Origin of the sequence: Actinomycetospora cinnamomea (assembly GCF_003096675.1) — a bacterium.
In the GTDB taxonomy this organism is placed as follows: Bacteria; Actinomycetota; Actinomycetes; order Mycobacteriales; family Pseudonocardiaceae; genus Actinomycetospora; species Actinomycetospora cinnamomea.
In genome coordinates this window covers 1-115,343 of the sequence record NZ_QEKW01000009.1, presented here as the reverse complement: position 1 = coordinate 115,343, position 115,343 = coordinate 1, and the positions used below count along the sequence as shown (strand labels likewise).

Annotated in this window: 101 protein-coding genes and 2 pseudogenes (1 of these 103 running past the window's edge); 37 read left to right on the top strand and 66 right to left on the bottom strand. The window is 70.1% G+C overall.

The window, feature by feature from the left end; genetic code table 11:
- On the top strand, nt 1–95 hold the final stretch of the coding sequence (locus C8D89_RS17720; RefSeq protein WP_116709456.1) for a 2-hydroxyacid dehydrogenase. 850 nt of this gene lie to the left of the window's left edge; 95 of the gene's 945 nt are visible here — the last part of the coding sequence; its start codon lies off the left edge, out of view; its stop codon occupies nt 93–95.
- Between the two features lie 4 nt (nt 96–99).
- A complete protein-coding gene (locus C8D89_RS28770) occupies nt 100–1,230 on the top strand; it encodes a PLP-dependent aminotransferase family protein (RefSeq protein ID WP_165825771.1) in 1,131 nt (376 codons plus the stop codon).
- Here the strand turns inward: C8D89_RS28770 and C8D89_RS17715 are convergent.
- The 3 genes from C8D89_RS17715 to C8D89_RS31160 form a co-directional block, all read right to left on the bottom strand.
- Nucleotides 1,193–1,996: an aminotransferase class I/II-fold pyridoxal phosphate-dependent enzyme gene (locus tag C8D89_RS17715; protein WP_243418214.1), complete on the bottom strand. Its 804-nt coding sequence runs from the start codon at nt 1,994–1,996 to the stop codon at nt 1,193–1,195. The two genes, C8D89_RS28770 and C8D89_RS17715, sit on opposite strands and share 38 nt — an antisense overlap.
- Nucleotides 1,997–2,286: 290 nt before the next feature.
- Nucleotides 2,287–3,594 (bottom strand): methyltransferase domain-containing protein, encoded by a 1,308-nt coding sequence (locus tag C8D89_RS17710; RefSeq protein WP_133251949.1) that lies wholly within the window; start codon nt 3,592–3,594, stop codon nt 2,287–2,289.
- 89 nt (nt 3,595–3,683) lie between these two features.
- The gene (locus C8D89_RS31160) at nt 3,684–6,047 is read right to left on the bottom strand and encodes a tetratricopeptide repeat protein (RefSeq protein WP_133251948.1); all 2,364 of its coding nucleotides are present in this window, start codon (nt 6,045–6,047) and stop codon (nt 3,684–3,686) included.
- On the opposite strand from C8D89_RS31160, the gene speB reads away from it, so the two are divergent.
- Nucleotides 6,039–7,148, top strand: a complete 1,110-nt coding sequence (gene speB, locus C8D89_RS17690) for an agmatinase (RefSeq protein ID WP_116709453.1) — start codon at nt 6,039–6,041, stop codon at nt 7,146–7,148. The two genes, C8D89_RS31160 and speB, sit on opposite strands and share 9 nt — an antisense overlap.
- Before the next feature lie 116 nt (nt 7,149–7,264).
- On the opposite strand, the gene C8D89_RS17685 is transcribed toward speB, so the two are convergent.
- Complete coding sequence (locus C8D89_RS17685) at nt 7,265–7,456, bottom strand: hypothetical protein (RefSeq protein ID WP_116709452.1); 192 nt, start codon at nt 7,454–7,456, stop codon at nt 7,265–7,267.
- A 525-nt stretch (nt 7,457–7,981) separates the two neighbouring features.
- Between C8D89_RS17685 and istA the strand changes: the two genes are divergently transcribed.
- The gene (istA, locus tag C8D89_RS17680; protein ID WP_207787283.1) at nt 7,982–9,625 is read left to right on the top strand and encodes an IS21 family transposase; all 1,644 of its coding nucleotides are present in this window, start codon (nt 7,982–7,984) and stop codon (nt 9,623–9,625) included.
- A complete protein-coding gene (locus C8D89_RS17675; RefSeq protein WP_116709451.1) occupies nt 9,622–10,476 on the top strand; it encodes an ATP-binding protein in 855 nt (284 codons plus the stop codon). The genes istA and C8D89_RS17675 overlap by 4 nt, the downstream gene beginning before the upstream one ends.
- Before the next feature lie 2,020 nt (nt 10,477–12,496).
- Here C8D89_RS17675 and C8D89_RS17660 read toward each other — a convergent pair.
- The 22 genes from C8D89_RS17660 to C8D89_RS17555 all read right to left on the bottom strand — a co-directional run bounded on the left by C8D89_RS17660 (nt 12,497) and on the right by C8D89_RS17555 (nt 38,693).
- Nucleotides 12,497–12,961, bottom strand: a complete 465-nt coding sequence (locus tag C8D89_RS17660; protein ID WP_116709449.1) for a hypothetical protein — start codon at nt 12,959–12,961, stop codon at nt 12,497–12,499.
- Nucleotides 12,958–14,598 (bottom strand): eCIS core domain-containing protein, encoded by a 1,641-nt coding sequence (locus tag C8D89_RS17655; protein ID WP_279323392.1) that lies wholly within the window; start codon nt 14,596–14,598, stop codon nt 12,958–12,960. Before C8D89_RS17655 ends, C8D89_RS17660 begins: the two co-directional genes overlap by 4 nt.
- Before the next feature lie 86 nt (nt 14,599–14,684).
- Complete coding sequence (locus tag C8D89_RS17650) at nt 14,685–16,007, bottom strand: DUF6519 domain-containing protein (protein WP_116709447.1); 1,323 nt, start codon at nt 16,005–16,007, stop codon at nt 14,685–14,687.
- Nucleotides 16,008–16,018: 11 nt separating this feature from the next.
- On the bottom strand, nt 16,019–18,139 hold the full coding sequence (locus C8D89_RS17645; RefSeq protein WP_116709446.1) for a hypothetical protein: 2,121 nt from the start codon (nt 18,137–18,139) through the stop codon (nt 16,019–16,021).
- A complete protein-coding gene (locus tag C8D89_RS17640; RefSeq protein ID WP_116709445.1) occupies nt 18,136–21,135 on the bottom strand; it encodes a putative baseplate assembly protein in 3,000 nt (999 codons plus the stop codon). Before C8D89_RS17640 ends, C8D89_RS17645 begins: the two co-directional genes overlap by 4 nt.
- Before the next feature lie 32 nt (nt 21,136–21,167).
- The gene (locus C8D89_RS17635; protein ID WP_207787282.1) at nt 21,168–23,828 is read right to left on the bottom strand and encodes a putative baseplate assembly protein; all 2,661 of its coding nucleotides are present in this window, start codon (nt 23,826–23,828) and stop codon (nt 21,168–21,170) included.
- The gene (locus C8D89_RS17630) at nt 23,825–24,181 is read right to left on the bottom strand and encodes a GPW/gp25 family protein (RefSeq protein WP_116709443.1); all 357 of its coding nucleotides are present in this window, start codon (nt 24,179–24,181) and stop codon (nt 23,825–23,827) included. The genes C8D89_RS17635 and C8D89_RS17630 overlap by 4 nt, the downstream gene beginning before the upstream one ends.
- A complete protein-coding gene (locus C8D89_RS17625) occupies nt 24,178–24,516 on the bottom strand; it encodes a hypothetical protein (RefSeq protein WP_207787281.1) in 339 nt (112 codons plus the stop codon). The genes C8D89_RS17630 and C8D89_RS17625 overlap by 4 nt, the downstream gene beginning before the upstream one ends.
- A gap of 12 nt (nt 24,517–24,528) precedes the next feature.
- Nucleotides 24,529–25,044 (bottom strand): phage baseplate assembly protein V, encoded by a 516-nt coding sequence (locus C8D89_RS17620; RefSeq protein ID WP_243418202.1) that lies wholly within the window; start codon nt 25,042–25,044, stop codon nt 24,529–24,531.
- 22 nt (nt 25,045–25,066) lie between these two features.
- Complete coding sequence (locus tag C8D89_RS17615; RefSeq protein WP_116709442.1) at nt 25,067–26,191, bottom strand: hypothetical protein; 1,125 nt, start codon at nt 26,189–26,191, stop codon at nt 25,067–25,069.
- The gene (locus C8D89_RS17610; RefSeq protein ID WP_116709441.1) at nt 26,181–26,495 is read right to left on the bottom strand and encodes a LysM domain-containing protein; all 315 of its coding nucleotides are present in this window, start codon (nt 26,493–26,495) and stop codon (nt 26,181–26,183) included. Before C8D89_RS17610 ends, C8D89_RS17615 begins: the two co-directional genes overlap by 11 nt.
- Nucleotides 26,496–26,499: 4 nt before the next feature.
- Entirely contained in the window at nt 26,500–27,177 is a 678-nt protein-coding gene (locus C8D89_RS17605) for a hypothetical protein (RefSeq protein ID WP_116709440.1), read from the bottom strand.
- On the bottom strand, nt 27,174–28,916 hold the full coding sequence (locus tag C8D89_RS17600) for an eCIS core domain-containing protein (protein WP_165825768.1): 1,743 nt from the start codon (nt 28,914–28,916) through the stop codon (nt 27,174–27,176). Before C8D89_RS17600 ends, C8D89_RS17605 begins: the two co-directional genes overlap by 4 nt.
- 89 nt (nt 28,917–29,005) lie before the next feature.
- Nucleotides 29,006–29,263: a hypothetical protein gene (locus C8D89_RS17595; RefSeq protein WP_116709438.1), complete on the bottom strand. Its 258-nt coding sequence runs from the start codon at nt 29,261–29,263 to the stop codon at nt 29,006–29,008.
- Nucleotides 29,260–31,245: an AAA family ATPase gene (locus tag C8D89_RS17590; protein ID WP_423717133.1), complete on the bottom strand. Its 1,986-nt coding sequence runs from the start codon at nt 31,243–31,245 to the stop codon at nt 29,260–29,262. Before C8D89_RS17590 ends, C8D89_RS17595 begins: the two co-directional genes overlap by 4 nt.
- Nucleotides 31,242–32,459, bottom strand: a complete 1,218-nt coding sequence (locus C8D89_RS17585) for a Pvc16 family protein (protein ID WP_116709436.1) — start codon at nt 32,457–32,459, stop codon at nt 31,242–31,244. Before C8D89_RS17585 ends, C8D89_RS17590 begins: the two co-directional genes overlap by 4 nt.
- Nucleotides 32,456–33,250, bottom strand: coding sequence for a hypothetical protein (locus tag C8D89_RS29800; RefSeq protein WP_116709435.1), 795 nt, complete (start codon nt 33,248–33,250; stop codon nt 32,456–32,458). Before C8D89_RS29800 ends, C8D89_RS17585 begins: the two co-directional genes overlap by 4 nt.
- Nucleotides 33,247–33,957 (bottom strand): T4 family baseplate hub assembly chaperone, encoded by a 711-nt coding sequence (locus tag C8D89_RS17575; protein ID WP_116709434.1) that lies wholly within the window; start codon nt 33,955–33,957, stop codon nt 33,247–33,249. The genes C8D89_RS29800 and C8D89_RS17575 overlap by 4 nt, the downstream gene beginning before the upstream one ends.
- Complete coding sequence (locus C8D89_RS17570; protein ID WP_116709433.1) at nt 33,954–34,496, bottom strand: phage tail protein; 543 nt, start codon at nt 34,494–34,496, stop codon at nt 33,954–33,956. The genes C8D89_RS17575 and C8D89_RS17570 overlap by 4 nt, the downstream gene beginning before the upstream one ends.
- A 20-nt stretch (nt 34,497–34,516) precedes the next feature.
- Entirely contained in the window at nt 34,517–36,376 is a 1,860-nt protein-coding gene (locus C8D89_RS17565; RefSeq protein WP_165825767.1) for a phage tail sheath subtilisin-like domain-containing protein, read from the bottom strand.
- A 91-nt stretch (nt 36,377–36,467) separates the two neighbouring features.
- A complete protein-coding gene (locus C8D89_RS17560; RefSeq protein ID WP_116709431.1) occupies nt 36,468–37,097 on the bottom strand; it encodes a hypothetical protein in 630 nt (209 codons plus the stop codon).
- Between the two features lie 573 nt (nt 37,098–37,670).
- Complete coding sequence (locus C8D89_RS17555; RefSeq protein ID WP_207787280.1) at nt 37,671–38,693, bottom strand: PLL family lectin; 1,023 nt, start codon at nt 38,691–38,693, stop codon at nt 37,671–37,673.
- 117 nt (nt 38,694–38,810) lie between these two features.
- Between C8D89_RS17555 and C8D89_RS17550 the strand changes: the two are divergent.
- Nucleotides 38,811–38,915: pseudogene (locus C8D89_RS17550) on the top strand (IS5/IS1182 family transposase); the annotation flags it as partial.
- A gap of 189 nt (nt 38,916–39,104) precedes the next feature.
- Here C8D89_RS17550 and C8D89_RS28760 read toward each other — a convergent pair.
- Nucleotides 39,105–39,716, bottom strand: a complete 612-nt coding sequence (locus C8D89_RS28760; protein WP_133251945.1) for a hypothetical protein — start codon at nt 39,714–39,716, stop codon at nt 39,105–39,107.
- Nucleotides 39,717–39,938: 222 nt separating this feature from the next.
- Nucleotides 39,939–40,346 carry a Pvc16 family protein gene (locus tag C8D89_RS17545; RefSeq protein WP_165825766.1) on the bottom strand — a complete coding sequence of 136 codons (408 nt, stop codon included), beginning with the start codon at nt 40,344–40,346 and terminating at the stop codon, nt 39,939–39,941.
- A gap of 985 nt (nt 40,347–41,331) precedes the next feature.
- Here C8D89_RS17545 and C8D89_RS17540 point away from each other — a divergent pair.
- From C8D89_RS17540 to C8D89_RS17510, 6 genes are all read left to right on the top strand, one after another.
- The gene (locus C8D89_RS17540; protein WP_133251944.1) at nt 41,332–41,661 is read left to right on the top strand and encodes a hypothetical protein; all 330 of its coding nucleotides are present in this window, start codon (nt 41,332–41,334) and stop codon (nt 41,659–41,661) included.
- A 294-nt stretch (nt 41,662–41,955) separates the two neighbouring features.
- The gene (locus C8D89_RS17535; RefSeq protein WP_116709427.1) at nt 41,956–42,738 is read left to right on the top strand and encodes an AfsR/SARP family transcriptional regulator; all 783 of its coding nucleotides are present in this window, start codon (nt 41,956–41,958) and stop codon (nt 42,736–42,738) included.
- Nucleotides 42,739–43,106: 368 nt separating this feature from the next.
- Nucleotides 43,107–43,724: an AfsR/SARP family transcriptional regulator gene (locus tag C8D89_RS17530; protein WP_165825765.1), complete on the top strand. Its 618-nt coding sequence runs from the start codon at nt 43,107–43,109 to the stop codon at nt 43,722–43,724.
- A 54-nt stretch (nt 43,725–43,778) separates the two neighbouring features.
- Nucleotides 43,779–43,979, top strand: coding sequence for a hypothetical protein (locus C8D89_RS17525; RefSeq protein WP_116709425.1), 201 nt, complete (start codon nt 43,779–43,781; stop codon nt 43,977–43,979).
- A 912-nt stretch (nt 43,980–44,891) separates the two neighbouring features.
- Nucleotides 44,892–45,311 (top strand): class F sortase, encoded by a 420-nt coding sequence (locus C8D89_RS29335; RefSeq protein WP_165825764.1) that lies wholly within the window; start codon nt 44,892–44,894, stop codon nt 45,309–45,311.
- Between the two features lie 374 nt (nt 45,312–45,685).
- Nucleotides 45,686–47,287: an SIR2 family NAD-dependent protein deacylase gene (locus C8D89_RS17510; RefSeq protein ID WP_116709422.1), complete on the top strand. Its 1,602-nt coding sequence runs from the start codon at nt 45,686–45,688 to the stop codon at nt 47,285–47,287.
- 1,783 nt (nt 47,288–49,070) lie between these two features.
- Here the strand turns inward: C8D89_RS17510 and C8D89_RS17500 are convergent.
- Complete coding sequence (locus C8D89_RS17500; protein WP_133251943.1) at nt 49,071–49,628, bottom strand: hypothetical protein; 558 nt, start codon at nt 49,626–49,628, stop codon at nt 49,071–49,073.
- A 520-nt stretch (nt 49,629–50,148) separates the two neighbouring features.
- Here C8D89_RS17500 and C8D89_RS30775 point away from each other — a divergent pair.
- Nucleotides 50,149–50,277: a hypothetical protein gene (locus C8D89_RS30775; RefSeq protein WP_279323390.1), complete on the top strand. Its 129-nt coding sequence runs from the start codon at nt 50,149–50,151 to the stop codon at nt 50,275–50,277.
- A 737-nt stretch (nt 50,278–51,014) separates the two neighbouring features.
- On the opposite strand, the gene C8D89_RS17495 is transcribed toward C8D89_RS30775, so the two are convergent.
- The 6 genes from C8D89_RS17495 to C8D89_RS17470 all read right to left on the bottom strand — a co-directional run bounded on the left by C8D89_RS17495 (nt 51,015) and on the right by C8D89_RS17470 (nt 58,963).
- A complete protein-coding gene (locus C8D89_RS17495) occupies nt 51,015–51,611 on the bottom strand; it encodes a hypothetical protein (protein ID WP_133251942.1) in 597 nt (198 codons plus the stop codon).
- A 1,824-nt stretch (nt 51,612–53,435) separates the two neighbouring features.
- Entirely contained in the window at nt 53,436–55,019 is a 1,584-nt protein-coding gene (mdlC, locus tag C8D89_RS17490; RefSeq protein WP_116709418.1) for a benzoylformate decarboxylase, read from the bottom strand.
- Between the two features lie 6 nt (nt 55,020–55,025).
- Nucleotides 55,026–55,418, bottom strand: a complete 393-nt coding sequence (locus tag C8D89_RS17485; RefSeq protein ID WP_116709417.1) for a hypothetical protein — start codon at nt 55,416–55,418, stop codon at nt 55,026–55,028.
- Nucleotides 55,415–55,735 (bottom strand): nitrile hydratase, encoded by a 321-nt coding sequence (locus C8D89_RS17480; RefSeq protein ID WP_116709416.1) that lies wholly within the window; start codon nt 55,733–55,735, stop codon nt 55,415–55,417. Before C8D89_RS17480 ends, C8D89_RS17485 begins: the two co-directional genes overlap by 4 nt.
- A 25-nt stretch (nt 55,736–55,760) precedes the next feature.
- On the bottom strand, nt 55,761–57,527 hold the full coding sequence (locus C8D89_RS17475) for a CocE/NonD family hydrolase (protein WP_207787279.1): 1,767 nt from the start codon (nt 57,525–57,527) through the stop codon (nt 55,761–55,763).
- Nucleotides 57,528–57,535: 8 nt separating this feature from the next.
- Nucleotides 57,536–58,963: an FAD-binding oxidoreductase gene (locus C8D89_RS17470; protein WP_116709529.1), complete on the bottom strand. Its 1,428-nt coding sequence runs from the start codon at nt 58,961–58,963 to the stop codon at nt 57,536–57,538.
- A 431-nt stretch (nt 58,964–59,394) separates the two neighbouring features.
- On the opposite strand from C8D89_RS17470, the gene C8D89_RS17465 reads away from it, so the two are divergent.
- The 3 genes from C8D89_RS17465 (at nt 59,395) to C8D89_RS17455 (ending at nt 62,476) form a co-directional block, all read left to right on the top strand.
- The gene (locus tag C8D89_RS17465) at nt 59,395–59,685 is read left to right on the top strand and encodes a transposase (protein WP_116709414.1); all 291 of its coding nucleotides are present in this window, start codon (nt 59,395–59,397) and stop codon (nt 59,683–59,685) included.
- A 464-nt stretch (nt 59,686–60,149) separates the two neighbouring features.
- Nucleotides 60,150–60,890: a response regulator transcription factor gene (locus C8D89_RS17460; RefSeq protein WP_116709413.1), complete on the top strand. Its 741-nt coding sequence runs from the start codon at nt 60,150–60,152 to the stop codon at nt 60,888–60,890.
- Complete coding sequence (locus tag C8D89_RS17455) at nt 60,887–62,476, top strand: sensor histidine kinase (protein ID WP_116709412.1); 1,590 nt, start codon at nt 60,887–60,889, stop codon at nt 62,474–62,476. Before C8D89_RS17460 ends, C8D89_RS17455 begins: the two co-directional genes overlap by 4 nt.
- A gap of 37 nt (nt 62,477–62,513) precedes the next feature.
- On the opposite strand, the gene C8D89_RS17450 is transcribed toward C8D89_RS17455, so the two are convergent.
- The 4 genes and pseudogenes from C8D89_RS17450 to C8D89_RS17435 form a co-directional block, all read right to left on the bottom strand.
- Entirely contained in the window at nt 62,514–62,738 is a 225-nt protein-coding gene (locus C8D89_RS17450) for a hypothetical protein (protein WP_116709411.1), read from the bottom strand.
- Nucleotides 62,739–62,801: 63 nt separating this feature from the next.
- Nucleotides 62,802–66,830: pseudogene (locus C8D89_RS17445) on the bottom strand (type I polyketide synthase); the annotation flags it as partial.
- A gap of 61 nt (nt 66,831–66,891) precedes the next feature.
- Nucleotides 66,892–68,466, bottom strand: coding sequence for an acyltransferase domain-containing protein (locus C8D89_RS17440; RefSeq protein WP_165825762.1), 1,575 nt, complete (start codon nt 68,464–68,466; stop codon nt 66,892–66,894).
- An 81-nt stretch (nt 68,467–68,547) separates the two neighbouring features.
- A complete protein-coding gene (locus C8D89_RS17435; protein ID WP_165825761.1) occupies nt 68,548–70,212 on the bottom strand; it encodes an acyl-CoA dehydrogenase family protein in 1,665 nt (554 codons plus the stop codon).
- Nucleotides 70,213–71,761: 1,549 nt separating this feature from the next.
- Here C8D89_RS17435 and C8D89_RS30345 point away from each other — a divergent pair.
- The 5 genes from C8D89_RS30345 (at nt 71,762) to C8D89_RS17410 (ending at nt 74,979) form a co-directional block, all read left to right on the top strand.
- Nucleotides 71,762–72,628, top strand: a complete 867-nt coding sequence (locus C8D89_RS30345; RefSeq protein WP_243418201.1) for a nitronate monooxygenase — start codon at nt 71,762–71,764, stop codon at nt 72,626–72,628.
- 33 nt (nt 72,629–72,661) lie between these two features.
- Nucleotides 72,662–73,486, top strand: a complete 825-nt coding sequence (locus C8D89_RS17425; protein WP_207787278.1) for an SH3-like domain-containing protein — start codon at nt 72,662–72,664, stop codon at nt 73,484–73,486.
- 31 nt (nt 73,487–73,517) lie between these two features.
- Nucleotides 73,518–74,246 carry a thiocyanate hydrolase subunit gamma gene (scnC, locus tag C8D89_RS17420; protein ID WP_116709406.1) on the top strand — a complete coding sequence of 243 codons (729 nt, stop codon included), beginning with the start codon at nt 73,518–73,520 and terminating at the stop codon, nt 74,244–74,246.
- A gap of 15 nt (nt 74,247–74,261) precedes the next feature.
- Nucleotides 74,262–74,636 (top strand): thiocyanate hydrolase, encoded by a 375-nt coding sequence (locus C8D89_RS17415; protein WP_116709405.1) that lies wholly within the window; start codon nt 74,262–74,264, stop codon nt 74,634–74,636.
- A gap of 124 nt (nt 74,637–74,760) precedes the next feature.
- Nucleotides 74,761–74,979 carry a DUF7455 domain-containing protein gene (locus C8D89_RS17410; protein WP_116709404.1) on the top strand — a complete coding sequence of 73 codons (219 nt, stop codon included), beginning with the start codon at nt 74,761–74,763 and terminating at the stop codon, nt 74,977–74,979.
- Nucleotides 74,980–75,032: 53 nt separating this feature from the next.
- On the opposite strand, the gene C8D89_RS17405 is transcribed toward C8D89_RS17410, so the two are convergent.
- The 7 genes from C8D89_RS17405 to C8D89_RS17380 all read right to left on the bottom strand — a co-directional run bounded on the left by C8D89_RS17405 (nt 75,033) and on the right by C8D89_RS17380 (nt 79,368).
- Entirely contained in the window at nt 75,033–75,425 is a 393-nt protein-coding gene (locus C8D89_RS17405; RefSeq protein ID WP_116709403.1) for an ATP-binding protein, read from the bottom strand.
- A gap of 166 nt (nt 75,426–75,591) precedes the next feature.
- Nucleotides 75,592–75,708 carry a serine/threonine-protein phosphatase gene (locus tag C8D89_RS30340; protein WP_243418200.1) on the bottom strand — a complete coding sequence of 39 codons (117 nt, stop codon included), beginning with the start codon at nt 75,706–75,708 and terminating at the stop codon, nt 75,592–75,594.
- A 171-nt stretch (nt 75,709–75,879) separates the two neighbouring features.
- Nucleotides 75,880–76,143, bottom strand: a complete 264-nt coding sequence (locus tag C8D89_RS30335) for an alpha/beta fold hydrolase (protein WP_243418199.1) — start codon at nt 76,141–76,143, stop codon at nt 75,880–75,882.
- An 86-nt stretch (nt 76,144–76,229) separates the two neighbouring features.
- Nucleotides 76,230–77,750: an FMN-binding glutamate synthase family protein gene (locus tag C8D89_RS17395; RefSeq protein WP_116709402.1), complete on the bottom strand. Its 1,521-nt coding sequence runs from the start codon at nt 77,748–77,750 to the stop codon at nt 76,230–76,232.
- A 64-nt stretch (nt 77,751–77,814) separates the two neighbouring features.
- A complete protein-coding gene (locus C8D89_RS17390; RefSeq protein WP_116709401.1) occupies nt 77,815–78,195 on the bottom strand; it encodes a type II toxin-antitoxin system VapC family toxin in 381 nt (126 codons plus the stop codon).
- On the bottom strand, nt 78,192–78,440 hold the full coding sequence (locus C8D89_RS17385) for a type II toxin-antitoxin system Phd/YefM family antitoxin (RefSeq protein ID WP_116709400.1): 249 nt from the start codon (nt 78,438–78,440) through the stop codon (nt 78,192–78,194). The genes C8D89_RS17390 and C8D89_RS17385 overlap by 4 nt, the downstream gene beginning before the upstream one ends.
- A gap of 268 nt (nt 78,441–78,708) precedes the next feature.
- Nucleotides 78,709–79,368, bottom strand: a complete 660-nt coding sequence (locus C8D89_RS17380) for an SOUL family heme-binding protein (RefSeq protein ID WP_116709399.1) — start codon at nt 79,366–79,368, stop codon at nt 78,709–78,711.
- Between the two features lie 232 nt (nt 79,369–79,600).
- On the opposite strand from C8D89_RS17380, the gene C8D89_RS17375 reads away from it, so the two are divergent.
- On the top strand, nt 79,601–81,058 hold the full coding sequence (locus C8D89_RS17375; protein ID WP_165825759.1) for a S8 family serine peptidase: 1,458 nt from the start codon (nt 79,601–79,603) through the stop codon (nt 81,056–81,058).
- 13 nt (nt 81,059–81,071) lie between these two features.
- Here C8D89_RS17375 and C8D89_RS17370 read toward each other — a convergent pair whose 3' ends face one another.
- Nucleotides 81,072–81,398: a hypothetical protein gene (locus tag C8D89_RS17370; protein ID WP_116709397.1), complete on the bottom strand. Its 327-nt coding sequence runs from the start codon at nt 81,396–81,398 to the stop codon at nt 81,072–81,074.
- 87 nt (nt 81,399–81,485) lie between these two features.
- Here C8D89_RS17370 and C8D89_RS17365 point away from each other — a divergent pair, with 87 nt between their 5' ends.
- Complete coding sequence (locus tag C8D89_RS17365; protein ID WP_133251939.1) at nt 81,486–81,713, top strand: hypothetical protein; 228 nt, start codon at nt 81,486–81,488, stop codon at nt 81,711–81,713.
- Nucleotides 81,710–82,855, top strand: coding sequence for a M14 family metallopeptidase (locus tag C8D89_RS17360; protein ID WP_116709395.1), 1,146 nt, complete (start codon nt 81,710–81,712; stop codon nt 82,853–82,855). The genes C8D89_RS17365 and C8D89_RS17360 overlap by 4 nt, the downstream gene beginning before the upstream one ends.
- A gap of 16 nt (nt 82,856–82,871) precedes the next feature.
- On the opposite strand, the gene C8D89_RS17355 is transcribed toward C8D89_RS17360, so the two are convergent.
- The 3 genes from C8D89_RS17355 to C8D89_RS17345 form a co-directional block, all read right to left on the bottom strand.
- Entirely contained in the window at nt 82,872–83,216 is a 345-nt protein-coding gene (locus C8D89_RS17355) for a nuclear transport factor 2 family protein (RefSeq protein ID WP_116709394.1), read from the bottom strand.
- Between the two features lie 155 nt (nt 83,217–83,371).
- Nucleotides 83,372–85,567 (bottom strand): catalase/peroxidase HPI, encoded by a 2,196-nt coding sequence (katG, locus tag C8D89_RS17350; RefSeq protein WP_116709393.1) that lies wholly within the window; start codon nt 85,565–85,567, stop codon nt 83,372–83,374.
- 45 nt (nt 85,568–85,612) lie between these two features.
- The gene (locus C8D89_RS17345; RefSeq protein ID WP_116709528.1) at nt 85,613–86,074 is read right to left on the bottom strand and encodes a Fur family transcriptional regulator; all 462 of its coding nucleotides are present in this window, start codon (nt 86,072–86,074) and stop codon (nt 85,613–85,615) included.
- A 106-nt stretch (nt 86,075–86,180) separates the two neighbouring features.
- On the opposite strand from C8D89_RS17345, the gene C8D89_RS17340 reads away from it, so the two are divergent.
- The gene (locus C8D89_RS17340; protein WP_423717121.1) at nt 86,181–86,549 is read left to right on the top strand and encodes a DUF2277 domain-containing protein; all 369 of its coding nucleotides are present in this window, start codon (nt 86,181–86,183) and stop codon (nt 86,547–86,549) included.
- A 17-nt stretch (nt 86,550–86,566) separates the two neighbouring features.
- On the opposite strand, the gene hrpB is transcribed toward C8D89_RS17340, so the two are convergent.
- Nucleotides 86,567–89,041, bottom strand: coding sequence for an ATP-dependent helicase HrpB (gene hrpB / locus C8D89_RS17335; RefSeq protein WP_116709392.1), 2,475 nt, complete (start codon nt 89,039–89,041; stop codon nt 86,567–86,569).
- 219 nt (nt 89,042–89,260) lie between these two features.
- Nucleotides 89,261–89,467, bottom strand: a complete 207-nt coding sequence (locus tag C8D89_RS17330; protein ID WP_116709391.1) for a hypothetical protein — start codon at nt 89,465–89,467, stop codon at nt 89,261–89,263.
- Between the two features lie 225 nt (nt 89,468–89,692).
- Between C8D89_RS17330 and C8D89_RS29330 the strand changes: the two genes are divergently transcribed.
- Nucleotides 89,693–89,890, top strand: coding sequence for a DUF2795 domain-containing protein (locus C8D89_RS29330; protein ID WP_165825758.1), 198 nt, complete (start codon nt 89,693–89,695; stop codon nt 89,888–89,890).
- A gap of 108 nt (nt 89,891–89,998) precedes the next feature.
- Entirely contained in the window at nt 89,999–91,438 is a 1,440-nt protein-coding gene (locus tag C8D89_RS17320) for a phospholipase D-like domain-containing protein (protein ID WP_116709389.1), read from the top strand.
- Nucleotides 91,439–91,513: 75 nt separating this feature from the next.
- On the opposite strand, the gene C8D89_RS17315 is transcribed toward C8D89_RS17320, so the two are convergent.
- Entirely contained in the window at nt 91,514–92,674 is a 1,161-nt protein-coding gene (locus C8D89_RS17315; RefSeq protein ID WP_116709388.1) for an acyl-CoA dehydrogenase family protein, read from the bottom strand.
- Nucleotides 92,675–92,884: 210 nt separating this feature from the next.
- Here C8D89_RS17315 and C8D89_RS28755 point away from each other — a divergent pair, with 210 nt between their 5' ends.
- The 4 genes from C8D89_RS28755 to C8D89_RS17300 all read left to right on the top strand — a co-directional run bounded on the left by C8D89_RS28755 (nt 92,885) and on the right by C8D89_RS17300 (nt 95,933).
- The gene (locus C8D89_RS28755; protein WP_133251938.1) at nt 92,885–93,091 is read left to right on the top strand and encodes a hypothetical protein; all 207 of its coding nucleotides are present in this window, start codon (nt 92,885–92,887) and stop codon (nt 93,089–93,091) included.
- A gap of 267 nt (nt 93,092–93,358) precedes the next feature.
- Nucleotides 93,359–94,099, top strand: a complete 741-nt coding sequence (locus C8D89_RS17310; protein ID WP_116709387.1) for a GAF and ANTAR domain-containing protein — start codon at nt 93,359–93,361, stop codon at nt 94,097–94,099.
- Between the two features lie 321 nt (nt 94,100–94,420).
- Nucleotides 94,421–94,840 carry an STAS domain-containing protein gene (locus C8D89_RS17305; RefSeq protein WP_116709386.1) on the top strand — a complete coding sequence of 140 codons (420 nt, stop codon included), beginning with the start codon at nt 94,421–94,423 and terminating at the stop codon, nt 94,838–94,840.
- Nucleotides 94,841–95,015: 175 nt separating this feature from the next.
- Nucleotides 95,016–95,933 (top strand): alpha/beta fold hydrolase, encoded by a 918-nt coding sequence (locus tag C8D89_RS17300; RefSeq protein ID WP_116709385.1) that lies wholly within the window; start codon nt 95,016–95,018, stop codon nt 95,931–95,933.
- Nucleotides 95,934–95,938: 5 nt separating this feature from the next.
- Here C8D89_RS17300 and ptsP read toward each other — a convergent pair whose 3' ends face one another.
- From ptsP to dhaK, 3 genes are read right to left on the bottom strand one after another with little or no spacing between them, the layout of a single operon-like run.
- Nucleotides 95,939–98,419, bottom strand: coding sequence for a phosphoenolpyruvate--protein phosphotransferase (gene ptsP / locus C8D89_RS17295; protein ID WP_116709384.1), 2,481 nt, complete (start codon nt 98,417–98,419; stop codon nt 95,939–95,941).
- Nucleotides 98,416–99,072, bottom strand: a complete 657-nt coding sequence (dhaL, locus tag C8D89_RS17290) for a dihydroxyacetone kinase subunit DhaL (RefSeq protein WP_116709383.1) — start codon at nt 99,070–99,072, stop codon at nt 98,416–98,418. The genes ptsP and dhaL overlap by 4 nt, the downstream gene beginning before the upstream one ends.
- Entirely contained in the window at nt 99,072–100,073 is a 1,002-nt protein-coding gene (dhaK, locus tag C8D89_RS17285) for a dihydroxyacetone kinase subunit DhaK (RefSeq protein ID WP_116709382.1), read from the bottom strand. The genes dhaL and dhaK overlap by 1 nt, the downstream gene beginning before the upstream one ends.
- An 89-nt stretch (nt 100,074–100,162) precedes the next feature.
- On the opposite strand from dhaK, the gene C8D89_RS17280 reads away from it, so the two are divergent.
- Nucleotides 100,163–100,477 carry a hypothetical protein gene (locus tag C8D89_RS17280; RefSeq protein WP_116709381.1) on the top strand — a complete coding sequence of 105 codons (315 nt, stop codon included), beginning with the start codon at nt 100,163–100,165 and terminating at the stop codon, nt 100,475–100,477.
- Nucleotides 100,478–100,604: 127 nt separating this feature from the next.
- Here C8D89_RS17280 and C8D89_RS17275 read toward each other — a convergent pair whose 3' ends face one another.
- Both C8D89_RS17275 and C8D89_RS17270 read right to left on the bottom strand, forming a co-directional pair.
- Nucleotides 100,605–101,072 carry a hypothetical protein gene (locus C8D89_RS17275; protein WP_116709380.1) on the bottom strand — a complete coding sequence of 156 codons (468 nt, stop codon included), beginning with the start codon at nt 101,070–101,072 and terminating at the stop codon, nt 100,605–100,607.
- The gene (locus C8D89_RS17270) at nt 101,069–102,532 is read right to left on the bottom strand and encodes an Nramp family divalent metal transporter (RefSeq protein WP_133251937.1); all 1,464 of its coding nucleotides are present in this window, start codon (nt 102,530–102,532) and stop codon (nt 101,069–101,071) included. Before C8D89_RS17270 ends, C8D89_RS17275 begins: the two co-directional genes overlap by 4 nt.
- Before the next feature lie 92 nt (nt 102,533–102,624).
- On the opposite strand from C8D89_RS17270, the gene C8D89_RS17265 reads away from it, so the two are divergent.
- Nucleotides 102,625–103,344: a GntR family transcriptional regulator gene (locus C8D89_RS17265; protein WP_207787277.1), complete on the top strand. Its 720-nt coding sequence runs from the start codon at nt 102,625–102,627 to the stop codon at nt 103,342–103,344.
- Between the two features lie 8 nt (nt 103,345–103,352).
- Here C8D89_RS17265 and C8D89_RS17260 read toward each other — a convergent pair whose 3' ends face one another.
- Genes C8D89_RS17260 through C8D89_RS17245 form a run of 4 tightly spaced genes read right to left on the bottom strand, consistent with a single transcriptional unit; the run spans nt 103,353 to nt 107,869 of the window.
- Entirely contained in the window at nt 103,353–104,114 is a 762-nt protein-coding gene (locus tag C8D89_RS17260; protein ID WP_116709377.1) for a dihydrodipicolinate synthase family protein, read from the bottom strand.
- Nucleotides 104,115–104,137: 23 nt separating this feature from the next.
- Nucleotides 104,138–105,844: an IlvD/Edd family dehydratase gene (locus tag C8D89_RS17255; RefSeq protein ID WP_116709526.1), complete on the bottom strand. Its 1,707-nt coding sequence runs from the start codon at nt 105,842–105,844 to the stop codon at nt 104,138–104,140.
- Nucleotides 105,844–106,572, bottom strand: coding sequence for a FadR/GntR family transcriptional regulator (locus tag C8D89_RS17250; RefSeq protein WP_207787276.1), 729 nt, complete (start codon nt 106,570–106,572; stop codon nt 105,844–105,846). Before C8D89_RS17250 ends, C8D89_RS17255 begins: the two co-directional genes overlap by 1 nt.
- A gap of 1 nt (nt 106,573) precedes the next feature.
- Nucleotides 106,574–107,869 carry an enolase C-terminal domain-like protein gene (locus tag C8D89_RS17245; RefSeq protein ID WP_116709524.1) on the bottom strand — a complete coding sequence of 432 codons (1,296 nt, stop codon included), beginning with the start codon at nt 107,867–107,869 and terminating at the stop codon, nt 106,574–106,576.
- A 360-nt stretch (nt 107,870–108,229) separates the two neighbouring features.
- On the opposite strand from C8D89_RS17245, the gene C8D89_RS17240 reads away from it, so the two are divergent.
- From C8D89_RS17240 to C8D89_RS17230, 3 genes are all read left to right on the top strand, one after another.
- Nucleotides 108,230–109,054, top strand: a complete 825-nt coding sequence (locus C8D89_RS17240; RefSeq protein WP_116709376.1) for an alpha/beta fold hydrolase — start codon at nt 108,230–108,232, stop codon at nt 109,052–109,054.
- Between the two features lie 130 nt (nt 109,055–109,184).
- Nucleotides 109,185–109,763, top strand: a complete 579-nt coding sequence (locus C8D89_RS17235) for a hypothetical protein (RefSeq protein ID WP_116709375.1) — start codon at nt 109,185–109,187, stop codon at nt 109,761–109,763.
- A 1-nt stretch (nt 109,764) separates the two neighbouring features.
- Nucleotides 109,765–111,321: an FAD-dependent monooxygenase gene (locus C8D89_RS17230; protein WP_116709374.1), complete on the top strand. Its 1,557-nt coding sequence runs from the start codon at nt 109,765–109,767 to the stop codon at nt 111,319–111,321.
- A 20-nt stretch (nt 111,322–111,341) separates the two neighbouring features.
- Here the strand turns inward: C8D89_RS17230 and C8D89_RS17225 are convergent, their stop codons facing one another.
- Both C8D89_RS17225 and C8D89_RS17220 read right to left on the bottom strand, forming a co-directional pair.
- On the bottom strand, nt 111,342–112,010 hold the full coding sequence (locus C8D89_RS17225; protein WP_116709523.1) for a haloacid dehalogenase type II: 669 nt from the start codon (nt 112,008–112,010) through the stop codon (nt 111,342–111,344).
- A gap of 14 nt (nt 112,011–112,024) precedes the next feature.
- Nucleotides 112,025–112,522, bottom strand: a complete 498-nt coding sequence (locus C8D89_RS17220) for a nitroreductase family deazaflavin-dependent oxidoreductase (RefSeq protein ID WP_116709373.1) — start codon at nt 112,520–112,522, stop codon at nt 112,025–112,027.
- A gap of 566 nt (nt 112,523–113,088) precedes the next feature.
- On the opposite strand from C8D89_RS17220, the gene C8D89_RS17215 reads away from it, so the two are divergent.
- The gene (locus C8D89_RS17215; protein WP_133251936.1) at nt 113,089–114,522 is read left to right on the top strand and encodes a DUF1996 domain-containing protein; all 1,434 of its coding nucleotides are present in this window, start codon (nt 113,089–113,091) and stop codon (nt 114,520–114,522) included.
- 127 nt (nt 114,523–114,649) lie between these two features.
- Here C8D89_RS17215 and C8D89_RS29325 read toward each other — a convergent pair whose 3' ends face one another.
- On the bottom strand, nt 114,650–114,820 hold the full coding sequence (locus tag C8D89_RS29325; RefSeq protein WP_165825757.1) for a hypothetical protein: 171 nt from the start codon (nt 114,818–114,820) through the stop codon (nt 114,650–114,652).
- Nucleotides 114,821–114,984: 164 nt separating this feature from the next.
- Nucleotides 114,985–115,343: transposase (locus C8D89_RS17210; RefSeq protein WP_133251935.1), on the bottom strand; the 359-nt coding region annotated here is incomplete at its 5' end.

Here is a 115,343-nt window from a genome sequence, read left to right as displayed (position 1 = left end):
GTCAGGAACGCTGGGCTGAGACCTGGATGAGTTCCGTGCGAGCATACCTGACCCATGGCTCAGTCGGCGCCGTCAACGTGACGGCTGGTGATTAATCCTATGAGTGGTGAATCCGTCGGAGAACAGATTCTTCGTCTGCACCAACAGCTGGACCTCGACTGGCGCACTGTCGGCGAACACGCATTCATCTCCGGTTGGGATTCCGTGAATCCGTTCGCGGATCACTACGTGAGCGCCGGAGATGGAGCTCCTGTGTCGTCAAGTAGCAACTACACCATTCTGAGCGAGGCGAGCGCCCTGCTCGATGCCGTGTCAAGGTTTCACGAAGTGACCGATGGCCTCTCGTACAAGCGAGAAGCGATATATCCGACATCGGGCTCGAGTCCGCTGCTCTTCGCGTTCTTCCTCCGGCTTGCCAACATTGGCTGCCGTGAGGTCTACTACGCGCCACCAATCTACTACTCTTGCTTCTATTTCGCCCGAATGCTCGGAATCTCGCTCATACCCGTCACCGATGAACCCGCGCTGCCTGAATCCGCTCCGCTCCGTTTGCCGGATAAGAAGACAGTAATGCTATTCTGCGACCCTATCTGGGTATTCGGCGTTCCAGTTGCCGCAGAACACTTCGACGCGCTGAAGGTATGGCAGCAGCGAACCGAGTCGACGATTTTGGTTGACGGTACTTTCCAGTACTCCAAGTGGGATGAACGAGACAGGCAGGAGCAGAGTTCGTTGCTCGAACCTGAACTCACATTTCGTCTAGTCTGCCCAACCAAGAGTCTATCGGTACACGGTGTCCGATTTGCCTACATGCTACTGCCGCCGGACCAGAATGAATCGATTAGATACCCATGCTCCAACATCACGGGTTCGACACCTTCCAGTGCTGATGCGGCCGCTACCAGCCTCATGGAGCAACTTCTCACTGAGGAGTCGAATTACCGCCTCCTCCGATATGTGCAAAAGCGGTTCCGTCGATTGCAGGAAGAAGGTTTCCTACTCCCGGGGACTAGAGAGCCCATCGCTAGCTACTACTGCTTCGCAAAGCTTTCGCCGCGAGTCGCCAACGATACACTCAAGATGGACCAGAGGTTCTTCGGTATCAAAGGATGGGAGGACTTTGTTCGGGTGAATATATTGGCGCCCTATTGGGAAGACCTCATAGCTGATTCTACTCTCGATATAACTGATTCTACTCTTGATGGACCTGATCATATGCTGACAGGATAGTATCCAGGCGAGCTCGCGGCACGCCCAGAGGCAGCCGCAAGAAAGGATAGGAAACACCGCGATAATTGGCTGACGACGATACGACGACGTCGTGACGTAGCATCAAATCGTCTGCCAACTTCTCAGGATCCGTGCTGGCGAGGACCGGTAACGCAGCCTGCGTGCCCCCGTCAATCCTCAGCTCGGGGTAGTTACCTCGAGCAAGCCACCAATCTTGGACCTGAGATCGACCATCCGCGACCCTAGCGATCAGCTCGCTGTTTCCAGCATCTAGAAGATCGATTGCGGCCGCCTGACCGAGACCGTTGACTGCAATGCTCTCGTACTCTTGCCGTACTATCAGCTGACCAATCAGATCGCTATTTCCCACCAACCATCCAATCCGAATACCGGGTGCACCATAATTCTTCGACATCGAGTTGACGAAGGTCACGGAAGCGGGGGGCAGCCGACCGTAGTCCCGGACATCGAGCGACCTGGTAAAGCAGTACGAGTCGTATACGGAATCAATAACCACGGCGCTCGCCGTACGTTGCACGTCGGCGATGAGGGAACCAACATCATCCACGTGTAGAACGGCACCGGTAGGATTTTGAGGTGAGCAGAGATACACTACGGCCGTCGACTTCGGGTGTGCGTGAAGGAGGGTCGAAGCTTCATCGACGGACGCTAGGATGGGTCTCAGGTAGGATGATCGAATTAGATCGAATACGCTCCTCAGTACGGGTGCTTGACAGATTACAACCCTGTAGCCAATCCGATGCATATGCCTAAAGTACATACCCAAAGCATTGAATCCGCCGTTTGTTATAAGTATATTCTCGTCGCTGCACCAACCTTTCCCGAATGCGCGCTCACGACGCACCACACGCTTAATTAGATCCGGTGCACCCTGAGTAGATTCGTACAACCAAGGCCGATCGCGTGGCGTAGACAGAACCGGGAGCTTCGACCATTCAGGTACATTCTCGATGCCCATCACCCAGTCTACATCTGCGTGATCGCGAACGTATGCAAGCCTGCGTTGCAGCGGTGTCAGCTCCGGGACGATTGGGGTCATCGCGGCGTGAGGAGAGCGCCGAACTCGAAGCCGGTCGAGTCGACACTCGAATCGGTCGTCTTGATTCCTATCACCTCTAGTCCCGCTCGGTCAAAGAGTCCTTGCCAAAACTCTTTCGTTTCGAGACGTTGCTCAGTAAGTCGGTGTATAAGGAAGTATGGATTGTAATACGCTCGGGCAAGTCCATTCTTCATGTGCTCACCAACTCCCCGCGGTTCGACTTCGATGACAAGAACATGGGCGCCCGGAGAGTGAGCGGCAATCGCGCGGAGTACGTCAACCACCGCCTCCTCCCCACTCTGTTGAAGCATCTCTTGGAGAACGAAAGATGCTACGTAGCACGTCCCGCTGGCCTTGGTGCTGGAGTCTAGTGCTCGAATGTAGGACGCGGCGTCTGTGGCTAGGAACTGGACGTCTCCACCGGCACCAACATTGGAAGCATTTCTTCGAGCGGCCGCTATCGCGTTGGGGTCAGCATCGAGACCTACGCCCGACCGCACGCCCAATGAGCTCATCACCGACAACAGGAATGTGCCGTCTCCGCATCCAATATCGACAAAGCTCGACGGTCTTACGGCGGCCTCGGAGAGGAGGCCCTCCAGTAGAGGAATTGCATCATATTGGCTGATGCCACAACTGCCCTGGGCCACATCACGAACATTGCGTGCGCCGTATTGTTCACCATTAGCAAGAAGTTGTGAAAGCTGCGTCAACGTGACCCCATATCCGCCAATAAGCAGTCTATACCATGGTTCGAAGTGAACAATGTCCTGACCTTTCGAGGTGAACCCAATTCGACCTTCGGCGTCACGCTTCAGAAAGTCCTCGTTTTCGAGGTATACAATAAGAGCGTCAAGGCGATCACCGGCTAGGGCGCATATAGATGAGAGTTCCGCCGCCGTTCTTGAATCGTTTGAGAGTGCAGCGGCGACGCCGGAGTCGAAAAAGGCGTATAGCGCGAATGCGGTAAACGCCCGATTGATCGGCTCTAGCGCCGATACGAGTCTTGATTCAAAGTTGGGGCCGCTCCCCACTGGAAACATCCTTTCGAAGAACTCGATGTAGACTACCTCGATATCAACCAGGTCCAGTAACCGGTCGCGTAGCGCAGAAGCTCGCAACTCTTGCCTTGTGTAGATACGAATGAACGGGCGAGAAGTACCGTCCAGTTCCATCACACTGCCAGGAACAGACTGAACGACGATCTGGTCCCGAAAGTCTAGATCTGCGACCCGAAACTTGATCTCCTCGATGAGAGACTGACACTCCTCAAAACCCTGGCCGTGCATCTCAATCGTTGGCACTAGCACTAACTCCTTTCACGCGTACGGTGAGTGCAAGCGTATAGCCTATGCGCGTCTACCAGTGCCCGCTATCCTCAGGAACCTAAGTGCTACGAAGACCGCAAGCGCAGTCGTACGTTGTTGAGCAATCGACTGGACTCAAGCGTGTCTGGATGACTTCGACCTAGGACCCGGGTACGAGCTTCCAATACGCGTTCGTACTCCACTGCAGCCTCGCGTAGTCGGTCCTGCGCCTCCAACGTCCGGGCAAGACCAGCAAGGTTCGCAAGTGTCGTCGGATGATCAACACCGAGAATCTCGAATCGTGATCCGAGTATCTCTCGGTAGGTAGCCTCCGCTTCGGTCCAACGACCTTGGTCTGCGAGGCTCCTTGCCAGAGCGTCACGGCTTGCGAGAGTCGCGATGTGATCGTCACCGAGGGTGCGGCGCTCAGCCTCGAGGAGAGTTTCAAACAGTTGATTAGCCTCATGCCACTTGCGTTGTGCCGCGAGGGAACGAGCCAAGTGATGTCGCGTGGCTAGCGTCTCTACATGATCTATACCAAGTATTGCGGCCCGCTCCGTAGCGACTCCACGGCACAAGGCTTCGGCCTCGTTCCATCGGCCGCAGTGCGCCACCGCTCGGGCGAAGTCGTGCCGGCACGCTAGGCTCTCACGCTTATGTTCAGCTCCCAAATCCTCGAAGCGCCGAACTATGTCCTTGAACTCTAGTTCGCTCCCGCTCCAGTCACCTCGTCTGCCAAGCTGCAGGGCGGCTTGCTGTCGAAGCAGCAGGGTGCTTGGATTCTGCTCGCCAAGCGTGGCAGTCCACGGGATCGCCGATTCCGTGATAGTCGTGGCGGCATTCAGGCCGCCGCTCCAGTCGTACGACAGCGCAGTCGTCGCTGCCGCTTTGCACAAGAGTGTCAGGTCTTGATGGTTGAGGTGTGGTGCTACCGTCGACAGGGTGGCGTGAAGATGAGGGGTAAGTAGAGAGAACATTGGCCAGTCGGCTGGAGCGCTGAATTGAAGATGCGCAACTGCATCGACGATACATGAAGCTGCGGCTCGATATGCGAGTCTCGCACGCGACGTCTCGTGTTGAGATTCAAGGTGTGCTCGTCCAGCGTCAGCGATCGCGGGGTGTATCACCACGCAGGGCAAGCCGCCCGCCGGAGCCGACGACAAGAGGCCTAGGTGGAGTAACCCTGCTAGGGCATTCTCGATCTCGACATCGAAATTCGCTTGCGGTGCTGTGTCTGTCGGCAACAGGGATCGATCGAGGCTATTGAGTAGGTGCGCAGGAAATGGGGCGGCGGGCGCCATGCACGAGATAATTCGTAAGAGAGGGCGAGCGAGCTTAAGACCCCGTCGGGCGAGCTCGTCCAACGACACTTCCCACGTTTCCAAAACGTTATCCCTCGGATCATCGTGCGACGCGTTGCCAACGTCGAGGCCTGGCCGTAGATCATTGGCATCGTAAGCCGCCAGATACTCTCGGAAAGAGCTGAATCGCGCTAGTGGGTAAGTTAGGTACATTCCGACGACATGGAGCGCTAGTGGAAACCCACCCAACCGCGAAGCAAGAAGTGCCGCGTCGGTTGGAGGCCCAGCATCCGGCGCGAGATTCAACAGCACCTCTGTCGCCGCAGCCAAGTCGAGTGGGGGAACGTCACAAAGTGTCGCGTGGCGACCCCATGTTGAAGAATTGTTGTCACGTGTCGTGACAACTATTGAGCCAGCTTTGGAAGGTCTAAGCCAACCGGTCGCGTCGCCAGGGCGGCTATGCCGAGTTTGTCCCGGCCCCGCAAGAATTGACGGATCATCGGCGTTATCAAAGATGATCAGCCACCTTCCACAAGCTTGCAAGAGACCCCAGAAACGGTCGGGGCCGTCCGCGTCTCCATTGCTTACCGACAATGCGTCCGCAACGCTACCCCCTGCCTGCTTCACAACCGTCACAAGGCCAAGTGTCAAGGTCGTCTTGTCAGTCGCCGAGATCCACCAGATATGCTCAAACCGACGCCAGCGCTTTTCTGCCTCAACCCGGCACAGCTCCGTTGCGATTGTTGACTTGCCAATGCCGCCTGGCCCAGTCAGTACGATGTAGTTTGGCGATTGTCGTGAGTGGTCCCTGATAAAGGCTATAACCCTTTCGCGTCCAAGGACCTCTGGAGGAAGTCGGCCAGTCGGAACGGAGACGGAGCCGCCCGCGACCGAAGGGCTGGGTTGATTATTATGGCGCCTATGTTGTGATTGTCTACTTAGACGTACTTGAACTATGCCCGCAGCAAGTGCTCCGACTCCGGCGACAGAGCCGACGACGGTCCAAAGGAGCGTGTAGTCCACAATGGTAGCGTAGCGGCTCACCGCGTGATCCGCACCGCCGAACGTGCATGCTCTTTCACGCAATCGGCGCCCGTGCCACCAGTAGTCGGGATACGCCGGAGTCCGTATGCTGCCGGCATGGGTCATGAGGCGGAGCCAGAGCGTACCCAAGGTGCGCTCTTTCCTGACAACCAGCTTGTGCCGAAGGGCTGGAAGGAGCCAGCCGACGCATGGGAGTCCGGTCGCCGGCCCGGCCCTGTTCTCGTCAATCGCCCAAATGAACTTGCATCGGCCGGAATCCCGACCTTCATGAAGCTACCGCTCTGCTTGGAAGCAGCCGACCTGCGAGCCGGGCAAATTGACGTGGCGATCGGCGGGGCACCTTGGGATGGGACAACAACGGGAAAGAGCGGCGCGCAGTTGGGCCCTCGAGCTATACGCCAGGCTGACTACCTCGGCGGCTCTGCCACCTCGCTGTTCCACTTAGGGGCACAGATACGAACATTCGATGTAGTGAAGGTCGCCGACTTTGGCGACGCGGACATTCTTGTTGGGAATACCGTCGGAACTTACGAGAACATTCGATGGTTTGTCACGCAGATGCTGGATGGCGGTTCGATTCCCATAGTATTGGGTGGAGATCATGGAATAACGTGGCCGAGCGCCACTGCGGTGGCGGATCGATACGGTTACGGCAAAGTCGGAATTGTACACTTCGATGCTCACGCTGACACGACTCCGAATATGCGCGGCTCGCTAGCGAGTCATGGTACGCCAATGAGGAGGCTCATCGAGAGCGGTGCCATCCCCGGACCGAATTTTGTACAGGTCGGCCTCCGCGGGTACTATCCCGATGAAGAAGTGCTCGGTTGGATGTCGGCCCAGGGTATGCGCTCGCACTTCATGGTCGATATCCTGGATCAGGGTTTTGACGCTATCCTGGATCGGGCGGTAGAGCAGGCGTTAGGTCACGCCGACCATCTCTATATCTCGGTCGACATCGATGTCCTCGACCCGGCTTTTGCGCCGGGTACCGGAACGCCTGAGCCGGGGGGCCTCGGTAGTGCCGAGCTGCTAAGGGCTATCAGGCGCCTCTCGTCAGAGGTCGGCATGGTCGGCATGGACGTAGTAGAGGTAAGCCCGCCGTACGATTCGGGAAACGACATAACTGCACTCGTTGCCCATAGATGCGTGCTGGAGGCCATTACGGGACTGGCAATGAGGCGCCTTGGTTGTCAAACTGAGTAGCGGCCCCCATATCGTCCGCCAGCCAAGCCACAGGGTCGGCAGCTGCCGCACCCGCGTTAGGACGTTGGCCTCGGGCGCGGTAGGGCTTGCGACGCTCGCTGACTGGCACCGTACGATCATTGGGAGTCCTGCTGGCGCCCATCGGCCGTCAGCGGAGGCGACGAGTTGGTCGCGGTGCTGAGGCCGATCGTTTCAGCAACACGTCGACCGCCGGCGACGGTGTCGACCTTCGTCGCGACTTCGACGGCGGCGCGCCGCGCGGGAGTCAGCTCGGCCAACAAGTCGTCGAGGACCGCGCTCCCGGCCATCTGTTCGACCGTCCAGTGGGCATAGCCAGTGGCGTCAGTACCCGAAGGTCGGTTACCACCCTCGGTGGCCGACTACCTGCGGGGCTTGCCCGGTGTGCAGCAGCAAAGTGGATGGTCAGGGGGGGCGCCGGTGAAAGCGGCGCGCGGGCGTGGTGTGGGTCCGCAACGGCGAGGAGGCCTGCCGAGAGTGACCCCCTCCGCGGGCGCTGGCCACACGGGTTCGAGTCCCTGACGGCGCACTCTTTCCGCTGGTCACGGCTCCACGGAGCGATCTTTCAACGTGACTCTCTTTACTTCCGGGCACGCTTACCCCCGCGCGATGATCCTTCAAGCGGTCGTGTGAAGATCGCTAGGAGCTGCCCCGGGGGGGGTGTCGCCTGCCACGAGCATGGGACCGGGTGAGCCCTCGTTCTGCCACGGGCATGGGACCACCTCTTTGCCAGTGATGGGACCACCCGGCGTGGCTCCCGTCCGGTAGGTCGCGCGGCCGTTGTGGTCGCTTGCGTGTCCTACCGGGAGGTGTCCGTGGTCGAGGTGAAAGAGATCCTTCGGTTGTGGCTGGACGGTCGCTCGCTGCGGGAGGTGACCCGGCTGGCCGCCGCGGACCGTAAGACCGTGCGCCGCTACGTCGAGGCCGCCCAGGCCGCCGGGCTCGACCGCGACGACGGGCCGGGCCAGCTTGGCGACGAGCTGTTGAGCACAGTGATCGCCGCCGTGCGCCCGGACCGACCGCGAGGCACCGGCGTGGCCTGGGAGACGATCGCTGGGCACAGCGAGCAGATCAACACCTGGATCGAGCAGGGCCTGACGCTGACCAAGGCCCACGTGCTGCTCGAGCGCCGTGGGGTGGTGGTGCCGTATCGCACCCTGCACCGGTTCGCGGTCACCGAGCTCGGGTTCGGACGACGGCGTCCGACGGTGCCGGTCGCCGACGGCGATCCCGGCGTGGAGCTGCAGGTCGACTTCGGCCGGCTCGGGCTGGTGCCCGACCCGGTCCGCGGGACCCGCCGGGTCACCCACGGGCTGATCTTCACCGCGGTCTACTCCCGGCATGTGTTCGTGTTCCCGACCCACCGCCAGACCCTGGAGGAGGTGATCGCCGGGTTCGACGCGGCGTGGGCGTTCTTCGGCGGGGTGTTCGCGGTGGTCATCCCGGACAACCTCAAGCCGGTCGTGGATCGGGCCGACCCGATGGAGCCGCGGTTCAACGACGCGTTCCGGGAGTACGCCCAAGCCCGCGGGTTCGTGATCGACCCCGCCCGGGTGCGTCACCCGCAGGACAAGCCCCGCGTCGAGCGCACGGTGCAGTACGTGCGGGGGAACTTCTTCGCTGGCGAGGACTTCGTCGATCTCGCGGACTGTCGGGCCCGCGCCGAGGCGTGGTGCGCCCACGTCGCGGGGATGCGCATCCACGGCAGTACCCGCGCGCGGCCTGCCGAGGTGTTCGCCGAGCAGGAGGCGCCGCTGCTGGCCCCGGCGCCGCAGGCGCCGTTCATGATCCCGGTGTTCAGCACGCCCAAGGTGGCCCGGGATCGACATGTCGAGGTGTCCCGGGCGCTCTACTCGGTGCCCGGCGAGCTGATCGGCACACGGATCACCGCTCGGGCGGACGCGGCCACGGTGAAGCTCTATCACCGCGGGCAGCTGCTCAAGGTCCACCCGCGCCAGGAACCCGGCGGGCGCTGGACCGACCCTGCCGACCTGCCCGACGAGGTCTCCGCCTACGCGCTGCGCGATCTCGACGGGCTGGCCCGCCGCGCCGCCGGCTACGGCGAGCACGTCGGCGCCTATGCCACCGCGATCTTGGAGCACCCGCTGCCGTGGACCAAGATGCGCCAGGTCTATCGCCTGCTCGGGCTGGCTCGCCGCCACGGCGCCGCCGAGACCGACGTCGCTTGCGGCCGCGCGCTGGAGGTCGAAGTCATCAACGTCGGGCTCATCGAACGCATGCTCACCCGTGGGCTCGCCGGCGCCGAGACCGACATCGACCACATGGCCCGCGCCCAACCCGGACCGTCCGAGCAGGCCCACGCCGCAGCCGACGCCACAGCCGACGCCACGGTCACTGGCATCACGGTCACCGGCGCTGTCACTGCTACGGCGGTGGTCCCCGCCGCGGGACGGTTCGTCCGCGATCCCGGCGAGTTCAGCACCCGGCGGCCCTCATGACCGCAGCCGGCAAGCAGACCACCCGCAAGACCACCAGACCCGCCGGCACGGCGACCACGGCCGCGGGCCCGGGGCGCATCGAGCCCTCCGGAGAGCTCAAGGAGCTGATGCGCCGGCTCAAGCTCGGCCGGCTGCTCGACACCCTGCCCGAGCGGCTGGCGCTGGCCCGCAGCGGGCAGCTGGCCCACCACGACTTCCTGGAGATGCTGCTCGCCGACGAGGTCTCCCGCCGCGACCGCCAAGCCGCGCACCTGCGCGCCCAGAAAGCCGGGCTCGACCCCGCGATGCTCCTCGAGGCCTGGGACGACACCACCACCGTCGCGTTCGACCGCGCGCTGTGGTCGGAGCTGTGTTCGCTGCGCTTCCTCGCTGATGCCCACAACGCGCTGGTCATGGGACCGGTCGGGGTCGGGAAGACGTTCTTGGCCACCGCGCTCGGGCATGCCGCGGTCCGCCGCAAGCATTCGGTGCACTTCGAACGCGCCGACAAGATGTTCAAGCGCCTGCGGGCCGCACGACTCGATCAGACCTACGACGAGGAGATGCGCCGCCTGCAGCGCGTCGAACTGCTCATCCTCGACGACCTCGCCCTGCACCCGCTCGGACCGACCGAGACCAGCGACTTCTACGAACTCGTCGTCGAGCGTCACCACAGCGCCTCGATGATCACCACGTCCAACCGCGACCCGGCCGAGATCGTGACCATGATGGCCGACCCGCTGCTGGCCCAATCTGCGATCGACCGGCTGCAATCCGCGGCCTACGAACTCGTGGTCGAAGGCCAGAGCTACCGGCAACGTCAGAAGCCCGTCGCCGGCTCCGCCACCGACGACTCCGACACCGCGAGTTGACCACCAGCGCGACCGCGAGCACCCTCCACACCACGGCCCGCGACCACCGAGGTGGTCCCTAGCTCGTGGCAGAGAAGCGGTCCCTTCTCGCTGGCAGGCGACAGGGGGGGAGCTGAGCGGGTCGAGCAGCAGGCCCTGCCGAGGGGGCCGAAGCTGACGTCTTCGCCAATCACGTCGGCCGTTGCGTTCCACTCCCAGGACCTGGCGACGTTCCCATCGAAGTCCGGCTGTAGTACTAGCGGGCAGACGAGGGACTGCCATTGTCAAGGCGCCGACGTACAGATGGGAGTCTCACCGAGTCCCCGGCCAGGTCCTCGCCTGGCGCGCTCACCACCGGACGCAACGTCGCATCGGACCTAGCCTATCTGACACAGGTGCTGAAGGCGCCCTCGCTGCGGCCGCGGTCGAGCGCCTCGCCGAACCCGCCCGGACCGAGTCTGGACCCACGCCGAGGAATTCCCGGCCGCCTGCCTGCAGCGGGAAGTCGCCGTCCGCGAAGCCCACGGCGCCGTGGGCCGCAAACGCGCCGCCCGCTTCCCGGCCCGCAAGTCGTTGGAGGACTTCCAAGTCTCTGTGGGCGTCGACACCGTCGTCGGTCCACGCACGGGCCCGCCACCACCGGCCGTGCCAGTCCTCCCCACGGTCCGCAGAGGTTGGTGGTCTTTGTGCGGTCGTAGCGCTCACCGGCCAACGACGACCAGAAGACACTACCGCACGACCAAACGGGTGTCGCTCCTTCCGATCAGTTGGCTTGACCGCCCACCATTCGAATCTGGCGATGTGAAGTCGACGGTCCGGGGGTAGGCGTGAAAGTTTCGGCGAAACGTGAGTCCAGCACCAACTGCGGTGATCGACCCCAACAGAGCGGGGCCTTCCGGCGCATAGGACGTGCGATGCGGAACGCAGTCGCACTCCACGTGCCGGAGGTCCCGAAGCTCCCAGTACGCAAGGGCGACCTCGCCGACGAGGCCGACCGCGAAGTGGTACTCCACGAGTACGACGCGATCCGGGAAGAGATCGCTACATCGTTGACGGCGCAGGTGGCTATCCTCAGCTTTGGGGCCGCGACCGCCGGATTGCTGGTAGCCGCTGCCGCTACTCTCTGGAAGGACGAGCCGCTTCTTGCTGGCGTTCTCCTGATGTTCGTGGTGCCCACCTCATGCTTTCTCGCCCCTGACCGTCTACGCCGGCGAACTGGTGCGACTAATGCGGGCAGGCCTCTTTCTTCACCACCTCGAAAATACTGTAAACTCGAGCAGAGCCAGTGCCGCTGTCGGAAGCAACCCCGGCTCCCTTCTGCTCTGGGAGCATTGGGGCATTCGCAAGGACCAGGCGGACATCGACAGGTATAACCGAAGCGCGATCACCCTGGTTTTCACCCTACTTGCGTTCGGCTTTTTAGCGGCCGGTTTCCTGCGGTTGTACAAGGCGGACGATCTCGTCTACGAGCAGGTCGCTGTCGCGGGCTTGATTCTGGCCGTGCTGATCGGAGTAGTAGCTCTCAGGTGGGTGCTTCGCCTCATGAGATACGCCTACAGCCACCGGGCAAAGTATTCGGACTGCGCAAGTGGTGAGTAGAACTGCTGTCAGTCCGCGGTGGAAGCGTAACAGCGACCTTTCGCTCAACTCCCCGCCGACTGCCGAGATGTTGGAACCGCCTCACGTCCTGTCAGAGCCGCCGGCCAATGTGCTTCTGAGACACTGCGGCCGCGTTATGGTGCCGCGCCCGCGCCTGATTTGGTCTTCCCGACACAAACTCGTCGAGGACCGTGAGGTGGTGACGGCGCGCTCGGACGGGGCGGCGCAGACGCTCACCGCAGGTGGAGGACTGACCATCGCCCGACCCTGCAGACATCTCCTTTCCGCTACACGTTTGGGTTTCAATGAAAGCTTTACGACAAGGGAGCTCTCAAGAATCCCAGGAACGATTCATCTGGAAGCCGTGCACGAATTGACGAGAGGTCCAGCAAGCTTGCATTAAGGTATCGAGGGAAACATGCCGCGTACACGGCTATTTGCTTTATTCCCGGCGCCGCCGGAAGTCCTCACCGACGGCTTGCACCTCGGGGTGGGAGTGCGCCAAGGCCAACTGGACCAACCTGTCGGTAAGATCCGCGTCGAGCTCGCTATACAGCTCGAGCAGCCGCCGATAGTCCTCCTCGTCGCCCGCCTCGAGTACGGGGGCCGCTGCCCGTTCGATGGAGGCGACCACCCACGCGCGGGGCAGCGACAGAATCGCCCGGCGGACAGCATCGATGTCCGAGTGGCCGACCGACGCGAGGTCGACTAGGTCCTCGAAGAGCTCCATCCGCTCGGCGTCGGATAGGGCCAGGGCCGTCTCGAGCGCGAGTCGCCGGTGCTGCCCCGACAGCGCGGCGCGCAGCGTCGCGACGCGGTCCGTCGCGCCGGAAAGAAAGCGCAGGCGGGCCACGACGAATGCGTCACGCGCGTCGCACACCGCCTGCCAGAGATTCGATTCTGTCATTGTTTGTTCCTGCGCACCCAGGGTAGCCCCGCCACCTTGTCTCGGAATGCCGTGAAGAGCATCCGGACCCGCGGGTAGATGGTGTGGTGGGTCGGGAGGTGGGTACCGCCAACATCCAAGCCGTCTGCGACGATCCCCAAACCGTCGGTGGCCGGGACGACGGCCTTGGGCACGCCGTAGTACCAGCCGGTGAGCCGCGTCTCCCACGGCTTCGCGAACGTCGACTTCCCCTCTACCGAGAGAGTCGGCACGAACGGTTCCTGCGACGCGACGTAGCCGTCGGCGTCGGTTCGGATGTCCTTGGGCGTTCTCACCTCCGCCGGTTTGGTCGTGTTGCCGAAGGCGTACACCTCGTCGGCCCGCTTCTTCTCCTCCTCCCGCTCGCCCGCAGCTAGACCAGCCGCGGCCGCGTGGATCGGCTGGAGGCCCGCCGGGGGCTTCGGGGCGGGGGCCGGCGCCTTCCACGGGCCGGTCAGGACCGGCGCAGCCATCGGCGCAGGCGCCGGGGCGGGCGGCCCGATCAGGGGCTCGGGGGCGATCTTGGGGGCGGCGTTGCCGTCGAACCGAGCGGCGGGGGCGGACGGCGGCGCCGGCTCGGCCAGGGGACCGATACGGGGACGTCGGCTCGCGAGGTCGATCAGCTCGCCTGGCGGCCGGGCGCCGCCGCCCCCGGTCGGCGCCGGCGTGCGCGGGGTCGCGCCGCGCGGGAACAGCGGCCCGGAGAGTCGCGCCTTGAACCCGAAGGCGTTGACGATCGCCATCAGGATGTGCCACACCATGCGCACGAACGAGCGCGACGCCTCAGTGATCTTCCGGGGATCGCCCTGGGCGGTCAGCGCCGTCTGCACCCAGTGCATCCCGTGCTCGACGGCACCGACGACCTCCATCACAACTGAGTACCCGAGGTAGGCCAGCACCAGGATCTGCAGGATCGCGGCGATGATCTGCGAGATCCCGGTCGGCGCGGCACCGAGCCCGGCGATGATCGCCTCGGCGCCGATCAGCCCGCCGGTCACGACGAGGATCTCCGGCCAGTTCTCCTCGACGATCTGCTTGAGCTCCTCGGAGAAGAACTCGGCGATGTGCCGCGGGGACTCCGCCAGCGAGGCGCCGAGGTCGTCAGTCATCTGCCGGTTCTGCGGCAGGTTCAGCCACGCCCCGACCGCGAGGCCTGCAATCGGTCCGCCGAGGGTCGTGGCCCCCAACTGCAGCCCGCCGCGGACCAGGTCGCCGGCCAGGTCGCACTGCAGGGCGCGCTCGCTGCTGCCCGCCGGGACACGCTGCGGTGACCCGGCCGTCGCGACCCGGTCGGCCTCGTGCTCGTGGCGGTCGCCGGGCGACCCGAGGCGCAGGCCGACGTGTCCCGCGCCGCGCTGCTGGACGGTATGGGTGAGCTCGTGGGTGAGCAGGCGACGCCCGGCGCTGCTGTCTGGACGATACCGGCCGGCGCCGAACACGACGTCCTGGCCGATGGTGTACGCATTCGCCCCGAGCGCCGCGGCCGCACGGGCCGCATCGGGGCCGTCGTGCACCCGGACACCGCTGAGATCGTGACCGAGGTGGGATTCCATCACCCTGCGGGTGCCCGCCGGCAGGGGCGCGCTCGGGGTCGATAGCCCGGACGACGCCTCGCGCACCGCAGCGCGGCGCAGGACCGGAGGCGACGGCACGGGGCTCCTCGGAGTGGGCGTCGCGCGGCGGTGGCTCGGCGCGTGGGTGAGAGTCACGGCTGGGCCAACGGCGCGAACCGCGAGCGCAGGTCGGTGCGGGTGAGGTCCCCCTGGCCATCGCGGGTGATCAGGGCGAGCGGGGCCAGGTGGTCCGCGACGCCGAACGGGCGGCGGAAGGCGGGGTCGCCGTCGTCGCGCGGCCATTCGATGTCGCCATCGTCGACGCGGGCGGGAATCAGCCAGTAGTCTCCGCGGCGGTAGGTAGCGTCGGGATCGAACTCCACCTCGATCCCGTCCTCGAGCGCCAGCCACCCGTCGCGTACGCGTACCGCGCCGTCGTCGCCGAGGTCCTCGTCCCGTGGTCGCTGGTCCCAGCGACGCAGGAACGGGTGGGCGTCGCGGTCGGCGCCGGTCGCGGTCTCCGCCACGTTCTGCGGCGGCGGCGCGAGGGTCACCCGGTGGTCGAGACGGTCGACGGCGGCCACCCGGCGCAGCGCCTCGGGACGCCCGGCGTGGACGAGACGGTCGTCGACGATCTCCACCCAGTCGCCGACGTCGAGGCCGAGGCGACGGTCCGGGCCGAGCTCGCGCAGCGTCACCTCGAGCCCGTCGCGGGACTCGATCGCGTAGCAGGCCGACCCGTTCTCGCGGGACATCTTGAACGTCGCCTCCTTCGCCGTCCCGCCGGTGTGGATCTCCACCCGGTAGAGCTGATTCTCCACGCCGCGGTAGGACGACTCGGGGCGAACGCGGCACGGCTCGGGTTCGGGCTCGGGCCGGCGGGCGACGGCGCGAAGCCGGCCCGTCGGGCGCAGCGCGGCCGCCCAGTCCGCCCATGCGGCGCGGACGTCGTCGGCGGAGACGTCCCCGAGCGGATCGTCGGTGCCGGGCGTCCGGTCGGTGACGAGCACCTGCCAGACCACCCGGGTGCGCCCGGCGGTGTCCGGCCCGCCGAGCGCGATCTCGCGGATGTCCGGCACGTCCAGGGACGAGACCCACTGCTCGAACACCCGCAGGTAGACCAACAACGGGACCGCGTCGGGCAGGTCCCCGGGCGCGCGATGGGGCTGGTCGAGGAAACGCTTCTCGTTGGGGTTGTCGCATAGCACGCCGTCGACGTAATAGTGCCCGGCGCCGATCGTCAGGTCGTCGAGGTCGCCACCGACGTCGAGGGTCATGGCGATCCCGAAGCCGGGGGCGTCGCCTGGCCCGCCGTACGGGCCGATCAGGTCGGCGGCCAGGGTGCGCACCAGGTGCTGCATGATCGCGGTCTGCTCGTTGACGTCCGCGTCCACGCTGACCCGACCCTGCTGGAGCCAGAGCGCGGAGAACCCCCGCTCGGCGGCAAAGGTGAGCCGTGAGAAGTCGCCGTACATGAGCCCCTCCCTCAGGTGACGATCACGACGCCGGCGTCGCTCGCCGCGGGCGTGAACTCGTCGAGCCGGGCCCGCAGCGCCGCGAGGCGTTGCGGGATGAACAGGTCGTGCCAGACGCCCATCTCGGAGCGGTCCTCGGCGCCCTCAGTGATCTCCGGGGCGCAGTCAAGAGCCAGCTGCGTGTAGGCCGGGGCGCCGTAGTGCACGGCGGTGAAGCGTGGGGTGACCCGCTGCGTCTCCCGGTCGGCCCCGGCCGGATCGGCGGGATCGACGGCGGCGCGCACCAGATCGGGCTGGCACTGGTAGCGCCGCGGCGTGCGCGACCCGGTTGGTACCCAGCAGAAGCGCACGCACCCGTGCTGGCGGCGTGCGACACGGACCCGACCCATTATGATCGAGTTCTCGGCCCGGGTGAGGGTGTGCGTGCAGATCCCGCCCAGCACGGTCGCGCGGACCACCGACAGCAGCGCGCTCGCCCGCCCCTCCTGCCCGCTGATCGCCTCGCTCACGACGCAGGAATCGGCGTCGTCCTGGTCGTCGGGGTCGCCATCGGGATCGTCGGCGGGGTCGACGACGCTGTCGCACACGGACACCTCAACCGGTTCCCAGGTGTCGATCACCAGCGGTCCGACGATGCTGTGCGACACCGCGAGCGCCGCACCCGTGTCGGAGAGCTCGACCGAGGCCCGACCGGGCTCGGCGGGGGCACAGGTCTCCTCGAGCGACCACCCCGGCACCAGCGTGCAGTGCCGGATCTCGACACGGTCGAGGTGCCCGCTGACCCAGAGACCCCGCCCGGTGACCAGCAGCCCGTCGAGCACCAGGGTGGCGGGCTCGCCGTCGCGGGCCGGCCCGCGCACACGCAGACTGTCGGGCTGCCCGGCCCGCCGGTTGAGCAGACGGATCACCGGGCGGGTGCCGGGCGCGGCGCGCACCTCTAGGCGCTGGCCCGCGGCGAGGTCGATGGCCAGCGGCTCCTCGTAGAGCCCGCTGTCCACGATCTCCACCACCGCCGCGGCGGTGCCCACGGCCCGCCAAGCGGCGAGCGCGGCGGCGACGTCGGCGTGCTCGGCCCCCTCGCCCACCTTCAGGACATCGCCGACCGCCGGCACGGCGGGCCGCCGGTACTCCCCGCCGCCGAGGTCCCCCGGGGCGCCGTAGTGGTACCGCACGCGGATGCCGTGCTCGGGCGCCCCGCGACGGCTGAAGGCGATCCGGCCGAGCACCGGATCCAGCGCCATCTCCTCGCCGCGCGGCCGGTAGGACCAGTCGCGCAGGTCGGCGATCACCACCTGGTCGGCGGGCACCGGGCTCCGCTCGGCGTCCCGCCAGACGAACACGCTCCCGGTCGGTCCATAGACGTCGGGGACGCCGGCCTCGACCCCCCGCCGAGTGAGGAAGCCGGGCACGTTCATCGCGTCGGCGATGTGGGTGGGGTCGGGCTCGGGAAGCGGCCGGTGGATCAGCGGCAGGTCGTGCCCCAGGACGCTGACCATGAACCGTCGGCGGGCCTCGTCGATGCAGAACCCCTCCGTGCCGCTGACCTGGTAGGCCCGCAGTCGCCACACGAACAGGCCCACCGACGCCCGATGGTGGCGGCGCACGGTGCGCCGGGACGCGAGCCGCCCGACGGTGGTGGTGTGGGCGAGGGTGTCGAAGGGCCCGTCCAGCTCGGCGAGCGCCTGCCCGTCGCGCAGGTCGGCGGTCCGCCCGCGGGAGGTCCACAGCGGCCGCGATGCCGCGTCGAGCAGCCGAACCGGCGCGGTGCCCGCGAGCTGGGTGCGGAACTCCACGGCCCGCGCGGGCCAGCCCGCGACGTCGAGCGCGAGCTCCTCGAGCAGCGCCAGGGTGCCCTTGCGGCGGCGGGCCCCGAGGGTGCCGGCCAGGTCGCGGCGCAACGCCGGTCCGGGCAGGTCGGCGACCGGGCGGTAGCCCACGAGGTCGCCGAGGTAGGGCAGGACCCAGTCGTCGGCGGTCTCGACGAACCAGTTCGCGTACAGGCCCCACAGGTTGTCCTCGACCAGGTCGACCTGTTCCTCGATCACCCCGAGCAGCCCGCGCAACGGCTCGCCGAGCGCGTCGTCGCGGATGCGGTGCAGCGCGGGCAGCAGCGCGTGCAGGCGGTCGGTCACGGCAGGCGCTCCAGGATCAGGGTGTCGGGGACGTCCGGCGAGAGCAGGGCCAGCTGGGCGGGAAGCGGCTCGCGGTTGACGGAGCGGTCGAGCGAGACCGGGATCCGCTCCGGGGGCGCCGGGCCGAGCGGGACACCGACGATGCCCAGCCCGTCGACGTCCACGGCGGTCACGCCGGGCACCGCGGCCGCGGTGGTCAGGACGTCGCTGAGGACGACGTCCTGGCCCAGCTCCCGGCGGGCGAAGCCGAAGCGGTCGAGCAGCGCTCGGCGCACGGCGGCCTCGACGACCTCCCAGCGGTGGTCGGGGTGCACCCCGACCCGGGCTGCCAGCATGATCAGCAGCAGCTCGCGAGGGGCCACGATCACCGGCTGGTCCGCGTCGCCGAGGTCGTGCAGGGCTTGGCGCAGCGCACGGTGCAACGCCGAGCCCGGCGTGACCGGGGTGTCGGCCGTGCCCGCGACGGTCAGGTGGACCACGGATCTCCCCCAGGCCGTGAGCCTACGGGCCGTCGCCTTCGCGATCCCGCTGCGGGCCAGCGCGAAGGCGGCGTGGTCGGCGACCGAGACGACGCGGTCCAGCGCGCCGAGCGCGAGCGGGATCGTGCGCCGGCTGTCCGCCGGACCGTCCGGGTCCGCGCCGCCGGTCGCCGCCAGCGGGTTCGTGACCGCGGAGACCCCCAGCGGGCGGGCGCGCAGCTGGCGGATCGCGCCCGCGTCCACGTTGCCCTGGGCGCCGAGGCCGATGCGGTAGCTCGCGGTGATGTTCTCGGTTCCGCTCGGCGGGCGGACGCCGTGCTCGCCGTCGCCGAACTCGACGGTCGTGAGGCTGTGCTCGTCGACGCGCGTGGTGTACCCGCGCGTCGACGGGTCCAGATCGAGGACGGTGTCCGCCGACCGCCAGCGCACCTCGTCCACCCGGACCTCGAGGGTGCTCGCCGCCCCGCTCGGGCCGGGATCGGCGAGGTGGGTCACCGGCGCGCGCCGCAGCGTGAACGCGGCCCTGGGCACTGCCGCGTCACCACTGCCGAGCACCTCCGCGCCGGACTCGCCGTGGTCGGCGGGCACCACGTTGGCGCACAGCTCCACGCTCGCGCAGCGGTAGGTCGCGCTCAGCGGGGACGCCAGGTGCAGGGTCGTGCGCACCGGGTCACCCGGCACCTGCGGGTCCGCCGCGTGGACGACCCGGGCGACCATGACGGTCTCGGCCCCCGGGATCGCCCCTGGCACGTCGGTGCGCTCGCCGGTGACGATCATCCGGCGCCCCGACCGCAGGCCGTCGTAGAGCCCGTCGAGCTCGATCGCGGCGCCCGCGACGTCGGTGCGGCATGGCCGATCGGCCAGGGCGGCGAGCCGGCTGCCGGCGAACACGGTCGCCGAGCGGGCTGCGGCGAGCGAGTAGTCCTGCGCGCCGAGCCAGTCGTCGGCCAGGGTCAGCGCGGTGACGCGAGACGGGAACTCGTAGGACGACCGGGCCGCCACGTCCACCGCGGTCACCCTGCTGATCACTGGGCCGGCGCCGTCGCCGCGCTCGACGAGCGCCCAGCCCTGCGGCGCGATGCCCTCGTAGACCCCGTCGAGCGCCACCACCGTGCGCCCACCCGCGGGGGGCACCGACTCGACGACGGCCTCGATCCCGTCGCGGCGGCTCGCGCGCAGGCGCGCCCGCTCCCCGACCGGCCTCTGCAGGGTCGCCCCGGGTCCAGGGGCGAGGGCGACGCCCTCGACCGTGACCTCGACGATCGCCGGGGCCTCCATCACGATCTCCTCGCGCACGGTCACTACGCGCTCGACCGCGCCGCCGAGCGTGATCGTGAGGGTGCCCTGGTCCACGGCGGCCTCGACCTCGACCAGGCCGCCGAAGTCGACGGTGGTCGAAGCGGGAGGGGCCAGCGCACCGGTACTCGCGGCCAGCGCACCGCGGGCGAGGTCCACTGTGACGGCACCGAGCCCGTTCGCGACGTTCACCCGCAGCGCGGTGACGTCGTCGAGCAGCCACTCCTGCTCGCCGGTCGCGACGCCGTTCTCGGACCGGATCGTGCGCGGGCGGGCCGTCGCGCCGTGCGGGGCGGCGCGCACGGTGAGCAGCTGCAGCGTCGCCGTCGGGTCAACGTTCCCGGACACCGCGCCGTACGCGGTGTAGAGAAACCGACGGATCGCCGGGTTGAGCGTACCCCGTACCTGCAGCCCAACGTCGGATCCCGGCCCGAACACCGTGGTCGGATCACGCTCCAAAGCGGCCGACGAGACTGGCGGGCGCGAGCCGGGCCGCCCGAGCACATCGAGCACCTCCGTAAGGTCCGGGCGGCGGCGATCGATCGCGCGCGGCGGCGACACCAGCCGCAGGACCGTGCGGTCGTGCTCGGGCTCGGGGTCGAGGGCCTGCACGGTACGGACCTCCTGCGCGCCCGGGCCGTCCCCGAAGACTGCCAGCACCCGGCCGCCTGGGCCGGGGGACGCGACGGCCCCGCTGAGGTACAAGACGTCGGGGACCGACCCCGGGGACAGCACGGTCGGGCGGCTCCGGCGTGCCGGAATCGCGTTCCAGGCGGCGCGCGCCTCGATCGTCTCCCCGGTCTCGAAGACCTGCGGCGCGCCGCCGGCCCCGGGGACGCTGGCCGCCGCGGTGCCCCGCGGGATCACGGTGTCGGTCGCCGGATCGAGGGTGAAGGCGAGCCAGGTACTCGCGGCCACCCCGGGCCGAGGGCGGTGGCCGACGAGCCAGCCGAGCGCGAGCAGGGAGCGGTGCTCGGTGGCGGTACGCAGGTAGCCCTCGTTGGCGATGCGCTCGGTGTAGAAGCTCAGGACGTCGGCGATGACCGCCCAGCCGTCGAGCAGCGCGATCGCAAGGTCGTCGGGGGTGCGGGCGCGCAGGTCCGCGAGCGCCGGGACCTCGGCGAGGTCGGCGAGCATCGAGGCCAGGAAGCGACCGTGCGTCCCGACGCGGTAGGTCAGGGCGTCCAGCCCGGGCGGGTTGGACACCGGCACCGGGGTCATCCGTCGCCGTCCGGTGCAGCACCCGCAGGGCCTCATCGCGCACCATCCACGACGAGGTCGAGGATCCCGTGGTCGGGCCGCGCCGGGTCGGCGTCGAGCCGGGCCACCTCGAACGGCCCGAGCCGCAGCAAGCCCTCGGCGCGCTCCCCCCGATCACCCTCGTGCAGGCGCTCCAGGCGGGTGACAACGACGCTCTCGACGCCGGGCACCGCCGCGGCCGCGGCGACGACGGTGGAGAGCACGACCGGATCGCCGAAGCTCGCGCGGTCCGGGGCGAACAGCGCCCGCAGCGCGGCCCGCAGCGCCACCTCCACGTGGGCGCGCAGCCGCTCAGGACGCGCGCACACCCGCAGCGCCAGGTGCAGCGAGACGGTTCGCGCGGAGCGCACGACCACGTCGTGGCCGATGCGCCGATAGCGGTGCAGCCGGGCGTCGACCCGCCGGAGCAGCTCGGGCGGCGCGACCGGGACGCCGACCGGGTCGATCGCCACGTCGATCACCACCGTGCTGCCCGTCCAGCGACGCTGCGCCGCGGCGCGGTCGACCCCGGGCACGGCCGCGGCGAGCTCGGCGTAGTCGGCGGGGATCACCGCCCGCTCGCGGGTGGCGCGCAGGGTGTGCGGGCCGAGGCGGCGGGCGAGCGCCATCGGCTCCGGGTCGGTGCCGCCCTGGGCCGGGAGCGGGTTGCGGACCGCGGTGATCGCCGGGAACGTGCCCCGCACCCGGTCGATCGCCCCTGCCCCGACGTTGCCGGCGGTCCCGTTCCCGCGTCGCCAGCGCACCGTCACCGGCGCACCGGGCTCGGGTGCGCGCCCGAGGCGGTCGTCGCCAAAGCGCAGGTGCAGGCGGTCGTCGTCGTCGACCTCGGGCACCACGTGGCGATCGTCGGGCTCACTGCCGAGCAGGTCACCGCGTGGCACCCACCGCGCACCGTCGCTCTCCCGCAGCTCGAGCTCCGGCAGCGCCGCCCCGGGGTCCTGGCGCAGCGCCTCGGCCGCGGGGCCGGCCAGGGACGGTGACGTCGCGGCCAGCCCTGCGGCGTAAGCGGCGCCGAACGCCTCGGCCACCGCGTCGACCTCACCGTGGTCGAGCACGGCCCCGGCCCGCGCCCGCGCTGCGCGTCGCGCCAGCCAGGCGAACCGGTCGTGCAGCAGCACGTCCGCCTCGTCGGCCAGCGCCGCCACCACGAGCGCCTGGGCGGCGGCGTCGAGGCCGGCGAGCCCCGCCAGCCCTCGCACTCGGCGCGCCCCGCGGCGGCCGGCCAGCGTCACGAGCTCGGCGCGTTCGGCCTCGTCGAGCAGCCGGCCCACACCGGCCAAAGCGCGAACCCGCTCGAGCGCGCGGCCGGGGATCGCCTCGAGGTGGTCGGCCTGGGCGGCGGCGACGGCGGGGTGGGGCGGGTACGGGGCGCGCCAGGTCACGTCGACGACGTCGGTGGGCACGCTGCGGTCCCGGCCGGAAACCGGGATCTCCCAAGGGGACGAGAGCATCGCCGTGCCGTGGTCGACGAGCACCACGTTGCCGCGGGCGACGGTGACTTCGGTGCACACCGCGAAGCCCAGCGCGTCCTCGACCGCCCAGCGCACGTCGACCACCGGCTGGTCGTAGAGCGCGTCGCGGCCCGGGGTGACCGCGGTCAGCCGGACCGCTTGGCGGTGGGCGGGATCCGCGTCGGCGGCCAGGCCGGTCCCGGGGTCGCGGACCTCCTCGAGCACCAGCACGTCGCCGACGGTGAGGACCGGCTCGCCCGCGAGGGTCAGCGACGTCGCGCCCGCCGGGAGGCAACAGCCCGCGTCGCCCCAGGTCCAGATCGCGATCTCGCCGTTCTCCGGGTGGAAGGTGCGCGGGCCGGGCACGACGGGCGCGAAGATCTCGCCGGCCGCGGTCCCGAGGACGAGCTCGCCGGCGGGGACGTCGAGACGGGCATCGACCGCCACGCACACCCAGGCGCGGGCGTTCGTGCCCTCGTGCACGCGATGGTCGACCAGGCGCAGGTGACGGCGCACCGAAATCCGGCGCCGGGCCGTGTCCAGGTAGGCCTCGGTGGCGATCGCGTCCTGCAGGTAGCTCAGGTGGTCGCCGACGTAGGCGAGAATCTCCACCAGGGTGATCTCGAGATCGGGGGCATGCCGTTCGGTCCACCCCGGCACGAGCAGCGCCATCCGGTCGAGCACGAGACGCCGGAAGCTCGCGTAGTCCTTGGCGAGGTAGGACAGCGCCGGCTCCGGAACCTCCGGGTCCGGGCACTGCGGCGTCGCCGCACAGTCGACGTCGGCGGGGCAGCCGGCGAGGAAGGACAGCTCGACGCGCGCGAACCGGGGATCGAACCCGGGCGCCGGACGGTCGCGCACATCGGCATCGACCAGGGCCAGCGTGTAGGGCTGCGGTCCGCCCGCGCGATCCAGGCGGACGATCAGGCGGTCATCGGCGTACCCGCCGTCCCCGTCGTCCCGCTCGTCGTCCGGCGCCCGCTCCAGCCGGGCGTCGAGCACCCGCAGCGCGGGCTCCCCGATCAGCTCGACGTTCCCGGGAGCGAGCGGCCCGGGCGCGGCCCCGATGAGGGTGACGGTCAGGGTGCGGTGGTCGGCGGAGATCTCGACGGCATCGATCCCGCCGAAGCCGGCATCACGCACGACGCGGCGACGACGCGGCTCGTCGCACCACAGGCCGGCGTCCATCGGCCCGGCGCTCACGGCAGCTCCAGCGTGCGCACCTCGCCGGTCCGCCGCACGCGGTAGCGCACGACGACCTGCAGGGTGACGTCCTGGCTGGCGACGCCCAGATCCTCGACGTCGACCACGTCGCCGAGCCACTGGGCCAGGGCGGCCTGCAGCGTGAACTGCAGCGCCGCCGCGAGCTCCGGCGAGTTGCCCTCGAACACCAGCTTGCGCAGCCCTCCGCCGAAGGTGGGCCGGTTGACCCGCTCGCCGGGCTCGGTGAACAGCAGCTGGTGGACGAGATCGGCGACGTGGTCGTCGCGGGTGGTCGTCGCCGCGCGGCCGGTCGCGTCGACGTGGAACGGGAAGTCGATCTCGACGGCGGTCACGATGCCCGCACCCGACCCTGGGTCGCCGACACCCGCAGCGGGGTACCGCTCGGGGCCGTCGTCGCGCTGCTCTCGCGCTGCAGCAACGGCTGGCCGGAGGCCTTCACCCGCTGCGTGGTCGGGGACCAGGGCGGCGTGTTCGAGGCGCATGGGCCGTTGCCGGCGTTGGGCGGGGGCAGCGTGCAGCCGGTGATCGTGTAGCCGGTGCTCGCGGGGACGACGGCCTCGCCCCCGACCGTGACCCGGCGATCACCGGGGCCGGTCGGTCGCGCGAGACCCTGGTGGGTGCACTGCACGGTGCTCGACGGCCCTGTCGTCAGCAGCTCTCCGGACACGATTCGCCCCCCTCAGTCCACGCTCAGCGCGCCGCCGTTGACGGTCACGCTCTTCCCGGAGAGCCGGATCGAGGCGCCACCGCCGGTGCTGAGCGTGATCTCGGTGCGAGTCAGGACGATGCGCGGTCCCTTGGCGCCGTCGCCCGTCTCGAGCACGAGGCCCTCGCCGGGCACATCGCTGATCACGATCCGGTTGTGCGAGGGCGTCTCGACCACGATCGGCTTGCGACCCGGTGGGGCGGCGAGCACCGGCGCCGGGACGTCGTCGCGGCTCCCGCGCCATGCCCCGCTCCAGACGGCGCGCTCGATGTCGCCCGCCTCGAACTCGACCCACACCCCGGTGCCCTTGGGCGGCACCGCGTAGTGGCCCGCGACCGGGTTGGCCGGGCTCGCCCACAGGCAGGGGTCGTCGCCGAGCACGTCGGGCACGCGCACGAGCAGCCGCCCGGTGTCGTCGAGGTCCTCGACGCTCTCCACGGTGCCCCGGTAGCGCCCGTGGAACAGGGGGCGTCCGACGTCGTCACGCACGTTCACCATCATCGACTCCCGTTCATGCCGGCACCCGGGGGACGTTCGCGACGACGCCGTCGCGCGCGAGCGAGAAGCTCTGGGTGAACCCGCCGCGGCGCAGGGTGCTCGTGACGCTGCGGACGTAGTAGAGACCGTCGTAGGCGAGGCCGGCGCCCCGCACGCCGACCAGCCGGCGGGCACGCAGCACGTGGCCGTAGCGCAGGACGTCGACGCTGCCCGACCCGCTGACCGCGTCGTCGGCCTCGGCGGTGCGCGCCAGGCCGAGCAGCGCGGCCTGAACGGTGCTCAGCCCGGCGGTGTCGGGCAGCGGGCCCTCGCGCAGCCGCCGGGCGGGTCGCGCGGCGAGCGGGGGGCGCAGCAGGCCGACGTCGGGGATCGGGACCGGGATCGCCCGCTTGGTGAACGGCTCGGTGACGGTGACCGACAACTGCTGGGCCGACGTGCCGTCGTAGCCGAAGCTCAGCGACTCGACGTTGCTCACGGTGTCCGAACCGACGGTCAGCGCCGGCTGCGGGACGCCCACCCGCACCTCGGGACCCCAGTACGCGATGCTCGTCCCGGGGGTGGGGCCGGGCTCCAGGTGGAACACGTAGCCCACGTCGCGGGCCAGGCCGCGCACGTAGGCGAGGTCGGTGCTCGACTGGACGGGGATGTCGACGGCCGGGTTGGGGATGTCGGGCTGCAGCGGGGGCACCGGGGCGGGCACGACGCCGTGCACCGCGTAGCGGGCGCAGACCGCGGCGACCCGCGCGTTCGCGGACAGGCCCGGGTAGCAGTCGCGTCGGACCGCGAGGTCCATCAGCAGCGTGAGGTCCTCGCCGGTGAGCGTCACCGTGGATGCGCCCGCCTCCTCGGCGGGCGCGACGTCCTGGCGCGTGAGGACGCCGTCGACCAACACCGTCGGCACCCCGCGCACCACCACGGTGATCACCACCCGCAGCCCGGGGTCGAGGAACCCGGTCGGCAGGAGCACCTGGTGGATCGGCGAGGTCCTCGCCGCGGTCAGGGTGAGCTGGAAGCCCCCGGGCGAGGAGGCGGAGGCGGTCACCTGCACCTCGGTCAGCGCGTCCATCACCGCCCGGGGTGCGGGGACCGGCACGACCGGGCCCATCATCAGCAGCAGGGTGAGCTCGCTACCGAACATCGGATGCACCCCCGGCGAACCCCTCGGGCAGGGTGATCCGCAGCCGACGCCCGACGGTCTCGGTGAGCTCGTCGGGTCGCAGCGCCCGGTTGCCGTCCGCGAGGCGCCAGAACAGCTCCGGGTCACCCAGGTGAGCCGCGGTGACGTTGTCGAGCCGGTCGCCCGGTTCGACCTCGTGCTCCCCGACCGCGGCGAGATCCTCCGGGGCGGGCACTACGCGCCGGCGCAGATGACTGACGGGCCGTCCCGCGACGACGGTCTCAGTGGTCTCGACGGCCGCGTAGCGGCTGGTGGGCTCGAACACGCTGCTACACCCCCGGGATCCCGGTCAGTCCCAGCGCGCCCAGCGACACGCCGCGTACCCCGGCGGCCAGGCGCTCCTTCTGCTGCTGGGCCAGCAGCCAGAGCGCCCCGCCGCGGTGCGCGGCCGGGAGGTCGTCGAGGGAGAGGACCCGCAGGCCCAGCGTCACCCGGGCGCGGATCGGGTTCAGGCCGGTGTCGAAGCCCTCCTCGGTAACGCCGAGCTCGGTGATGCGCACCGGCAGCACCCGACCGCGGCCCCAGACGAACAGGCTCAGCGGAGCCTCCACCGGCGCGATCTCCAGTATCCCGGCGTCGGCCTGCGCGTGCGCCGCGCGCACGGCCGCCGCGCTGGGCGACACGATGGTCTCCAGCGCCGCTAGCGCCGGCAGTAGGCCGTGCTCGGCGACGTCGGCGAAACGCTCCGGGGTCTCCAACGCCTCGGTGGCGTCGAGCTCGGCCTCCAGGCGGACCGTCTCGCGTGGCGGCCCGGTCAGCCGCAGCGCCTCGAGCCGGTCCCCCGCCTGGTCCCCCGCCTGGTCCCCCGCGCCCTGCGGCTCGAGGGTGCGGGTCAACGTGTCCGGGTTGTACTGGAAGGCCACCACTCGCGTCACGGCCCCGGTCGCCGGATCGAGCAGCACGAGGCCCCCGCGCGTGAGCCGCGGGGTACCCGGGAACGCGGTCACGACCCACCTCCCAACCGATGCTCCACAGCAGCGACGACCGGGCCCAGCAGCCGTCGCCGCACGACCTCCCGTGGGCGGGGGTGGCGGGCGAGAAACCGGGCCGGTGCCGGGGACAAGCGGTAGTACACGACGATCGCCGCGCGACCGGCGAGGGACGTGCGCAAGACCTCGTCGCGGTAGCGGCGCAGCAGCCGCACCTCAGGCGCGTGCGCACTCCCGAAGCACGCCGTGGCCACGAAACACAGCCCGTCACTACCGCCGGTGTCCGGTTCCGGTTCGGAAACGACCTCGAACGACGGGTACTCCACGGAGAACGCGATGTCCTCCTCGTCATAGCCCAGGTAGTGGGACATCGCGAACGACCCCATCGTGACCGGGCGGTCGATGCGACGGAACATCGCGAGCGGCTTGTCCGCGAGCTCCACCGACACCGGTGACATTCCCATGTAGGAGGTCCCGCCACCGAGCTGCCCGGACACGTCGGTCTGATAGCGCAGCCGGATCGTGACGGTGAGGTAGGCCGCGCGTTCCTCGGCCTCGAGCGCCGCGAGGGCCGGTGCGAGCGGCTCGATCATCGCCGTGAGGCGGGGCTCGATCGCCGCGAGGTCCCGCTGGAAAGCCTCGGCGTTCTTCTCGTCCAGGATGTCCTGGACCATCTTCGAGACGACGATGCTGCCGATGGTGTCGACGAGCGCGGCGCCCAGCGAGGTCGCGCCGTCGCGGACGCCGGACCCGTCGAACCGCCGACAGTGGCGCGCGCCCGCTACCGCCCCCTTTGTCCGGACGCCCGTGGACGCCTTCTTCGAGACCCCCTTGAACGCTTTGACCTCAGGGGACTTCTTGACCTTCGGCGACTTCTTGACCTTCGGAGACCCCTCGGTCTTCGCCGACGACGGCCGAGCCGGAGCCTTGACCACGACGACACGGACCCGCCCGCCCTCGTGCACCCGAAGCTCCTCGGCGCAGTCGGCACAGGGTGTACGGCTCACCGCAACGGCCACGAGCCGGGCGTGGGTCGCCGTCGCCCCCTCGGTCATGAGCTGCTCGGCGTCCTCGGGTGCGCCCACCGCCCCGCGCCCCTCGGTCCTCGGACGCGGGTCCCAGCGTTCGAGGCCCACCTTCTGCGCCGCCGCCCGAAGCTCAGGGTTGGACCAGTTCCCGCTGACGGTGTAGACGACGTGCTGCCCGTCGTCGTCGGTGACCAAGCCAATTGCGAGGGTCTTGTTCCGAGTCACGGTCGCGAACGTCTTGTCGTCGAGCTGGGCGAACAGGTTCAACATCAGTTGCTCCAACCCGCCCGGTGCGGCCGCCGGGTGCTCGGGCGCCACCGCGGCGCCTTTCGGCTGGCGTGCGAGGTGCACCGGCTCGCGTCGGTGGACCCGCCCGGTCAGCACGGCCTGGTCGGCGTCACGCTCGGCGGGCTCGCCCGGCTCTGACGTACGCGCGACCGGCGGCGCCTCGGCGCCGGCCTGCTGGACGACATGGGCGAGCTCGTGGCCCAGGGTGCGGCGCCCGGCCGCGGTGCTCGAGTCGACCGCGGCAGAATCGACCGCAACGTGCTCGCCGACGGTATAGGCGACGGCGTCGACGGTGCGAGCGGAGCGCGCGGCGGTGTCGTCGCAGTGCAGCCGGACCCCGCTGAAGTCGTGACCGAGCAGCTCGTCGAAGTGGCGACGGATGTCGGGCGACAGGGGCCGGCCGGGCCCCTCGATCACCGAGCGCACGACCGCCGGGACCACTGCGGCATGCGCTGCGATGGCGCCGCAGCGGCCGCCAGGCTGCGGCACCGGTCCGTCGTGGCGTGGGTTCGGAACCGGGGCGCGGGTCGTCATGTCGCCCCCGGGATCGCGGGGACAGCGGCGCTGGCGATGCGCGCGCCGAGGGCCTCGGGGCCGGGGCGGTCGGTGAGGTCGACGGGGTGGGCGGCGCGCAGGTGCGGCACGGCGCGGGCGGTGACCGGGAGCTCGCCGGCGACGACGAGCCGGGCGATCTCGGCGGAGACGGCGTCGCGCACCCGTGCGCCGCTCGCGGCCTCGACGCCGAGGCCGTCGAGGACCAGGCGCTCGATGTGCACGTGGACGGTCATCGCGCGGCTCCCACGGCTCTTACGGCAAGGAAGCGCTCGTCGGGGATCGGCAGGCCGAGCTTGCGGCACTCGGTGCGGGCGGCGTCAAGGAGGTCGGCCATCGACACCCGCTGGGTGTCGGGATCCGGCCGGGCGGCCGCGGCGAAGGCCGCGGTGAGCACGACCGCGTTGATGCTGGCCCCGGTAAACGGGAACGCGGCGAGGCGCTCGAGGTCGAGCCCGTCCCGCTCGAGATGCTCGGGGCGGGGCAGGGCGCGTTCCCAAAGCTGCACGCGGTCGCGATCGTCGGGGAACGGGAAGGTCACCACCGAGCGCAGGCGCCGCAGGAAGGCCGGGTCCAGCGCGCTGCGCATGTTGGTCGTCAGCACCGCCAGGCCGCGGTAGGCCTCCATCCGCGCGAGCAGGTCGGCGACACCGTAGTTGGCGTAGCGGTCGTGGCTGTCCTTGACCTCGCTGCGCTTGCCGAACAGCGCGTCGGCCTCGTCGAAGAGCAGCACCGCCGACCCGTCGTCGGCCGCGTCGAAGATCCGGCGCAGGTTCTTCTCCATCTCGCCGATGTACTTGCTGGCCACGGCCGCGAGGTCGACGCGGTAGAGGTCGAGGCCCAGCGCGTTCGCGAGCACCCCGGCGGCCATCGTCTTGCCGGTGCCGCTGGGGCCGGCGAACAGCACGCTGACCCCAGTGCCCCGATCCATCCGCGTCCCGAAGCCCCACTCCTCGTAGACCGTGCTGCGGTAAGTGACCTGGTCGGCGATGGCGTGCAGCAGCGCGAGCTCGGTCTCGGGCAGCACGAGGTCGTCCCAGGTCGCCGCCGGGCGGACCCGCACGGCCAGGGCGTCGAGACGCGGCCGGATTCGCATCCGGCACGCCTCCCAGAGCTGCGCGCGCCGGCGGTCCGCGTCCGCACCCGGTTCGGGCGGGTTCGCCGCCAGCACCTCGGCGATCGCGGTCGGGTCGAGGTCGAACCGCCCAGTCAGGGCGTCGGCCACCCCCACCGCCGCGGGATCCAGCCCCCGAGCCCACGCGGCGCGCTGCTCCGCCCGTTCGGCCCGGGGCACCTCGAGGACGGCGGCCCCGAGGCTCGGCAAGACCTCGCGGGTCCCCAGCAGCACGAGGCCTTCGACGCCGGCCAGCAGCCGCCCCAATGCGTCGTGGGGCTCGTCGGGCATCTCCACGAACAGGACGCCGTCGAGGCGGCGCAGCTCGCGCGAGATCAGCCGCGCCACGGTGTCCAGCTCCTCGCTACCCAAAGGCAACGCGACCGTGGAGAGGCCCAGCACCGGCCGCCCGCACGCGGCGGCGACGGCACGAGTCGTGCCGCGGTGCGGACCGACCAGCTGGACCCGGGGCACCCCCGCCTGCCATCGGCGGGCGATCCCCTCGAGGAGGGCGGCCTGCCCGGCGGCGAGCGGGGCGGCGGGGACCGCGACGAGGTGCCCGGCGAGGCGGTCGTCGGGCTCGTCGAGGCCCTTGATCGCGGCGACGACGCTCTCGTCGGCGCGCAGCGCGCTGGTCGTCAGGGCCCGCCCGGGCGGCTGAGCGATCTCGACCAAGCGCAGGTGCCGCAGCGTGGCCTGCGGCGAGAACGCTGCCCAGTGCGCGTCGGGCAGGGCCTCGAGCGCCAGGGCGAACGTCGGGTGGTCCAGGCGGGCGTCACCAGCCGCGGCGGCGCAGCGCGCGGGGATGCTCGGGTCGAACTCGGCGGCGGCGGCGAACAGGAGCAGGTCGCGCTCGAACGCCGACAGCCTCAGTGCGTCCGCAAGGACCACCAGCGACGGCGCGGGATCCGCCGCGCCCGCCGCAGCCAGGTCAACGTCGGCGGCGGCGATTCGCTTGTCTAGCCGTCCCCGTCGCGCCGCGGAATCGTCGGCCCAGGGCCACCACCAGCGCCTGCGGGGCCCAGCCCGCTGCACGGCGACTCGAGCGAGGCGAAGCCGCAGTCGGTGCAGGGCGGTCGCGAGGTACTGCTCGTCGGGAATCACGTGATCACCACGACCTGCCGGGCGTCGAACGCCGGAGGGTCGGTACGGCGATCGACCGACCGGCTCTCCACCCCGTCAATGCGCAATCGCAGCCGGTGCGTGTCGGCCACGGCGTGGGGCAGCACGACCGAGATCCGGCCGCGGGCGGTCAAAGCCGGGTCCGGGACGGCGCGATCCCCCACGATCACCAGCACGGGCTGGCCGGCGCGCGCCGCAGGGACGCAGTCGAGGACGATGGTGGCCTCACCACGCTGACCGCGCGCGACCTCGAGGGGCAGCGGCGAGGTGATGCGCGGCGCCAACGCCAGCGCGAGTTCGTTGCTCACCCGGTCGGCGGCGTCGCGCACCGCCACCGTGTGAACCCCGGACGGCAGCGCATCGTCCCCGTCAGGCAGGACGACGGCGACCGCCTCGTCCGGCGGCTCGTCCGGGTCGGGCTCGGCGCGCGCCAGCGTCGCCGTCGCTCCGGTGCGCCGCTCCGTGACCATCGCCTCGACGACGTTGCCGAGCGCCCCGCCGCGCAGGACGACACGCTCCCCAGGGAGCACGCCGGACGCAAGTTCCCGCGGTCCGACGGACTCTAACGTCGGCACCGTTGGTGCGGTCTCGGCGCTCGCCACCGGGCCGCTGTCGCCGGGTCCGCGGGTGAGGACCGGCAGCGGGACCGATCCCGGGCGCGAAGCGTCGATGAGGACCACGCACGCCTGGTAGGCCGTCGAGATGCGGTACTGGGTCTGGAATCCGCCCCAGAGCCGGGACATCTCGTCGAGTGAGAGCGCGTGCGGGGTGATCCGGACCCGCTCGGGCTGAGCGTGGACGTCGTTGCCGGCCAGGGCGCGGCGCAGCTCGTCGCCGCCGAGCACCGGGGCGTCGTGCAGGGCGCGCATCGCCAGGCCGAGCAACCGGTGGTCAATTGGGTCGAGCTGGTCGCCCTCGTCGGCGCGGTAGGCGGTGAGCAGGTAGCGCAGCGACAGCGATAGCGGTGCCTGCCCGCTCCCGTCGTCGGCGGCGGGCAGGCCGTGCGAGCGCCGGAACGGCTCGGCGACGGTCTCGTAGAGGAACAGGTTGAGCTGGGTCCCGGTGACGCCGGAGCGGGCCCGGTCAGGCGGGGCGACGGTCACCTCGGTCCCGGCGAGATCCCCCACGGTCACGGCCCCGAAGAGCCTGTTGCGCAGGGTGGCGGTGACGGCGGCGATGGCCAGGGCATTGCTCACGTGCCGCTCACCGCCCGCGGGTGCCTGCGCTCGAGGTACTCCTCGAGCGCAACGGGACGGGGACGGGGGCGCGCGGGCGGCGATGGGGGCGTGCCGGTCGCCCGGATCTCTAGGCGGCCGATCGTGACGTGCACGTCAGGGGCGCCCGCGGAGCTCTCGACCTCGAGGGCGGTGGCGGCGCCGGCGGTGCTCGCCGCGGGACCGGTCGCGCCCCGCGGCCCCCTCGCTCCGGCGACGCCGGGCGCTCCACCGGGTCCCGTGCGTCCGGAGCCGCCTGTCGACCCTGTGCGTCCCGGAGGCCCGGCGACGCCCCGCGCGGACGGCCCCGATGACTGCGGCTCGACCCGGGTGTCGAACGGCGCCTCGAACGGCGCCTCGAACGATGACGCCGGCGGTGACACGATCGCGGGCGGCGTCTGTGACTGTGCGCGTAGCGGGGCGGCCTGCGGATCCGACCGGGTCACGTCGGGAACCGTCCTGGCGAGCGGGTCGTCGGACTCGCCCGCCACGTCGGCGCGGCGCCAGCTCTCGATCGGGTGGCGACCCGCGGGCGGATCGGTACGGGAAGTCGGCGGCGGGCCGGGGAGGGTTGGTGCTGCGGGAGCCGCCGCGCCCGTCCCATCCACCGGGTCGTGCCGCGCACCGCCGGGCTCGTGCGGCCGGCCGATCTCGGAGATCTCCGGGAGGGCCTCGTCGCGCAGCGCGGGCGCGACGAAGGCGATCTCGGGGCGCGGGCGCAGGACCGGCGTGGCGCCTGTGGCGCGGGCGAGGAGACGCTGCAGATAGCTCACGCGGTCATCTCCAGGTAGAAGCGCCGCCGGGCCGGGCCCAGCGCGAGGATGTCGGCCTCGGTCCAGCCGTAGGCGCCGGCGAGCTGGTGGACCTCGGCGAGCAGCCCGCGCGCCCAGGCGTCCACCTCGCGCCACAGGAACGAGGCGATGTCGAAGGCGACCTCGGCGCCCGCGGTGCATACCGGGCAGACCAGGTCGAGCCGCACGTCGGCCTGAGGGTCGGCCGCCTCCATCCGGTTCTCGACGAGGGCGACGACCTCGACGGGGAGCTCGGCGACGGTGATCTCCACGCCGTCGCGAGTGGCGGACCGCACGCAACGGTCCATCAGGGTGGTCGCCGTGCTCCCCGCCATGCTCACCAGGGCAAGATCGGCGGTGTCGGGGAGCCGGAAGGACACCTCGAAGCGCCCGTCGGCGACGGTGAGATCGGTCCCCGACCGGTCCGGGGAGGCCGGCGTCACCTTCACGTCGTCGAGCTCGAAGGCGAGCTCCAGCAGCTCCCCGCACGCCGGGCAGTCCATCGCTCCGCGTACCGGCGTGCCGAACAACGTTGCACGCAGCTCCAGGAGCGCGGCGTCGCGGCGGCCGATGCTCAGATGCTCCTCCACCGGGCGACCCATCGCGGCTAGCAGCGTGAGCGGGCGACCGGCGGTGTCGAGGTTCCCGCGGTCCCAGGCGGCGAGCAGGTCCGCGGCGGGCACGGTCACGCGGGATCCGTGAAGGCGGCCTCGGTCGGCTCCGTCGTCTTCGGGTCGCGGATCCAGCCGTGGTTTTCGATCTTGATGCTGGCGATGAGCACGCCGTTGCCGCTGCCGTCGAGCTCGGAGAGCGCCTGGTACTCCGAGACCCAGCAGTCGTAGACCAGGTAGGAGACTGCCTTCTGCCCGGCCTCGTTGAAGACGTCGATGATGATGTTCTTCTTGTAGTCCTTGAGCGACATTTCCTTGATGCGCTTGTCAGCGTCCGCCTGAGCGTTGGAGTAGTCCCAGACCTTGTTCGCCCAGCGCACGAACTCCATGTCGTGGGCGACCCCCTGCTCGAGGGTGATCGCGTCGTACTCGGTGCGCCCGGGACCCTTGACGCTGCCGCTGTGGTTGCCGCCGTCGCGGTGGGTGATCACCTGGGTGGTGCGCTTGAGCGGGCTGACCTTGCTCACCGCGGCGACGTACTTGTCGTCCCACATGACCCGAAACTTGAAGTTCGGGTACGGCATGAGGCGGCTGGTGTTGACGCTGAACTGGGCCATCACGGGTGTCCACTCATATCTCAGGCCTGGGTCTCGCCGGCAAGCTGCTGGATGTGCACGAAGACGAACTCGGCGGGCTTAAGGGGGGCGAAGCCGACCTTGACGTTCACGATTCCCAGGTCGACGTCCTCGCGCGGGTTCGTGGTCCGATCGCACTCCACCAGGAATGCCTCGTCCGGAGTCGAGCCTTGAAAGGCGCCCTGGCGGTAAAGGGTGCTCATGAACGCGCCCACGTTGAGCCGGATCGAGGCCCACAACGGCTCGTCGTTGGGCTCGAACACCACCCAGCGCAACGCGCGGAACAACGTCTCCTCGAGGAACAGCGCGAGCCGGCGGACCGGCACGTACTTGTACTCGTCAGCGAAGACGTCCGCGCCGCGCATCGTGCGGGCCCCCCACATCACAGTCCCGATCTGCGAAAACGTGCGGATGCAGTTGATCCCGAGCGGGTTAAGGCGCCCGTTCTCCGAGTCAGTCAGAGGCACCGTGAGCCCGCGGACCCCGTCGATCGAGGCGTCGATCCCCGCCGGCGCCTTCCAAACGCCGCGGGTGGCGTCGGTGCGGGCCCAGAGGCCCGCGACGGCGCCGCCCGGCGGGTAGGTCGCGGTCCGCCCGTCGGGGTCGGCCGCGTGGATCCAGGGGAAGCACAGCGCGGCGTTGCGGGCGTCCGGCCCAGTGAGCGGCGGACTGGTGCGAATTCCCTCGGCGGCCCGGCTGACGTCGTCCCACCCGCGCGGCGCGTCGACCAGCAGCATGGCCCGTCGGCGCACGCAGAGGTCGAGCGCCGCGCCGAGCACGACGTCGGTGAGATCGGTGTCGCGGTCCAGCGGCGGGATGCAGAGCATGTTCACGATGTCTGCGTCGAGCAGGGCCTGCATCCCGCTCTTTCTCGCCTCGCTGCCAACGAGGTCAGTCTCGGTCGGCGGACCGCCGTCGTCACCGCCGGCGGCGTCGGTGTACGGCCGCTTGGCGGGGTCGTCATCGTCGACCTGGTTCTCGAGGAAGGGGTCCTTGCCCGCCCGGACCGCCAGGTTCGCCACAGGGCGGTCGTCGCCGAGGGTGTGCGCGGTGACCAGGCGAGAGCTCTGCAGGAGCTTCGGCAGGACGTTCGCCGCGGCCGGGTCGGTCGAGACATTGCGGTAGAGCTCGGTCAGGCCGCTCGCGACGTCCCGCACAGTGAGGTTGTACAGCGCATCGTCCTCGGGGTCGGCGGTGTCGTGGTCGACCCGCGCGCGAAGCCCGTCCCCCCAGATGCCCGGGTAGCGCGCCGCCAGCACGGTCCCGCCGCCGAGGTCGATCGTCGACGCCAGCGCGCCGCCGCCGCCCGCCGCCTCGACGTCGGTCGCCTCGGCCGGCCGCACGTCGAGAGGGATGTCCGCGGCCGGGCGGGCGAGCGCGGAGTCCGCCAGCTTCGCCGCGAGGTTGTCCTCGGCATCCTCGTCGGCGGTGACGGTGTAGGACTCGCTGTCCTCGCCGCGCTCAAGCTCGAGGGTGTATTTGGTGGCGTCGTTAGCGTCGTGGGTGACGGTGGCGGTCATCCCGTTCGCGGGCTCACCTACGGTGATTGTCTCCAGGATCACCCCGCCGCCCAGGTCGATGCGCGCGGGCACCGGGGTGGCGACGACGCGCACGATCTCGGCGTCGCTGCCGCCGTTGCGGTAGAAGCTCAGCACCGCCTGGGCCATCAAGCTGGTCGCGTCCAGGCCGCCGAAGATCCGTTCGAAGTCCGCCCAGCTGGTCAAGTGCACTGACCGGTTCACCGGTCCCCGGCGGGCGGGTCCGACGAAGGCCGCGACCGCCGTCGGCACGCCGACGATCGTGCGGACCCCGCTGGGGACCTCGTTGATGTAGACGCCCGGGTACGTCGGCGTGATCGTCACTCGCCGTCCCTCCTCCGTCACCGCCGGCGCCTCGCCGGTCCGAACGACAGGATCGGACGGCAGCCATCACCGCCTCGTCACCACGGCGTCACTACAGGAGCGATCCCGGAAGAAGGGGATCCGCGGCGGGCAGGTCGGCGCGCGAGACGAGCCGGGCGCGAAGCCCGAGCGCGGCCAGGCCCAGTGCCGGCAGGAACAGCAGGGCCCGCGGCTCGTGCTCGGTGCCCGCATACCGCCTGCGGTGATCGACGAGCACCGCGTGCAGCGCGGCGCGGAACCGGGGCCGCTCGCCCCGCTCCAGGGCCCCCAACGCGTCCGCCATGTGTCCCCGCGCACCCAGGTCCTCGACGGGCGCGTCGTCCCCCGCGAGCAGCGCGCACCACCGCGCGAGCTGCGCCCGCTCGGGACTCGCCAGGGAGTCGTCGGCCTGCCGCTCGGTGCGCGTGGCGCCGTCCGGCGTCACCTTGGCGACTGTCCAGCGCACCGGACCCGGCGCGCGCAGCGCACCCATCAGCGCCCCGGCCGCCCGCGCGAACCAGATCCGGACCTCGTCCGGCCCACCGCCTAGGGCGTGGACCACCACAGCGGTACCCACCGCGAGCTCGCCGGCCAGCGCGTGCTCGGCTGGACTCGGTGCGTCGCGCCCCCGATAGTTCCAGAAGGCGTCCGCCCCGGCCTCGGCGAGCTTCGCGGCCCACGGTACGTCCAGGTCAGGGCCCACCGAAATCGATCAATGTCTTCGGGTAGCGGCCCAGCTTGCCGCTGGTGGTCACGGGCGTCTTGCCTTCCATCTGGTGTAGTACGCCGCGCGCCGCGGCCCTGGTGTCGTTCGGCGAGCAGTGACCGCAGCTGGCCGAGAGTCGAGGTCGAGGCGCCGCCCATCAAGCATGTTGGCCTGGCCAACGTTGCCGTGCATACCGGTGTAGGACGTGAGGACACTGCGCATCACCGACCCGACGTTGACGATCGACCCGCCGTCGGAGATCACGCCGAGCTCGGCGAGCAGGCCTGTGCGGAGCCGCCCAACCCCCAGGACCGGGCGTCGGGAGGTGTCTCATCGCGCTAGACCGTCGGACTCCGCATTGCCGGCTCCGACTTCTCGCCTTCTTTTCGACTCGGCGACTCGCGACGACGGTTCTGGACTTCCCTTGTCTACGTGCCCGACCAGGACGCGGCCATCGCGCTTGCCGAGGATGACGCCAGATCACCGGCGGTAGCATCCTTACCTCTGAGCCGCGCCCCTCGGGCCGGTGACTCACCGGCGAAGGAGAATAGAAGATGCACGTGACGGTAGTCAGTGCCAGCCGACAACTTCACTGACGTTGCCGAAGCCGGTCGACTGCCACGCTTGGTCGTTCAAGCGGATCGTGTGCCACATCGTGCCGTCCTGGGTCAAACCCATCACATGCAGTCGAAACTCAGAGGATGCGGCGACGTCGGTGAACGGGCCCGGGGCGCCCACCACCTCGCTGACGTTGCCGAAGCCGGTCGACGACCACGCTCGGTCGTTCAACCGGATCGTGTGCCACATCGTGCCGTCCTGGGTCAGACCCAGCACGTGCAGCCGGTCGTCATGATCGCAGGATGCGGCGACATCGGTGAACGGGCCCGGGGCGCCCACCACCTCGCTGACGTTGCCGAAGCCGGTCGACGACCACGCTCGGTCGTTCAACCGGATCGTGTGCCACATCGTGCCGTCCTGGGTCAGACCCAGCACGTGCAGCCGGTCGTCATGATCGCAGGATGCGGCGACATCGGTGAACGGGCCCGGGGCGCCCACCACCTCGCTGACATTGCCGAAGCCGGTCGACGACCACGCTCGGTCGTTCAACCGGATCGTGTGCCACATCGTGCCGTCCTGGGTCAGACCCAGCACGTGCAGCCGGTCATCATCGTGATCGCAGGATGCGGCGACATCGGTGAACGGGCCCGGGGCGCCCACCACCTCGCTGACATTGCCGAAGCCGGTCGACGACCACGCTCGGTCGTTCAACCGGATCGTGTGCCACATTATGCCGTCCTGGGTCAGACCCAGCACGTGCAGCCGGTCATCGTCATCGCAAGATGCGGCGACATCGGTGAACGAGCCCGGGGCGCCCACCACCTCGCTGACATTGCCGAAGCCGCCCGGCCACCACTCTTGGTCTTCCACGACGACCTGCCCGCCCCGGATCGTGTGCCACATCGTGCCGTCCTGGGTCAGACCCAGCACGTGCAACCGGTATTCCCTGGTGCGGAGGTTTCCGAACTCGAAACCTGGATTGCGCTGTGACGCAGCTACCGCAGTGAAGATCGATGCATCAGTCGAATCACTCATCGCCATTCTTCCTTTCTTGATTGTCGCCTGCAACTGCTTCAGCGGTCGACACCTTGTCGATTCGCTCCGCGGCTAGGGTCGACAAGTGGCTCGATCGAGCCATTCGCGCTATGGATGCCCCTGCTCGACGCCGTCCCCCCGATCCGCCGGGTACGCGGGTGGCCCCGACGCAAGCCCCGCGAGCTCTATGCCGACCGCGGCTACGGCTTCAACAAGTACCGCTGGCCGCCGGTTGGGCGTGACCGGCCCGCACCGACGGCGAGCGCAGCCACGATTCCACTACCTCGCGATTGCGCGGTGGCACCTCCACCGCCTTCGTCAACGCCACACATCAAATCTCACAACACTCACTACACACCACTCACTCACCTCACCACTCACCACAGGGCAAGCGACATGCCTAACAGAGCCCTAGCTGTGACCCTGCATTCTCCGTAGGAGCCACATCGGGTACGAAACTGAGTTACCGACGCTTCCCCGGAAGCCTTCGGGGAACTTCTTCGAGATGGCGCTGGCAACCTTGAGGAAGTTGCGTTCCACGAGGCTCGGAGTTCCGAAGCTCTCCAAGCCGTACGACCAAGCATCTCGCGACAAATCCGATCCATACTTGATCTCAACGATCTCCAGCTTGCACCCTTCCTGCGCACGATGATCTCGCTGCACTCTAACGACTTGATCGTCGTTGAAGACCTCGTATTTCTGTGTCCACCGAGTCTTCCGGATCAATTGCCACTCAGCGGCACTTCGTATCTCGTCCGGAGTCGGTGTAGCAAGTGGCAATGTCCACTTCGCCCACCGCTGCGCTGTTCCCGCCATTTGGGAATCGGACCAGAGACGCTCCTCAAGGAGCTGCTTCAACTCGATTTTCTCGCCTCCTCGGACCTTGATGCCGACCTGAGGCGACGGAACAAAGTAATTGTCATCGCGGTCTTCTACCTCTGCGTCACTATCCTCAGACCATTCGCGTAGGGCGCTCGGCAACGGAGCTGGCATGAACCAACGAACCTCAAAGCTTTCCGGCATCTGATTCTCCTAGTTGGTAGCTAAACGACGATGCACAGCGACGGCGCCGCTCACTTTGTCCACAGACGGATCATTCGGGTAACTGCGGTCGGCCTGCCACATGTGAAGCACCTCAGGGCGACGTCGCCGATGGTCTTCACCGACGTCAAGAAGAAACCCTCGGAACGGCTCACCAGTGCCTCCTGCAACAAGAGAGCACGACAAGATGTAGAGCATACTTGGCTAATCCATCGCAGTCATCGCCTTAGCTCGTCGCGCATAACCTTGCAGCTCACGCGACGTGACTGCAATTAGCCAGAAGGTAACATTCACGGCGGTCGACGGCGAATAGTTCCGCCCTGAGCTGACAGACCGATACCTCGATGGGCGCGAGCACGAGCTCGGTTTCGCGTCGTCAGCGGCCCGCACCGTCGGCGCGTTTCTGGTGAGCTCGTTCTCCGCTATCTGGTACAGCCACAGCCACAGCGACAGTCGATTGCCCGAGTCGCGGGCGGTCTCGGTCGGGTTGAGGAAGACGATTGCCTCCTCAGTGCCGACGAGTGGACGCACCGTTGCGTCGGCCGAGATCGAGTTCCGGAGCAGCCGCCGGACCCCGCTGCTCACCGCGGCGAGGACCAGATGACTGCTCATGGCGGGGAGTTTTGTGGACCTGCCGTCACCGCAGCGTCGCCGGCGCCTGCCGGAGGGAGGCGCTGCGACGCCTTCGCGGACAACCAGAGCATCCGGAAGGGACCAACGTTTGCTCGGTGCGACACCCATCATTGGCGTTGCGTACGAATCTCGCGGAGTCCGCGTCGCGACGGCGCCGTCACCGATGGACCTGCCGCACCTTCCGCGGACCCTCTGCCCGTCAACTGCACCGGTCACGGTCCCGGGTCGCGCGGCCCGCTCTTCAGTGGTAGGTCGGCGGAGCAGCAGACCACCGAAGCGGACTGCTCGGGCTCGGCGAGGCCGTAGCGCGGATCGCCGTCATGGCGATGACGCGGTGACGATGTCGTGCCGGCTCCATGACGAGACCGATCGATGCTTTCAACCGAGATCGGGCAAGGAGCCAAACGGATTCGCGAATGCTCGGAAGTGACGACTGTGCCCTAAGCGCTCATCAAGGGACATTCCAGCATCGTCGGCGCCGCTCCGGACGGTGATTCGTTCCGCTTCTACCCCGACGACGAGGACGCCTTCAGGACGGCCGACCTGCGCGCGCGGGTCAACACGGGCGGGGGCACACAGCTCCGGCTCGAGGGAATCGACACCCCCGAGACGCACTACACGCCGCCCATCGGCGGGACGCGCCCGCCGCACCAGCCGCTGACCTCTGCGCGGGGCGCCGCGAGCCGCGCCCTGGAGCTGCTCGGATTCACCGACGTCGAGCGGCGGCCTAACTAGACCGTCACTCGGTCCGAGCCGGAGACGGTCCGCTGCCACATCGCCACCAGGCCCACCGACGACTACGGGCGCTGCGTCGCGTTCGCGTTCTCCGGCGAGGTCGCACAGGACGGTCCCGCGTTCTTCCCCACCGCCAAGAAGGTCCGCGAGAGCATCAACCACCACCTCGTGGACGAGGGCTGGGCGTCGTGACCTTCTATTCGTCGCTCTTCCCGACCTGCGTGGCACGTTGGCCGAGGCGGCGTCGAAGGCTCGAGCCGCACAGCAGGGGGTGTGGCGGGACGACGCCACGCTCACGGGGCTGACGCTCGAATCGATCGACATCATCGCTGAAGAGCGACTCGTCCTCCCGAAGCTCTTCCGACGCCTCGCCGACTACCTGGCGGTCAACGACGGCGATCCCGACTTCTCGGGGTTCCTGCCCCACATGGACACTCACGGCGGCCGCGTCATCAGGACCGACACCTCGGCGGTGACGGGGTTCGGCAACGTCCTGCATGTGGACGGACAGACGGTGAAGCTCGTCCTCAACCCGAGCGAGCTGATCTTCCTCAAATAGACCGAGGGGCGCCGATCACGGGGCGGCCCACCGGACGCGGCGGCCGGAGCGGCCTCTCAGGGACATCTGCGTGACTGTGTAGCGGCGCACTCTTCCCCGTGGCAGGGGCTCGGAGTCACCGCACCCCCACCTTGGGTGGCCCGCGAAGTACGCCCGACTGGTGATGCAGCGTGACCGAACTGCGCGTGGCATGGAGGATCCACCCGAAAGGCGCAGCGACCTCCGACGTTTGTGACAGCTCAGTGACGGCTGCGGCCTAGGGTCGAGCGCGCCGTTGGGGACGGGGAGGCTGCCATGGTCGAGGCGACCGAGGGAGCGGCGGGCGCCGCCGAGGGCGCAGCGGGAGGCACCGTGCTGCACATGTTTACGGGTCCGACGGTGACCGTCGACGGTCGCCAGCGCGCGGTGCCCGAGGGCAGCAAGCGGCTGCTTGGCTACGTCGCCCTCCACGGTCGACGCATTGACCGTCGCCAGGTGGCCGGCGCCCTCTGGCCGGACGGTGGCGATGACCGGGCGGGTGGGAACCTGCGATCCGCCCTGTGGCGACTGCGCTGCGCGGACATCGATGTGCTCGACGCCGACAAGTGGACCCTCGGCCTGCACGAGGGTGTGGCGGTGGACATCCGCGACGTCCACGCTTGGGCTGAACGCGTGATCAACGGAGTACCGGGAGTCGAGGACCTCGCCGTCCGGCCGTCCTGGATCGACGCCCTCGACCTGCTGCCGGGGTGGTGTGAGGACTGGGTGCTCTACGAGCGCGAGCGTCTGCGGCAGCGCACCCTCCATGCCCTCGAGTCGCTGAGCCGTCGGCTCGCGGAGGCGGACCGCGCCGCGGACGCCGTCGACGCCGCTCTCCTCGCCGTGGCCGCCGAGCCCCTGCGGGAGAGCGCTCAACGCGCCCTGATCGAGGCGCACATCGCGGAAGGGAACCGCGCCGAAGCGCTTCGCACCTACGAGACCTATCGACGGCTGCTGCGACGCGAGCTCAACGTCGAGCCGTCGCCGGCGCTGCTGGCGCCTCTCAGAATCGGCGTACGCGAGCATTCGCGGACCCCATACCCAATGGCACGAGCATGACGCACACAAACCGTTGATCGCGGTGCGCACTCGGTGACGACCTGTTGACGCTCCGATTTCCGTCGGCGTTGCCGTACAATCGTCACCCGTCTGCGCGGATCTCATCGTCCCTACGGACGTTGATTTCCTCGACGGTTCCTCTGCACGATGATGCCATTTCGTCTCGCGGGGGGTGGCCGATGGTGAGCGCCTCGTCTTCGCACGTGTCCTGCACGGCGAGCGGCGACCGATCGGACGAGCGGCGGTGCGCCCTTCGCCTGCTCGGCGGCTTCCGCCTCGTCGACGAAGGACGCACGGCGACACTCTCCGGGCCCGCCCAACGTCTCGTCGCCCTGCTCGCCCTCCGAGGACCCATGACGCGAAGACGGGTGGCGGGCTACCTGTGGTCGGAGGCCACTGAGCGCCGCGCCCAAGGCAGCCTTCGTACGGCGTTGTGGCGCTTGAATCAGGACACGAACGTGCTGTGCGCCGGTCCGAACGTCGTGGGCCTCGCACCAGACGTATGGGTCGACGTCGACGCCGTGATGAGCGAGATTCGAGCGCTGACCCGGACGGACACCCCCATCGGAGCCACGCTCTGCATGAGCGGTGGAAGAGTCCTCGAACGCCGAGACCTGCTGCCCGAGTGGGACGAAGACTGGGTCGTCCTCGAGCGGGAGCGACTGCGACAGCTCCGCATGCACGCACTCGAGGAGCTGGCGACCCTCTGGGCGGGTGAAGGCCGCTGGCGCGAGGCCCTCGACGCTGCCCTGCAGGCCGTGAGCCTCGAACCGCTCCGCGAGAGTGCTCACCGTGTCGTGATCGGGATACACCTCCGCGAGGGCAACCTCATCGAGGCCGTGCGCCATTTCGACGCCTACCGCCTCCTTGTGCGTCGGGAGATGGGGATTGCGCCGACCAGTCGCCTCACGGAGCTCATCTCAGCGGCTTGCACGGAGAACTCCATTCCCGAGATGCGTGCGCACCGCTCGATGACGAACCGGTGACACCTTCGTGCTTCGCTGGCGCCGTCAACATCATGACCGCGTTACGGTGAACACATGGAAGCGTCCGGCGACCGGAACGACGCGGTGCTCGTGATCTCGGTGTGGCGAGAGCTCGACTGCTGCCCGAGCTTCCGCGGTCGCGTCCTTGCGGGCTCGGCCGACGAACAGCTTCCCGAGGGACGAGCGGTGACGAGTCACGCCGAGATCCTCGACGCCGTGGCCCAGTGGCTGCGCCGGCGGATGCCCGAGGACTGACGTCGCCGTCGGCTCCCGGTGTCCCCACCAGGCCCGAAGACGACGGCGTTGTCGAGGTAGGTGCGTGAACGCGATCGAGCGGTCCGCACAGCTGACGATCACCAGGCAGGCTAATCCGGCGCAGCCCCCGAGATCGCCGGGCAAGTTGGGCTCGGCGTCATGCCTAGAGCGACGATGACTTCTTGGGCCTCTTGGAAAGGGTTGTCATCATCGACATCGTGTTTCCTGGGCGGAGCCGGCCAAGGCGGACAAGCACGCTGGGTGATGGCCGTGGTCATGTCGGCATGGCTGGCCATGAGGGCCGAGCCCGACGTGTCACCTGGCCATCACTAGACGCTGCAACCGCAAGGAGTCGCGCACGCCAACGGCCGGCTCGAGTGGGCGGGACGGCCGCCAACTCGGCGCTGTCCGCAGCGGGTCGCGACCTGATCGACATGAGGTCCACACACGGACGAGGCTGTCAGCTCGGGTTCATCAGGGCGAGAGCGCAGCATCAGGCATGGATGCATTGTCGCCGGGCCTTGGTGAATACCCGGCTCGTTGATCATTGCGGTTCACCGGGCAGCACCGAGCACTCGAGCACCCGTACTGCGCGCCCGCGACGGCACCGTGACGCGCCGAGGCGACAATCCTTTGCGGATTCCCCGGAGGCCGACAATGACGTCAATAGGCCCAGAGGCGGGCAGAAGCCCGCTACCGACACTGCGGCGCTCGCACAACGGTCGGGGCTGTCGGCGCCTACTCCGCCGATCGGCGCGCGCGATTGCCGCGACGCTGATAGTCGTCGGGTCCGCGGCGCCCAATGCCAAGCCCTCGGCCGGTACTGGCGTGGAATCCCGGCCTCCGCTCGCCGCTCCGGCCGTCGGCGTTTCCCGATTTCCAACGACGCCCACGATCCCTGAGGGACTGGTCTTGCCGTCGCTCGGCGTCGCCGCTCCCGTCCGCCCTGTCGCCGTCCATGTCGACGGATCCCTTCAAGTTCCCGACGATCCCCAGGTCCTCGGGTGGTGGCTGGCGGGCGCTCACCCTGGCGACTCCAGCGGCGCGGTCGTCGTCGTCGGTCACGTCGACTCCCGGCGATACGGACCGGGGGCGTTGTTCCGACTGGCCCACACGCTCCCGGGAGACGTCGCGGTCGTCTTCGCCGCCGGCGAGGCGCGATTCCGTTACTTCGTCCGCGAGGTCCGCCGATACCCGAAGGCGGCGTTGCCGCCACACCTCTTCGACCCAACTGGCCCGCCACGCCTAGTGATCATCACCTGCGGTGGGGAGTTTGACCGCACGACACGGCAGTACGCCGACAACACCGTGGTGACGGCGACGCCCGGGTGACGATGGTTCGCGACGATAGAAGGTAGCGGAGAGAGGGGAGCCACCATGACCACCGACTCGGCTACCGCACAGCGGCCCCGGCGGGGCCGCGCGCTCGCTCCCTGGCTGGCCCTGCTCCTGGCTCTGATCGCGATCATCCTGCTCCTGCTCTTCTGGTACCGGCCTGTGTATGTGTACTGCGGGCCTCCCCCGGCGGCGGATGCTGCGTCGCAGTGCCCGGACCCCGCCAACACCGTCGTCGGCCCCAAGGGCGACCCGGGGGAAACGGGTCCGATGGGCCCGCCCGGGCCGATGGGGCCCCCTGGGCCGGCAGGCCCGCCCGGCGTGACGCTGCCGTCCGGTGTCAACGCCGGTGATGGCGGTCAGGCGCCAAGATGACCGATCCAGAAGTAGCCCGGACTCGCGCGACCTCTTTCGTGAATCGGCTGCCACGAGACCTGCGCGAGACCCTGGCCAAAGGCCGCTGGCTACCCGTCCTGGGAGCGGGCCTGTCGGCGTGCGCGACGACCAGTGACGGACGCAGGCCGCCGGTGTGGGGCGAGCTCGGCCGACGGTTCGCCGACCTGGTCGGGATCAGCTCGACCAACCCAATCGACAGCCTCTCGACCTACGCTGCCTACTACCGCCGTGCCTACCTCATCGAACGCCTCTACGAGCTGCTGCTCATCGACGACGTCGAGACCAGTGAGGTTCATCGACGTTTCGCGCAACTGCCATTCGAGATCGTAGTCACGACGAACGTCGACTTCCTGCTCGACCGCGCGTACGCGGAGCAACGGCGGCCATGCGTGCCGATGATCGGAGAGTCGCAGCTGGCGATCTCGCGACGACAGGCGGCGACCTACTTGTTGAAGCTACATGGCGACCTGAACCACCCCAACGACCTCGTCGTCACCGAGGAGGACTACGACGGTTTCCTCGAGCGCAACCCCGTACTGGCCACGTTCCTCTCCAGCGCATTCCTGACCAGCGATCCGGTTCTGATCGGTTACAGCCTCGACGACGCCGATCTTCGGGAAATCCTCACGCTGCTCCGGGAGCGGCTCGGTCGGATGACGCGGCCCATCTGGGCGATCCTCGCGTGCGATCCCGACAACACCGCGTCGCGCTTCGAACGGCGTGGTGTCACGCCCGTGGTGCTCGATCCTGGGGCGCCGAGGGAGAAGCGACCGGAGATCCTAGCCGACTTCTTCGAGCAACTCCGGAGCGAATGGGAGCGGGCCGTCGGACCACTGATCGACGCGCGCCTCGACGCCTCCACAGCCGAGCTCCAGCGCAACAGCGGCATCGCTCCCCAATTGGCGCTGTTCGCGGCCAATAGATCGACGTCGAACCTCCTCCGCGACTTCGTCTTTCCTGCCGTGCCGCGCGCCGGCTTTATCCCGCTCGGGATAGACGACGTTCGGGCTCGGGATGTCCGCGTCGGTCCGATGGTTACAGACATCGCGCTCGCCAAGGCGGCCGCCGTCGTCTACGACACCGCACCGGGGAACCCCGTACCGCTGGATTACGTCGCGGCACGGCGTGGCGACCGTCCTCTGATCATCGTAACCGACCGGCACAACCAGCGGAGCCGACTCGTGGCGCCAGATATGACGCTCTCCCGACCGGCTGAGATGTCCGGCTGGGACCTACTGACGGACGAGCTGGTGGTCAAGCTCCAGCAGTGGCGGGCCCTGGAGCCGCCGTCACTTGCGGGACTGAACGACGACCGCGAAGTGCTCCTCACCTCGCTAGCCCTGCTCGAAGCGCAACTACGGGGTGCCGACGCTCCTGCAGATGCCCCCACCGTCATGGCGGTGGGTGGACGGATGCACCGGCTCCGCTCCTTCTTCGACACCGACTTCGACGCGATCGTCAACGGCGTACGGCTCCGACACGACCTCCTTCAAGACCTGCCAGTCCCACCGAAAGAACTGAAGGAATCGGCGCACGCCCTGTCGGCGGTCGCCGTGGAACGAGGCGTTGCACGATGAACTCCTCAGAAACACTGCTCAGCGTCGAGGTGGCCGTAGCCAGCCCGGCCGAGTCGCCCTTTGCGTCGCTGTTCTCCACGACCGCCCGACCGAGTTCCGCGACGGTCCGCGATCTGCATGTCGAACCTGGCCAGCTCGAACAGGCCGCGAGGGAACTCGCCCGCCTCGGCTTCCGAGTTGTGGCGGTGTCACGGCTGTCAGTGTCGGTCGAATGCTCACCGAGCCTCTTCACGGAGACCTTCGGAACCGAGCTAGCCGAATGGAACGTCGAACCGGTGGGGCTGGCGCGCGCCCGTCCCTCGGCAACGACACGACCTCGAGGCCGTGGCCACGAAGCCTCCGGGCTGCCGCGGCCACATCTGCCTCCGAGCGGAGACCCACCACGACAGAGACCACATCCCGACCGGTCACAAGCCACATCCCTCGCCAATAATGTCTCGACAAGACCAGGAACTGAAACCGCCGACTGGGCTTCTGACGGTCCGCCGACACCTATCCTAAGACAACTGAACCGTCCCGGCGTGTTCGGATCGCTTGACGTCCTAGGTAGCGCGGAGTCACGTCGCTGGGTCTACGATCCTCTACCGCGAGAGGATCGCCAGCCCGTGTCGAGATTGACAAGCACTCGCGAAGACCGGAGACAAGGCATGTACCACGCCCCCAGAGCTAGCCCTTGCTTGCCTGTGGGCACCTCGTAGAAGGTGTGATTGCTTTGAGCTTCTCTCGACACTTTATCTCAGATAAGCCTGACTCAGTCTCGCCTGGAGGCGGGGCGGAGATCCGCCTCATTCTTCAAACAGAAGCCGGCGACCTCGCTCATGCCGTATGTCCAGCAGGACAAACGGCCCCGACCCATGAGCTTCCCGAGCTCGACGAGGCCTACTTCATCTTGGCAGGTCGCGGTGAGATATGGCGTAGGTATGACGGACATGAAGGAATCAGCAAGCTGCGCGCGGGGATATTCGTATGGATGCCAGCTGGAACGCAGTTCCAGTATCGCGCAAGCGGGGGTGAGTCACTGGTCTTCCTCGTTGCGGTGATGCCGTCCTGGCGACCTGAGCTCTTCCACACTATCGAGGCAGGCCCATGGCACGACGGCGCCACCGAACCAGATGAGGCTTCAGCCGACGACTTGGTTGCCGACTGGATGTCGGGCGCACTCCACCACGCCCCAGACCACATCGCGCCGGATGGTTCGGAGATTCGATCGCTTGGTGGCGTGGAGAATGGCAGCCTCGCACACTGTTTACTCCCTGCCGGGGCATGTTCCGCTCCCGTGCGCCATCGCTCCGTTCATGAGATCTGGTACACGATCGCCGGGCATGGCGAACTTTGGCGCGCCTCTGATGAGGGCGGCCATATCGACGTCCTTTGGCCTGGTGTCGGCGTTGACATCGCCCCCGGAGTCGCCTTTCAGTTTCGCACTACTGGATTCGAACCCTTGCAGCTCATCCTCCTGACTGTGCCCAAGTGGCCGGGGCCCGATGAGGCAATCAACCTTGATGGGGGCTGCTGGCGGCCAAGAGCGGCCGTGGCGCCAGGGCCCTTGTCGTAACATGACCCGGCATCAACGCCCGCTCTGCGACCCGCAGCGCGAGCAAGATGGGACGGCTGCCGCACCTCTGCTTGGTCGCAAGACGCGCTGGACAACAGGGTCTCCACTTTCGATGTACCGGCGATGGCCTGAAAATCCTCATCCTCACCACGCCCGTTTGGCTAGGGCCCGGAGAAGCTGAGCGCCCGAGCGAGAACAGCGACGATGACGTTTTCGGGCTCGGCGAGGTCAGTCGCCGCGCTCTGACCGCAGTCGCCGCAGCACCTTCTTGAGGCGGTCGCTCAGGTGGTCGACGTGGTCCGCGGTCCACCGGAACTTGTCCCGGTGGTCGCCCTCCGACGACTCGACGATGATCGCCGGACGGTCGAAGTCGAAGTGCTCGCGGGTGTCGTGGAGGTTGTCGAATTGCGGACGCTCGGCGTCGGGACCCAGCGTGAGCCCCTGCTCCCACGGCGAGATCCTCGGGTCGCGCTCGGGGCGGGCCCGCATCCAGGCAAGCAGGACCAGGAGCGTGCAGGCGGTCGACACCACGGCACTGACCATGACAACGCTTCGGGAAGGCTCCGGGACGAAGGTGACGTAGGCGCCGACGGAGATGAGCAGGAAGACCGACGCCGTCGCGGCCGCACGGACGCTGGTGACGAGCCTGCTCGCCATCTGGTGCTCGGTCGGCTGAACAATGAAGATCATGACCGCTGCGGTGACGGCGAGGAGCGTAGCCGCGACCAGGGACGCCTGGCTGGACTTGACGGCCGCGGCCCAGGTCGCCCAGAGAGGCTCGCCCATTGGCGTGAGCAGCACCCGTGGCGCATCACACGAGCTCCAGAGTCAACCAATCTAGGAGAAGATTCATGGACGATCATGCACCTGAGAGTAGCAAAAATCGGCGACAGGTCACGCGTCGGCAGAAATCTATCCCTTATTCGCGCTCATCGGAATGATTGCTGGTCTTCTAGAAGTCGTGGAGCACTTTGGCTCGCTATGTCCCTCGGGGCGGGTGGCAATCAGCTAGCGTACTTTGGCGCAGCCGCGAGCCCTATCGTCGCAATCGGCAGCGCCTATTTTGGGATTCAAGCCACTGCTTACTCGGCAGAAGATGCGCACAACACTAGTCAGAACCTGACAGAGAAACTGCAGGGCGGCGTGGACTCTTAAGACTCTTTGCAGGCTCTTCCGGATTCAGCGGGGTGGAGAGGGTCGCGCCTGGGCGCTTCAGTATTGCTTCGAGCACGCAGATCAAATTTCCACTGTGCCGCGCGGCGCGTGCGGGTGGCCCCCGGGTCGGTGCGCGGCGAGGAGGCCGGTGATGCTCGAAGAAGACCCCGAGAACGAGGAGATCATCGCGCGGGTCGCGGCCTACGACATCGCGAAGGCCGAGTTGGTGTGCTGCGCGCGACTCCCTCACGAGGACCGCCCGGGGCGACGGCAGCAGTAGGTCACGACGTGGTCGACGATGACCCGCTCGCTGCGGGGGATGGCCGATCACCTGCGGTGCGCCGGAGCGGGCTGCGATGATTTGTCGCCTCCCAGCAAGAAGGGAACCCCGGGCGCCGAGACCGAGACCGAGATCGGCGAGGCAGGCCCGCTTTGGGTACCGCTTACGTCACACGACGGCCGCTCACGGCTCGCCACCGCCAATGATCTCCTGCGACACCGCCGCCGACCAGCACAAACGAGCACTACACATCACGTGAAAAGACATGACTCTCGTCCACTGGGTTCGGGGTTCGAGTCACTGACGGCGCACTCTTTCTTCTGGTCACAGGTCTATGGAGCGATCTTTCAAGGTGACTCCGTTTACTTTCGGGCACGCATACTCCGGCTGGTTGCGCCGCTCAAAGATCATCAATGCGAGGATGCGCCGTGCCGGCCGTCAGCCCTTCGAGGGGTATCGGCACACCCTCGGCGGTCGTAGATCGGGCGCCTTACGTTGCCAGCTGTGCGTGCAAGGAGATCTTGTCTGAGCACGATGGCGGTATCGGGCGCCATGGCTCTCAGTGTCTGCGTGACGGGATGTGCGTCCCAGCCTCCGGCGCCCACCGTCCCGACACCTTCGGCCCGACTGCCGGCAGTCAGACTCTCCTCCCGGGGCGGGAAGTCGCGCCGGGCCTAAGAGCTTAGAGGTTCGCTGGAGAGCATGGTGGTCCGCGACCGCATTAGAAGCAATCTGCTTCATCTCGGCGAAACCGTCTTCGCCGCCTTGGCAGCTTCGACGATCTCGCCCGAGTGGATGAGAACGAAGATCCAGGCCACGCCAAAGGCCACAGGGATGAGACAATCCATAAGGACCCCCCACCATGTCGTGACACTTCGGACTCCCCACTCCGCACGATCAGGTTCGCGTCGACCGCAGATCCAGCGGATGCACCGCTTAATCCAGCAGATCCGTTCGCCCGGCTCGCGACCCCTCAAACGCTCACCGGTCGAACCGAGGATGCGGGAGGCCTTGTAGTCGCTATGGACGAACCGCTTCGCCCTGAAGTTCCCAACTAGACCCAGGAGCCCGATTGAACAAAGAGCTAGGCCCACGTAGGCAATAATATCCACCATCCGAAGAACAAGCGCCTGAAGTGTCAGACCGAGTGCAGCGAAAAGGATGGTTTGAGACGTTAGCAACCATGTAATCTTGCGATTGATCAAGTCGTGCTCAAATTCCAGGGCCTTCGAATAGTCGCCGGATGTCATCGGCTCGTCCGTCCGACCGCCGCTCTTCTCGATTTCCGGAGCAGGCTCGTCCTGGCCATCCCCGCTCGATATATTCGTCGCCACGACTCCCGCTCCTAACGGCCACCCAGTGAGAGCCCTTACTCGACCACAAGACCGGTTCCCCCAGTGCCCACTGAAAGAGAGACGCGCGAGAGGAACCACACAACGGCCGCGGACCGGCGCTTGGAAATTAACCGAATCACGACCCGGCGTGCTATCATTGCTCTGTAATCCTTTGAGCACATGCCCTTTCCTGTACTTCTAAACGCCCTGCTGTGACTGGATGCGTCTCGGCGGCGGCCTGAGCCACGAAACCAGCGTAGTCGGCCTCGCCGACCGTGCGCTCGGCGCTCGCGCTTACCCGCGCGGCCCGGCGGGAACATGCGGCGACTGGAAGGGCTGGTCCCAATCCATCATCGCTCTTGAGCCGCGCTTCAGTATCCGATGGTTCCATGCGAGAGCACGCTTGCAGTATCCGCGGATGAGCTGGCAGACGGCGCGTTGAAATTCCACCGCCGGTAAACCGAGATCGTCGTATCTGACTCAAGCAGTGCCAAGCGCTAACACCACCGCGTCGCACCACTGCCGGAACCGTCAGAGGTGAGGCCCACACAGTCACCCCCAAAGTGCTGACAGCCGTAGCCTTGTAGAGAGCAACATCAAAGTCGAGGTACGCCACCTGATTGAACCATTAAAGTGATGGACCAGTGATTGGTGATCACCCTGGACCGCCTCAACTCGCCGCGCCAGCCGGAGCCCGGAGCCAGATTTCGCTGGCCTAGCTCCCACCGGACCTCGAACGGGCGAGCTGAGACGCCCGACTGCCATCAGAAGCGAGGTCGAGGCTCGGTCCTTGCGTTGCACGACACTACGCGTCGCGGAGCGCTGTTCCTGGCCGCCGAACTCAAGCTGGTCGCATGCACCGTCGGCGAATTCTGGGCCGCCACAGGGTGCCAGGGCTGGCGCCGATCGATCACCGGCGAGCCGGTCCGGCACGGCCGGGGCGTGCGCGCTACGAACATCGCCGCCCGGTGAGCTGCTCCACGTTGACGTGAAGAAGCTCGGCCGGTGCATGATGGCGTCGGCTGGCGGGTCCAAGTCGCCAGGCAGTTCACGGCTGCAGGATCGGACATGTCTACCTGCACGTCGCGGTTGACGACCACTCCCCGGGTGGCCTATGTCGAGGCCCGACGAGCGCGATCCGACCTGCGCTGCGTCTTCTGCGCCGCATGGCGAGCTGTTCAACGACCACGCCCTGCGCGTCGAGTGCGTCGGGGACCGACAACGCGATGAGCTACCGTCGCGGCGGGAGCAGGGCGCGGCGATCTGCTTCGGCTGGGGATCCCGGACGGTCTCGCTAGTCGTCAGTCTTGCCGGCGGTGACACGGCGGTGGGCAGTCATCCCCGCCCCTCACGAACCTCGTTCGGCGACGCGAGACGGACTGTCGTTCGCCCGCGGCTTGCACCAAGATCGGTCTAGAGGTCCCGGTTTGGGTACCGCTTACGTCACGCCATCGTCGGGCATCGGGCTTGACCGCAGATGATCCAGATCGACGAGCACCATCATTGAGCAGCATGAACGTCTATGAGGCGTCACCGTCGACGCCGTGACTCTCGTCCACTGGGTTCGGGGTTCGAGTCCCTGACGGCGCACTCTTTCCGCTGCTCACAGCTCCGTGGAGCGATCTTCGATGTGACTCCAGATCGTTCCAGGGCACGCTTACTCCTGGCGATCTCGCCCAGGAAAATCGTTCGCGCTGGCTCCAACCGGCTTGAAGGTCGCCGCCTTCGAGCGGTGTCTGTCGCTGCTGAAGGGCTGTCGGAGTGGACCTCCCAGAAGCCAGCCGCTCGCTGTGACTTGCGCCGGGGTCACCAGGCAAGTGCGACTCATGTGGACAGGCGCTGTTGGGGGACCTCGACCAGGCGGGGACCGTCGGCGGACAGCGCCTCCTTCACGGCGGTGGTGAGTTGGGTGAGGCTCGTGACGCGGGTCGCCGGTATCCCGTACCCGCCGGCAATGTGGGTGACATCGATGTCGGGGAGGTCGAGGGCGGGAACCCTCCCGAACTGCATCACCTGGGCGAAGTTCTTCAATGCGGCGTACTCGCGGTTGCGGGCCACGACGAACACGACCGGCACGCGGTAGTGCGCGGCGGTCCAGAACGCGCTCACGGTGTAGTGCAACGCGCCGTCGCCGAGGACGGCCAGCACGCGCCGCGACGGGTCCCCCAGCTGCAGACCGATCGCGGCGGGAAGGCCCCATCCCAGCGCCCCCGCGTCGGGGAAGAACAGGCTGCCCGGACGGGAGAGATCGAACCGGTCCCAGGTGGTGTCCACCGAGGTCCACTCGTGCGCGATGACGGTGCTCTCGTCCTTGGCGGCGTCGAGCGCGTCGATGATGGCCTCGGCGCTGAAGGCCGGACCTGGTTTGTCGAGCGGACGGGGCCGGGCGAGCGCAGCAAGGGGCGCCCGCTCGCCGGAGGGCGTCGTGTCGGCGAGCCGGGACAGGGCGTCGGACGGGTTGCCGATCAGAGCGCGACCGACGGGGGCGCGGGCTGCTTCGTCGGGGTCCGACGTGACGGTCCAGAGCTCGGTGCCCGCGGGGAGGTAGTCGCCGTCAGCGAAGACGTGGTATCGGAAGATCGCGGTACCGAAGGCCATCGCGAGGTCGTGGCCGTCGAGCGCGCTCGCGACACCGGGGATGTCGGAGGGCAGGATGCCCCGGTAGTTCGGATGGCGGGTGGGGAACGGGCAGCGCGACGGACTGGGCGCGACGAACACGGGCAGCGCGAGGTTCTCCGCCAGCCAGGCTGCTCCGTCCCAGCCGGCAGCGTCGTCGGTGCCGGACCCGAGGATCATGACGGGGTTCGAGGCTGCAGCCAGCCTGCTGCGTATCAGCGCCAGCGACGGCTCGGCCAGCACGGGGTCACCGTGGACCGCCCGGATCTCGAGCTGCGAGAGGGCGCCGGGATCGACATCGTGGTCCCAGTCGTCGAGCGGCAGTGAGAGGTACACCGGCCCGGACGGCGCGGACGTGGCGAGCAGGATGCCCCTCGACAGTGCGTGCGGGACATCTTCGGCGCGGAGCGGCTCGTTGCTCCACTTCACCAGCGGCCGTGCGAGCGTCGGCGCGTCGACGTTGGTCAACAGTGCCCCCAGGGCTGCGTAACGACGGGCCTGCTGGCCGGAGGTGACGATGACGGGGACATGCCCGGCCTGGGTGTTGGTGAGGTTGCCCATCGCGTTGCCGGTGCCGGCCGCGGCGTGCAGGTTCACCAGGGCTGGCTGGCCCAAGGCGCGGGCGTAGCCGTCCGCCATCCCGATGGCTGCGCCTTCCTGCAGCGCGTGGATGTACTGGAAGTCGGCCGGCAGGTTGCTCAGCAAGGGCAACTCGTTCGACCCGGGGTTGCCGAAGATGGTGCGGATCCCGTGGGCGCGGAGCACCTCGTAGAACGCGTCGCGAACGTTCACCGTGTGTCACTCCCGGTCCTCGGAGGATGGGGCTGGGGCTCCGGCGTCATCTGCGCCCGGTCCTCGGGCCCACAGGGCGCGCATGTCGCGCAGCACCCACGTGAGTGCGTCGTCGGGGACGAGGTATCCGGCGATCCCGGTGGTGTGCAGCATGTCGTAGGCCCGCCCGGAGACGTCGGCGAGTCGCGCGGGGAGGTCGGCCTCCTGCTCGGGCGGAGCAGGGACGACCGCGGTGATCGTGTCCGGCCGCTGCTCGATGACCTCGATGCGGTAATCGCCGTCGACGATCGCGCCGAAGTACGCAGCGAGAGCCGCCTTCGGGTCGGCCACCAGCTCCGCGCGCTTCTCGGGATCGGTGCTGACCAACCGATAGTGCTCGGCGAAGCGGTCGCCGCTCACTGCTCGTCCTGGCCGGTCCGGCCGCGGAACTGCTCGCGCATGCCCAGCAACGCCAACTTGGCGTCCTGCGACAGAATCCACACGAACTGGTCGCCGCTGCGCCACAGGTCCATCTGGTTGACCACGCCGCCTGGCTCGCCGTCGGGGGACGCGGGTGGGATGACCAGGTACAGGGTGTCCCGGCGCTGGACCCGGACGTCGAGGCGCATGCCGTTGGGGACGTCGACGCCCAGTTTCGACATCGCCGCCGCGGGGTCCTGGAGGACAGCAGGATCGCCCCAGGCGAGCGCCGTGAGCGCCTGTTCGAGATCCGTCATGGCGAACCCTTCTCGTGGGGGCCTCTCACCGATCCCCGGATACGGGCACGGTGGTCACCTCGAGCCAGCTCTCCCCCGCGTAGTGCACGGTGTTGCGGGACAGGTAGGGCGGGACGGGGAGATCGAACTGGGCGTAGCCCTCGCGGACGTCGCTGCGCAGCAGGTCCGAGCGGCTGGCGAGCTCGAGGCGCAAGGTCTCGCCGACGCACAGCCGGGTCGGCGCGGGCGTCAGGCTGAAGCGCAGTACGACCGCATCGCCGGGCACCAGCGGCTCGCGCCGCCCGGAGTCGATCGCGATCTCGATCGCAGTGCTGCGCGCGACGTCCTCGGTGCGGGCCACGGGCCGGATGGCTCCCATCGACAGGTGGTGGAGAGTGCCGGCGGTATCGACGCGCGAGAGCCGGGCGAGGACGTAGGTGTCGATCTCGTTGCTGCTGACGCTCAGCCGGGCGGTGACCGCCCCGGCGAGGTGGAGGTCCTCGGTGATAGGGAGGTCGAAAGCCAGGGTCTGGTTGGCGATCTCGTCGAGGCCGCCGAGAACCGGGACGCCGAACGGCACGGCGACCCAGGAGTTGGCTCCCGGAGGCGTGCGCTGCGCGTCGAGCCGATGCTTCGCGTGATCACCCCCGCCGGAACCGAGGTAGAGGCGCGTCACCTCCCCGTCGGGCGGTGGGAACGCGGTGGAGGTGGCGAACCGGTCGGCGCCGTCGAGCCAGTAACGCACCGGTGGCTGCGCGTCGTAGCCGTTGTCGACGTCGCGCAGGATGTGGTCGAAGAACGCGAGCGCCTCGCCCTGCCAGGCGTACACGGGCAGGTCGAACCGGGGCGGACCGAGGATCATCCACTTGCGGTCGGCGGGGGTCGCGGCGTTCTCGAACAGGTCGTAGCTGCCGAACTGGTGCAGGTTGAAGTACCCGAGGTTCTGCACCACCGTGAACGGGACCTCGATGTCGCCGAGGACGGGTGACGAGCCCTCGGGGATCGTGGACTCCTCCCGCGTCTTCTCGTCGAAGATCCAGTGGGTGTAGACGCGCCGCGCCCACTCGACCGGGGTGCTCGCCATGAAGGAGTCGAACATCCGGTCGGCGTTCCTGTGCACCAGCTTCTCGATCAACGGGTGGAGCGGACCGTTGGTGAGGTGGCTGATCAGAGCCCGGCGGTTCGGCGCCATCCGCTTGGTGTAGTTGGCCTCGGTGTAGTTGCCGCCCATCCACAGAGCGAGGAAGAAGCTGGCCGGCACGCCGCCGAACTGCACGAGGTGCCGGAAGAAGTCGGTGCACATCTCGTTGGCGAAGAACGCCCGCAGGGCGCGCGGTCGGCGGGCGGCGACCAGGGGCTGGGTCATGCCGTAGTACGAGGTGCCGAAGAGCACGACCTGCCCGTTGCACCAGGGCTGCTCCGCCGCCCAGGCGATGACCTTCTCGTGGTCGTCGACGTCCTGGGGGTCGAAGAACATGACCTGCTCACCGGTGGAACGGCCCATGCCGCGGCGCTCGACGATCACCGGGCAGTACCCGCGGTCGGTGAACACCGGCGGGGAGCCGATCTCGTTGGTGCCGGTCGGGATGCCCGCGGTGTGCCATTCGGTGCTGTAGCCGCCGAACGAGACGACCGCCGGGTAGCGGCCGGGCGTCGACGGCGTGTAGACGTCTCCATTGAGCGTCACTCCGCCGCCCACGGGGATGCGCTGCCCGGCGAGGACCTGGTTGCCGAGCCCGGACATCGCCACGGCGCTCGGCTGCCATCCGGCGTACTGCATGCCCGCGGTCGAGCCCTTGAGCGGAATGCTCACGTGGGACGTCATGAGACGACGCCGTCAAGGTGGGACTCCGACGTCGTTCCTGGAGTCGCCGCGTCCGTGGCCCCGGGCGGGATGTTGTGGTTGATCCGGAAGACGTTGCCGGGGTCCCAACGGGTCTTGATCTCCGCGAGACGGGTCCAGAGTTCGGGCTCGTAGGCGGCCCGGACGTCGGCGGGGGTGACGTGGGGGCCGGCGAGGAAGTTGACCAGCGCGCCGCCGTCGCTCCAGGGCGCGAGGTCGTCGAGCAGGGCCTGCTCGGCGGCGCCGTCGGACGCACGAGAGCCGGCGGGGTGCGGGTACGCGGTCGTGTAGACGGTGACCGCACCGTGGCGGTGTCCGACGGCATTGGGCACCGCGGGCTCACGGGCCAGCGCCCCGCCGAGCTGTCGGAGCTCGACGCCGAACGACGCGTCGGGCCCGGCGTGGCGCAGCACGGTCGCCACGGCGTCGTCGTCGGCGCTGTGCAGCACCAGCGAGCGGGTGTTGGTCGCCCGCGGGGTGGTGGGGTCGTTGTGAATGGTCCCGACATCGGTGACCGGCATCGTCCGCACGGTGTCGAGCAGCGGGGTCGCTGCGCGTCGGAGCGGTGCGATGACCTGCTCGCAACGCTCCGAGGTACCCGTCGAGCTGACACGGACCTGGCAGCACCAGCGGCCCCGCACCGCCGACGGCACGGTCGCGAGATCGGGGAAGAGCATCAGGGCAGCCGACAGGCTGAGCTCGTCGGGGGCGTCGCGGCCGACGGCGAGCAGCGCGGAGAGGACCTCAGCAGCCGCCTCGCCAGGGAAGAACAGGCCACCGCCGTAGAGCTCGGCCAGCTCCACCAGCTCGACCTGCATCCCGGTGACGACCCCGAAGTTGCCGCCGCCTCCGCGCAGCGCCCAGAACAGGTCCGGGTGCTCGTCGTCCGTGACCACCCTCGGCCGGCCGTCGGCGGTGACGATGTCGAGCCGGCGCACGTGGTCGGCCGAGAACCCCCACCGTCGACCGAGGACGCCGAGCCCGCCGCCCAGGGTGTAGGACACGGCGCCGACCGCGGGCGCGGAGCCCGCCAGCGGCGCCAGGCCGAACGGTGCCGCCTCGTGCAGCAGCCGGCTCCAGAGCGCCCCGGCCTCGAGCCACGCGGTCCGGTCGGCGGGGTCGACCCGCACCGCGTCGGCACGGCGCGTGGTGATCAGCAGAGCGTCGTCGGCGGGCACGGTGATGCCGTGACCGGTCGCCTGCGCACCCACAGCGAGACCCGCGTCGCGCGCGTAGCGCACCGCGGCGATCACATCGGCCGGGCCCGTCGCCCCCACGACGATCGCGGGCCGTTGGCCCACCGCCAGATCGAAGCCCGCGAGCTCGTCCTCGTAACCCTCTTCCCCGGGCCGCAGGACAGCGCCCGCCACCCGATCGGCCAGGTCGCCGACCGCCGTGGCGGTCATGCCGGGCACCGGTCCGTCGACGCTTGGAGCGACACGCGCGCCAACCCCTCCGCCGGCGGCAGCGAAGCCGGACAGCGGGGCGACGGCGCCGGGCCATCAGCCTCAGCCGCAGTGCTCCCAACGCAAACGGCGATGCATCCCGGCTCGCCGCTCCTCGACACGTCTCGGTTCGACGTCTTCATCACGTGCCCACGCCCCCTGTACTCGCCGTCGATATCGACCAGGTCTCGCTCCACAGCTCCGCCGTCGGCACCGCATCGCGCGGCTTACATCTCCCTCCACCGAAGGACTTCACGGGAAGGTCCGGAGGACCCGATCTCGGGGGCCGCGCGCCCCTGACCACCGAGCCATGAACCGTCGGGATGAGGTTGGCCCCTGGCACCGGACACCTCGTCTGAGGTGGACCCGGTCCGCCAGGGAGGACGTCGTTCGTGCCTGCCCCTCACCCGCCGGAGTTCCGGCGTCACGCCGTCGAGCTCGCCCGCCGTGGCGAGCAACCGGTCGCGGCGATCGCGAAGGATCTGCAGATCTCGGAGTCGTGCCTGCGAAACTGGATGGCCCAGGCCGACGCCGGTGACGGCACCACCAGCGACCGGTTGACCAGCAAGGAGCGCGCCGAGCTCGCCGAGCTGCGCAAGGACAAGCGCCGCCTCGAGGTGGAAAACGAGATCCTGAAGCGCGCCGCAGCGTACTTCGCGCGGGAGAACATCCTCCCGAAGTAGTCTTCCCGCTGGTCCACGAACTCGCCGACGGTTTCGACGTCGCGGTGACCTGTCGGGTGCTCGATGTTCGGGCGTCAGGGCTACTACGAATGGCTCGCGGGGTGAAGTCTGTCCGCGCGCAGGAGAACGAGTTGCTGCTCAAGGCGAACTTGGTTTCCGGCTCGTCCAGGCGTCGCGACCGGGCAGAGCCGCCGAGCCGATCGTCTGCGGAACCGGGCGAGGGCCTGACCGACAAGACCAGGACAGCGCTCGAGCGGACCTGCTCCGGTCGCGGCCGCGGCGGGCACTGCGGCTCCTCACCGACTTGCTCCCACAGCCGGCTACCCTCGCGGCCCCCCGGCCGCGCTCGGACAGTGCTTGCTTGCAGCGGAGGGTTCGGGAGCATGGGACGAGCCGTTCCGACGCACAGGTGACGCACAGCCACGACCCAGGCGGCCCCCACCTCGTCGGCCCACCGTTATGAGATGGCAACCGTGACGCAGCCCCGACTCCGCCGTCAGGACGGCAGCGCGGTCCGCGCGCTCGTGGTCGACGACGAGCCGACCCTCGCCGAGCTGCTCACGATGGCCCTGCGCTACGAGGGCTGGGACGTGCGCAGCGCCGGCGACGGGCTGGGTGCCGTGCGGCAGGGACGCGAGTTCCGCCCCGACGTCGTGGTGCTCGACCTGATGCTCCCCGACATCGACGGGTTCGAGGTGCTGCGCCGGCTGCGGGCCGAGAGCCCCGACGTCCCGGTGCTGTTCCTGACCGCCCGCGACGCCGTCGCGGACCGGGTCGCCGGGATCACCGCCGGCGGCGACGACTACGTGACCAAGCCGTTCAGCCTCGAGGAGGTCGTCGCCCGCCTGCGCGGACTCCTGCGGCGGGCGGCAGTGGCCACCGTGGTGCGCGGCGAGCCCAGCCTCACGGTCGGCGACCTCACCCTCGACGAGGACAGCCACGAGGTCTTCCGCGGTGCCGAGCCGGTGGAGCTGACCGCCACCGAGTTCGAGCTGCTGCGCTTCCTCATGCGCAATCCGCGCAGGGTGCTGTCGAAGGCGCAGATCCTCGACCGGGTGTGGAACTACGACTTCGGCGGCCAGTCGAACATCGTCGAGCTGTACATCTCCTACCTTCGCAAGAAGATCGACACCGGGCGGACGCCGATGATCCACACCGTGCGTGGCGCCGGGTACGTCCTGAAGCCGGGCGCGGAGAAGACATGAGCCGCTGGTCGTTGGGGCGGTTCCCGTGGTCGGTCCGGACGCTGCAGGCTCGGATCGTGCTCGCCACCGTCGCGCTGTTGACGGTGGTCAGTGCCGTCGTGGGGGTCGGCGCGGTCTGGTCGCTGCACGGCTATCTCGAGCGCCAGCTCGACGAGCAGGTCAAGGCGGTCTCCCTCTTCCGCACCGCCCCACCGCGGCCCGAGGACGACCGTCGCCCTCCCCCACCTCCCGATGCCGGCGGCGGCTTCACGAGCGGGCCCGAGCGTCCCTACGGCACCCTCGAGGTCCGCGCGACCGACGGCGGCATCACGTCGGCGGTGCTGCTCGGCCGTCGCGGGTCGGACCATCCGGTCGCCTTCGACCAGGTCGCGCCCGTGATCGCCGTGCGCCCAGGCGCGCCGCCGGACACCGTGGACCTCGGCGAGCTGGGCACCTATCGCGTGATGGCAGGCACGTCGGCCACCGCCGGGACGGTGTTCATCGGCATCAACACTGCCGGCCTGGACGCCACCGTGTCCCGGCTGGCCGTCGCCGAGGCGATCATCTTCGGCCTCGGCATCTTGCTGGCGGGGATCGCCTCCGCGTTCACGACCCGGCTGACCCTGCGGCCGCTGCACCGCGTGTCGGCCACGGCGCGCCGGGTCGCCGAGCTGCCGCTGGAGAGCGGCGAGGTCGACTTGGCCGAGAGAGTGCCCGACGTGGACGCCGACCCGCGCTCCGAGGTGGGCCAGGTCGGGGTCGCGTTCAACCGGATGCTCGGCCACGTCGGTGCGGCGCTGGAGGCCCGGCAGGAGAGTGAGACCCGCGTTCGGCGCTTCGTCGCCGACGCGAGCCACGAGCTGCGCACACCGCTCGCCGCGATCCGCGGCTACTCCGAGCTCGCCCGCCGGCGCTCGGAGGAGATGCCCCCGGAGGTGGCCGGCCTGCTCGACCGGGTCGGCTCGCAGACCGAGCGCATGACGGTGCTCGTGGAGGACCTGCTGCTGCTCGCGCGGCTCGACGCCGGCCGCCCGCTGGCCCGAGAGCGCATCGACCTCACCCGCACCGTCGTCGACGCGGTGTCCGACGCCCATGTCGCCGCGCCCGAGCACTCCTGGTCGCTCGAGCTGCCCGGCGACGATGCCGACGGGCTCGACGACGCCACCGGCCTCCACGTCGTCGGAGACCCGGAGCGGCTCCACCAGGTGGTGGCCAACCTGTTGTCCAACGCCCGCATGCACACACCGCCCGGCACCCACGTCACCACGCGACTGGCCCGAGCGGTGTCCGGACGGGGCCCGGCCGTGCGCCTCGAGGTCCGCGATGACGGACCAGGCGTCCCCCCGGGGCTGCTGCCGCATGTGTTCGAGCGCTTCGCTCGCGGCGAGACCGGCCGGGCGCGCACCACCGGCAGCACCGGCCTGGGCCTCTCCATCGTCGCGGCGGTGGTCGCTGAACACGGCGGCGAGCTCGAGGTGACCAGCCGGCCCGGCGAGACCCGCTTCCTCGTGACCCTGCCCGCCGCCGAGACCGCGCACCGGCGGCCGCCGCAGTGGGCCCCGGTACGCGAGAGCCGCACGCATCCCGCACAGGCACCACAGCGCTGACTCCGTCGGACGAGGGGGGTGTCCTTCACGCCCCCAGTCACTGCCCGGGCCCCGGCATCGCACACCTGCCGTACAGCCGCAGCAGGTAGCCCGTGACCAGCGCCGCAGCGGGCTCCCGGATGCAGGCCGCGGCGCCCGCATCCATCGCCTCGACCACCAGCGACGGTGCAGCCTGCCGATCGATCAGCACGACGACGTCGCTGCGCGGCCGGCGTCGCCGCGCCGCGAGGACCCGTCCGCCGCCCGCGTTCCACAGCACCACGAAGCCCTCCGCGCGTCGCCACGCGCGCCAGGAACAGGTACATCGACGAGCTGACGCGATCCATCAAGGGACGATCATCTTCTGCGTTGCATTGCGCAGATTTGCGAACGAATCCAACCATTTCTCGATAACGCCCGAGGTTTTCTCGACTCGCTCTTCCATCAGCGTATAGTGGTTGGCGCTCAGTTCGGTCAGGTCATGTGGCAGATCCCAGCGCGCCCTCCAGTCATAGGAATAGTCGGGTTGTGAGAGCCTTGGGTCGACCATTTCTATAGTGGCCTGCACGAAGAGAGTTGGGACTGCGGTCGCTTCTGGCACCCACTCAGAAAACAGGCGAAGGTAGCCCCCCATCGATATCAGCCGTGTGTCGCTCATGAGGCCGAAAGGTTCCGCTCGCTCGAACATGAGCTCCATCAACTGCGAGCGTTTGCTCAGTTCCACGACCCGTTGCGGCAGATAGGTGTCGATGAGGACAAGGCCGGCTGGACCGCAGTCCAAGCTCTCGAGATGACTGGCTGTGGCATGCGCCAGCCACCCCCCGCTCGAATGGCCAACGAGCACGAAAGGTGCCCGCTCCGCGCACCTCACGACCACCTCGCCCAGGGCTTGAATTAGGACGCCAAGAGACGCAGGGATCCCTTCACCTTCGATGAAGCCTGGGACGGAAACGGCCAACACCTCGCGGCGGCCGTGAAAGCTCGACGCTAGGGCACCGTATTGATTGACATTCGAGGGCGCTGCAATCGACGGCAAACAGATCAAGCGCGGCGCCGTGGCGCCTCCTGACAACTGTGTGACCTGAATCATGCGAGCATTTTCCGACGACGTCTCGTATCTCGGAAGAAGGTCAGCCGCGCCCGCGAGCAGACTGATTCCTTGCCCGTACTTGCCCTTTGCGCACGCTTGGCGAAACAGTGATCCAATGGTTGTATCGAGGCCGCTCACGGAGTTCGCAGGTGCATCAGGCACGCGTACTTGCGGGTCCGCCTGCCGCCCTCCTTGAGTGGACGCGAGCGCCTCTCCAAGCACATGTGGCACGAGTTCGGTAAGCGATGGGTGTTCGAGTATCAGTGTTGTCGGGAAGCAGAGTCCGGTGGCGACGTTGACCCGGTTACGGAATTCGATGGCCATGAGGGAATCGAAACCCTGTTCCACGAAGCTTTGGTGCGGGTCTACGTCCTCCGGACGAGAGTGCCCGAGTACGAAAGACGCATCCGTACGCAACAGCTCCATGACTGCTGCCTGCCGTTCCGTGTCCGAGAGGGCTCCCAGGCGCCCCCGTAGCGTCTCAGCGATCGTCGTTGTGGTGTTGCTCTCACTGGGGGTTCTCGTACCGGGCTCGGGCGGGCTCTGCATCGACGAGGACGCTTCGTTCGGCGTGGCCAGCCAGAAGCTCTGACGCTGAAAGGCGTAGGTCGGCAGATCGACTTGGTGTGCGGGCATGTCGGCGAATACTGAACGCCAGTCGAGACTAGCGCCGTTTACATGTGCTTCGGCGAATGACGTCATAAGTCGTTCTGGACCGCCGTCGTCACGGCGTAGCGAATTGATCACGACAGCGTCACTGCCTTCATCCTCCAGCGTAGACTGCACCCCGAAGGTCAGCACCGGGTGGGGGCTAACCTCGACGAAAATGTTGTGTCCCCGCTCGAGGAGAGTCTTGATCACCTCGTGAAGGCGGACTGGCTGGCGGAGGTTGCGATACCAGTACTCGCCCACCAATGCTCGCGTGTCGAGCAAGCCACCTGTGACCGTGGAATAGTAGGGCACGTGGCCGACGTACGCCGCGATCGGTGAAACGGCTTCGAGTAGTCGCTCACGCACGGCCTCGACCTGCGGGGAGTGCGAGGCGAAGTCGACGGGAATCATCTTCGCCCTCACGCCCTCCGCTACGAGCTCGTCAACCAGGGCCTCCACCGCGCGACTTTCACCCGAGACGACCGTCGACCTCGGCCCATTGATCGCCGCGATGCCGAATCGATCATCCTGGTCTCCGAGTAGGGGCAGGAGCTGTTCCCTCGACAGCGGCACCGACGCCATCGCGCCCCGTCCGGTCAACTCAACGAGGAGCTGGCTTCGTACAGCCACCAGCTGGGCCGCGTCCTCTAGGGAGAGCGCGCCTGCCACGCAGGCCGCGGCGATCTCGCCTTGGGAGTGACCCACCACTGCAGATGGCTCCACTCCGTAGTAACGCCACAACGCCGCCAGCGAAACCATCACGGCGAACAGCGCCGGTTGGACCACGTCGACCCGGTCGAGCTCGGGCGCACCGGGCTCACCAGCAAGCACGTCTAGGAGAGACCAGCCAACATGAGGCGCCAAGGCTTGTGCGCAAGCTCCTATCTGCTCGCCGAATAGATCCGAGGACTTCAACAGGTCCGAAGCCATACCGGGCCATTGGCTCCCTTGGCCAGGGAACATGAAGACAGTACTGGCTTCGCGAGCCACGCCGCTCACCACGCCGGGCGCGGCCCAGCCCTCGGCCAAGGCCTCCAGACCGCTGATGAAGCCAGCTCGATCTGAGGCGAGTACCACACCTCGATGTCCAAAGGTTGAGCGGGTCGTGGCCAAGGAGAAACCCACGTCCGGTGTGGCCAATCCGGCGTCGGCAGCCACAGTGGCGGCCAACCGCTGCGCCTGGGATCTCAACGCCGCCTCAGACCTTCCGGACAGTATCCACGGACTCAACTTCGGGGTCGCGTCCACGCCCAGCTCTGCGGCACCTTCCTTCTCAGCTAGAGGGGCCTCCTCGAGGACTACGTGGGCATTCGTGCCGCTGATCCCGAACGACGACACTCCTGCCCGCCGGGCGCGGACGGGTGTGTGGGGCCATGGGACAGCCTCCGAGAGAAGCCGCACGGCGCCCAATGACCATTCCACGTTGGGCGACGGCACGTCGGCATGCAGGCTGCGCGGGAGCAGACCCTGCCTCATGGCCATCACCATCTTGATAACGCCGCCAATACCGGCTGCAGCTTGGGTATGGCCGATATTGGACTTCAGTGACCCCAACCAGACCGGATTACCGTCTGATCGGCCTTGTCCGTACGTCTCGAGCAGTGCGCGGGCTTCGATGGGGTCGCCCAATCTTGTGCCAGTGCCGTGGGCCTCCACAACGTCCACCTGATCTGCCGAGAGGCGCGCGTCGGCCAGCGCCAGGCGTATCACCTGCCGCTGTGCAGCTCCATTTGGGGCGCTCAAGCCATTACTGGCGCCATCCTGGTTGACGCCACTTCCCCGGACGACGGCCAGCACCCGACGGTTCTGGCGCAGCGCATCGGAAAGGCGCTCGAGCAGGACGACACCTACACCTTCGGCCCATCCGGTGCCGTCAGCACGAGCCGAGAAGGGCTTGCAGCGACCGTCTGGCGCGAGGCCCCGCTGGCGGCTGAATGTGACGAACCACGTCGGGGTAGGTAACACCGTTACGCCCCCGGCGAGAGCTAATGCACAGTCGTGATGGCGTAATGCGCGGCACGCGAGGTGCAACGCCACCAAGGATGACGAACAGGCGGTGTCTACTGTGAGCGCGGGGCCGTCCAGATCAAATGTGTAGGCGAGTCGACCCGAGGCCACACTGGTCTCAGTGCCCGTCATGACATAGCCCTCGAGAAACTCGAGTGCGCTGGCGGTCCCCGACGCATACTTCGCGCGCGCGCCGTAACCCTGATTCATCACACCAACAAACACGCCCGTCTGGCTGCCTCTGAGCGTAAAGGGATCGATTCGGGCGCGCTCAATAGCCTCCCAGGAGGTTTCCAACAGTAAGCGTTGCTGGGGGTCCATCGCCAAGGCTTCCCTTGGGCTGATGCCAAAGAAGGCGGCATCAAACTGATCGGCATCGTAGATGAAGCCGCCCCCTCGCACATAGCACTTGCCTGGCCGGTCCGGATCAGGGTCATAGATGTTCGGCAAATCCCACGATCTATTGGTAGGGAATTCTCCGACCGCGTCCTCTCCAGCCTCTACCAGCCGCCACAGTCCCTCCGGCGACCGCACTCCCCCAGGGTAGCGGCAGCCCATTCCGACGATGGCGATCGGCTCCTCCAGAACCGCGCGAAGCTTACGATTCTCCTGACGCGTTCGCTCTGCCTCCTTCAAGGAAGCTCGCAGCGCCTCAGTAACGTGCTGCTTCGTGATCGTCATTACTCTCTCATATCACTCGAGGGGAAGCTGCGATACCGTCAACGTCTCCGCCATGCAATGCCATCCGGACCAGTTCATCGAGACCCATTTGATCGATAAGGTCGAGCCGGGCGACGGAGTCAGCGTGATCTTGAGCCTCAACCTGGGCGGTGACGGTCGGGACCTTCATGACTTCCGTGCACGTCTGTGTTGACATCATCGCCAACAGATGCTGCACGAGGGCTCGTGGAGTCGACTGGTCGAAGACCAGGGTAATTGGCAGGCGAAGTCCGGTAGCTCCAATGATGCGATCGCGGAATTCGAGTGCAGTGAGGGAATCGAACCCACTGTCCAGGAAGGAACGATCGCTGGCGATCGAGTTGGACAAGGGTTCGTTCAGTACAGCGGCAGCTTCGGTCCGTACCAACTCGAGGAGCAATGAACGTCGTCCTGTATCGGACAGTGGCGCCAGTCGCTGCGCTAGGGCCGTCGATGCAATCTCGGGTACAACACCAGCCTGGGATTTGCGGGTCGACGGGTGCTCGGCTTGGGCTAGCGATGTGTAGAACCGCCCCAGTCCGCCATCATTGCGACGCAAGGACTCGACCACGACGGCCTCAACCTTGGCGGCCTCGAGGACGTGCTGTACGCCAACGGTCAGCAGCGGGTGGGGACTAATCTCGATGAAGGTGTCGTACCCGTGATCGAGAAGCGCCTGGGTGACCCGCTCGAATTGGACTGATTGTCGTTCCGTGCGATACCAGTACTCCGGCCCCAGTTCGCGCGTATCGAGTAGGCCGCCTGTCACCGCCGAGTAGAAGGGAACGCTTCCGGCGGCCGGGCTGATCCAAGACAAGGCGCGGATGAGCGGGTCCCGCACGGTGTCCACCTGGTACGAATGCGATGCGTAGTCGATCGCGACCCGACGCGCGCGGACACCTTGGGTGAAGAGCTCGTCGACCAATTGCTGCACTGCATCAGTGTCACCAGAGACGACCACTGACGCGGGCCCGGAGACCACGGCGATGTCGAGTCGTCGACCGTAAGGCTCTAGACAGGGGCGCAGATCACGGGCCGGCAGGGGCACGGCCACCATCGCCCCCGACCCCGTCAATTCGACGAGGACGCGACTACGCAACGCGACTACTCGAGCGGCGTCTTCCAACGAAAGGGCGCCGGCGGCGTGGGCGGCGGCGACCTCGCCCACCGAGTGGCCAACGACTGCGGCTGGCTCAACCCCGCAGGAACGCCACAACGCCGCTAGTGAGACCATCACAGCGAATAGTCCGGGTTGCACCACATCTACGCGCTCAAGCGTACGTGCGCAGGGTTCACAGGCCAGCGCGTCAAGCAACGACCAGTCGAGGTGAGGTGCGAAGGCTCGGGCGCAGGCGTTCATTTGCTCCTCGAAAACCGCTGACGATCGCAGCAGATCGAGCGCCATTCCCGGCCACTGGCTGCCGTGGCCGGCGAACATGAAGACGGGCTTCTTCTTATCGGCCACGTCATCTAGAGCGGCGTGGACCACACGATCTTCGGCCAGGCCGGTCAGACCGTCAGCGGTGTACTTGCGAGCCGCGGTCGCAGCGCGCTCGGAGGGCAAGGTTGGTAGCACAGCAGCGGGGTCCTGGACCATGAAGTCGGGTCGAGACCCCGATCTGTGGAGTTGGAGGTTCACCGGTCGTCACTTCCCCGGATGGTTGGTCGACAAGAAGGCAGGTCCCGGGAATGCGGTAACGTAGTCCTCTGCCATGATGGGAGCCTGGATCAGGTTCTCCGGAACATCGAGGGCGTGGACAAGGACTTCCAGCGAAGGCAGCAGCAGGTCATAGCATTCGTTCTTCACCGCGGGGATGGCGCTGAGGAAGTCGTTGTTCACCAGCCCTTCGCTAAGGTACCACCCCGCAAATCCTTCGACCCTTTCAATACTGTATAGAATTTGGAGAGGCAACAGCAGGCGGCGACCGTCCGGATCAGCAGTTTCTAAAGCCGCCGAGAACGACTCTAGGAAGGCGACCAAACCGCGGGCCTCCATCAATGTACAGGCGAGGACCAGCACCTCGTTCCAAGCATCGAACTCGCTGGCGCCGAGTTGAAGACTGCTTTCGACGTGTCGGCCGAGCTCGTTCAGGAGTCGATGCTCCCGGAGCCTCGCGAGGGCCAAAAGGGCCGCGGGATCGCGCAGGTCGGCCGCGCCCCGTTCCGAGCTCCGTTCACGCGGCGCACTCGTCAGGTCCCCCGCGAGGACGATGTTGCGCGCCGCGTCGAGGAGGAAGAGTTGGTTGTCGCCCGCAATGGCCTTCCCAGCATGCGCAAACCCTTCGTAGTCGACAAGGCGGTTCGCCAACAGGACCCCTTGCGCTCCGCAGCGTTCCCGACAGCGGGCCGCGACCCGCCCCGTCGCCTCCGTGGCCAGAACCTTGATCAGGGCGAGGTCACGGTTCAGCGCGGTCCACGTTGCGCTCTTCGCGTCTGCCTGACCGCGGCCACCAGCGCCGGTGTCTCGGAAGACCCGACGGCCGTGGACTGTCTCGTTGACAACGAAGGTCAGCGCGTAGGATTCGGCCATTGCGCCGAAGAGTGCTTCTTGGATGTTCCTGTAACACATCACCGGGACCCACCCTGCAAGGCCGCCTGCGGTCTTTCGCTGCTGGACATAGCGCGCGAACACGGCAGCACTGGCTCGTGCGGTTGCCCCTGCCGCAGCAATTAACCCGAGCCACATGTTCTCGACGCCCGCGACCGAGCGAACGAAGCGTTCGCCAGTATCGCCGAGCGGGTCGTGGAAGTCGCCAACAGCGTCGAAGTCCGCGCTGCCTCGCAGCCACGCTTCATAAGGGACGCGCACGTCGTCGAACGACACCAGGCCGTGGTCCAACGAAACCGGACCGGCGTCCCCGAGCCCGACGACATGCACCCCGGTGCACGCCCCTTGGTGGTCACGGATCGGCACGAGGAACGGATAGGTTCCACAAGCGCGATCGTCCTGCATCACCGTCGCATATACGATCCCAATCTTGGGGATTCCTGGTGCAGCCACGTTGGCCATGAATTTCCGCGCGCCGACGTCAGGAGTGCGAAGGAGGAAATCCCCGCTCTCCGAATCGAAGCGCGCCAGCGTCCGACTTGCGCCCTGGCTGGTGCCATGGCCGAGCTCTGTCGTCAGAATGACCGCAACCGCGTTCATCTCGTCGAGTTCGGCCACCATCTTCGAGACGTATGGTGAACGACGGTGATGCTCCAACGTGCCGAGGCAAACCCCATAGTGCACCCCCAAGGCGAGAAACAAGGCTGGGTCCAGCACGGCGACGTGCTCCATCAGGGTCACGTAGCGGTGCGAGTCGGCCACCAAGCTCCTTCCGGGTGCGGCCCAGCCTCCGACGATGCGCATTCGTTCATACGTTAGTGCTACGCGATCAGCCCGAGAAATGTCCTCTTGACGCGCGAAGATGCCGTGGGCCAGCAGCTCCCGCACGGATCGCTGGTGCTCACGCCTTGGATGCAACGTTTGGGTCAATCGACCTTGCAGCTTCTGATCTAACACATCCATGTTGATGGTCCTCTGACGATCTCATATCGGTTGCTCGGTATGGTGTCGTTGGCAGCGGTACTTCCACAACAGGCCGTTCAAATCCGCTGCCCTTGAGGCGCCACTACCCGCAGGAGCCACGACAAAGCGCGTTCACCCGGTGTTGCATTTGCGTGCTGCACAGACGGGAGGGGCAAGGCTTTTACGATCATCGACATCGGGCGCTCCAGTCGTCGCCGGCAAGCCCAAACGAGTGTGACACTCCGCAGTCGGCGCGGGCCTCGACCTCACTCGATAGAACCAAGATTGAGAAGTTGAGGGACACGCAGCGTGGTAGAGCTGCTACTGCGTAGCGTCCGCCCGCTCATGCCCGTCGCAAGGCTGCGCAGAAAGGATCAGTCTCGTCGTCCCCCCGCTCCAACCGCCGCAACCCCCGCCCAAGAAGGCGAAGGGGGCGGGGCCAGCGAGCTCGGTCCGGCCGGCCAGTGGTGAAGTTCCCCCGCGGCATTGGGCCTTCTCCCTCAGGCGAGAGGTCACCTGGTGTGGTGTGGCGCCGAAAGTCCAGCGGCAAGCCCGCTCCCGGCGACACCACGCCGAGACAGTCGCACGACCTGGGGGAAGTTGATTAGCAGGTCAAGAGCCCTAATTGGCGTCATGACTGGAGCTAGCGTCGTAGTCCATGGCCGCGACGAGGAGGCGGTCAGCGTCGTCCTTCATCCGGAAGGGCGTGTGATCGCCCGGTGCATTGCACCGGACCTCGGCGTGTCGCTCGACGCGGCCACTATCGTCCCGGACCACGCCACGCGAGCGGACCCGAAACGATCGACGAGGTGCTGGCTTACCTGCGATCGTCCCCGACTTCGCCCGGCGCGGACGACGTTTCCGCCGTGACGCCCCTCGAGCTCACCCAGGGGCGCGCCGCAAGGTGGACCGACCCAGATGCCGCGTCGGCAACCTGCACCGCCTGAGTCGATCTGGACGTGCCGGCGTCGGAGCGGGAGGACCGGTCAGCTTCCCGCAAGTCCTGAGCGACATGGTTGCCGTCACGGCACCGCCCACTGACCTGCTCGGTGATACGGCGAGTCCGGCCCGGTCGATCAAGCTTGGGGCCGCGCAATGACAACTGCTTACGACACGCCATGACCCGCCGTGGCCCTTCATGGATCGCGACCGCGAAAGACCGACGTTGAACCGCACCTTTGCTGACCAGCACCGACGAGCGCGAGGCATCACTGTCGCCGCTGTGACTCTCGTCCACCGGGTTCGGGGTTCGAGTCCCTGACCGCGCACCCTACCCCCTGGTCACGGGCCTGCGGAGCGATCTTCATCGTGACTCCACGCTGTGCCCACCGCTCGTCCACTCCAGCTGATGGAGCTGCTGGAGATCGTTGACAGCGTATGGAGGTGCCGCCCCTCGGGCATGGAGCTGTCCAGGGCCGACCTCCTGCTGTCGATGGTCGACGCCGAGGCGCCGCTGCCGGTCGTGGCCTCGGGCGGAATCGCCGACGGTCGCGGACTGGCCGCGACCGCGCTGGCCCTGGCCCTAGCCCTGGCCCTGGACGCACCGGCGGTACCGCTCGCAACGCGGTTCCTGTGCAGCGACGAATCGCGCGCGGTGTACAAGGACCGTGTCGTCGAGGCCACCGCCGCCGACACCTACTACACCAAGCTCTTCGACATCGAGTGGCCGGACGTGGCGCACCGGGTGCTGCGCAACCGGATCGTCGACGAGCGGCTGGCGGTCGAGTCGCCCGCCAGCGGCCAGCGGAACGGCGAGGGCGAGCTCACCGGCAAGATGCCGGTCGGCGGGGAGACCATCGAGCTACCGCGGTGCAGCCGTCGGCGTCAGCGGCCAGGACGGCGAGGATGTCGCGGCGGGCCGGGGGCCCGAGACCAGGGAGCGATTCCGACGGCCGCCCGCTGGGAGCCGAAGGCCCGGGACAGGCTGACCACAGTCTTCGGCGAGCCCGCGACCACCCCGGCCTGGAGGACCTCACCACCAAGGGGAGTGGTGTCCTCCTCGGACCGCGCCATCAACCCCGACGTCGAGCGCTTCGGCTACCAGCGCGCGGGCGCGACCGGCGTCGAGCTCGGCCCCTCGCCGGTGGTCGTGCTGTCGGCCCCAAGGAGGTCGCCGACCTCATCGGCGAGCCCATCCGCGCGACCGACCGCTGACGTCCCGCAAGGCTCGCCCTTCCTGAGTTGTGTGATCCGCACTACTGTGATCTCCGTTTGAGCCATACCCACTCTTCCGAACGGGGGAACGGTCGTGGGCAACTCCGCGATGGGCGATCTCTCGAGCCAGCTGCGCGTGGCGCTGCACCGCGTCCAGGACTGGGCCTATCCGGATCAGATCGATCACGAGGCGTTCCGCGCATACATGAAGACCTCGCACGACGTCGGCGGTGAGCCCGACGCCCCCGCCTTGTTCGAGGACAAGGAGGAGGAGCAGTGGGAGCTCAACACGTTCGTCACGTGCGAGGTCCTGGGCTGGCGGGGCATCTGGACGTCGGAGGAACGCCGGAGGATCGGGAACGTCGACCTCGGACGGACCAACTACCTCGGCCTGCCCTACTACGGCCGCTGGCTGTGGGCGATCGCCCGGTGCCTGGTCGACAAGCGGCACATCACTCTCGGTGAGTTGATCGAGCGGGTGAGCGAGGTCCGGGAGCGTTACGTCGACGGCACCGGCGGCCCCGTCGACGCCACGCCCCGCGCCACCGGGGACACCGAGGCCGTCCCCCGGAACCGTCATCACCGGGAAGCGGTCGGCAAGGGTGATCCGCAGTGCTTCTCCGGCACGGGGGGCACGCCCGGGTTCGCGGTCGGGGACGAGGTGGTCGTGCGCGAGTTGCCGACGATCTTCTACACGCGCACGCAGGAATACCTGAGGGGGAAGCGCGGAACGGTGGCCAAGGTCTCGTACGAGAGCCTGGCGCCCGAGGACGAAGCGTTCGACCGCGAGGACCAGGAACCGGAGTGGTTCTACATCGTGCGCTTCCGGATGGCTGACCTCTGGGAGGCATACACGGGGTGTGCGACCGACACGCTCCAGGCAGAGATCTCGGAGCGGTGGCTCCGTCGGGCGGCCTAACCACCGGCCGCGGGGACGAGGAGGAGACGGGATGGCGGAGACGGACCTGGGCGGGTCGGGGCACGACACGCACGAGCACGCCGGTACGGCACCGATGGTCGAGGAGGTCACCGACTTCGAGGTGCTGGAGATCGCTCTGCGCGAGCTCGCCATCGAGAAGGGCCTGTTCACCGCCGAGGACCACCGGCGCTACACCGAGCACGTGGAGCAGCTCGAGCCGGCCGCGGGGTCCCGTTTCGTCGCCAAGGCCTGGCTCGACCCGGACTTCCGGCAGTTGGCGCTGGACGATGCGATCGCCGCCTCCCAGGAGATGGGCGTCGACTGGCTGCACCCGACCGGGTTCGGCACCCCCAGCGACTTCACCGCCTTCGAGGTGCTCGAGGACACGCCGACGGTGCACCACGTCATCGTCTGCACCCTCTGCTCCTGCTATCCCCGTCCGATCCTGGGCATGTCACCGGAGTGGTACCGGACGCCGAACTACCGTCGCCGGATCGTGCGCTGGCCGCGCCAGGTCCTCGCGGAGTTCGGTCTCTACCTGCCCGAGGACGTCGAGATCCGCGTCGAGGACTCCAACTCCAAGCACCGGTTCATGGTGCTGCCGGTCCGACCGGCCGGCACGGAGGGGTGGAGCGAGGCGCAGCTCGCGGAGATCGTGACCCGCGACTGCCTGATCGGGGTCGCCCTGCCCAAGCCCGGGGTGACCACGAACGCGACCCGCCCGTTGCATCCCGCACGCCGTCCGGTGGCGGGCGACTAGGCCGCGGGGGGAGACATGACGACCGACCACGACGTCCCGTCCACCCGGGTGCGGACGCTGGAGCAGATCGTCAAGCACGACCAGACGTGGGAACGGATGGCCGCGCGGTACCGCGTCACCAACCCGGTGCCGCCGTGGAAGTCCAGCCTCGATGCGATGTGCGATGCGCTCGACGAGGAGGGCGCGGCGCTGCCCCTGCTCACCCGTCGCGACGACGAGGACCGCCTCTCCCGGGAGGTGTACAGCTCGCTGCCCCACCCCGAGAACCAGCTCGTCGCCTTGGCGCACTCGCTGGTGACCCGCAACGTCATCGACGAGGCCGAACTGGCCGACCGCCTGGAGGCGGTACGCGCGCGACTCGACGCGGCCGGGGCCACCCACGAGCCCTGACTCCCGCTCGTCCACATGAAACGAGGGTCGGCCCCCACGCCCGGAGGGCTGGCCCCCTGCCGGTCGCCGCGGCTCCGGCGCAGCCTCGGGTCTCACGACAGCCGAGACGAAGGAGGCGAGCGTCATGACCACCGACCACGTCGGACCGCAGCCGACCGCACCGGCGACCTGTGACCGCTGCATCGCACGCGCGGCGTTCCTCGTGCGCATCGCGGGTGGTGGCGAGCTGGTGTTCTGCGGCCATCACCTCCGGGTGCACCACGAGCGCCTCCGCGCGAGCGGTGCCGTGGTGCGGCCGCTGCTCACGCGGTCCGTGATGTACGTCCGCGGAGACGCGGCTTGAATCGCCGAGGGGCGCGGCGCACAGCGCTCGCCGGAGAGTCCCGGCGTCCGCCGTCAGCAGGCGTGTCGCAGGGTGATCGAGGTCCCGTCGCGACCGGGCACGAGGCAGTGCGCACCGGCGAGACGAGCGATCATCGCGAGGCCTCGTCCGCGATGGCCCGGGTCCGCGCTCGGCGGTCGCCAGCACCCGTCGTCGGCGACGGTGACGACGACGGCGCGCGCCTCGCTCCCGTGCTCGACCTCCGCGGAGACGGTGATCGTGCCCGGGGAGCCGCGCCCGACGAAGGCGTGATCCGCGGCGTTCTCCAGCGCCTCGCTGGCCGCGAGGGTCAGGTCGTCGATGGCGTCCTCGTCGTCGAGGACGCCGACGAGCCATCGGCGAAGGGCTCGACGCAGAACCCCGACGCTGGACGCGGTGCCGCCGGCCTGGCGGTGCAGGCGAGGCATCTGTGCGGTCGCGAGCAGTGCGTCACCTCCGTCTTCGGCACGTCGGGTTTCCCGCAGGCCCCACCGCCCAGCCGGGAGAGGCGAGCGCCTCCCCGGGAGCGTGCCGGCGGATGGTGGGTCGCATGTCGGAGGGCATGCATCGTCGGTCAGCGGCGTCCGGGGAGGCTCAGGTGTCGAGCGCCTCCACCCGACCGGCGGCACGCACCACCAGCACCGGCGGGTGGCCGCCACTGGCCAGCGTCACCCGGAACCCGCCCTCGAGCGGGATCAGCAGGCCGAACACGACGGTGCACCAAACTCTGTCGAGGTGAGTCGAGCAGCTCGTCGATGTCGGCCTCGGTGAACCCACCGCGGTAGGGCGGATCGTCGATGTAGCGCGGCGACGGACTGACGAGCACCAGGCGCGAGAACCGCTCCGGGGCCCGCGCCACGGCGAGGACACCGATGATCGCGCTCACCAGTGTCCGACCAGCACGGCGTCGGTCAGGTCGAGCTCGTCGGCGATCTGCAGGACGTCGTCGGCGTAACCGTCGAGGCAGTCGTACCGCTCACGGTCCCAGGCCGAGAGGTCCGAGCCGCCGGCGCCGACGTGGTCGAACAGCACCAGCTGGTGGTCCTCGGCGAACGCCGGCGCGACGAGCCGCCACATGTTCTGGTCGCAACCGAAGCCGTGTGCGAAGACCATCGCGCGGGCGTCCGCGCGCCCGGTCGGGGTCACCCGGTTCCTCGTGCGGATGTCCACGCACGGAGTATTCGCATCGGAACACCCCCACCGGCCGGGATCGCCGACGACGTCGTTCGTGCTCAGGCCATCAGCTGGACGATCCGGTCCCGGTCGGACGGCGACGGGAACCCCCAGTCCGGCCGGTACCCGTACACCTCCGTCAACGGGGTGGCGACGCTCTGGCCGGTGAGGATCTCGATGGAGTCGGCCGGGATGAGTGCGGGGTGCTCCACGCCGGCGGCCTCGGCGACCTTGAGCAGGTCTCGCCGCAGGGTCTTGACGTAGTTCGCGGCCCGCACGGCCTTGAGGTCCGGATCGAGCCCGTGCGCGAGCCAGGCGTTCTGGGTGGCGACGCCCGTGGGGCAGTTCCCGGTGTGGCAGGTCTTCGCCTGGATGCAGCCGACCGCCAGCATCGCCTCCCGCGCCACGTTGACCATGTCGCAGCCGAGGCCGAAGGCGACGACGGCGTTGTCGGGCAGGCCCAGCTTCCCGGCGCCGATGAAGACCACGTCATGGTGCAGGCCGCGCTCCGCGAACACCGAGTAGACCCGGCTGAAGCCCAGCCGGAACGGCAGGCTCACCGAGTCGGTGAAGACCAGCGGGGAGGCGCCGGTGCCGCCCTCTCCCCCGTCGATGCTCACGAAGTCGACCGCGCGACCGGTCTGCGCCATCAGTTCGGTGAGCTCGTGCCAGAAGCCCAGGTCGCCCACCGCGGACTTGATGCCTACGGGCAGGCCGGTCTCCACCGCGAGCATCTCCACCCAGTCGAGCATCTCGTCGGTCGAGGAGAACTCGGTGTGCCGCGAGGGGCTCACGCAGTCCTTCCCCAGCGGGATGTCGCGGGTCTCCGCGATCTCTGGCGACACCTTCGCCGCCGGCAACAGGCCTCCGAGCCCGGGCTTCGCACCCTGGCTGAGCTTGATCTCCAGCGCCCGCACCGGCGACGCGGCCACCCGGTCCTTGAGCCGCTCCAGGTCGAAGCGTCCCTGGTCGTCCCGACAACCGAAGTAGGCGGTGCCGATCTGCCACACGAGCTCGCCGCCGTGACGGTGGTGCGGCGAGATGCTGCCCTCGCCGGTGTTGTGCAGGCACCCCGACATGGCCGCACCCTTGTTCATGGCCTCGACGGCACGCCCGGAGAGCGACCCGAAGCTCATGCCCGAGATGTTGACCACGGAGGCCGGCCGGAAAGCGTGCCGGCGGCCGCGCGCAGCGCCCAGCTCCTTCGCGCACGGCACCGTGCCCTGCACGTCGGGGCCGCGCGTCGAGGTCGGTGTCGTCCGGCCGAACGTGCGGTGGTTGACGATCAGGTAGCCCGGGGTGTGCTCGACGTCGTTGTCCGTCCCGAACCCGAAGTAGTTGTTCTCCAGCTTCGACGACGCGTAGACCCACCGTCGCTGGTCGCGGGTGAAAGGACGCTCCTCGTTGTCCCCGGCCACGATGTACTGCCGCAGCTCCGGGCCGATGGACTCGATGAGGTAGCGGGCGTGCCCCAGCACCGGGAAGTTTCGCAGCAACGCGTGCCGGCGCTGCAGCAGGTCGTGACCGGCGAGGGCCGCGGCCGTCGCAATGACCGGGGCAGCGCGTGAGACCCACTTCACAGGTGCAGTGTGCCCACTCGCACCCCCGCAGCACCGCCGTCGGCTCGTCCAGAGCGGGGACGAGTCAGACCGCGACGATCTCGATCTCGCGTTCGAGCCCTCGTAGGTCGGCCGCGTTGCGGGTGTAGAGCCGACCCGAGTGAGCGTGCGCTGTCGCCGCGATGAGGAGGTCCATGCTGCGGGGCCGCGGGCTGCGCCCCATGCCGGCCACGGCGGACGCGAGCAGCCCGTAGCTGCTGGCGACCGCGTCGTCGACGGGCAACGGGTCGAACAACGAGCGCAAGGCGGTCAGGCGCCGCAGGCGCTCACCCCGGACCTCGCGGTACGAGGCGACGAGGACGCCGTAGTGCAGTTCGGCGACCGAGATCGTGCTGATGGCCAGCTCCCCGTCGAGTGCGGGGACGTCGGCGCCGATCAGGACGCTGGTGTCGAGAATGGCCCTCACCGGGCGGCCCAGGGATCCTGCATCTCCTGGTCGATCAGTGCTCGATCGGACTCCCAGTCCGGATCGCCCGCGCCGGCGAACACGTCGGCGACGTCCTGCCATACGCGCCACCGGTGGGACTCGGTCGGAACGAGGAGCGCGCTCGGCCGACCCGAGACGGTCACCTCGATGCGTTCGCCGGCCTCGACGCGGCGGACGAGCTCGGAGGCGTTCTGTCGCAGCTCGCGCAGTCCCACCTGCTCCATACCGAGATGATAGCACCTGTGCTACAAAGCCGGCTGGATGTCGTGACCCGGTACCTCGTCAGCAGGCGAGTCGGGTGATGGAGGCCCGCCGGGAGTAGGTGTTCCACGCCGTCGACGCGTAGTGCGCGGAGGGCTTGGAGACCCTCTTCCAGCGCTGCGGGCGAGGTGACGTTCCAGGGAGTGTCGCATCCGGCGATGAGGACGCAGCAAAGGCGCGGTGGGGCTGATGGACACCGTGACGTCGCCGTGCACGCTGACCGACCATCCATCAGGTCGAGAGCCAGGGCTCGCCGCCGCTCGGGGTGTACTCCACCGGCACGGCGATCTCGTTGCGACGCCGGAACGGCAGGGTCCAGGGCGGGTCGTAGAACCACGCCACCGCGTCCCCGATGACGTCGACGCCGTGGTCGCTCAGGGTCGTCAGCAGTTCGTCGGTTCGGGCGGCGACGGCTCGAGGACCGCGGTCGCCGCGGAAGCGCAGCACGGCCACGGTCTCCCCCGGCACCGTCACCAGCCTGACCTCGTCGTCGTCGGGGACGGGCAGGGTGTCCATGGTCCAACGCGACGGCATGAAGAACCGGATTCTCCACTCACCGTCGCCCTCGCGGGACTGGGCGACCGGTGCGGTCATGGCGATCTCGTCGCCCCCGGCCGACTGCTGCGCCACCGGCGCCGTCATCGCGATCTCGTCGCCGCGGTGGTTGGCGCCGAAGATGTAGCGCGCCAGGCGGCGGAACCCGAGGTTGCGGGCCTGACCCTCGTCGGCCACCACCACGGTCTCCGCCGCGACCCGCGGGCCGTAGCGCCGAATCTCGACGCGCTCCGTCAACGGCCGACGCAGGAAGTGCGGTTCCTCCGTGCCGACCCGGATGCCCCCGATCGACAACACGGACTCGACCACCTGCACGGCGAGCTTGCGGACCTCCACCTTGCCCTCCTCCCGACGGCCACCGGTCTACTGCAGCCCCCCGCGGCGGGCACGGTGACGACCGGCGCGTTCAACCCCGACGCGCCGGTGTGGTCGGTCTGCGCAGGCATCGCGGCGCCGATTCCGTCCGCGAAGTGTGACCGACAGGGTCGCGTGAGTGATGCACTCGTTCAGCGTCTACCTCGGGCGTCGTGCGCAGCGCCAACCTCTGCGCATCACCCAGGGGGTAGCGATGACCGCGCCGATGACCGACATGACCGAGACGCTGAGCATCGAGATCATCATCGACAGCCCGACGGGATCGAGCGCGCCGACGTTGCTCTCCACCGCCGCGCGACCGCGCAGCGACACCGTCGGGGACCTGCAGGCGGATCCCGGTCAGCTCGACCGGGCGGCGGCCGAGCTCGCCCGTCTCGGCTTCCGGATCCTCGCGACCTCGCGACTGTCCCTCTCGATCGAGGGGTCGCGGGGACTGTTCGCCGAGACGTTCGGGACGGAGATGACCGAGTACACGGTCCCGACCCCGGAGTCCGCCTTCACCCGGCCGTCGGCCATGTCGTTCGCCGCCCCGGCGGTCGGTGCCGCGGTCGAGCCACCCCCGAGCCTGTCGGGCCTGGTCGCGGGCGCCTACGTCCAGCCCCCCTTCGTCTACCTGAACACCGTGCTGCCGCCTCGCCGCACCAAGCACCACCTGGTCGTGCCCGGGGACGTGGCGGCCCTGACGAACGCCTCGGCGGTGCACCGCGAGGGCACCACGGGCCGCGGCGTGACCGTGGCGATGATCGACAGCGGCTTCCGGATCGACCACCCCTACTACGTCGCCCACGGCTACACGATGTCGCGCATCCTCGGGCCGGGAGCGAGCGACCTGCACCGCGACGAGGTCGGGCACGGCACCGCCGAGGCGGCCAACATCCTCGCCATCGCGCCCGACGTCACCTTCATCGGCGTGAAGTCCGGACCGAGCCTCGCGGCCGCGTTCAAGGAGACCGTCAAGCTCGGCCCGGACGTCATCTCGGTCAGCCTCGGCTTCGACCTGCGCGACCCGGCGACCGGCCTCCCGCTGTCCAGCCTCCCCAACCTCCACAAGGCGCTGGAGGCGGAGATCGCCCAGGCCGTCGCCGACGGGATCGTGGTGGTCTTCTCGGCCGGCAACGGCCACATCGCCTTCCCGGGAATGCACCCCGACGTCATCTCCGCCGGCGGGGTGTCGGTCGACGCGTCCTCCCACATGCAGGCCTCGGACTACGCGAGCGCCTTCGTCAGCCGCATCTACCCGGGTCGCGCGTGCCCGGACGTCTGCGGGCTCGTGGGGATGAAGCCGCACGCCGACCTGATCCTGCTGCCGCTCGAGCCCGGGTGCGACATCGACCGGGACACCGCAGCCCACGACGGCACCGTCGCCGACGACGGCTGGAGCGTCATCAGCGGGACCTCGGCCGCGGCCCCACAGCTGGCCGGGGTCGTCGCCCTGCTGCTGGAGAAGAACCCGGGCCTGAGCCCAGCGGAGGTGAAGACCGCGCTGCGCACCACGGCCCGGGACGTCGTCAAGGGCAGCGCCAACGGGATCTCCAACCCGGTCCGGCAGAACGGCCAGCTCACGCATGTGGGGCTGCGGGCCGGTCAGGGCCTCGACAGCGCGACCGGCAGCGGCCTGGTCGACGCACTCGCCGCCTGGAAACAGGTGTGAGCGCCGACCGGCCTCACATCATCATGCGGGGTGGCTCGGCGATCTCCACCGCCTCCACCTCGTCGGTGAGGTCGGCCGGGACGTGCAGCGGGCGCGCCGCGCGGTACGCCGTCCGGGCACCCGCGGGCCCGAAGTCCTCGACACCGGGCGGTGGACCGGCCGGGTCGAGCGCGGTGTCGAAAACCGCCTCGATCCGATCGGGCGGCGCCTGGACCGACACCGAGGAGCGCCCCACGGCGAGGACCTCGAGCCCGTGGTCGGCGAGCTTGCGGGCGACGTCGGCGCCGGCCGCCTCGGGCCGGAGCACCACCTCGGCCGGGACGACATCGGGACGGCTCATCGCGACCCCTCCCCTCCCTCGGGCCTGCCCGGACGAGCGTAGGTGTTCGGTACGGCCCCGAACACCGGACCGGGTGGGGGGACGGTCGTGACCGGCGAGCGGTGGGTCGCTCGCCTGGACGCGGCCGGCGGCGACGTCGCCGGCCTGCTCGCGCACGCCGGGGGGCTGGACGTGTGGGAGCGCCACGACGAATCGATCGTCGTGGCGGCGGACGAGGACCACCTGGCGGAGCTGGAGCGCCGGGGCCTCGCCCGCGTCGAACGACTCGAGCCGGTGACGGAGTTCCTCGACCGGCACCAGGGGGAGACGAGATGACCATCATCGTGAGGATCACGGCCACGGCGCCGCGGCTGTCCATGCAGCGGGTGCTCGACGCCACGCTCGGCCTCGACGTGTGGGAGGTGCACGACGACCACGTGGTCGCGCTGGCCACCGAGCCCCAGGCCGAGCGGCTCCTCGCCATGGGCTACGGCGTCGAGGAACTCGCCGGCGCGGAGGCTTTCGTCACGCAGTTCGGCGACGAGGCGGCGGCCGCGGCCTACCACTCCGCGCAGAGCCTCGAGGACGACCTGCGGCGCCTGTCGGAGGAGCACCCGGAGGTCGCCGAGCTCCGGGAGATCGGCCGCAGCGTCGAGGGCCGCCCGATCTGGGCGCTGCGGGTCGGGATCCGCCGCGGCGAGCAGCGTGACGGGACGACGACGTTCCTGGTCCTGGGCTGTCACCACGCCCGCGAGTGGCTCGCGGTCGAGGTGCCCTACCTGCTGGCGTCGCACCTCGTCACCGCGGCGGGCGAGGAGCCGGTCGCCTCGTGGCTCGAGCAGGGCGAGGTCTGGGTGGCCCCGATGGTCAACCCCGACGGTCACGAGTACACCCGCACCCACGACCGCCTCTGGCGCAAGAACCGCCGGCCGAACCCCGACGGCACCGTCGGCGTGGACCCGAACCGGAACTACGGCTACATGTGGGGCACCCTCGACGTGGCGACCTCGAGCCACGTCCCGGCCGATGCGACCTACGTCGGTCCGCGGGCCTTCTCGGAGCCGGAGGTCCGCGCGGTCCGGGACCTCGTCGCGCGGGAGCAGGTCGCGGGCGTGCTGACCTACCACAGCTACTCGCAGCTGATCCTCTACCCGTGGGGCTACACCCCCGACCCGGTCCCCGACGGGACCGACCGGCAGCAGATGACCGCCATCGGGCAGGAGATGCAACGCCTCATCCACGACGTGCACGGCCGGACCTACACCGCGAAACAGTCCTCCGACCTGTACCCGACCGCGGGCGACACCGCGGACTGGACCTACGGCGAGAACGACGCGCCCTCGCTCACCATCGAGCTACGCCCGGCCGGCCAGGCCGACGGCGGCTTCGTCCTCCCACCCAGCCAGATCCAGCCCGCATGGGAGGAGAACCGCGAGGCGGCGTTGCACTTCATCGGGCAGATCCTGGGCAAGCCCTGAGAAGTCCGTCGCGGCGCTACGCGGGCTCGAGCGTGTAGCGCACCGTCTGGACCCGGATGGAGTCCCCCGCGAAGACGAAGGTGTCGATGCCGTCCATCGCCTTCGTCTTCGCGGAGACCGCGGACCACTCGATGAAGAGGACATCGCCCTCGAAGATCTGCAGCGGCACGTCCCACTGGGCGTCGGGCAGGTCGCCCAGGAGCGTGGTGAAGGCCTGTCGAACGCCGTCCTTGCCTCGATGCACGCCCTGAGGGGTGATGAACACGGCGTCGTCGGCGTAGTCGGCGACGATCTCCTCGACATCGCCGGCCATCAGCGCCTCGGCGTGGTGCGCGAAGATCTCCCTCGGTGTGCGGGCCATCGGTCCTCCTCGTCGGTGTCTCTCTCCCAGCCTGGCCCTTCGCGAGCGCGGAGCGCCAGGGATCCGACCTCCGCGCCACGCGGCCACCGGACCACTGAGCCAGACAACGTGAGCACCGTCAGCGCCGTCCCCCAAGGTGCCCACGATGGCGGGAATCAGCTCAGGTCGTACCGGTCGAGGTTCATGACCTTGTTCCACGCGGCCACGAAGTCACGCACGAACCTCTCTTGCGCGTCGTCGGCGCCGTAGACGTCCGCGATCGCGCGGAGCTCGGCGTTCGAGCCGAAGACGAGGTCGACGGAGGTGGCGGTCCACTCGAGCTCGCCGGTGGCGCGATCCCGGCCCTCGTAGACGTTCTCCGCCGACTCGGAGACCTTCCACTCGGTATCCAGGTCGAGCAGGTTCACGAAGAAGTCGTTGGTCAACGTCCCTGGCCGGTCGGTGAAGACGCCGTGCGAAGCCTGCCCGTGGTTGGCATCCAACACCCGCATGCCGCCCAGGAGGACGGTCATCTCGGGAGGCGTGAGCTTCAGCATGAAGGCCCGGTCCACCAGGAAGGTCTCCGGCGCCAGCTTCTGGCCGGGACGCAGGTAGTTGCGGAACGCGTCCGCCTTCGGCTCCAGCACGGCGAACGAGTCCACGTCCGTCTGCTCCTGCGAGGCGTCCGTACGCCCCGGCGTGAACGGGACGGTGACGTCCTGGCCGGCGTCCTTCGCCGCCTTCTCGACACCTGCGGAGCCGGCCAGGACGATCAGGTCGGCGAGTGAAATCTTCTTCCCGCCGGACTGCGCGCGGTTGAAGTCCTGCTGGATTCCCTCGAGCGTCTGCAGTACGTGCGCCAGCTCGGGCGGGTTGTTGACCTCCCAGTCCTTCTGTGGCGCGAGGCGGATCCGCGCCCCGTTCGCCCCGCCGCGCTTGTCGGTGCCTCGGAAGCTGGCCGCCGACGCCCACGCGGTGGAGACGATCTGTGAGACGGAGAGCTCCGACTCCAGGACCGTCTCCTTGAGGCTCGCGATGTCCCTGTCGTCGACCAGCTCGTGATCGACGGGGGGCACCGGGTCCTGCCACACCTGCGGCTCCGGCACCCATGGGCCCAGGTACCGCGAGATCGGGCCCATGTCGCGGTGCAAGAGCTTGTACCAGGCCTTGGCGAACGCGTCCGAGAGCTCGTCCGGGTTCTCGTGGAAGCGCTTGATGATCGGCGCGTACACCGGGTCCACCTTCAGCGCGATGTCGGACGTCAACATCATCGGCGCGTGGCGCCGCGACGGGTCGTGCGCATCGGGCACGGTCCCCTGCGCCTCGGGATTCGTGGGCGTCCACTGCTTCGCCCCTGCGGGGCTCTCCGTCAGCTCCCACTCGTAGTTCAACAGGTTGTCCAGATATCCGTTGTCCCACGTGGTGGGGGCGCTGGTCCACGCGCCCTCGAGCCCGCTGATGAGCGTGTCCGCGCCCTTCCCGGTGCCGTAGGTGTTGTGCCAGCCGAGGCCCTGCGCCTCGACGGGGCAGGCCTCGGGCTCCGGCCCGAGGTACTCGGGAGCCACCGCGCCGTGGCACTTGCCGACCGTGTGTCCACCGACGATGAGCGCGACCGTCTCCTCGTCGTTCATCGCCATCCGCCCGAAGGTGTCGCGGATGTCGCGGGCAGAGGCCAACGGATCCGGGTTGCCGTTGGGTCCCTCCGGGTTCACGTAGATCAAGCCCATCTGCACGGCGCCGAACGGTTCGGCGAGATCGCGTTCGCCGCTGTAGCGCTCGTCCCCGAGCCAGGTGTCCTCGGGCCCCCAGAAGATTTCCTCGGGCTCGTAGATGTCCTCTCGTCCGAAACCGAAACCGAACGTCTTCAGGCCCATGGACTCGTAGGCGACGTGGCCGGCGAAGATCAGTAGGTCGGCCCAGGAGAGCGCACGGCCGTACTTCTTCTTGATCGGCCAGAGCAACCGGCGCGACTTGTCGGTGCCCACGTTGTCGGGCCAGCTGTTCAACGGGGCGAAGCGCTGTGCGCCCTGACCACCGCCACCCCGGCCGTCGTGGATGCGGTAGGTCCCCGCCGAGTGCCAGGTCATCCGGATGACCATCGGTCCGTAGTGGCCGTAGTCGGCCGGCCACCAGTCCTGCGACGTCGTCAGCACCTCGACGATGTCCCGCTTCAACGCTTCGACGTCGAGGCGCTCGAACTCCTTTGCGTACGTGAAGTCGTCGCCCATCGGGTCGGAGCGGGCCGAGTGCTGGCGGAGGACGGACAGATCCAGCCGGTTCGGCCACCAGTCCCGGTTCGTCCGCGGGCGCTGCGTCGACGGGGTGGGGGAGGCGACAGCCGGGTTCTCGCTCTCGCTGATGCTCTCGGGCATCTCCGTCCCTCTCTCTTCGCTGGGTGAGTGGTGATCTCGGTGGCCCTACCACCGGGACGTGTCGCGCGACGAGCCACGTGCAGCAGCTGCCGTGACACAGCGGGGGCATCGGCCCCAGTAGAAGACCTCGGCTTCGTCGATCTCGTAGCCGGCGCGGTCGGCGGCGGCGAGGTCGGGGACGTCGATGACCGCGCGGTCGACATCGGCGATGGCACCGCACGATCGGCACACCACGTGATGGTGGTTGTCCCCCACCCGGGACTCGTACCGCGCGTTGGAGCCCCTGGGCTGGATGCGCCGCAGGAGCGAAGCCTCTGTGAGAGCGCGGAGCACGTCGTAGACCGCCTGGTGGGACACCTCACCGAACGTCGCGCGCACCGCCTCGATGATCGTGTCCGTGTCCGCGTGCGGAAGGTCGTGCACCGCGGCCAACACCGCGACCCGAGGACGCGTCACACGCAGAGAGGCTCCGCGCACCATGCGCTCGAATTCCAAGGTCGTCGGCACCCGGAAAGTCTGGGACATCCTCTGGAGCTACTCAACAAGCCGCGACCCGACCGAAGTGCCCTTCGAGGTGAAAGTTCCGGCCGATCCCGCAATTCGGGGGAGCGCCGTGCACCGTCTGATCGCCGGTGACGAAGTCGAGCTCCGCCGGCCCGCCGCCGCCCCGCGGGTCTCGAACCACCACTGGTCGGTGGGGCACGATCGCAGCATGTGCCGCAACATCCGGGTCCTGCACAACTTCGAGCCGCCCGCCACCGACGACGAGGTGCACGAGGCCGCGCTGCAGTACGTGCGGAAGATCAGCGGGTCGTCGCGGCCCTCGAAGGCCAACGAGGAAGCGTTCGCCCGGGCCGTCGCGGAGGTCACGGCGAGCACCCGCACGCTCCTCGACGAACTCGTCACCACCGCCCCGCCGAAGGACCGCGAGGTCGAGGCGCACAAGGCGCGGGAGCGGGCCCGTGAACGCTACGCCCGCTGATCGGCGCGGCTCGGTCGTCAGCGCCGCGGGTCCTCCGGCCACGCGTGCTTGGGGTACCGGCCCCGCAGCTGCGCGCGCACCTGCGGATAGCCGGTGTCCCAGAACGACGCCAGGTCGGCGGTCACCGCCGCCGGACGTCCGGCGGGTGAGAGCAGGTGGACGACGACGGGGACCCCCGCCAGGACGGGCGCCCGTTCCCAGCCGAACGCCTGCTGGACGGTGAGGGCCACGACGGGGGCCGCGGGGTCGGTGTAGTCGACACGGACGCGCCGTCCGGACGGGGTCGTGACCGCGGTCGGCGCGAGCTCGTCGAGACGACCGGCCTCCGACCACGGCACGAGGTGGCGCAGCGCGGGCGCCACCGTCACCCGCGCCAGGTCGGCCCGGCGACGCACCCGCGTGAGGTCGAGCCACTCGTCGAGGCGGGCCAGCAGGGCCGCGTCGTCGACCGCGGGCCACGGATCGCCCCGCGCCGCGTGCAGGAAGGCCAGACGGTCCCGCAGCGCCGTCGCCGCGTCGTCCCAGCGCAGCAGCCCGAGCCCCTCGGTGGCCAGGCCGTCGCGCACCGCGGCCGTGACCGCCGCCGGGTCGGGGTGGGCCAGGGGTCGGCGGGCCAGCACGATCGCGCCGAGACGCTCGCGGCGTTCCGCGACGACGTCGCCGTCCTCCCAGGCCACCACCTCGTCGTCGCGCCACCACCCGGTGGCGGCCTCCCGGGCGAGGTCCTCGTCGATCGGCACCGCGAGCCGGACCCGCGCCACCCGGTCGCCCGGACCGCGCGCGGCGTCGGCGACGGCGATCCAGGCGCTGCCGCGCAGCCGTGACCCCGCAGCGAGCTCGACCCCGGTGCCACCCGTCGTCAGGTACTCGCGGGCGTCGTCAGCGCGGGCGCGGGCGAGCCTGTCCGGGTACGCGAGGGCGACGACCGACGCCGCGCCGGAGGGCCGGCCGCCACGGCGAGGGAGCCCGTCCCCCTGGCTCACCCCACGCAGCCGCCGGACCTCGGCGCGCCACCGCGGGTCGTTCGTGGCCCGGGCCGCGCGCAGGCGCTCCTCGAGGTCGTCGGAGTCGCCCGGCACGTCGACCGCGAGCAGCGCCACCACCTCGGTCGCGGTGTCCGTCCCGACGGCCTCCGCGCCGTCGAGCAGGGCGCGCCCGAGCCGGGGGTGGACCCCGGTGGCGGCCACCACGCGACCGCGCTCGGTGATGCGCCCGCCGTCGTCGGGTCGTTCTCCCGTCGCTGCGCTCGCCCCGATGAGCCCGAGCCCTCGCAGCACCTCCCGCGCCGCGTCGAACGCGGCGGTCGGCGGCGGGTCGAGCAGGGCCAGTCCGGCGGCGTCCGGCGTGCCCCACCGCGCGAGCTGCAGGGCGAAGCCGGCCAGGTCGGCGTGGGCCACCTCGGGGGCGTCATCGCGGTCGCGGTGCGCGTGCTCGGCCTCCGACCAGCAGCGGTACACCGTCCCGGGGGCCTCCCGGCCGGCGCGCCCGGCGCGTTGGATCGCCGAGGCCTGCGACGCGAGCACCGTGACCAGGGCGTCCAGGCCGCGCGCGTGGTCGGTCCACGGCCGCCGGGAGAGCCCCGCGTCGACGACGATCCGGACTCCCGGCACCGTCAGGCTGGTCTCGGCGATCGACGTCGCCAGCACGACGCGACGACCACGGGACGGGCCGGCCAGCACCGCGTCCTGGTGCGCCGCGTCCTGCCCGCCGTGCAGCACGAGGACCTCGGCCCCGACGCCGTCTCCGTCGTCCACCCGGCTGAGACGTCGGGCGACGTCGTCGATCTCCCTCCGCCCGGGCAGGAACACGAGCGCGTCACCGTCGGTCCCGGCGAGGGCCCGCCGCACCACCGCGGCCACGTGGTCGAGCAGGGCCGGCTCCACCCGCATCCCGCGCGGCGGCGGGACGGGGCGCGGGGGCGGGCTCCAGACCACGTCGACGGGGTGCATCGGGTCGGGGGCGGTGACGACGGGCCCGTCGAGGGCGACCGACAGCTCGTCGGCGGCCGCCGTCGCCGACGTCGCGAGCAGGCGGAGATCCGGGCGGAGGGCCGCGCGCGCGTCGACGGCGAAGGCCAGCGCGAGGTCGGTGTCGAGGTGGCGCTCGTGGCACTCGTCGAGGATCACGGCGTCGACGCCCGCGAGCTCCGGGTCGCGCTGCAGCCGAGCAACGAGCAGCCCCGTCGTGACGACCTCCACCCGGGTCCGCGGCCCGGTGCGTCGCTCGCCGCGGATCGCGTAGCCGATGCGTCCGCCCACCGGCTCGCCGAGCAGCCACGCCATCCGCGCGGCCGCGGCGCGGACGGCGACGCGGCGCGGCTCGGCGACGAGGACGCGTCCGCCGACCGACCGGGCGAGCGCGAGCGGCACCAGCGTCGTCTTGCCGGTGCCGGGCGGGGCGACGAGGACGGCAGCCCCGCGCTCCCCCAGCGCCGCCTCGAGCTCCGGAAGCGCCGCGCGCACCGGCAGGTCGAGGTCGACCTCGTCGATCACACCTGCCGGTCTACCAGTCGCGGCGACGCGATCGGCCACGTGCTCGCGGGAACGGCCACGACGCTGTACGTCGACACCACCGAGGTCCCGGCGGCAACTCGGCGGGCATCGAGTTCTCCTCGGTCTCGCGTCAGACGGGGGCGGCTACCCGGTCGTCGGCACCGCCGGCTGTGTGCCCGGGCGCCCTCTCGCGCGCGGCGACCGACCCCGAGCACCCCGTCAGTCGTTGTCGGGGTCGAGGTCGCGGAGCAGTCGGTCGTCGGGGCTGTCGGTCAGGATCGGGGTGTCGTCAGCGACCTTGTCGTTCGGGGTGACGCAGTGCGGACAGATCGCCCGCCCGTCCTCGTCGATCCGCCACGTCGCGAAGCTGGACGCGGTGGTCGAGGTCGTGCGGCCGCAGCGAACGCATCGCGTGGTCTCCGGCATCGATCAGCCCTCCTCGGAGTCCGTCGGGCTCGTGGCAGGGCTCCCAGTCTGGTGGGCGGGTCCGCGGCGCTCATCATCACCGTCGGGGGCGCTCGCGGGAACCAGTTCCTCGTGATGCTCAGCGGATCACGCGTGCGCGCGCCCTGCCGTTCGGGTAGGTGTCGTGGGGCGCGCGGTTCAGCCTCCAGCCCGTTGCCGATCCGGGACGTCGCGAGGAGTGAGGCCATGGCCGACGCACGGGAAGATCTGGTCCGGATCGCGCTGGAGGGCATGCGCTTCCCCGCGGGCCACCACGAGGTCATGACCTACGCCACCGACCGTGGCGGCATCGAGCCCGACGTGCTCGACGCGCTCGGGACGTTGCCCTCCCGGGCGTTCAGCGGCCCCGACGACGTCGTGATCAGCCTGCCGGACCGCACCTGAGGCCCCCGACGCGAACGTGCGCCGGCACGTCGGGGGCAGGCAGGAACGGCGGCGGCGATCGCCTGCCACGCTGTCGGCTCCGGCCGCCGACGAAGCGAGGTCCTCACCATGCCCAGCACCGGGCCCGTACGAGACCGCGGCGGTGACCGGTGGGAGCAGGCCCTCGCGCGGGCGGGCCACGCCCCGCGCCGGGCGGGCAACCGCTTCACACTGCTCCGCGACGGGGCCCGGACGTTCGACCAGTGGTTCGACCGGATCGAGCGGGCCGAGCGGTGGGTGCACTTCGAGAACTACTTCTTCATGGCCGACGACATCGGCCGGCGATTCGCCTCGGCACTGTCCCAGAAGGCGCGGGAGGGCGTGCCGGTGCGCGTCGTGTACGACCCCGTCGGGTCGTCGAGCGTGCCGCGTTCCTACTGGGACGGCATGCGCCGTGCCGGTGTCGAGGTGCGGGCCGCGAACCCGCCGTCGCTGCGCGCGCCGCTGTACTCGCTGTGCCGGGACCACCGCAAGATCGTCGGCGTGGACGGCGTGTACGCGTCCACGGGCGGGGTGTGCGTCTCCGAGAGCTGGGTCCAGCACGCCGACAACGGTCTGATCTACCGCGACACCGCGGTGGGCGTCGAGGGTCCGGTCGTGGCGGACCTCGAGCTGGCGTTCGCGCGGATGTGGGACACCCTCGGCCCTCCGCTGCCTCCGGACGAGCGACTCGGCGACACGGCCGACGACATCGCCGCCGACACCATCCCTCCGACGGACGGCGCGGAGGCGCGCGTCGTGCTCCAGGCGCCGGGCCGGCTCCGCATCCTGCGGGTCATGGAGCTCGCGATCCTCGCGGCCCGGGAACGACTCTGGATCTCCGATCCCTACTTCCTCTCCACTCCCCGGTTGAGCCGGGCGCTGCTGGAGGCGGCCGGGGACGGCGTCGACGTGCGCATCGTGCTGCCCGCGACCAACGACCACCCGTCGATCGGCGCGCTCGAACGTGCCGGGTACGGGCGGGCGCTGGACGCCGGGGTGACGATCTTCGAGTACCTCGGCCCGATGATGCACGCCAAGACCACGGTCATCGACGGCCGCTGGGCACGGGTGGGCTCGACCAACCTCACCGCCGCCAACTTCGTCTCCAGCTGGGACCTCGACCTCCTGGTCGAGGACCGCGGCTTCGCCGGGGAGCTCGAGGCGCTGTTCGAGGACGACTTCGCCCACGCGCGGGTCATCGAGTCGGACAGCCGGTCGCGGTCGGTCACCGCGAAGCCCTTCGGGCGACGCAGCGCGGGACGCGGCACGCCGCTGCGTCGCGCGCCCGGCGTGCCGGCGTCGTTCTCGCGGTTGGGCGGTGAGGTGCTGCGGGAGGCCGAGGCGCCCCACGAGGCCCGCCACCGCGCCGTCGCGGCCGGCACCGGTCTCACGGCGGTCGGGGTGTCCCTGCTCGTGGCGCGCTACCCGCGCCTGCTCGCGTGGCCGCTCGCGGCGCTCGGCGCCGCGGCCGGCGCCTCGCAGGTCCGAGGAGCGCTCCACCGGCGAGCCGCCGACGACGGCGGGTGACCCGCGCCGCTCGACGAGGGGGTGGACCCGAGGTCTCGCCGCGGAGCCCGGGAGATCGCTCTCCGGGATCCGGGATCACGCGCGGCCGAGGCCGCCGCGCTTGACGAGCTGCGAGGCGATGACGTTGCGCTGGATCTCGTTGGTGCCCTCACCCACGATCATCAACGGCGCGTCGCGGAAGTAGCGTTCCACGTCGTACTCGGTCGAGTAGCCGTAGCCGCCGTGGATCCGCACCGCGTTCAGCGCGACCTCCATCGCGATCTCGGAGGCGAACAGCTTGGCCATCCCCGCCTCCATGTCGCTGCGCTCCCCGGCGTCGAAGCGCTCGGCGGCGTGCAGGATCAGCTGGCGCGCGGCGGTGATCTTCGTGCCCATCTCGGCGAGGTAGTTGCCGATCGACTGGTGCTGCCAGATCGGCTTGCCGAACGCCTCACGCTCCTGGGCGTAGCGCAGGGCGTCCTCGAACGCGGCGGTGGCGACCCCGAGGGCGCGGCCGGCGACCTGGATGCGGCCGGTCTCCAGGCCCTTCATCATCTGCGCGAACCCACGGCCCTCGACCCCTCCCAGCAGCGCCTCGCCGGGCACGCGCATGTCGGTGAAGGTCAGCTCGCAGGTCTCGACGCCCTTGTAGCCGAGCTTCGAGAGGTCCTTCGACACCTCGAGCCCGGGTCCGTGCTCGACGAGCAGGATCGACACACCCTTGTGCTGGGGCTCGGCCGCCGGGTCGGTCTTGCACATCAGCGCGACCAGCCCCGAGCGGCGCGCATTGCTGATCCAGGTCTTCGACCCGTCGACCACGTACTCGTCGCCGTCGTGACGAGCGACCGTCGTCATCGCCTGCAGGTCCGAACCGCCGCCGGGCTCGGTGAGCGCCATCGTGGCGCGCAGCTCACCGGTGGCCATCCGCGGCAGGTAGCGGTCCTGCTGGGCGCGGGTGCCGAACTCGACCAGCAGCTTGGCGACCACCGTGTGACCGCCCATCGCGCCCGCGAGGCTCATCCACCCGCGGGCGAGCTCGGCGGTGACCAGTGCGTAGCAGGGCATCGACACCGGCGCCTCACCCCACGGCTCCGGGACCGCCAACCCGTAGATCCCCATCTGCTTCATCTGCTCGATGAACGCCTCCGGGTAGGTGTCGGCGTGCTCGAGCTCGTTGACCCGGGGCCTGACCTCCTTGTCCACGAACCCGCGGACCACGTCGACGACGGCCTGTTCCTCGGTGTCCAGTGCGCCCACGACGGGCCTCCTCCGTGGTCGGTGACGGGTGACGGTCGGGCGCGGTCCAGCGTGCCCCTTCTCCTGCCCGGCGAGCCCGGACACCCCGCCGACTCGGGGGGGATCCGGGCGTTTCGTGATGTCCACGAACCGGCTACGTTGCACGGACCGGTCCACCCCGTGTGCCGGCTCCTGGCCCGACCAGCAGCCCGCACCTGTGAGGTGGTCCCCATGTCCAGGAACGTGTCACTGCACCTGGTGACGGTCCTCGACCGCGCCGCGACCTCGCCCGCGGCCGCCCGGGCCGCCCGGGAACGCGCCCGGACGGTGCGGGCCGAAGCGCTCGTGCGCCGGGTGCGGCGCGAGCCGCTGAGGGTCGATCCGGCCACCGAGGCCGTCCTCCGCGCGCACCTGTGCCGGAGGCCGCCACACAGTTGACGTCTTCACAGCCTGCTGCGACGGCGACCGGTAGGGTGTGTCCTCGGTCGAAGCCACGGCCGTGACCTGGACACGGGGCCGCCGAATCCTCGGTGTGGCCTCGGTCAGTCCCGTTCTTCATGTGCATCCCGACCCCGTCGCGGGGTGGAGGGCAGAACGCAGCGCATGCCGCTCGGTCCTGCCCTGACCAGCGCTGTCGGCCGCTGTCGACTGTTGCCGCTGCTGCGCTCCGTGCCCCTCGCGCCTCATGCGACGGAGAGCACGACCATGGACACCGGACAGGACGAGCAGCTGGTCATCGCCCTGCGCGCGGCCGCGCGCGAGTTGACACAGCGCCGGAGCATCCGCGACCTCGAGCAGATGCTCGCGCGGATCGTCACCTCGGCGGTCGAGACCGTCCCCGGGGTCGACGCCGGCAGCATCTCCATGACCGAGCACGGCCGCATCGAGACCCGCTACCCCACCAGCGAGGGGATCGGCAGGCTCGACCGCACGCAGAGCGAGCTCGGCGAGGGGCCCTGCATCACCGCGATCGAGGACCCGCCCGCGAGCGGTACCGTCGTCGCCCAGGACCTCGCCGGACCCGACGGGCAGCACTGGCCCCGCTTCGCGCCGCTGGCCGTCGAGGCGGGCTTCAGAGCGCTGATGTCGACGGAGCTCTCCACCGACGGCGGGGTCCGCGCGGCGCTGAACCTGTACTCGTCCACCCCGGACGCCTTCGACGCGAACGCCCGCACCCTGGCCGGGTTGTTCGGCATCCAGGCCGCACTGCTGCTCTACGGCTCGCAGCAGGTGCTCCACCTGCAGCGTGCCGTGGACAGCCGGGACCTGATCGGGCGGGCCAAGGGCATCCTCGCCGAGCGGTTCGGGGTCGACGACGAGGCCGCGTTCCAGATGCTGGTCACGTCCTCCCAGAACACCAACATGAAGCTCGTCGCCGTCGCCCAGTGGCTCACCGAGAACACCGCCGGCGCGCGACGCGCCCGGCCCGAGTCGGGCCCGTCCTGACCGGGCGCCCCATCGAGGACGGCGCCGCAACAGCGCGGACTCGGCGGGGCTCCCGTTCGTCGTGGCCGAACACGGGCGTTGACGCCTCCGCCTGCGCCGCGATCCTGGCCTCCTGGTTCGCGGACGGCGTCGGCCGTCGTGCCCGCCGGCGGTGCCAGCGGTCCCGCACTCCCGCCACCCCCCAGCGGGAGGCGGGGCCGTCACCCCCCATTCACTCGTGCCGAGGGTGGAAGAAGCGCCGGCCGGGTGGGTAGCCCTCGGCCACGAGCCGTTGAGCGAGCAGCGACCTCTCTCCTCTCGAGTCGAGACGTTGGGGTCCTGATGGACGTCGAAGCCACACCCGCCGAAGCCGTGGAGACGGGGAACCTGGAGCAACGCCGACGCGTCGCCACGGCCGAAGCCGTCGACGAAGCCCTCGCGGGCGCCCGCTCCGGCCGACCGGTCGTCGCGGTACGCAGGTTCGGCGAGGGTGCTCTGGTCGTCGCGCTGGGCGGTCACGTCGACCACGCGACGGTGCGCCACGTCGAGGCCGTGCTCCGCAATCTGCACCACCTCGCGAGCCGGCACCTCGTGGTCGACCTGACCGCGGTGCGCCGGTGCGACGTCGGCCTCGCGCGCGTGCTCGGGCACGCCCGCATCCGTTGCCTGGTCGACGACGCCGCCGTCACCGTGCAGAACCTGCCCGACGAGCTGCGCGGGGAGTACGGCCACCAGATCGGGCGGCCCGCCTCGACGCCGTAGCCACGGCGCGGTCGCGGGCGCTGGTGCACGCTGCGGTCGGCGTGCGGCCGAGACGGCTGCTCCGTGCCTCGTGGGCGACTGCTCCGGTCGTCCGCACTTGCCCGGCATGCCGTTCCGGCGTCGCGCTCCGGGGGCACGGCCGTGGGGAGACCGTGCCCCGTCGTGAGGAACCTCCATGCCCGCACCAGCGACGTCCCCGCGCCGGGACGCACTCCCGGGCGCCCGCAGCCGCGACGGCACGTGGGTCCGGACCTGGGACAACGAGGGCGCGGGCTACCCGGTCGTGATCAGCAACGGCATGGGCGCACCGCCGTCGGCATGGCCGTTGCTCGCCGACCCGGACTGCGGCGTGCACGCCGTGTCCTGGTACCACCGTGGCCTCGACGCCTCGCATCGGCCCACCGAGGCCGACCGGATCACCGTGGAGGACCACGCGGCCGACCTCGAGGCGGTCATGGACGCCGCCGGGATGGACCGCGCGGTGCTGGTCGGCTGGTCGCTCGGGGTCAACGTCGCCTTCGCCTTCGCCCGCCACCACCCCGAGCGGGTGGCCGGCATCCTGGCCGTCGGGGGTGTGGCCGGGGACCCGTTCCACATCCTGTTCGGCCCCGCCGGCGTGCTCCGCGAGTGGCGCGGGCCCCTCGGCCGAGCGGGCGCCTGGGCGCTGCGGTGGGTGGGCCCACCGGTCGCCGTCGCGGCGTCGATGGTTCCCCCGGTCCTCGACACCTTCCAGACCCTCGTCGCCCTGACCGGGACACCTCCGGCGCCGGGCCTGACCGCCACCAGCGCGGTCGCCCGGGAGTTCGCCACCCACCCGTGGACCTGGTACTCGCGGCTCGTCCTCGCCGCGGGCGAGCAGGAGCCCATGGACACCTCCTTCGCCACCTTCCCCGTGACGGTCGTCGCCGGCGTCCTCGACAACCTCGCCGCGTCCGACGACCTCCGGCACGCCGCGCGCCACCTGCCCGACGCGCGCTTCGTCTCGCTGCCCGGTGGCCACTTCCTGCCGCTGCAGTACCCGGCTCGACTCCACCGCGAGCTCCTCGACCTCGCCCGACGCACCGACCTGCCCGCGCCGCGCCGGGACGCGTGACGCCCTCAGCCCAGCAGCGCGCGCACGGACGGCGCGTCGGGGCACGCCAGCGCCGCGGTGGCCAGGTCGCGGGCCCGCCCGAGGTCGACCTCCCGCACGGCCTGCTTCACCGTGGCGACGGCGGCGGGGGCGACGCTGAGCTCGCGGACACCGAGCCCGATCAGCAGCGCCGCGGCCCGCTCGTCACCGGCCAGCTCGCCGCACACCGCGACGAGGACGTCGTGGTCGGCCCGGGCGGCCCCCTCGACGGTGGCGGCGACGAGCGCGAGGACCCCGGGATCGAGGGCGTCCGCGAGCGCCGCGAGCTCCTCGTTGCCGCGCTCGGCGGCCAGGGCGTACTGGGTGAGGTCGTTGGTGCCGATCGAGAGGAAGTCGACCAGCGGGGCGAACGCCGCGGCCTTGAGCGCGGCCGCCGGGACCTCGACCATGATGCCGACCCGCAGGCCCGCGGGGCGTCCGCGGCCCACGGCCTCGACCGCGTCGTCGAGGGCGCGGCGGGCCGCGACCAGCTCGTCGACCGCGGTCACCATCGGGAACATGACGTCGACCGGGTGGTCGTGGGCGACCCGTACGATCGCGCGGAGCTGGTCGGCGAGCAGCCCGGGCCGCGCGAGCGCCAGCCGGAGGCCGCGGACCCCGAGGAAGGGGTTGGCCTCCCGCGGCATCGACAGGTAGTCCAGGGGCTTGTCGCCGCCCACGTCGAGCGTGCGCAGGGTGACGCGCCGTCCGTCCAGGGCCTCGGCGATCGCCCGGTAGGCCGCCTCCTGTTCGTCGACGTCGGGTGCCGAGTCCCGGTCGAGGAAGCAGAACTCCGTGCGCACCAGGCCGGCGAGGTCGGCCCCCACCGCGGCCCGGGCGTCGCCGGCCGAGCCGACGTTGGCGCCGACGAGCACGGCCGTCCCGTCACGGGTCGCCGCGGGCTCGTGGGCCCGGTGGAGTGCGTCGTCCCGCCGCCGGTCACGCGCCGCGGCCCGGTCCCGGAACGCGCCGAGGGTCGACGGGTCGGGGTCGACGACGACCTCGCCGCTGGTCCCGTCGACTGCGAGCAGGGCGGCCTCCCCGGCGCGCGACGCGAGCGCGGTACCGACCCCGACGACGGCAGGGACACCCCGCGCCCGCAGCAGGATCACGGCGTGCGCGGTGGGACTGCCGCCGGCGAGCACGACCGCCGGCGTCCGGGCCGGGTCGAGCGCCGCGGCCTCGGCGGGCGTCAGGTCGTCGGCGACCAGGATCCCGTCCGGCACCGCACCGCGCTCCACGACTCCGCCCAGGGCACGCAGCACCTGGTCGCGCACGTCGCGGACGTCGCGGGCGCGGGCCCGCAGGTACTCGTCGGCGGCGACGTCGAACGTGCCCTCGATCTCGTCGAGCACCTCCGCCCAGGCCCGCGCGGCGTCGGTGCCCGCGTCGATGTGGGCACCGGTGTCCGCGAGCACGTCCGGGTCGTCGAGCAGCAGCAGCTGCGCGTCGAACACCGCGGCCTCGGCGTCGCCGATCTCGCGCGCGGCCCGGTCGCGGACACCTCGCAGGTGCTCCCGGACGCGGGCGCGGGCGTCGTCCAGGCGCCCGCGCTGCTCGGCCGGGGTGCCCGGCCTGGCCGCGGGCACGGTGACCGGCGCGGCACCCCCCGCCCGGGCCGGGCCGATCCCGATCCCGGGTGAGGCCGGGATCGGCTGCCCCGGCGTCGCCGGAGCCGCGACCGGTGGCGGCGCCGACCGCGCCGATGGGGCGTCGAGCTCGCCGAAGGCGTCGTCGGCGAGGTCGAGCAGGCGACGGACGGCGTCGGCGGCGTCGTCGCCGCGGGCGCGGACGGCCACGTCGTGCCCCTGGAGGGCGCCGAGGGTCGCGACCTTCGACAGGCTGGCGCCCGAGACCTCCGGGCCGTCGAGGGTGAGGTTGCGCAGCCGGACGTCGGCGTCGAGACCGCGCAACGCCTGCACGAGCAGGGCCGCGGGCCGCGCGTGCAGCCCGTGCGCCGGACGCACCGTGAACACGCCGTGCTCCTCCTCGCCCTGCGGCGCGCCCGGTTGCTCCGCCCCCGACGGCTCCGGTGCGGGCTCGCCCCGGTCCGGCTCCTCCGGGGCCAGGTGGACGGTCTTCGCGCCCAGGGCGTCGGTCGCCTCGGCGGCGACGTCCGCCGCCGAGGCGCCGCCGGCGGCGCTGACCGCGGCGACGACGAGGCCCTCGACCAGCGGCGCGGCGCACAGCACGGCGCGCTCGCGGACGTCGTCGTCGACCATCTCGAGGGCGAGCTCGGCGGAGAGCACCGCGCTGCCCATGTCCATCAGCACGACCACCCCGTCGCCCTGATCGGCGCGGGCGATGGCCTCGCTGATCGCCACGGCGTCGGTGCCGAAGCCGCCGTCGTCGAGCCCGGCGGCCACCTCGATCGGCGCGGCGGCACCGTGGAGCATCTCCCCCGCCAGCGCCGTCGCCGCCTCGCCGAGGGCCCGGCTGTGGGAGACCACGACGAGCCCGACGGTCACGACGGGTCGTCCTGCTCCGCGACCGCGTCGGCGGCCGCGGCGACGAGCAGGGCGGCCGACGTGGCGCCCGGATCCTGGTGGCCGGCGCTGCGCTCGCCCAGGTAGCTCGCACGGCCCTTGCGGGCCACGAGCGGGATCGTGGCGTCGCGCCCCTCGTCGGCGGCCGCGGACGCGGCACGCAAGCCGGCCGCGAGCGACTCGCCCCCACCGAGGGCGGCGTCGAGCGCGTCGAGGGCCGGCGCGAGGGCGTCGACCATCGTCTTGTCGCCGAGCTCGGCCTTGCCGCGGGCGACCACACCCTCGAGGCCCGCGCGCAGCGCCTTCGCGAAAGTCTCGGCGTCGAGCGTCGTCGCGCCGCCCGTGGCCGGGGCCATGCGCAGGAACAACGTGCCGTAGAGCGGTCCGCTCGCGCCCCCGACCGACTTGACCAGCGTCATGCCGGTCTGCTTGAGCAGCGCGGCCGGGTCGTCGGAGGACGCGGTGGCCAGCGCGTCGACCACCGCGGTCATGCCGCGGTGCATGTTCGCGCCGTGGTCCGCGTCGCCGATCGCGGCGTCGAGGGCGGTCAGGTGGTCCCGCTGCTCGGCCACGGACGCGGCGAACGTCCGCAACCAGCGCTGGAGTGCGGTGATGTCGACGACGTCGACCGCCATCACATGCCCCACCGCAGGCCGAGCGCGGCGACCGGAGCGTCCCAGAGCCGCAGCAGCTCGTCGTCGAAGCGTGTCAGGGTCACCGAGCAGCCGGCCATGTCCAGGCTCGTGACGTAGGGCCCGACGAGCGAGCGGACCGGGACGACCCCCGCATTGTCGAGGATGGCGGCGATCTCGGCGTACATGAGGTGCAGCTCGAGCATCGGGGTGGCGCCCATGCTGTTGACGAACACGAGCACGCCGTCCCCGCCGGTGAAGTCCAGGTCGGCCAGCAGCGGCTCCATGAGCATCTCGGCGATCTCGCGGGCGGGTGCCAGCGGGACGCGCCGGCGGCCGGGCTCGCCGTGGATGCCGATCCCGATCTCGATCTCGTCCTCGGGCAGGTCGAAGGTGGGGGTGCCCTTCGCCGGGACGGTGCAGGAGGTCAGCGCCATGCCCATGCTGCGGGTGTTGTCGTTGACCCGGCGCGCGAGATCGGCGAGCTCGGAGAGGCTGCGGCCCTGCTCGGCGGCCGCCCCGGTGATCTTCTCGACGGGCACCGCCGCCCCGGTGCCGCGGCGACCCGCGGTGAAGAGGCTGTCCTCGACGGCGACGTCGTCGTTGATGACGACCGCCGCGACCTCGGTGTCGGTCTCCGCGCCGGCGAGCTCGGCGGCCATGTCGAAGTTCATGACGTCGCCGGTGTAGTTCCACACGAGGTGCAGCACCCCGGCGCCGCCGTCGATGTTCTTGGTGGCCTCGGCCATCTGGTCGGGGACCGGGGACGTGAACACCTCCCCCGCGCAGACCGCGTCGAGCATCCCGGGCCCGACGAACCCGGCGTGCGCGGGCTCGTGCCCGGAACCCCCACCCGAGAGCAGACCGACCTTGCCCGAGACCGGCGCGTCGGCGCGGTAGACGATGCGGTGCTCGTGATCGACCCGCAGCTCGGGGTGGGCACGCTCCACCCCGCGCAGCGATTCCGCGACGAGATCGGCCGGATCGTTGAGAAGCTTCTTCATGGCACCGATTCCACCCCGTCGGGCGGAGTCGGGGAACCCCGTGCGACGGTCCGGGAACACCCGTCGACCCCGCACCCCGGAGGAGCACCGTGTACCTCGCGATCGCCAGTGACGGAGTCGAGCTCCGCCAGCCCGAGGTCGTGACCGACCTCTACGCGTCCTACTGGGAGCGGCTGGGACCGGACAGGATCGCCGCCGTGCTGGCGCAGCACGACGCGGGTGAGCTCTCCGAGGACCGCCAGCACGTCATGATCCCCGTGGCGACGCTGCGGCGTCTCGCCGCGGGGAGGGTCCCCGAGGGATGGGACGCCGACTTCGAGGGCATGCTCGCGAAGGCCCGGGAGCGGGGGTGGCTCAACGAGGCCGGTGACGCGGTCCAGGCGCACCTCGAGCGGGAACGCTGACCGGCACCGGCCGGGCCTCCTCGAGATCGACCCGCGTCGGGTGGCAGCGGCGGCGGTCCGCGGTCGGTGATCGCTCCCGTTGCTCCCCCGACCCGATGTCATCGGGTTGCCGGAGCACCGGGGAGGATCATGCGGCGGGCTCGGCCGACGGCCGGGGCACCGAGGCGTCGCCGGTCCCGGGCCGGCGCGGCAGCGTGGCCGCGTACCGCCGCACCCGGCGGGCCCGGAAGAGGGCGAACAGCGCCACGAGCCCGCCGAGCACCGCGAGGGGCGGCTCGAGCAGCAGGAGCCCGGCGGCGAGCAGCGCGCCGGTGAACCCGAGGACCTGCCACTGGCGCTGCGCGGTGAGGCATCGTGCCCGCTCGCGCTCGACCTCGTGGGGCTCGGCCTCGTGGGGCTCGGCCTCGGTCGGCGCGCCCGACGCCGCCGAGCTCCCCTCACCCCGGTCCCCCTGCAGCGCGAGCCATGCGTTGGCCACGCCCGCGAGCACGAAGATCGCCATCCACACCCACGCCCCCTGCGCGGCCCGCACCCCGGCCAGGGCCAGGAAACCCAGCCCGAGCACGACGTAGCGCCACTGCACCGTGGTGCTCACGCGATCACCTCCACCAGCTCGAGGATCGCGATCACGCCGCAGACGGTGAGGAACACCGAGCCGAGCGCGACCAGGGTGCGCAGCGTCCGCCCCATCCGGTAGGGCTCGGGCAGGTTGACCTTGTCGATGTAGAGCAGCCCGGCGCCGTAGATGCCGCAGGCGAAGACGCCGCCCAGGATCGCCGCCGGCGTCACCAGGTCGGTGAAGCTCAGGTCGGCGAGGATCGCGAGCAGGGCGATGATCCCGGTCCAGCCGTAGACGACGGGCCGGATGCCGCGCTGGCCGCGCGCCCGCACCCTCTCCGAGACCGCCGCCAGGCTCTCGTAGGCGGTCCACGAGTAGGCCTCCCAGAGCGCGTAGATCGTGCCGAAGAGGACCATGACGATCGCGACGATGTAGAAGTACTCGAAGACCGGCGCCACGACGCCGAAGAACTGCGACTGGTAGGTCAGGACGTCGTTCTCCTCGGGCACCTGCTGCTGCGCGCCCAGGATCGTCGCCCCGTTCATCATGAACGCGGCGGCGATGACACCGAGCGCCAGGAACGCCGCGAGCATGTCGAACAGCGGTGCCCGGCTCCACGCGCGCGCGGTGGCCACGTCCTCCGGCTCGGTGGACAGCGGGATCGGCGCGCGGTCGTCCTGCGCCGCGAGGTCGTCCTCGATGCGGGCGGCGTCCCGGTGGCCGAGCATCCCCCACTTCTTCTCGCGCAACATGCCGGTGTAGCCGATGTAGTCGTACATCCCGCCGCCGAGACCGCCCATGAACACCGCGAGCTCGACCCACACCGACGTCGCCGCCACGTCGGGGTACCGCTCCGCCACGAACGGGGCGTAGTCGGGGAAGACCGGCAGCAGCCCGCGGAGGGCGGCGAGCCAGTCCGGGTTCGACACGAACACCGCGACGAGCACCAGGACCACCATCAGCCCGGCGATCGCCACCTGCACCTTCTCCAGCACGGCGTAGCCGCCGAGGAAGGACAGGACCGCGGCGAGGAGCAGCACGCCGACCGCCCACAGGGTGGCACTGCCGGCGCCGAGGGCCTCCAGGTAATCCCCGAGCGCGGTCGCCACGCCGCTGGCCCAGCCCGGGAAGGAGGCGAAGCAGATCACCACCAGCACGATCGGGAACCACCCGCGCGGCCCCGGCAGCACCCGGGCGAAGCGCCGCATCGGGTGCTCCCCGGTGAGGGTGATGTAGCGGTTCGAGGCGTAGACGAGGGCGCCCTTGGCGAGGCAACCGACCACGACGGCCCAGAGCACCGCGTAGCCGAAGACGGCGCCCTCGCGGGAGGCGAGGATCGACTCGCCGCTGCCGATCGTGAGCGACGCGATGATCGCCCCGGGTCCGAAGTACCGCAGGGCGGTCGCCACCCCCACCCGTCGCTTGCGCAGCGCCGCCGGCGCCTCGGGCAGACGGAACATCGGGCCCGTGGCCCGGCTCGTCTCGGATGCGGCCATGTCGATCACTCAGATCGTGTAGGAAATTTCCTGTAGGGTGCGTGTGAGCCCGTTCACGCGTCAAGGGGTGGGCCGAGGCCGAGGGGACGGACATGAGCAGCGCAGCGCCGGGGGCGACGGTCGGTCCCCTACCCCGCCGTCAGATGCTGGCCGACGACGTCCACGAGGCGATCAAGGCGCTGATCATGGAAAACGCGATCGCGCCGGGCGCCCGTGTCTCGATCGACGGCCTCGCGCGCCAGCTCGGGGTCTCACCCACGCCGGTCCGCGAGGCGTTGGCGCGCCTCGAGTCGGCCGAGCTCGTGGTCAAGGAACCGCTGCGCGGCTACCGGACCACGCCGCTGCTCACCCGCGAGCAGCTCGACGACCTCTACCAGTTCCGGCTGCTCATCGAGCCGTGGGCGGCAGGTCGCGCCGCCGAACAGGCCGACGACGGCGGGCGGGACAGGCTCGAGGCCGAGATGCGGTCGTGCGCGACCCCCGCGGACGACACCTACGACTCCTACAAGGCGCTCGCCGCGCACGACACCCGCTTCCACGTCCTCGTGGCCGAGCTGGCCGGCAGCACGCAGGTCCGGCGGGCGTTCGAGCGCACCCACTGCCACCTGCACATCTTCCGGCTCCACTACGACCGGGGCCTCGGCGAGCAGACCCTCTCCGAGCACCGGAGGATCACGCGCGCGATCCTCGACCGCGACCCCACCGCGGCGGAGGCGGCGATGCGCGACCACCTCGAGACCGCCTGCTACGAGCGTCTGCGCCCCGTCTCCGAGGAGGCCGGCGGCCCCACGCGGGTCGACCCGCAGGGCTGACCGGCGTCTCACCCCATCCGCAGGACCTCCGACGTGCCGAACCGCTCCGCGACGAGCTGCTTGACCCCGCGGGGGAAGTCGCGCTCGCAGGCGAGGTGGGTCGGGGTGAGCTTGCGCAGGGCGTCGCCGTCGCCGGCGAACGCCGCGGCGCAGAGCTCGGGGGCGACGTTGGCCAGGGCGAGGATGCCGCCCGCGCAGCCGAGCGCCCCGGCCATGTGGAGCAGCGCCGGGTTCCCGGTCCAGACGGGCCCCGCGTAGGAGTCGACGGTGGCCAGCAGGCGGGTCGGGTCGCCCGAGGAGTCCTTGCAGCCCGCGACGGGCAACGAGGGCAGCATCTCCACCGGGATGCCGGGCGGGGACACGGCCGGGAAGTGGTAGGCGAGCACCGGCGTCGCGCCCGCGGCGTCCGCGAGGGCGCGGTAGTAGCCGGTCGGGTCGGCGAGACCGCGCGGGGTCCGGGCGATGACGGCGTCGACGCCGGTGTCGGGGGCTCGGGCGGTGAGCCGCGCCGCCTGGTGGGTCGACGCGGCGCTCGTGCCGCCCACCACGACGGTGTCGCCGACCGCGGCGCGCACCGCGCTGAACAGCCGCAGCCGCTCGTCGTCGTCGAGCGCGTCGGCCTCGCCGGTCGTGCCGGCCACCACGATCGCGTCGGCGCCGAGCTCGACCAGCCGCGCGGCCAGACCGGCCGTGGCGTCGGTGTCGACCTGCCGCCGGTCGTCGAAGAGCGTCACCAGGGCGACGCCGACGCCGGTGAAGACGGGATCCATCTCGTACCTCCTCCGGGAGACGTTCAGTGGGACTCGCGCGGGACCTCGGCTCCGCTGCGGCCGACCAGGAAGTCGAGGTCCGCGCCGTGGTCGGCCTGCAGCACGTGCTCGGTGTAGAGCCGGGTCCAGCCACGGCTGCTCGACGCCGCGGGCGGGCGCCACCGCGCGCGGCGGGCCGCCAGCTCGTCGTCGTCGACGTGCAGGACGAGCCGCCGGCCGGGCACGTCGAGCTCGATCTCGTCCCCGGTCTCCACGAGGGCGAGCGGCCCGCCGACGGCCGCCTCGGGCGCGACGTGCAGCACGACGGTGCCGTACGCCGTGCCCGACATGCGCCCGTCGGAGATGCGCACCATGTCGCGCACGCCACGCTCGAGCAGCTTGCGGGGCAGCCCGACGTTGGCGACCTCGGGCATCCCCGGATAGCCGCGCGGTCCGTTGTTGCGCAGCACCAGCACCGACGACGGATCCACGTCGAGCTCGTCGGCGACCGCCCGGTACTCCTCGGGCGACTCGAACACCAGCGCGCGGCCGCGGTGCCGACGCAGCGCGGGCGACGCCGCCGACTGCTTGATCACGGCTCCGTCGGGGGCGAGGTTGCCCCGCAGCACGGCGGTCCCGCTGCCCGCCGGAGCCATGGGCTCGTCGAACGGGTGGATGACCTCGCGGTTCCAGCACGCGGCGTCCGCGACCGCGTCCTTCACCGTGCCGCCGGCGACGGTGGGGCGCTCGAGATGGAGCAGCGGGGCGATCTCCCGCATCACCGCCGGCAGCCCACCGGCGTAGCAGAGGTCCTCCATGAGGAACCGGCCCGAGGGCTCGAGGTCGACCAGGGTGGGCACGTCGCGGCCCAGCGCATCGACGTCGTCGAGCGAGAACGGCACGCCCAGGCGCCCGGCGATCGCCGTCAGGTGGATCACGGCGTTGGTCGACCCGCCGATGGCCGCGTTGACCCGGACCGCGTCCTCGAACGCCTCCCGGGTCATGATCGTCGAGGGGCGGACGTCGCCCGCGACGAGCTCGACGATGCGCTGCCCCGCCCGCTGCGCGGTCTGGTCACGGCGGGCGTCGACGGCGGGCCAGGTCGCCGAGTACGGGAGCTGCATCCCCAGCGCCTCGGCGAGGCACGCCATCGTCGACGCGGTGCCCATCGTCATGCAGTGCCCGGGTGAGCGGGCCATCGCGCCCTCGGCGACCGCGCACTCGGCCTGCGTGATGGTCCCGGCGGCCAGCTCCTCCTCGAAGCGCCACACCTGCGTCCCCGAGCCCAGCTGGCGGCCCTGGTAGCGGCCGCTGAGCATCGGCCCGCCGGTGACCATGATCGCCGGGAGGTCGACGCTGGACGCGGCCATGAGCAGCCCGGGCGTGGTCTTGTCGCAGCCCGAGAGCAGGACCAGCCCGTCGAGCGGGTTGGCGCGCATCAGCTCCTCGGCCTCCATGGCCAGGAGGTTGCGGTAGAGCATCGCGGTGGGGCGCAGCAGCGTCTCGCCGAGCCCGGCGCACGGGAACTCCAGCGGGAACCCGCCGGACTGCCACACGCCCCGCTTGACCGCCTCGGCCACGCGGTGCAGGTGAGCGTTGCACGGCACGAGCTCCGACCAGGTCGTGGCGATCCCGATGACCGGCCGCCCGTCGAAGACCTCGTCGGTGACGCCCTGGTTGCGCATCCAGGAGCGGTGGATCATCCCCGACCGGCCCTCGGCACCGAACCACGCCGTGCTGCGTCCGCTCATCACCGGCCTCCCGCCGTCGTCAGGTGGGCGCGGACCCACTCCTCGACCTCGACGACGTGCGTGGTGGCGGCGGTCCACGCGGCGAGCGAGTCGCGGGCACGCAGGGCGCGCAGGATCGCCGTGTGCTGGTCGTGGGTCCAGGACAGGACGTCGTGCTCGACGATGGCGCGCCAGATGCGCACGCGTGCCGTGCGTCCGGCGACGGCCGCGGTCAGCGAGGCGAGTGTCGCGTTGCCGGCCGCGGCGGCGATCGCGGCGTGGAAGTCGAGGTCGTCCGCGACGAGGCGCTCGGGCTCGGTGAGCCGGCGCATCCGTTCGAGCCGTTCCTGGAGGTCCTCCAGGGCCGCGTCGTCGATGCGGGTCGCGGCCAGGGCGGTGGCGCCGGGCTCGAGCACGCGCCGGCACTCGAACAGTTCGGCGACCCCCTGCTCGTCGACCAGGTCGAGGAACGTGCCCGTGGCCCGCACCAGCCGCTCGGGACGCAGGTCGGTGACGAACGTGCCGTCACCCCGGCGCACCTCCAGCACGCCCGCGCCGGCGAGCGCGCGCACCGCCTCGCGCAGCGACAGGCGCGACACGTGCAGCTCGGCGGCCAGGTCCGCCTCCGGCGGCAGCCGCTCCCCCGCGGCGAACTCGCCGTTCTCCACGCGGGCGACGAGAGCCCCGATCACCCGGTCGACGACGCTGTCGGTCCGGACGCCGCGGCGTTGCGCCTCCTGGATCGCCACCTCAGCGCCTCCACACCGCGCCGTGGGGGAAGGCGTACGCGGCCCGGGACGCCGGCAGGATCTCCGCGCTGTAGCCCGGCCGGGTCGGTGGGAGGTACGACGCCCCGCGCATCCGGACCGGGTCGACGAAGTGCTCGTGGAGGTGGTCGACGTACTCGATCATCCGATCCTCGCGGGTGCCGCTGACGGCGACGTAGTCGACCATCGACAGGTGCTGGACCAGCTCGCAGAGCCCGACGCCACCGGCGTGCGGGCAGACCGGGACGTCGTGCGCCGCGGCGAGCAGCAGGACCGCGACGGCCTCGTCGACGCCGCCGGGACGCGCCGCGTCGAGCTGGCAGACACCCATCGCGCCCGCGGCCAGGAACTGCTTGAACATCACCGCGTTGTGCGCGTGCTCGCCGGTGGCGACACGGGTGGGCGCGATGGCGCGGGCGATGGCGGCGTGGGCGAGGACGTCGTCGGGGCTGGTCGGCTCCTCGAACCACCAGATGTCGTAGGGCGCGAGCGCCTCGGCCCAGCGCACCGCCGCCGCGGCCCCGAGGGCCTGGTTGGCGTCGATCATCAGGCGCCGGCGGGGACCGATCACCTCCCGGGCGAGCGCACAGCGGCGGACATCGTCGGCGAGGTCCCCGCCGACCTTCAGCTTGACCGCGTCCCAGCCCGCGTCGACGGCCTCCCGGCACAGGCGCACGAGCTTGTCGTCGTCGTACCCCAGCCAGCCGGCGCTGGTCGTGTAGGCCGGGTAGCCCTCCTCGCGGAGCCGCGCCTCGCGCTCCTCGCGGCCGGGGACCTGCTTCTCGAGCAGCTCGAGCGCGGCCTCCGGGGTGAGGGTGTCCCGCAGGTAGCGCCAGTCGACCAGGTCCACCAGCTGCTGCGGGGTCATCTCCGCGAGCACCTTCCACACCGGCTCGCCGACGGCCTTGCCGATCAGGTCCCAGGCGGCGTTGACGACCGCGGCGAGCCCGAGCTGGATCGTCCCCTTCGCCGGGCCGAGCCACCGCAGCTGGCTGTCGGCCTGCAGGTGCCGGGAGAACCCGCCCGGGTCGGCCACGAGCTCGGCGATCGGCCGGCCCCGCGCGCGACGGCCGATCGCCTCGGCGGCCGCGACCGCGAGCTCGTTGCCCCGCCCGATCGTGAACGTGAAGCCGTGACCCTCGAGACCGACGTCGGTGTGCAGGACGACGTACGCCGCCGAGTAGTCCGGTGCCTCGTTCACGGCGTCGGAGCCGTCGAGCGCGCGCGACGTCGGGAAGCGGAGATCCACGGTCTCCACGTCGACGATGACCCCGTTCATGCTCATCGCTCTGACCTCCCGGACACCTGACCCGAACACGTTCAGGGACAACGGGCCGAGCAGCCACCGTGCCAGCACGAGACATCAGATGTCGAGGGCTCCGTCGGGGCTGTCGACGAGCGCGGACCCGGAGATGACTCCGCACCGCACCCCGCCGGTCGGCGACGCTGCGCGCGCACCGGGGAACGCAGAGCGTTCGGCGGGAGGAAATCGAGGAGAACGTCCCGGCCACACGCTCCCGATCACCGACGGGTCCGGGGTACGGTCGCCGAATCCGGGCTCCCGCAGTGCGGCGGGGACCATTCTGCGTGATCGCGCGAACAGTTCGAGGTCCGACGACCCGCACGGGGGAGACGTCGCATGGGAACCATCACGGTCGACGACGGCACGGAGATCTTCTACAAGGACTGGGGCTCGGGTCAGCCGATCGTGTTCAGCCACGGCTGGCCGCTCTCGGCGGACGACTGGGACGCCCAGATGATGTTCTTCGTGCAGCAGGGCTACCGGGTCGTCGCCCACGACCGGCGGGGCCACGGACGGTCGAGCCAGACCGACGACGGTCACGACATGGACCACTACGCCGACGATCTCGCGGCTCTGACGGCGCACCTCGACCTCAGGGACGCCGTCCACATCGGGCACTCCACCGGCGGGGGCGAGGTGGTCCGCTACCTGGCCCGCCACGGCGAGGCCCGCGTGGCCAAGGCCGCGCTCATCAGCGCCGTGCCGCCGTTGATGGTGCAGACCGACGCCAACCCGGGCGGGCTGCCCAAGAAGGTCTTCGACGACCTGCAGGCACAGCTCGCGGCCAATCGCTCGGTGTTCTATCGCGAGGTGGCAGCAGGCCCGTTCTACGGTTTCAACCGCGACGGCGTCGAGCCTTCCGAGGCCATGATCCAGAATTGGTGGCGACAGGGCATGATGGGCGGCGCGAAGGCGCACTTCGACGGCATCGTCGCCTTCTCGCAGACGGACTTCACCGAGGATCTGAAGAAGATCACGGTGCCGGTCCTCGTGATGCACGGCGACGACGACCAGGTCGTGCCCTACGCGGACTCGGCGCCCCTGTCGGCCGAGCTCCTGCCGAATGCGACGTTGAAGACCTACGAGGGATTCCCGCACGGCATGCCGACCACGGAGGCCGAGACCATCAACACCGACCTCCTGGCGTTCATCAGGTCCTGACGCCCGCGGCCTCGCGGACCATCGCCCCGCCTCGGCGGGGTCGGCCGGCCCTCACACGTGCCCGGTCCGGCGGCGAGCATCGACGACGGTGCCGCCCGCCCGCGGCCCGGGATCGACGAGGGGGCCCGGCATGACCGATCGCGAGGAGCGGACGACGAGCACGTCACCGCTCCCCCACCGCGCGGCCTGGCGCGCGGTCGCGCGATGCGTGGCCGTGTCGCTGGGCCTGCTGGTCCGGGGGCGGCTGCGCAGCCCGCGCACCTGGGTGGGCGCACGGGTGCGGTTCGCCGACGGGAGCACCTCGACGATCTACCGCGAGACGGTGGTCGCGGGCGCCGTCGCGGCCCGCCCCTGCGCGCTGGTGGTGCGCTTCCGGTTGCGGGGGGTGCGGGGCCGGGGGCACGCCCTGTTCCGCGCCGAGAGCCTGCTCAACACGCCGCTCTTCGCCGGGTTCCCCGGGTTCGTCGCGAAGTGGTGGCTCGCGGCCGACGAGAACGGCACCTACCGCGGGCTCTACGAGTGGGACGGGGCCGACCGGGCCGACGCGTACGCCCGGGCTCTCTGGCGGGTGCTCGCGCTGGTCAGCGTCCGCGGCTCGATCGCCTACACGGTGCTGCCCGACCGTCACCGGGACGACCTGCTCGCTCTCCCGGCGCCGCTCGACCCGCACCCCGCGCCCGCCGCGTGGTGGCGCCCGGTTGCGAGCTGAGATGTCCCCCGACGTGCTGGTCGTCGGCGCCGGACCCACGGGCCTGGCGCTGGCCCTGCACGCCCATGCGCACGGCTCCCGCGTGCGCATCGTCGACCGTCGCACCGGCCCCCGACCGTCGCGGGCGCTGGTGGTGCACCCCCGCACGCTCGAGCAGCTCCGTCCCCTCGGGGTGGTCGACGCCCTGCGGCGCCGGTCCCTCGAGCACCCGGAGGCGCTGGTGCACCTGGGCTCCCGGACGGTGCGTGTCCGGCTCGACGATCTGGGGATCGACGGCGGGCCGGCGAGCCATCCCTGGATGGTCCGCCAGCAGGACGTCGAGGACGTGCTGGCCGAGGCGCTCGGGCGGCGCGGCGTCCCCGTCGAGCGGGGACCGGCGCTCGCCGGGCTGGACGTGACCGGCAGGGACGGGGCGTGCGCGCTGCTGCGGGGGCCGGGAGGCGAGGAGCGCGTCGAGGCCCGGTGGGTGGCGGGGTGCGACGGCGTGGGGAGCACGGTGCGCACGCTCGCCGGCATCCCCGTCGTGTCCCGTCCCTACCGGCAGGAGGTCCTCCTCGCCGACGTCGACCTGGCCGCCGAGCACGGCACGGACCTCGAGCCCGGGGTCGCCCACGTCGCCGCCGGGCGCGGCGGGTTGCTGTTCGTCTTCGCCCTCGGTGAGCGCGCGTCGTGGCGGGTCCTCGCCACCCGGGGACCGAGCGGCCCCGGGCCCCACGGCCCGCCCGACCGTGCCGAGCTGCAGCAGCTGCTCGACGCGAGCGGTCTCGGGGTCCGGGTCGCCCGGGTGGCCTGGTCGGATCGGCTCCTGCTGGCCCGCCGGCTGGCCGAGTGCTACCGGCGCGGACCGCTCTTCCTCGCCGGCGACGCCGCGCACAGCCACTCCCCCGCGGCCGCGCAGGGGATGAACCTCGGCCTGCAGGACGCGGCCGCCCTCGGGTGGCGGCTCGCCCACGCGGACTCGGCACGACAGCCCGAGGTCCTCCTCGACTCCTACTCCGACGAGCGCCGACCCGTGGCCCGCGCGTCGATCACCCTCACCGACCTCGTGTTCTGGGCCGAGTCCTCACCGGCCACCGTCGCCGGGTTGCTCCGCGGCGTGGTCGCGCCCCTCGCCGCCCCGCTGGCGCCGGCGCTGCTGCGCCGCCGCACGCTCACGGCGCCGGTGCTGCGGCTGCTCGCCGGCCTGTGGGTGCACCACCGGCACAGCGCGTTGTCGCGCGACGACCTCCCCGGACACCGCGGCCTGCGGCCCGGCGACCGGCTGCCGGACGCCGTGGTCGTGGCGGACCGCGGGCCGGTCCGGCTGCACGACCTGACCGCCCGCCCGGGAACCCACGTCCTGCTCGCCCGCAACGCCCGCGACGTCCCGAGCGCAGCCGTGGGTCCGGGGGTGGCTGTGCACCGGCTCCGCGACCGTCCGGGCACGACCATCGACGCGGTCCGCCCCGACGGCTACCTCGGCTACCGGGGCACCGACCCGGCCCGCCTGTGCGGCTGGCTGGGAGACATCGGCGCACTCGATCCGGAGCGGGCACCGACCCACCGGCACCCCGTCTGATCCCTGTCGGGCCCGTCGGATCAGCTCAGCGCGAGGAGGCCGTCGACGACCTCGACCAGGTCGGCACCGTGCACGTCCGCGGGGAGGAAGACGTCGGCGTGCTCGCCCTCGAGGCGCGCGCACCAGCCGGCGAGGGCGCCGGCGCGCGTGGCGCCGTGGCAGTCCCAGGCGTGCACGGCGACCAACGCCATCCGCTCGAGCGGCGTCCCGAGCTTCTCCGCAGCGGTGCGGTAGATGCCCGGCGCCGGCTTCCACACCCCGGCCATCTCGGCCGTGACCACCTCGTCGACGAACGCGGCGAGCCCCGCGCCCTCCAGGAACCGTCGGGTGTTCTCCGGGTTGCCCACGGTCAGGCAGCCCACCCGGATCCCGGCCTCGGTGAGCCTGCGGAGCGCCGGTTCCGCGTCCGGCAACGCCGGCAGGCTCGCGAATCCGTCCAGCACGTGGTCGACGTCGGCCGCGCTCATGGTCTGGCGGCTCTCGACACGCAGGGACGCGCGGGCCACCGCGTCGAACTGGGCGAAGTCCCCGGCGAGCGTGAGAGCCATCGCGTCGCGCTGGAAGCGCATGAACCAGGGACCGAGCATCTCGCGGGGACGGCCGACGGTCTCGAGGCGGTCAGCCAGCGGATCCAGATCGAGCAGGGTCTCGAGAACGTCGAACACCACGGCGTCACAGCGCGGGGACATCATGCTCCTTCGGGTCACGTCGACGGCCGGGGTGTGGGGCTGAGCAGGACGAGGGGCACGCCCTGCTCGGCGTCGGCGCCGAGGCGCTGGTAGGCGGCCGACGAGCCGTCGAGGTTGCGGTCGAGCATGCGCATGAGCGCCGCGGCCGTGCGCGGTCGTCGCACCGCATACTCGGCGAGCAGCCGGCCCGACTCGTCGGACGGCAGCGGGTAGGCCCAGCCGTCGCGCCTCCGCCGACCCACCTGGTAGGTGACCTCGGGGTGCGCGACGACGTTGCGGAACCACTGCGCCCGGCGGCCGTAGCCCGACGCGACGACGTACGACCCGGCCACCGGCCCGCGGCCGACGACCTCGAGCACGACCCGGCGAGGGCGGCCCGTGGTGCGTCCGACGTGGGTCAACAGCACGAGGCGTCGCCCGAAGATCCAACCCAGGCCGCAGCGGTAGACCAGGATGGGCGCCCGGACGAGGGCACGCGTGAGCCGGTGCCGCGCCGGCGCCGCGGTACGCACGGGCCTTCCTCCCTCCGCGTCGGAGCCCGAGTGCACCTCCCACAGGCGGGGCGGCGCCACCGACCCCGCCGGACGTCAGCTGATCGCAAGGCGCCGTCGGCTCCCACACCGGCACACCGCATTCATTCGCATGTGCCGCTCTTCCTCCGAATCGGTGGGCGGCCTCGTCCCGGGAAATCGATACCTCGCGTGCACCGACAACGCCGAGAACGGCGCGCTCCATGCGAACGGCGAAGCTTGCCATCTCCTGACGATCGCTGAGCGTCCGCCTGAGAGTGGTGAGATCCGGAAAGGCGCGCGATTCCGCTGATCGCACCATCACGATGCCGCTGGTCGCGCTCGGCGGACCCGCGAGCGCCGCTCCCACCGATTCTCTCTCAGCCTCGCTCCCGTCCATCGACGGTCTTCCTACGGTCCCCCGACATCGGATCGCCGAGCGTCGTCGCTCTTCCCCTCGATGCCCGTCGCTCGCCTCCGACGCCATGACCGACACCCACCCCTCGAGCGCGGGACGGGCTCCCTCTGGACGTCCAGCCGTCCCGCGTCGAGACGGCCAGGAGGTTCCCGTGCCCCGACGCGGAAGACATCGCACCACCGGACCCGTACGCCTCGTCGCCGCCGCTGCCGCCGTGCTGATGGCCGGCGGTGTCGCCGTGGCCGCCGGCTCGGCGTCCGCCCACCCCGGATCGGATTCCGCCGACGGCTCCGGGGTCCTCAGCAGCCTCAGCGAGACGCTCGGTCCGGGCGAACGCGACGAACATGACGGGGGCAGGGAGGACGCGGAGAACGACCGCGACCGCGGCGACCGGGACGACCGCGACCGCGGCGACCGGGACGACCGCGACCGCGGCGGCCGGGACGACCGCGGGGACCGCGGGGACCGCGGGGACCGCGGCGGCGACCACGGCGACCGCGACCGCGGTCACGAGCGGGACCGCGGCGACCGCGGCGACCGCGGCGACCGCGGCGACCGCGGCGACCGCGGCGACCGCGACCGTGAGGACGGCGACCGTGGAGACGGCAAGGACGAGGGCGAGCAGGGCCAGGACGACGAGGGCCAGGACAAGAAGGGCCGGGACAAGGAGGGCCAGGACGAGGAGCAGTTCAAGGGCCGCGACCAGGCGGCGCCGCCCGACGCCTCCGACTTCGTCGACATCCGAGAGGTCGCTCCCGGTGCGGGCGAGGGTCTCGGCGGGCAGTTCTCCGCGGCCGGCACGTTCCGCGTCGACTGCGGGACGAACGGCGACGGCGCTCACCGGAACAGCGACAACATCGTGCTGGGGCCGGGCAAGCGCAACGCCGCCCAGCACGTCCACGACTACGTCGGCACCACGGCCACGACCTTCGCCTCGTCGGACGAGGAGCTGCTGTCGGCGAGCACGACCTGCACGAACGGCGACCAGTCGACCTACTACTGGCCGGTGATCCGCGACCTCAACAGCACCGGCCCGGACGCCTTCGACGACGGCGGCGGGCTGGACGGCAACTTCGGTGCGATCCTCCCGGTCACGTCGGTCGACCTGACGTATCACGGCAACCCCACCGAGGACGTCGTCGCCGCGCCGCAGGGCCTGCGCATGCCCACCGGTGACGCCAAGGCCGGCACCAACGGGGACGAGAACGCGAACGCGAAGTGGACCTGCACCGGGTTCGAGGACCGGACGACGACGCAGTACCCGCTCTGCCCCGAGGGCAGCGACCTCGTCCGCATCCTCGACTTCCCCAGCTGCTGGGACGGGGAGAACACGGACTCGGAGGACCACCGCTCGCACCTGGTCTTCCCCGAGGAGGACGGGTCGTGCGCCGGGGGCACCCAGGCCGTCCCGGCCCTGCGGATGACGCTGACCTACGACCGTCCCGACGGCCGCGCCTTCGCCCTCGACTCCTTCCCGGAGCAGCAGCACGACCCGGCGACCGACCACGCCAGCTCGATCAACCTGATGTCGGAGACGCTGATGGACCGTGCCGTCGACTGCATCAACGACGGACGGACCTGCTGACACGACCGACTTTCCCAGGGGCCGCCCACCGCGCCGCGGTGGGCGGCCCCTGCAGCTACGAACTTCACGCCGAACGCCCCTGGTCACCCCTCGTGACTCGGATGTCGGTGCCGGCCCGGGCGTCACCCTAGAACGGCGGATCGCCGGGGTCGCTGAGCAGGTTCGGTGCGGTCGTCGTCGCCGACGCGCTGCTCGGGCGGGCCGAGGTGGTCCGTCCGGTGATCTTGGTGAACCAGTCGGGGTCGATGGGTTCGTCGTCGGGCCAGCGGTCGTCGGGCAGGGCACGCCAGGCGGTCACGACCGGCCTCGACCATGCGTGGTGACCCGTCCACCGCCGTCACCGACGCCCCGCGGTCCGCCGCCGCCATGGGCCCCAGTCCCGCGGCGACGTCGAGGACACGACGCTTCTATGTGTTGTCAAGCCGTCCGGGAGAACGGAAGGCTGCGCGGTCCTGTTCGAGGTCAGCTCGGTGCGTTGGTCATGGCGGTGGTCAGGGAACGGAAGAGCTGGCGGGCGATGTAGCGCTTGAGGCAGCGGCGGACTTCTCGGGTCGACTTGCCCTCGGCGGTGCGTCGAGCGACGTAGGCGCGGGTAGCAGGGCAGTCACGCATGCGGGCTCTGGCGATGGTGTGGATCGCCTTGTTCAGGGCGCGGTCGCCGCCGCGGTTGAGCCGGTGGCGGGTGGTGCGCCCGCTGCTGGCCTCGAGCGGGCTGGTCCCACCGAGGGCGGCGAACGCGGCCTCGCTGCGGCAGCGCCCGGGGTGGGAGAACGACACGATGACCTGGGCGGCGCAGATCGGACCGATCCCCTTGTGGTCGG

Bases quoted from the DNA above. Each gene is read 5' to 3' on its own strand.
- C8D89_RS28770 (WP_165825771.1), top strand. From the start codon at position 100: ATGAGTGGTGAATCCGTCGGAGAACAGATTCTTCGTCTGCACCAACAG.
- C8D89_RS17715 (WP_243418214.1), bottom strand. From the start codon at position 1,996: ATGCATCGGATTGGCTACAGGGTTGTAATCTGTCAAGCACCCGTACTG.
- speB (WP_116709453.1), top strand. From the start codon at position 6,039: ATGGGTCATGAGGCGGAGCCAGAGCGTACCCAAGGTGCGCTCTTTCCT.
- C8D89_RS31160 (WP_133251948.1), bottom strand. From the start codon at position 6,047: ATGACCCATGCCGGCAGCATACGGACTCCGGCGTATCCCGACTACTGG.
- C8D89_RS17685 (WP_116709452.1), bottom strand. From the start codon at position 7,456: ATGGCCGGGAGCGCGGTCCTCGACGACTTGTTGGCCGAGCTGACTCCC.
- C8D89_RS17675 (WP_116709451.1), top strand. From the start codon at position 9,622: ATGACCGCAGCCGGCAAGCAGACCACCCGCAAGACCACCAGACCCGCC.
- C8D89_RS17660 (WP_116709449.1), bottom strand. From the start codon at position 12,961: ATGACAGAATCGAATCTCTGGCAGGCGGTGTGCGACGCGCGTGACGCA.
- C8D89_RS17650 (WP_116709447.1), bottom strand. From the start codon at position 16,007: ATGTACGGCGACTTCTCACGGCTCACCTTTGCCGCCGAGCGGGGGTTC.
- C8D89_RS17640 (WP_116709445.1), bottom strand. From the start codon at position 21,135: ATGACCCCGGTGCCGGTGTCCAACCCGCCCGGGCTGGACGCCCTGACC.
- C8D89_RS17615 (WP_116709442.1), bottom strand. From the start codon at position 26,191: ATGTTCGGTAGCGAGCTCACCCTGCTGCTGATGATGGGCCCGGTCGTG.
- C8D89_RS17595 (WP_116709438.1), bottom strand. From the start codon at position 29,263: ATGACCGTCCACGTGCACATCGAGCGCCTGGTCCTCGACGGCCTCGGC.
- C8D89_RS17570 (WP_116709433.1), bottom strand. From the start codon at position 34,496: ATGGCCCAGTTCAGCGTCAACACCAGCCGCCTCATGCCGTACCCGAAC.
- C8D89_RS17555 (WP_207787280.1), bottom strand. From the start codon at position 38,693: ATGAGTGATTCGACTGATGCATCGATCTTCACTGCGGTAGCTGCGTCA.
- C8D89_RS28760 (WP_133251945.1), bottom strand. From the start codon at position 39,716: ATGCCGGAAAGCTTTGAGGTTCGTTGGTTCATGCCAGCTCCGTTGCCG.
- C8D89_RS17545 (WP_165825766.1), bottom strand. From the start codon at position 40,346: ATGAGCAGTCATCTGGTCCTCGCCGCGGTGAGCAGCGGGGTCCGGCGG.
- C8D89_RS17535 (WP_116709427.1), top strand. From the start codon at position 41,956: ATGGTCGAGGCGACCGAGGGAGCGGCGGGCGCCGCCGAGGGCGCAGCG.
- C8D89_RS17525 (WP_116709425.1), top strand. From the start codon at position 43,779: ATGGAAGCGTCCGGCGACCGGAACGACGCGGTGCTCGTGATCTCGGTG.
- C8D89_RS17510 (WP_116709422.1), top strand. From the start codon at position 45,686: ATGACCGATCCAGAAGTAGCCCGGACTCGCGCGACCTCTTTCGTGAAT.
- C8D89_RS17500 (WP_133251943.1), bottom strand. From the start codon at position 49,628: ATGGGCGAGCCTCTCTGGGCGACCTGGGCCGCGGCCGTCAAGTCCAGC.
- C8D89_RS30775 (WP_279323390.1), top strand. From the start codon at position 50,149: ATGCTCGAAGAAGACCCCGAGAACGAGGAGATCATCGCGCGGGTCGCG.
- C8D89_RS17480 (WP_116709416.1), bottom strand. From the start codon at position 55,735: ATGACGGATCTCGAACAGGCGCTCACGGCGCTCGCCTGGGGCGATCCT.
- C8D89_RS17470 (WP_116709529.1), bottom strand. From the start codon at position 58,963: ATGACCGCCACGGCGGTCGGCGACCTGGCCGATCGGGTGGCGGGCGCT.
- C8D89_RS17460 (WP_116709413.1), top strand. From the start codon at position 60,150: ATGGCAACCGTGACGCAGCCCCGACTCCGCCGTCAGGACGGCAGCGCG.
- C8D89_RS17455 (WP_116709412.1), top strand. From the start codon at position 60,887: ATGAGCCGCTGGTCGTTGGGGCGGTTCCCGTGGTCGGTCCGGACGCTG.
- C8D89_RS30345 (WP_243418201.1), top strand. From the start codon at position 71,762: ATGGAGCTGCTGGAGATCGTTGACAGCGTATGGAGGTGCCGCCCCTCG.
- scnC (WP_116709406.1), top strand. From the start codon at position 73,518: ATGGCGGAGACGGACCTGGGCGGGTCGGGGCACGACACGCACGAGCAC.
- C8D89_RS17415 (WP_116709405.1), top strand. From the start codon at position 74,262: ATGACGACCGACCACGACGTCCCGTCCACCCGGGTGCGGACGCTGGAG.
- C8D89_RS17410 (WP_116709404.1), top strand. From the start codon at position 74,761: ATGACCACCGACCACGTCGGACCGCAGCCGACCGCACCGGCGACCTGT.
- C8D89_RS17405 (WP_116709403.1), bottom strand. From the start codon at position 75,425: ATGCCTCGCCTGCACCGCCAGGCCGGCGGCACCGCGTCCAGCGTCGGG.
- C8D89_RS17385 (WP_116709400.1), bottom strand. From the start codon at position 78,440: ATGGAGCAGGTGGGACTGCGCGAGCTGCGACAGAACGCCTCCGAGCTC.
- C8D89_RS17375 (WP_165825759.1), top strand. From the start codon at position 79,601: ATGACCGCGCCGATGACCGACATGACCGAGACGCTGAGCATCGAGATC.
- C8D89_RS17370 (WP_116709397.1), bottom strand. From the start codon at position 81,398: ATGAGCCGTCCCGATGTCGTCCCGGCCGAGGTGGTGCTCCGGCCCGAG.
- C8D89_RS17360 (WP_116709395.1), top strand. From the start codon at position 81,710: ATGACCATCATCGTGAGGATCACGGCCACGGCGCCGCGGCTGTCCATG.
- C8D89_RS17355 (WP_116709394.1), bottom strand. From the start codon at position 83,216: ATGGCCCGCACACCGAGGGAGATCTTCGCGCACCACGCCGAGGCGCTG.
- katG (WP_116709393.1), bottom strand. From the start codon at position 85,567: ATGCCCGAGAGCATCAGCGAGAGCGAGAACCCGGCTGTCGCCTCCCCC.
- C8D89_RS17330 (WP_116709391.1), bottom strand. From the start codon at position 89,467: ATGCCGGAGACCACGCGATGCGTTCGCTGCGGCCGCACGACCTCGACC.
- C8D89_RS29330 (WP_165825758.1), top strand. From the start codon at position 89,693: ATGGCCGACGCACGGGAAGATCTGGTCCGGATCGCGCTGGAGGGCATG.
- C8D89_RS17320 (WP_116709389.1), top strand. From the start codon at position 89,999: ATGCCCAGCACCGGGCCCGTACGAGACCGCGGCGGTGACCGGTGGGAG.
- C8D89_RS28755 (WP_133251938.1), top strand. From the start codon at position 92,885: ATGTCCAGGAACGTGTCACTGCACCTGGTGACGGTCCTCGACCGCGCC.
- C8D89_RS17310 (WP_116709387.1), top strand. From the start codon at position 93,359: ATGGACACCGGACAGGACGAGCAGCTGGTCATCGCCCTGCGCGCGGCC.
- C8D89_RS17305 (WP_116709386.1), top strand. From the start codon at position 94,421: ATGGACGTCGAAGCCACACCCGCCGAAGCCGTGGAGACGGGGAACCTG.
- C8D89_RS17300 (WP_116709385.1), top strand. From the start codon at position 95,016: ATGCCCGCACCAGCGACGTCCCCGCGCCGGGACGCACTCCCGGGCGCC.
- dhaL (WP_116709383.1), bottom strand. From the start codon at position 99,072: ATGGCGGTCGACGTCGTCGACATCACCGCACTCCAGCGCTGGTTGCGG.
- dhaK (WP_116709382.1), bottom strand. From the start codon at position 100,073: ATGAAGAAGCTTCTCAACGATCCGGCCGATCTCGTCGCGGAATCGCTG.
- C8D89_RS17270 (WP_133251937.1), bottom strand. From the start codon at position 102,532: ATGGCCGCATCCGAGACGAGCCGGGCCACGGGCCCGATGTTCCGTCTG.
- C8D89_RS17265 (WP_207787277.1), top strand. From the start codon at position 102,625: ATGAGCAGCGCAGCGCCGGGGGCGACGGTCGGTCCCCTACCCCGCCGT.
- C8D89_RS17260 (WP_116709377.1), bottom strand. From the start codon at position 104,114: ATGGATCCCGTCTTCACCGGCGTCGGCGTCGCCCTGGTGACGCTCTTC.
- C8D89_RS17255 (WP_116709526.1), bottom strand. From the start codon at position 105,844: ATGAGCGGACGCAGCACGGCGTGGTTCGGTGCCGAGGGCCGGTCGGGG.
- C8D89_RS17245 (WP_116709524.1), bottom strand. From the start codon at position 107,869: ATGAACGGGGTCATCGTCGACGTGGAGACCGTGGATCTCCGCTTCCCG.
- C8D89_RS17240 (WP_116709376.1), top strand. From the start codon at position 108,230: ATGGGAACCATCACGGTCGACGACGGCACGGAGATCTTCTACAAGGAC.
- C8D89_RS17235 (WP_116709375.1), top strand. From the start codon at position 109,185: ATGACCGATCGCGAGGAGCGGACGACGAGCACGTCACCGCTCCCCCAC.
- C8D89_RS17230 (WP_116709374.1), top strand. From the start codon at position 109,765: ATGTCCCCCGACGTGCTGGTCGTCGGCGCCGGACCCACGGGCCTGGCG.
- C8D89_RS17225 (WP_116709523.1), bottom strand. From the start codon at position 112,010: ATGTCCCCGCGCTGTGACGCCGTGGTGTTCGACGTTCTCGAGACCCTG.